This window comes from Collinsella aerofaciens (assembly GCF_015561195.1).
GTDB lineage: Bacteria > Actinomycetota > Coriobacteriia > Coriobacteriales > Coriobacteriaceae > Collinsella > Collinsella aerofaciens_AC.
Genome location: NZ_JADMSU010000005.1, coordinates 1 through 115,343 on the forward strand (window position 1 = coordinate 1; position 115,343 = coordinate 115,343).

Genomic DNA, 115,343 nt, shown 5'->3' on the forward strand with positions numbered 1-115,343 from the left:
CCCATCATCGCGGTCTATGGGGTCAACGATATGGCACCGTGGGGACACATGTATGTCAATCCTGGTCTAACAGAGCCATAAGTATTCTCTTTGATTTGTGGTTTTTTTCTTGGATTATATGGGTTGCCTATGCAATTTATAGATTTATCGTGAAATAGATAAATCCAAGCTGTTCAGAAGTACAAATCTCAGTTTGACAATTTCATATCCGTACATAAAAAGACACCGCTTAAGTTAAGGGTGTCTTTTTAGCGCTATTTTATTGTCATATCAAGGCTCAATCAATCGTGGTAAATTCGTGGTAAAATGAATGATTTTCTATACTTCAAAATACTTGAAAACATAGTATTTATGTGGATAATCTAAAAATAGATATAAAATTTCATTGAATTCCTCATGTGATCCGAGCGCAAATGTGGAGACAGAGACCACACGCTCAGAGCGCCTTCCAGCGGATCTCTATCACACGACGGTATTTCGGCAGAACTCGTCAAGCATTTGGTCAGCTTCCGGTACTTACCCGCATGATGCCCCAGTAGATAATCGGCGATGTCCACAATCCGCACGGTCTATAGCCGATACCAGGGGAGACGCAAATGGACGAAATCGTCTGCGCAAACACCGCATTCCGCTACTGGCGCTGCCCGCCACAGGTACGCGGCCTCTACCCGCGCGTTCCCAATTCCGATGACGGCTGGCGAGCTCTATCCCAAGCCCCTTTCGTAACCGAAGTCCTCAAGACCCCGATTATTACCACAACGGTGCCCGGTGGCGTTAATTACCATTCGGGATTACGGACAACAATCCACTGTGATGATGCTTCGGAGGTGGATAGCACGCTGGAAACCGCGATGAGCTTTAGGGTTACCAATCCACTTGCGACGCTATTTACCATGGCGCGCTTTGTATCTCCAACCGATCTTGTCCTTGCCATGTACGAATTCTGCGGATGGTTCTCAGTCTTTGAGCCCACCGCTGCAGCCGAAGCAGAATTACTCAAAGCCGAAGGCGCCGCACAGGAGGCCACCACCGAATCCCTCTTTGACCTCAATGAAAGCCAAGACGAACCACAATGGAAACGCGTTTATGCGCGCATAAAAGTCAAAGAACAGGTAAATACGAAGGAGGCCAACGGACAAAAGAAAACGAAGGAGGTCACAAGGCTAAAGGGCACGTCGCTCTGGATGAGGAAGCCGCTCATCGAATTACACGAGCTTCATGAGTACGCCAGTAAGATGAAAAGACGAAAGTGGGGTACAAAGTTTTACAACGCCGCGCAGCTGGTAACAGGTATAGCAGCTTCTCCGCTTGAAGTTGCAGGAATTTTATTGCTATCGCTTCCTCGCTCTCGCGGCGGTGCCGGCTTTCGAAGCGTTTACGTTAACGACCTTACGCCGCTTACCGCATCGGCGCAGAGCATTGCAGGGCAAAGAGTCTGCTACGGGGATATCGTGATCGTAAATCCAACCATAATGAAAGCAGGCATCGTGGAGATTCAGGGGGAGGTTATCCACGGATCAGGCGCCGTACTGGACCACGATGCCAAACGCATGACAGCGCTGCAAAGTATGGGGTATGACGTCTTCCTGGTTACGCACGACATGCTTAACGATGCCGAGCAGCTTGATGCGATCGTGAGAAGTCTTTGCTCGCGCTTGGAATTACGCTATAGGTGCAAAACTAAGGCGCAAAAGACGACGGAAATGGAGTTACGAGCCAACGTACTGTGCAACTGGCTGGAAATCGGTCGTTAGACGGGTGCCCTGCTCATTTCCGGGCGTCCTCGGTCGGCTGCCTGCGATGCCGCCGCCACGAAACCGGCCCATCTACTACGTTTAACCCCGACCCCTCGACCATACCCCGTATTTCGCGAAAACCGCAGGCCGTCTACCTGCGGTTTTATTCTTGCCCGAGACGCCATGGTCGGGGGATGCCGCCCAAACGTAGTAGATGGGCCGGTTTCGTGGCGGGGATCCCGGGGGCGACCGGAGTGGAGCCTGATAGGCGGGCGGCGGCAGCGCCGCCCGCCCGCGGGGCGCGCCCCGCGGGCTTACTCGGGCATCGAGGGGCCCAGACGCCCTGGACGCGCGCCCGCATCGGCCCCGCGGGCGCTGGTCTCCGCCGTCGCGACCCCGCGGGACTCCGGCGCCCGCGCACCCGGAAAGTTTTTCCAAAATTGCCCTTGCATCGCCGTCGGAGTTCCCGTATAGTACTTCTTCGCACGGGGGCGTAGCTCAGCTGGGAGAGCGCTTGACTGGCAGTCAAGAGGTCAGGGGTTCGATCCCCCTCGTCTCCACCCGAGCATTGAATGAGGCTCCAACGCAAGTTGGGGCCTTTTTTCATATAGGCACACAAGGTCAAAGGCGGCACCATGATCCTCCTGGTCGACAAGATCGAAAAAAGCTTCGGCGCGCGCGTCCTCTTTAGTGGCGCGTCCTTCCAGATCAACCCCGGCGAGCGCTTCGCGCTCGTGGGACCCAACGGCGCTGGCAAAACCACCATGCTCAAGATCATCATGGGCATCGACAGCCCAGACGCCGGCCAGGTACAGTACGCCAAGGACTGCCAGGTGGGCTACCTAGAGCAGGAAACTAATCTGGAGCACAAGGACACCACCATCCTTGCCGAGGTCATGGCCGCCGCCAAGGAAATCCGCCGCATGGGCGAGCGCGCTAACGAGCTGCAGGCCCAGATCACCGAGCTCTCCGAGCAGGGCAAGGACGTTGACGCGCTTCTCAACGAGTACGGCCAGGTCCAAGACCGCTTTGAGCACCTGGGCGGCTACGAGCTCGAGAGCAACGCGCGTAAAATCCTGTCCGGCCTAGGCTTTAAGGTCACCGACTTTGAACGCCCGTGCTCCGAGTTCTCGGGCGGCTGGCAGATGCGCATCGCGCTGGCCAAGCTCTTCCTGCGCCACCCCGACCTGCTGCTTCTGGACGAGCCCACCAACCACCTGGATCTCGAAAGCGTCCAGTGGCTGCGCGGCTTTATCGCCAACTACGACGGCGCCGTCCTCATCGTCAGCCACGACCGCGCCTTCATGGACGCTTGCGTCGACCATGTCGCCGCTCTCGAAAACCGCCGCGTGACCACCTACACCGGCAACTACAGTAGCTACCTCAAGCAGCGCGAGGACAACCTGGAGCAGATGCGCGCCAAGCGCGCCGCCCAGGAGCGCGACATCGCCCATATGCAGGTCTTCGTTGACAAGTTCCGCTACAAGCCCACCAAGGCTGCCCAAGCTCAGGAGCGCATCCGCAAGATCGAGCAGATCAAAAAGGAGCTTGTCATCCTACCCGAAGGCCACAAGCACATCGACTTTAAGTTCCCTGACCCGCCGCGCTCCGGCGACATGGTCGTGGGCCTGGAGGGCGTGTCCAAGTCCTACGGCGACAAGCACATCTACAGCGATATCGACCTCAAGCTCTACCGCGGCGAACACGTGGCACTCGTTGGCCCCAACGGCGCCGGCAAGTCCACCCTCATGAAGATCCTCGCCGGCCTGGAGCCGCCCACCACCGGCACCCGGGACCTGGGCACCAACGTGGGCGTAGCCTACTACGCCCAGCACGCGCTCGAGGGCATGACCGAGTCCAACACAGTCCTGCAAGAGATCGACACCGTTACGCCCAAGTGGACCGTGCCGCAGCAGCGCAGTCTGCTGGGCGCCTTCCTGTTTAGCGACAACGATTCCATCGAAAAGCAGGTTCGTGTCCTCTCCGGAGGCGAAAAGGCGCGCCTGGCCCTGGCAAAGATGCTCGTGGCCCCCGAGGCGCTCCTGTGCCTGGACGAGCCCACCAACCACCTGGACATCGACTCGGTGGATATGCTCGAGAACGCCCTGCAAAACTTCCCCGGCACCATCGTGCTGATCAGCCATGACGAGCACCTGGTGCGCGCCGTGGCCAACCGCATCATCGACATCCGCGACGGCAAGGTCACGGTCTACGACGGTGACTACGACTACTACCTCTACAAGCGTGAGGACCTCGCAGCCCGCGCCGCCGCCGAAGCCGCAGGGGAAAGCACACCGGCCGCGACCAAGTCCACCAAGGTCACCGCGGCCCAGCCCGATGCGCCCACCGCCGCTTCCAAGCCTGCCGAGGGCAAAAAGACCAAGGAGCAGAAGCGCGCCGAGGCTCAGGCCCGCGCAGCGCTCAACAAAAAGCTCAAGGGCGTGCGTAACCAGCTCAAGAAGATCGAGACGGAGCTCGACAAAAAGCGCGCCCGCTATGACGAGCTTATGGAATTGATGGCAAGCGAAGAGCTTTATGCCGATCAGGACAAGTTCAACGCCGCGCTGGGGGAATATAACGGCCTTAAGCAAGAGCTACCCAAGCTCGAGGACGAATGGCTGGAGCTTTCCACCCAGATCGAAGAGGAGACCGCGCGTGAACTCTCGTAAGGCCGCTGCCGTGGCGATGAGCATCATCGCCATCGCCTGTCGCATCTGCGGCATTTTTATGAGTGCGATGACCGTGCTGCTGTGCTTTAGCGGCCTCACCGCCAAGCTGCAGATCGTGGGCATTGTCGTTGAGCTTTCGCGCGCGCTGCCGAGCGCCATCGCCGGCTACGGCGTCATCACTTCTCCCTTTGGCGGCGTGTTCCGCCTGGATTACGCCATCGTCGCCGTCATCCTGTTTGCGATCGACTACCTGCTCACGCGCGCCTCGCGCCGCGTCCGCTAGGGGAGCGCTATGTCCAGCAGCTACCTCATGAACCTGCTCGCCAGCGCCGTCGCTGTCATCGTGGGCATCGTGATCCACGAGAGCGCACACGCCGCCGCGGCCTGGGCGCTCGGCGACAAGACGGCCCGTTCGCGCGGCCGCGTGTCGCTCAACCCGCTTAACCATATCGACCCGTTTGGCACCATCATCCTGCCGCTGCTCATGCTCGCGGCCGGCGGCCCGGTGTTCGCCTTCGCCAAGCCCGTGCCCGTCTACCTCAACAACCTCAAGCACCCCAAGCGCGACGAGGTCCTGGTGAGCGCGGCCGGCCCCGCGTCGAACATCGCACTCGCGTGCCTCGCTGCCGCCCTCATGCACGCAACGTACGGCAGCCTCTACACCAGCATGTCCTTTGCCCTGGCGTCACAGATCATGAACTTCGGCGCCACGTTTATCGTGGTCAACCTGTCGCTCGCGTTCTTTAACCTCATCCCGATTCCGCCGCTCGACGGCTCGTCGATCATCGTGCCGTTCCTCAAAGGCAAGGCGCTCAACAACTACTACCACCTGCAGCAATACGCCATGCCCATCCTCATCATTGTGCTGTACCTGCTGCCCATGTGGACCGGCATCGACGTGATCGGCCGCTATTTCGACGTTACCGTGTATCCGCTTGCTGAGCAGCTGCTCAACTTCGCAATCGCCGGCATCTAAGGTAAACTTACAGGTCGACCGTGCAAAACGGTCGTAATATGCACCCAAACCGCGCCGCGAAGGCGCCGTCAAAGGAGGTCGAAAATGTCGTATCGCGTGTCGACGCAGGTCTACAGCGGACCGTTCGACCTGCTGCTGCAGCTGGTAACCCGCCAAAAAGTAGATATCGGCGCCATCTCCATCAGCGAGGTTGCCGAGCAGTATCTTGCCGAGGCCGAGCGCATCGAGGCGCTGGACCTGGACGTGGCAAGCGACTTTTTGCTGGTCGCAGCAACCCTTTTGGACATCAAGGCCGCCTCTCTGGTGCCGCAGGAGGCCCCGCGTAAAATCGATGACGACGATGGAGAGTTCGACGAAGACCTCGAGGAGCTCAGCAAGCTCGACGGCGACGCCCTGCGCGAGGTCCTGATCCAGCGCCTGATCGCCTACAAGCAGTTTAAGGGCGCGGCTGCGGCCCTTGGCGCGCGTATGCAGGCCGAAAGCCGCATGCACCCGCGTGTGGCCGGCCCCGACCCCGAGTTCCTGGGGCTCATGCCCGACTACCTGGCTGGCATCACCCTGCGCGGTCTCGCCGTCATCTGTGCCGACCTGGACGGCAAGCGTCAGACCTTCCTGCTGGAAGCCGAGCACGTGGCGCCGCATCGCGTACCGCTCGACCTGACCGTGGCCTCAGTCGACCGCTTTACCATGGCGCACCAAACCTGCACCTTCCGCGAGCTGTTGGACGGCGACGCCACCACCGAGCAACTCGTCGTCACCTTCCTGGCCATGTTAGAGCTCGCAAAGCGCGGTTCGCTCACGCTGAGCCAGGACGAGATCTTTGGAACCATCTGCATCAACCGAGTCGAGGGCGCCGAGGCATACGTGCCCGGCGAGGGCCCCGAGCTCACCGAATAGGAGCGGCAACCATGTCAACCCTTTCCACGCTGGAGGCAAACAGCCTCAAAGGCGCCCTCGAGGCGCTGCTGCTGGTGTCGAGCGATCCCGTGAGCGCACCCGCGCTGGCAGGTGCGCTGGATATCGCCCCGGGCGAGTGCGCATCGCTGCTCGCCGAGCTCAAGGTTGAGTACGAGGAGGCCAACCGCGGCTTTCAGCTGCGCGAGGTTGCCGGCGGCTGGCGCCTGTTTACGCACCCCGCCTACCACGACGTGGTCGAGGCCTACGTGCTGAGCTGGGACACGCAAAAGCTGTCGCAGGCGGCGCTCGAAACCCTGGCGGTCATCGCATACCACCAGCCCGTGACGCGCGAGGTGGTCAAGGGCATCCGTGGCGTCAACTCCGACGGCGTCATCGCTTCGCTCGTGGACAAGGGCCTGGTGCGCGAGCTCGGCCGCGATCCCCAGCGCGGTCAGGCCATCATCTACGGCACGACCAATGCTTTCTTGGAGAAGTTCGGCCTGCGTTCCACCCGCGATCTGCCCGATCTGGAGCAGTTTGCCCCCGACGAGCAGTCGCGTCAGTTTATCCGCGAGCGCCTGAGCGGCCGCAGCATTCAGTCCACGCTCGAGGAGCAGGCCGATGACCTGGACGAAGAGCGCGAACTGCTCGATCCCGATGTTGAAGATGTTGAGGCAGTCGAGGACTTGGAAACCCTGGTCGTCGACGAGACCTCGGAGGATTTACATGACGAGGACTAACGAAGTAGGGGAGACGCGTGCCATGGGCAACGCAGTACCCGCAACCGACGCAGAGCCCGTCTATCCGCACACCATGCGCCTGCAGCGCTTTTTGGCGCGCGCGGGCGTGGCGAGTCGCCGCGGCTCGGAGGACCTGATGACCGCCGGCCGCGTGACCGTCAACGGCCAGGTCGCGACCGAGCTGGGCACCAAGGTCGACGTCGACCGCGACCATATCGAGGTCGACGGCATGCCCGTCAAGCTCAACCAGGGCGCCGTGTACTTGATGCTCTACAAGCCGACCGGCTACCTCACCACCATGAGCGACCCGCAGGAGCGCGCTTGCGTGGCCGAGCTGGTCCCGCGTGACCGCTTTCCGGGGCTCTTCCCGGTGGGCCGCCTGGACCGTGACACCACGGGCCTTTTGCTCTTTACCACCGACGGTGACCTGTCGCAGGATCTGCTGCACCCCAGTAAGCACGTCTACAAGACCTACCAGGCACTCGTGGACGGGCAGCTGACCGACCGCGATTTAGACCCGCTCCGCCGTGGCATCGAGCTCGACGACGGCCTGTGCCAGCCGGCGATCTGCCGCGTCATCAGCGCACGCGAGGCCGAGGCCGTAGCTCCGCAAGGCGTAAAGCCCGGCACCACCGCCGTGGAGGTCATCATCCGCGAGGGGCGCAAGAACCAGGTCAAGCGCATGCTGAGCAAGATCCACCATCCGGTGATCCGCCTGCACCGCTGCAACTTTGCCGGCCTGGAGCTCAAGGACGTGGCCAAGGGCTCGTGGCGCGAGCTCACCGACCGCGAGGTGCAGATCCTTAAAGCGGGCGGCATCCCGCCCAAGCAGGCGAGCGCCAAGCGCGGCGGCGGCAAGCCCCAAGACACACCCGCCAGCCGCACGCGTCACCACGGCAGCCACGGCTCCGCACCCAAGCGCAACACCTACCGCGAGCGCTACACGGGCTAGGCAACCCGCCGCGCCCCAACGCCCGCGAACCATACCAGCACGTCAACCATCGAAAGGAAGCATTGCATGATCGTCGCCATCGACGGCCCCGCCGGTTCCGGCAAGTCCACCATCGCCAAGGAGATTGCCCGCCAGCTGGGCTTTAACAAGCTCGACACGGGCGCCATGTATCGCGCCGTCACCTTCGCCGCGCTCGACCGCGGCATCGATCTGGACGACGAGGCGGCCATCGACGCCCTCGCCGAGCAGATCGAGATTCGCTTTACCAACGGCACCGGCGAGGATACGCGCCTGACCATTGACGGCCAGGACGCCTCGGCTGCCATCCGCACCCCGCAGGTGGACGCCAACGTGTCCAAGGTCTCGGCCTACCCGGGCGTGCGCGCCGCCATGCTCATCCATCAGCGCCGTGCCGCCGAGGACCGCAATATCGTGGCCGAGGGTCGCGACATCGGAACCGTCGTGTTCCCTAACGCGCAGGTCAAGGTCTTCCTGACCGCCGACCCGCGCGAGCGCGCCCGCCGCCGCGTGCTGCAGCGTCACCAAAACGACGCCCAGCCGCTCACGCCCGCGCAACTCGAGGCCGAAGTCGACGAGACCCTCGACGCCCTCAAGCAGCGCGACAAGCTCGACAGCAGCCGCGAGGTCGCCCCGCTCGTGCCCGCCGAGGACGCCGTGCACGTCGACTCCACCGCCCACACCATCGACGAGGTCGTCCGCATTATCGAGGGCCTCATCAACCAAAGGAGGTAGCCCATGCGCCTGTTTAAGCAGACGCCCGAGGACTATTACAACGCCCCCTACGCAGAGTTCCCAGCGCTCATCCGCGGCACCGTCGTCGTAGTCATGGCCATCCTTTGGGCCTTCTCCAAGCTCATGTGGCGTTGGAAGGTCGAGGACGCTGACCTGCTGTTTGAGCGCCAGGAAGGCCGCGGCAGCGTGGTCATCTGCAACCACACCTCGATGGCTGAGCTCTTGGCCGTGGAGACGGCGCTGTTCTTTGGGGGCCGCCGCATTCGTCCCATCTTTAAGTCCGAGTTCGCCAAGAGCAAGATTGTGCGCTGGGCCTTTAGCCGCGTTGGCGGCATTCCCGTCGAGCGCGGCACCGCCGACATGAAGTGCCTGCGCGCCGCCCAGCATGCGCTGCAGCGCGGCGAGGACGTCCTGATCTTCCCCGAGGGCACGCGCATCCGCTCGCGCGAGATCAAGCCCGAGGTCCACGGCGGTTTTGCGCTCATCGCTCAGATGGGCAAGGCGCCCGTCAACCCGCTCGCCATCTGCGGCTGGTCCGACATCACGCCCGCGGGCAAAAAGCTCATGCGTCCCAAGAAATGCTGGATTCGTGCCGGTAAGGCCGTCTCGCTTTTGGACGCGCCGGCCGGGCTTAAGCGTACGGAGCGCCTGGCCTGGTTTGAGTCCGAGGCCATGAACCGCGTCTACGCCATGCGAGACGAGCTGTGCGCCGAGCATCCGGGCAGGTTCTAGCCATGGGTGAGAACGTCATGAATACAGCTGCGGCCGCCGCTGAGGAGGTCGTCCCCACCATCGAGATCGCTGCCCACGCGGGCACCTGCTACGGCGTTCAGCGCGCGCTCGACATGGCACTGGCCGCCGCGCCGCAGGCAGGGGAGAGCGCTCAGGTCCATACCTTGGGTCCGCTCATCCATAACCCCATCGTTGTACGCGAGCTCGCTGAGGCAGGCGTTGGCTTGGCCGAAAACCTTGATAATGCCGCTTCGGGCACCGTGATCATCCGCGCTCACGGCGTGGTGCCGCAGGTGATCGATGCCGCACGCGAGCGTGGCCTCGACGTGGTCGACGCCACCTGCCCCTACGTGAAAAAGGTCCACGTAGCGGCGGAGCGCTTGGTACACGAGGGCTACAACGTGGTAGTCGTGGGCGAGCCGGGCCACCCCGAAGTCGAGGGCATTCTGGGCCACGCCGGCGATGACGCGCAGGTCGTGAGCTGTGCCGCCGACGCCGATGCTCTGTCGCTCAAGGGTAAAGTGGGCTTGGTCGTGCAGACCACCCAGACCGCGCAGAACCTCGCCGAGGTCGTGGCAGCTATCACCCCGCGCGTGCAGGAGCTGCGTGTGATCAACACCATCTGCGCCGCCACGAGTGAGCGTCAACAGGCAGCAGCCACACTTGCCAACCGCTGCGACTGCATGGTCGTGGTGGGCGGCAAGAACTCGGGCAACACCCGCCGCCTGGCGCAGATTTGCGCAGACGCCTGCGAGCGCACGTATCACATCGAGGAAGCCTCCGAGCTCCAGGCCGCGTGGTTTACCGACACTCACCACATCGGCATCACCGCCGGAGCCTCCACCCCGCAAGAGCACATCGAACGCGCCGTCACGCGCATCAAGGAGCTTTGCCGCTAACCATGGACCAGACCGTACCCGCATACGCCGCCGAAGTGGCCGATTACGGGCGCAGCCGCGACCCCGAGCCGGGTGAGGGCGCGCTCGTTAAGAACGTGCGTCCCGAGTCGCCCGCGTGGGATGTGGGTATCGAGCCGGGCATGCGCGTGCTCACGGTAAACGGTGAGGCGCTCACCGACATGATTGTGTGGCTCTGGGAGGCAGATGACGACACCGTCGACCTCGAGGTTTTCGACCCGCGCGACAACAGCGTCACCCCCGTCGAGCTCGACCGCTTCCCGGGAGAGGACTGGGGCCTTGAGTTCGATGGCCCCATCTTCGATGGCATGCGCACCTGCGTGAACGCCTGCGTGTTCTGCTTTATGACGATGCTCCCCAAGGGCGGCCGCTCAACGCTCTATATTCGCGATGACGACTACCGCCTGAGCTTTTTGCAGGGCAACTTTGTCACGCTCACGAACCTCTCCGACGAGGACGTGCAAAACGTCATCGAGCGTAACATGAGCCCCATGAACGTGTCGGTCCATGCCGTGAGCCCCGACGTCCGCCGTCATATGATGGGCCGCAACGCCCAGCGAGGCATGGACGTACTCGAGGCCATCATGGCTGCCGGCATCGAGATTCACGCACAAATCGTGTTGTGCCCCGGCATGAATGACGGCGAGGAGCTGGAAAAGACCCTGCGCTTTTGCGAGGAGCACGAGCAAATCACAAGCCTGGGCATTGTGCCGCTCGGTTTTACCAAGCACCAAAACCGTTTTAGCTGGTCCTACAGCGACAAACCCGAGCTAGCGCGCGAGACCATCGCCATGATCCGTCCCTTCCAGGATCGAGCCTTCGAGCGCTTTGGCCGCCACACCTTCCAGATGAGCGACGAGTTCTATCTGGACGCCGGCATCGATCCTCCCGAGGCGGACTTTTACGACGGTTACCCGCAGTACTACGACGGCATCGGCATGATCCGCTCGTATCTGGACGAGACCGACGACGTGCTGGCTACCGATGCCGAGCGACTGACCCGCGTCCGCGAGGCCATCGTCGCCCGTGGCCAGCACCTGCTGTGCCTCTCGGGCGCCAGCGCGCGAGACACCGTGGCACGCTTTGTGGAGTCGCCGCATGGTCTCGGCGGCACCGTCACAGCCATCAAGAACCACTACTTTGGCGGCAACGTGGACGTGACCGGCCTCATCGTCGCGTGTGACATTCTGGAGCAACTGCCCCAAGATCTGTCGGGGGTTATGCTCTTTGTGCCTAAGCTCATGTTCAACGCTGACGGCATGACGCTTGACGAGTATCATCGTGACGATTTACTCGCAAGCCTTACCAGTCGCGGCGCCGAGGTTCATGTGGTGTCGACCATGCCGCATGAGCTGCTCGATACCCTGGAGCGCATCCTTGGCACTGTGCCCGCAGACTCTAACACTTCCACTGACCCTACCCATTAAAGGAGAGCAGATGAAACCTATCGTCGCCGTCGTCGGACGCCCCAACGTGGGCAAGTCCACGCTCGTTAACCGCCTGGCCCAGACCTCGGACGCCATCGTCCACGAGTCCCGCGGCGTCACGCGCGACCGCTCGTACCACACGGCCGATTGGAACGGCCGCGAGTTCACCATCGTCGACACGGGCGGCATCGAGCCGCTCAAGAGCGACGATGTCTTTGCCACGTCCATCCGTGACCAGGCCCTCGCCGCCGCCGAGGAAGCCGCCGTCATCCTGTTTGTGGTCGACGGCCGCACCGGCGTCACCGAGGAGGACGAGTCGGTCGCCCGCATGCTCAAGCGCTGCGACAAGCCGGTCTTTCTGCTGGTGAACAAGCTCGACAACCCCGATCGCGAAAACGAAAGCATCTGGGAGTTCTATTCGCTCGGCATCGGCGAGCCCACGCCGCTCTCGGCCCTGCATGGCCACGGCACGGGCGACCTGCTCGACGACATCGTGGCCCTGTTGCCCGAGGAGGAGGACGAGGTCGCCGATGAGTTCCCCGATGCGCTGAACGTGGCCATCATCGGCCGCCCCAACGCCGGTAAGTCCTCGCTGTTCAACCGCATCCTGGGCGCCGACCGCTCTATCGTGTCCAACATTGCCGGCACGACGCGCGACGCCATCGACACCGTCGTGGAGCGCAACGGTAAGCACTACCGCATGGTCGACACCGCGGGCATTCGCAAGAAGAGCACCGTGTACGAGAACATCGAGTACTACTCAATGGTTCGCGGCCTGCGCGCCATCGACCGCGCCGACGTGGCGCTGCTCGTCGTCGACGCCTCCGTGGGCGTCACCGAGCAGGACCAGAAGGTCATGGGTCTTGCCATCGAGCGCGGCTGCGCCATCGTGGTGCTGCTCAACAAGTGGGATCTGCTCGACGACGACCGCAAGCGCGAGGCCTGCATGGAGACCATCGACCGCCGTCTGGGCGTCATGGCTCCCTGGGCCCAGTACCTGCGCATCTCGGCCCTGACCGGCCGCAGCGTCGAGAAGATCTGGGCGATGGTCGACGCAGCCGAGAAGACGCGCTCGCAAAAGATCAGCACCTCGCGCCTCAACACGTTCCTCACCGACCTGCGCGAGTTCGGCCACACCGTGGTGGACGGCAAGCGCCGCCTGCGCATGCACTACGTGACCCAGACGGGCGTCAACCCGCCGACGTTCACGTTCTTCGTCAACCACAGCGACCTGGTCAACGACACCTACCAGCGCTACGTGGAGAACCGCATGCGCTCGACCTTCGATTTTGCCGGCACGCCCATTCGACTCTTCTTTAGGAAAAAGGAGCAAAAGGATGCATAATCCGATTCTTCTGACCGCCATCTGCGCCGTGGTCTCGTTCTTTATCGGAGCGATTCCGTTTGGCCTGATCCTAGGCCGCGTGTTTAACCACACCGACATTCGCAAGGCGGGCTCCGGCAACATCGGCACCACCAACGCCCTGCGCGTAGCCGGCCCCAAGGTGGCCGCGCTCACGCTGCTGCTCGACTGCCTTAAGGGCGCCATCTGCGTCATGATCGCGCGTCCGCTCATCGCGGGCGTGGGCTATGGCTTCCCTGTGAGCATCATGGCACCTGGAGCCCCCGGCGACTGGATGCTCGGTGTCATTTGCCTGGCAGCGGTGTGGGGCCACATCTTCTCGCCCTACCTCAACTTCCATGGCGGCAAGGGTATCGCAGTTGGTCTGGGCGTCATCCTCGCCTGGTACTGGCCCATCGGACTTTCGCTGCTGGGCATGTTTATCGTGGCCGTCGCCATCACCAAGTTTGTGTCGGTGGGCTCGCTTGCCGCGGCCATCGGTCTTCCCATTGCCGTCTGCGCGGTCTTTCCGTACGGCAGCCTGGGACTTAAGTTTTGCATGGCGATGATTGGCATCACCGTGGTGTGGGCCCATCGCGCGAACATCAAAAAGCTCATGACGGGTAAGGAGTCCAAGCTCTCGTTTACCAAGCGCGTCACCGAGCCCGACGATAAGTAGGAGAGAGTCATGAATGTTGCGCTGATTGGCTCCGGCTCCTGGGGAACCGCCGTCGCCGGCCTTGCTGCTGCGCGAGCCGAGCGCGTGACCATGTGGGCCCACAGCAAGCAGACGGCCACCGGCATTAACGGCGAGCACCGCAACCCGCGCTATCTTGTGGACTATGAACTGCCGACCAACGTTTTTGCCACGACGGATCTGACCCAGGCGCTCGACGGCGCCGAGGCCATCATCTTTGCCGTTCCTTCGACGCACCTTCGCAGCGTGTGTCACCAGGCCGCGCCCTTTATCGGCGCCGATACCCCGGTGCTCTGCCTCACCAAGGGCATTGAGCCTGAGTCCGGCCTGCTCATGAGCGAGGTCATCGCCAGCGAGATCGGCAACGAGTCGCGTGTGGCGGCGCTCTCGGGCCCCAACCATGCTGAGGAAATCTGCCGCGGCGGGCTATCTGCCGCCGTCATCGCCAGCGAAGATCCGCAGATAGGAGAGACCTTTAAGGACCTGCTCCTGTCCACGGCCTTCCGCATCTATTTATCGCAGGACATGACCGGTGTTGAGGTTTGCGGCGCCATGAAAAACGTCATCGCCATCGTGTGCGGCATCTCCGCCGGTAGCGGTGCGGGCGACAACACGCTCGCCCTCATCATGACGCGCGGCCTGGCCGAGATCAGCCGACTGGTGCACGCCCGAGGCGGTCAAGCTATGACCTGCATGGGACTTGCCGGCATGGGCGACCTTATCGCCACCTGTACCTCCGAGCATTCGCGAAACCGCACCTTTGGCTACGAGTTTGCCCACGGCGTTTCGCTCGACGAGTATCAGACGCGCACGCATATGGTGGTCGAGGGCGCCGTCGCCGCCCGCAGCGTCAGCGAGCTTGCCCGTTCACTGGGCGTAGACATTCCGCTCACCTTTGCCGTGGAGCAAACGCTCTACAACGGTGTTACTTTGGATAGGGCGCTCGAGATTCTTACCGATCGCGTCCCCTCTCAAGAGTTCTACGGACTCACCGACTAGCGCAGAAAGGCTTCTACCATGGGTTCCATTAAAATCGCTCCGTCCGTCCTTTCGGCCGATATGGCCAACCTCAAGGGAGAGCTCGACAAGATCGCCGGCGCCGACTACGTGCACTTCGACGTCATGGACGGCCACTTTACCGGCAACCTCACCTTTGGCGTTGACATCCTCAAGGCCGTCAAGCGCTCCACCAACGTGCCGGTCGATGCGCACCTGATGGTGTCGAACCCCGACGAGACGGTCGATTGGTACGCCGACGCCGGTGCCGATATGATCACGGTCCACTACGAGGCCTCCACGCACCTGCACCGCACGCTCACCCATCTACAGCAGCGCGGCGTCAAGGCCGGCGTGGTGCTCAACCCCGCCACCCCCGTGTGCGTGCTCGAGAGCATCATTGATGTCGTCGACATGGTGCTGCTCATGAGCGTGAACCCCGGCTTTGGCGGCCAGAGCTTTATTCCCGGTACCATCGCAAAGCTCCATGAGCTCAAGGCCATGTGCGAGCGTCACGGCGTTTCACCCCTCATCGAGGTCGACGGCGGTATTTCTTCCAAAAACATTGCCGAGGTCGTCAAGGCCGGTGCCAACGTGCTCGTAGCCGGCTCCGCCGTATTTAAGTCCGAAGATCCCGCCGCCGAGGTTGCGCTGCTGCAGAAGCTGGGCAACGAGGCCGCACAGGAGGCATAAACCCTTATGACCCCAGGTCAAAACCGCATACCCGTGAATCTTGACTATGCCGCCTCGACGCCCATGCGCGCCGAGGCGCTCCTTGCGCAGCGCGAATATGACGACAGCGAGCTTGCAGGCGTCAACCCCAACTCGCTGCACTCGCTCGGCCGCAAGGCCGCCGCGCGCCTGGAGGTTGCCCGTCGCGAGATCGCCCATAGCTTTGGCGCACGCGTCCGCCCGTCCGAGATTGTTCTGACCAACGGCGGCACCGAAGCCAACCAGCTGGCGCTGCTCGGTCTTGCCGAGGGTGCTCGTCAGCGCGATCGCAAGCGTAACCGCGTGATCGTATCTGCCATCGAGCACGATTCGATTCTGGACAACCTGCCGCTGCTGCGTGCCGTCGGCTTTACCGTCGACCTGGTGCAGCCCTGCCGCGCGGGCTACATTGAGCCTGTCGCGCTTGTCGAGCTACTAGGCGACGACGTGGCGCTCGCGAGCATCATGGTTGCCAACAACGAGACCGGCGTGGTGCAGCCCATCCGCGAGCTGGCCGCCGCCGCACATGCTGCCGGCGCCTTGTTTCATACCGATGCCATCCAGGGGTATCTGCACATTCCGCTCGATGTCACCGAGCTGGGCGTCGATGCTATGTCCGTCGCCGCCCATAAAATTGGCGGTCCTGTGGCATCCGGCGCGCTTTACGTTAAAACCCGCACGCCACTGCGCCCCCGCATTTTTGGCGGTGGACAGGAAGCCGGACGTCGCGCGGGCACGCAGGACCTGCGTACACAGCTGGCTTTTGCCGCTGCCGCCCGCACGCTGGCGCCCCATGTGGCCCAGGAGCGCACAACGCTGCAGGCCTTATCCGATAAGCTCTACGCCACGCTTACGGCCCATCCTCGCATTCACGCCACGATGGGCGACTACGCGCAGGCCGATCGTCTGCCGGGTATGGTTTCGATCTACATTGACGGCATGGACTCCGAGGAGCTCATCATCAAGCTCGACGCCGCCGGCTTTGAGGTATCGGCAGGCTCGGCATGCTCGAGCGGTAGCATGGACCCCAGCCACGTTTTGAGCGCGATGGGCATCGGTCGCGAGCAGGCATTGGGAGCACTGCGCATTTCCTTTGATGACCGCGTGAATCCGAGCGATCTGGACGAGTTCGCCCAAACGCTGCTCTCGATCGTGGGTGCCGCATGATCGTCGCCGAGCTTGAGCGCGCGCTGCTGGCACGCTATCCCAAGGCGGACGCCGAGGGCTGGGATCACGTAGGACTCTCCGTTGGCGATCCGGCCGCAGAGATCACCGGCGTTGCCTGCGCACTCGATGCGACCGAGGCTAATGTTCGCCGCGCCCAAGAAGCAAGCGCCAACGTGCTGCTGACGCATCATCCCATATACATCAAGGCACCCGAGGCCTTTTGTCCGGCGGATGCCACACGACCCCAGTGCAGTGCGGCCCTCTACGAGGCTGCCCGCTGCGGGGTGAGCATTATCTCGCTCCACACCAACCTGGACTGCTCGCACGAAGCCCGTGTCTGCCTGAGCAAGCTGCTGGGTGCCGCACCCGTGAGCTCACTGGAGCACGTGGACGACCCCGAGGCCACCGGCCTGGGCGCACTTGCAACGCTCAACGACCCGTGCACGCTGCGCGATCTTGCCACCCGTGCTGCCACGACCTTTGGCAGCGACCCGCGTGTGTGGGGCGAGGTCGATCACCCGTGTCGGACCGTCGCCATTTTGGGCGGCTCCCTGGGCGACTTCGGAGAGCTCGCCATCACTGCAGGCGCTGATGTTGTCGTGACGGGCGAGGCGGGGTACCACGTGGCGCAGGACCTTGCCTTGCGTGGCCTGGGCGTGATCCTACTCGGCCACGACCGCTCCGAAGAGCCGTTCGTGGATATCTTGATGAACTCTGCAGTTGACGCCGGGGTCGACCCCCGTCATACGATTAAAATACTGAACCCTTGCCAATGGTGGACTGTGACAAAAGGAGAGAACTTATGAGCGCCGGCGCTACGCTACTCAAGCTGCAACAGATCGATTTGGAGCTCGCCCGCAACAAGAGCGAACTTGCCAATATGCCGGAGCTCAAGGAGCTCGCTTCCAAGCGCAAGACCTATGTGAAGCTCAAGGCCGAGATGACCAAGCTCTACGCCCAGCGCAAGGATCTGGACATTGAGCTCGACGATCTCAACACCACCGAGATCCAGACCAATAACGCCATCGAGGCCGCTAAGAAGCGCCACGTTGACGGCTCTGACTACCGCGAGGTACAGGACCTGGAAAACGAGCTCGCCACCCTGGCCAAGCGCCTGGACAAGATCGAGCACACCCGCAAGGACGTCGTAGTCGCCCACAAGGAGGCGCTCGACCGCGAGGCTCGCGCACAGGCAATCATCGCCAAGTTCGAGGAGGGCGTGAAGGCCGACACCAAGGCCGCCCGCGCCAAGGCAGCCGACCTGCAGGCTCAGATTGACACCGCCACGAAGGAGCGCACCGCGCTTGCTGCCACGCTGCCGGCCGACGTGCTCACCGACTACGAGCGTCTGCTCAAGCAGTTCCGCGGCCTGGCCGTCGAGACCATCCAGGGCAACATCCCCACGGTCTGCCACACCGCGCTGCAGGCATCGTCCATGAGCGACCTCAATCACGACGGTAGCGAGATTACGCACTGCCCGTACTGCCACCGCCTCCTAGTACTCCCGAGCAAGGAAGCCTAGCGATGACGGCGGCATCCAACAATTCAATGCAACTTGAGGGAAAAACGATCCTGCTGGGCATTACCGGCGGGATCGCCGCCTATAAGTCGTGCAATATCGTACGCCTGCTGCAAAAGCGCGGCGCGCGCGTCAAGGCCGTTATGAGCGAGCATGCCACCGAGTTTGTGGGCCCGCTCACCTTCCGTGCGCTCACCAACGAGCCAGTTGCCGTGGGCCTATTCGACGACCCTTCTGACCCCATCCACCACATTTCGCTGGCGCAGGAGCCCGATCTGGTGGTCGTGGCGCCCGCGACGGCCAATATCATCGCCAAGATGGCCAATGGCATCGCCGATGACCTCATCTCCACCACGCTGCTGGCAACGCCGCGACCCATCGTAATCGCACCCGCTATGAACAACGGCATGTGGAAGGCGCCGGCGACGCAGGCCAACATGGCCACGCTGCGCGAGCACGGTGTTCATGTGGTGGGACCCGGCAGCGGCTACCTTGCCTGCGGCGACGTGAACACGGGGCGCATGAGCGAGCCCGAGGACATCGTCGAGGCTGTCTGTGAGGTGCTCAACCCTGTGCCGCAAGACCTGACGGGCAAGCGCATCGTCATCACCGCCGGCCCCACGCACGAGCCGATCGACCCGGTGCGATTCATCGGTAACCGGTCGTCGGGCAAGATGGGCATCGCCCTGGCGGGGAAGGCAGCTCGCCGCGGTGCTGCAGTCACGCTCGTGTTGGGCCCGACATCGCTCGACGTTCCCCGCGGTGTGGAGTGCGTGCGCGTACAGACCGCCGCTGAAATGCTCAAGGCAGCGCTGAGCGCCTTCCAGACGGCCGACGCGGCCATTTGCGCCGCCGCCGTCGCCGACTACACGCCGGCGGCCCCGGCGGACCATAAGCTCAAAAAGGCCAACGAGCGCCTAGATCGAATCGAGCTCGTCGAGACCGTTGACATCTTGGCCGAACTCTCACGCCAAAAGGGTGATCGCCTCGTAATCGGCTTTGCTGCCGAGACCGATAGCGTCGTTGAGTACGCCGAGCGCAAATTGGCACGCAAAGGCTGCAATGCCATTATCGCCAACGATGTCTCACGCGCCGATTCGGGCTTCGGAACCGACACGAACAAGGCTTGGATTGTGAGCAAAACGGGCACACAAGAACTTCCCGTGCTAACAAAACCCCAGCTCGCAGATACAATTTTGGACTTGCTTCAAAATTTGTAAAAAAGTTCTTGCACAAGGCTAAAGTTTCGGGTTAATATACTCCCTGTTGCGAGCGAGAGCAGAGCAACAAACAAAAGCTTCGGGACGTGGCGCAGCTTGGTAGCGCACTTGACTGGGGGTCAAGGGGTCGCTGGTTCGAATCCAGTCGTCCCGACCAGAAGTTTGCAGGTCAGGCACCTAGTGCCTGACCTTTTTTGTTTTAAGCAATTGCTTAATTTTGATTAAGCAACAGGGTGTCAAAAATCTACCTACGCGATAGTCGCCTTTTGCGGTTACTTGCGCGTTTTGCACACACTTGAGCCGATTTATTAACGCGATATGAATCTACATACGCGTAGCTGGTATACAGCCGAGTACGGGCTGAATTTATCACGGCGATTTACACAGATATAGCGACTGTAACGCACAAGCGTGTCGCTGTATTTATTCCAGCAGTTCACTTGATCTGTGGACAAGTGAGCGGTTACAACAAAACGCCAACCAGGATGGACTCCATACGAGGACGCCGCAGGGGTAATGGCGGGGGAGTGCGGCAGGAGCTCTGAGGGCCGCTGCGTGACCCCATGTCTCCTTAACTCGATAATATGTGTATCAAGCCACGAATCGGTCGAGCAATTGCCAAAAGAAAGGCCCATGCAGGATTGCACGGGCCTTACATCAGATCAAATTTGAGCTAGAAGCACCAAGCGGGGCAGACGCAACACCATCCCGTCGCGGCCTCGGCGAGCGACATATCGCAGTCGAGGTAGACATCAAGGAAATCGTCAGATCCCGCACAGGGGGACCGCGATGGTGGCCACCGCGCCGCCCGATGGGCCGTTGGCGAGCGAGACGGAGCCCCCGTGGGCGCTCGCGGCCTCGGAGGCGACGTGGAGGCCGAGCCCGTAGTGGCGGCCTCCGTCACGCGAGGAGCGGGAGGAGTCGTCTGTGAAGAGGCGCTCGCAGCCGCGTTCGAGGGCGGCGGGAGAAAAGCCCGGTCCGTCGTCGGCAACCTCGATGACGAGGTACCCGCCCGCGACGTCGCAGGAGACAGCCACGCGCGAGCGTGCGTGCTCGGCGGCGTTGGCCACGAGGTTCGCGGCGGCTCGCGCCAGGGCGGTTCGGTCGAGCGGGGCCTCGGGCGCGCCCGCGACAGCGGGGCCCGTGGCCGCGTCGAGCGTCACGCCTCGCGCCCGGGCGATCTGGGCGGCCTCGGCGAGGATCTGCTCGCAGAGCTCGGCCGGCCGCATGGGGGCCCTCTCCGCCCCGCCGGACCCGCGCGAGGCCTCGATGAGCAGGCACACGTAGCCGTCGAGCCTTTCGACACTGCCGGCTATGTCGCGCGCGGCGGCCGCGAGGTCGGCGTCTTTCTCGTCTTCCAGCTCCTCCGCCACGAAGTCGGCGTTGGCGCGCAGCACGGTGAGCGGCGTCTTGAGGTCGTGGGCGAGCGACGCCATCTGCTCGCGCTGCCCCCGCTCCGCGGCCCAGCGGGCCTCGAGCGACTCGGCGAGGGAGGCCCGCATGGCGTCCATCGCGGCGAGGACGTCGTTCACCTCGCGCACGTTGGTGCTGCCGACCGCGAAGTCGAGCTCCCCCGCGCCGACGCGCCCCGCCGCCTCCGCGAGCGGCGCCATCTTGCGCGAGATCACGCGGCTCGCGCGGCGCGCCACGAGCGCGAGCGCGAGCGCGCTTCCCGCAGCGGCGCCGACGAGCATGAGATTCTGCGGGTTGGGAAGCAGGCCGGCGAGGTCGCGCGAGACCCACTGCGGCAGGTACTCGCTAACGAGCGCGCAGGCCCCGCCGCCCTTGAGCGGAAACGCGGCGTAGGTGAGGCCCGAGCCCCCGCCCTCGATCTCCACTGTGCCCGGATCCGCAGCGAGTGCCGTACGGGCCATTTCTGTCGCGTCCTCGAGCCGCGTGCTCTCGAGGTCTGTCATCAGCACGTATCCGTCCTTATTCAGGATGAGGTAGCGGTACGCCGTCGGCACGTCCTGCTGTCCGCAGACGCCGTCGCGTGCCAGGCCCTCCGCGACCTCGCGCGCATTGGCCGGCCCCCAGCTTGCCTCGTAGACGAAGCCCGCGCTGATCGCTGCGGAGAGCGCCATGAACGAGGCGAGCCACGCCGTGGCGACCGCCGCGAACGCGTAGGCGAAGTAGCGCGCGATGACGAAGGAGAGCGGCATGCCCCCGCGACCTCGCGCCCCGGTCTTTAGAGCTGCCACTTGTACCCCATCCCCCAGACGGTCGCGATCGGATCGGCGCCGGCCTCGGAGAGTTTCCTCCGGGCGCGGCTGACCTGCATGGATATGGCCGCGTCGTCGGCGTCGCTCTCCCAGCCGAGCACCGCCTCGCGTATCTGCGCGCGGCTCATGACCTGCCCGGGGTGGCGCGCGAGGTACTCGCAGATGGCGTACTCGGTGGGCGTGAGCGGCACGGCCTCGCCGCCCACGGCGAGGCCGCGCGCCCCGAGGTCGATCCGCATCTCTCCGAAGGAAAGGGCGTGCGAGCGCGGCCGGCGCTCACGGCGTAGATGGGCCGCGACCTTGGCGCGCAGCTCCGCGGCCCCGAAGGGCTTGCGGACGTAGTCGTCGGCGCCCAGGCCGTAGGCGGCCACGGCATCCTCCTCGGCCACGCGAGCGGTCAGGAAGACGATGGGCCCGTCGAAGTCCGGGCGGATCTGCCGCACGAGCTCGAAGCCGTCGAGCCCCGGCATCATGACGTCGCAGAGCACGAGGTCGAAGCGCGAGAGGTCCATCCCCGGGACCGCCGTCGGGTCCGCCGCCCTGACGACCTCATGGCCGTCGCGGCCGAGGACGCGCGCGAGCGCGTCGAGGATCGCCCGTTCATCATCTACTGCCAGTATCCTCGCCATGTTCGACCTCCTGAAACTTCCGTCGGAATTGTACTAGCGCCGCGCTCAGCGGTCCAGAGCCCTGCGCGCAGCCGCGGGTGCCTGGGCCGCGTCGCACGCGCGGTAGCGCACGCCCGAGTCGCCGCGCGCCTCGATCTCGAGCCAGCCCTCGCCGTCCGACTCCCGCCCGAAGAAGATGAGCTGGAGCTCTCGGACATTGCCTCTGTCGTCCGCCGCGTCCACCAGGTAGACGTAGTTTGCCCCCGCCCCGGTGGCGTCGGCGTAGAAGCTCGCGTGACTGCCGGACTCGGGCGCGGGCGCCCACATTGCGATCTCAGGGTTGGGCAGCACGCGGTCGGCGATCGAGCGTAGCGCCGACCCCCAGCCGGCGTCGAGCAGGGCATTCCCGCCCAGAAGGAGCGCTGCGGAGAGGAGGGCGAGCATGGCGGCGAACGGCCTCCTACGCATCTGCCCTCCCGTCCTCGAAGCGGCAGAACCAGGCGAGAAGGACGGCGTCGGCTGCCAGGGTGAGCACGAGGCCAGCGAGCGCAGTCGTGAGGAGTGGGCCCGCCGCGCGTGCGGCGTCGATGAAGGCCTCCACCCCGAGCGACCCCAGGCGCGCGGGCCAGGTGAGCGGCACCCAGCTCAGGGGCGTCGCCAGGGCACCGGTGAGCTCGCCGGTCATGAGACCGTGCGCAAGTCCGCCCACCGAGAAGAACGCGAGGAGCATCCCCGCCGCGCCGGCGCCGATGACGGCGTTGCGGCCGAGGCGCAGGGCCACGCCGAGCCCCAGCGCGTAGAGGGGCAGGCTGCCCAGCACGATGCCCGCGCAGGCGGCCGCAAGCGGAGCGGGCCCGAGCGGCAGGCGCCCGGCGACGGCGAGCACGGTCCCGAACACGCCGAGCGCCACGGCCAGCGCGCCCGCGCCGAGCGCCGCAAGGGCGAGCAGCTTCGCCGCAACGGCGCGCCCGCGCGAGGGGACCGCCGTGAGGTTGGCGAGGCGCCCGGCAGCGCGCTCCTCGTCCACGGCGAGCCCGCAGACGATGGCGGACATGAGCGGCATGAGGGCGCCGAGGAACTGGGCGTAGGCGTCCGCGCCCAGCGCCGGGTCCCATCGGGTTACGGAGAAGTACTCGCCGCAGGCAAGACCGGCTGCCAGGCCGCAGGCGAGGTGCACCGCCGAGAGCGGGGAGCGCGCCAGGCGCAGGGCCTCGGAGAGCAGGGCCCGCGGGAGAGTCATGCGCGGCGTCGGGTCGGAGAGTCGTGACATGGCCATCACCTCTCCTCGGAGCGCGCGAACCAGGCCGCGCCCGCCGCCGTGAGCGCGGCGAACGCGAACGCGCAGACCGCAAGGCCCGCCAGCGTGAGCATGCCGTCCGCCGTGAGCGCCCCGCCGAGCGCCATGTCCGCCGCGAGTGGCTCGCCGCTCGGCAGCACGGGGATGAAGCTCGTGGGGATGACCATGCTCGCCGATGGCGGAAAGAGCTGCGGCAGCGGCACCAGCGACCAGGCGAACCCACCCACGAGTTGCGCAGCGAGCGGGCAGAAGATGCCCGCGAGCATGCCGAGCCGCGCCGTGAGGAAGAGCCCTGCGGGGATCATCCACGCCGCGGTCACCGTGTTGGCGAGCGCGCAGAGGAGCATCGTGAGCGTGCCCGCGGCCGTGAGGCCCTGCGAGGAGAACGCCGAGCCCGCGAGGTAGATGCCGAAGACCACGAGGTTCGAGAGCGTGCAGAGCGTGAGGCACCAGAGCGCCTTGGCCCACCAGGCGCGCCCGAGCGGGAAGCCCAGGCCCAGAAGCCCTCGCATCCGCGAGCGCGCGTCCGCCCGCGCGACGCACGCCACCACGAGCGAGAGAGTCACGGGCAGGAAGAGCGCGTACCAGTAGTTCCACGCGCTGAAGATCTGCACGCCCCGGTAGGGCATCGCGCCGAGCAGCGGCATCGGCAGTGCCATGAGCACGGCCAGGCGAACCGGTGCCGCGTGGCGCGACTTCAGGGCCTCGGCGCGCAGGCCCGCGAGCAGGCCGCCTTTCTCGCCCGTCATGCCGCCACCTCCCCGCGCGCTCGACGCCCCTCCCGGCAGACGCTCATGAAGAGTTCCTCGAGGTCCTGCCCGGGCCGAAGCTCATCCTCGTAGGCGAGGCGCCCCCCGTAGATGATGCCGATGGTGTCCGCCATCTGCTGCACCTCGGAGAGGATGTGGCTCGAGACGATCACCGTCGTGCCCGCCGCCGCGAAGCCGCGGATCTGGTCGCGCAGCTCCTCGATGCCGATGGGGTCGAGGCCGTTGGTGGGCTCGTCGAGCACGAGCAGGCGTGGCCGGGCGATCAGCGCCAGCGCGAGCCCCAGGCGCTGCCGCATGCCCATCGAGAAGCGCCCGGCGCGCTTCTTGCCAGTGTCCGCGAGGTCCACGGCGGCGAGCACCTCATCTACGCGGCTCTCGGGAAGGCCCAGCAGCGTGGTGCGCACGCGCAGGTTCTCGCGCGCGGTGAGGTTGGGGTAGAGCGGCGCCTCCTCGACGAGGCTGCCGATTGCGTAGAGGTCCTCGCGGCGCCAGGCGTGCCCGGCAAAGAGGATCTCCCCGGCCGTCGGCCGCAGCATCCCGCAGATCATCTTGAGCGTTGTCGACTTGCCGGCGCCGTTGGGACCGAGCAGCCCGTACACCTCGCCCTCGCGGATATGAAGGCTCACGTCGGCCACGGCGTTCTGCGCCTGGTCGCCGCGGCCGAAGCGCTTGGTGAGCCCGCGCGTCTCGAGCATGTAACCCATGGGTTTATCCTTTCTCTTCCGGGCGCGCGGGCCGAGTCGCCGTGCCCGCGCGCCTTGCCTTTCGGGTTCACCATCCATGGTGGGGCGCGTTTCTAACGAAGCTGTAACGGCCGTTGGGCTCTTTTGGCGCCAGCCCTTCTCGACCCGCACATCATGATTAATTTGCTTAAGGCAACAACTTTCCCGATCGATGTAATCACCGAATCAAAACGTGTACATCAGCCATCAAAGATGCCGAAAATGTCATATTTGGAGGCTGATGTACACAAATGCAGAATCCCGCACAACCCAGTACCATCCTCCATATGTCTGGACTCTCTATGCTTGCGCTGGATAGACATCGCCGGAACGGGTATAGTATCGAAAGTTTTGTCGTTAACCAGCGGGGGAGTCCTGTGGGCATCAAAAAGAAGATCAAAAAGGAGCTTATCGGCACTTCCGATTACCCGTCGAATAAGATCTTTACGATCTCCAATTTCATCACCTTTACGCGCCTGATCCTCACCCTGGTATTTCTTTACCTGTTTGTGACGGATAACAACCGCGTCATCGCCATCGTTATCTACGCCGTTGCCGCCTCTACCGACTGGATGGACGGTCAGATCGCCCGCATGACCAAGACGGTCTCGTGGCTCGGCAAGGTCATGGATCCCATTTGTGACCGTGCGCTGCTGTTCACCGGCGTACTTGGGCTGGTGGTCCGCGGAGAGCTGCCCATCTGGGTCTGCGTGCTCATTATTGGCCGCGACATCTATCTGGGCATCGGCACACTTATCGTGCGTCATTATCACCGTCGCCCCATCGATGTCGTCTTTCCCGGAAAGATTGCCACCGCGCTGCTCATGACCGGCTTCTCGCTCATGCTGCTCGGGTTCCCCGTTGTTGACGGCCTGCATCTTTTACCTTCAACCCTTACGGCCTTCCCGGGCCTCAACGGAAGCTCGGTGCCCCTCGGCATCTTCTTTGTGTACGGCGGCGTGATCTTCTCCATGCTCACGGCTGTCATCTATTCCATTAAGGGCGGAGTGGCCATTAAACAGGCTCTCGCGCATCCCGAAGACGAGGACATCGACTTTCTGAACCCTGAAATCGAAGACTGATTCGTTGGGGTATGATTACGTACGGTTCATTATTTGCGGCACGTCCGCGATAAGTTAGGGGTTGTCATGGACAACATGGTTAACAATATGCCTCAGAATGATAAGACTGCTGACGCTACCTGCGTATTCCGCGTGCCTTCAAGCGACGTCACCGTTCCCGACCTCATGGCCAACGTGCGCATCACCGCACCCGTTCTGTCCATCGTCAAGGGTCCGCAAACCGGTGCCGCCTTTGAGCTCGAGGACGACGTGACCACCATCGGCCGCGATCCTGCGAACGGCATCTTCCTCAATGACATGACCGTTTCGCGCAGCCACGCGCGCATTATCCGCGAGGGCCTCGGCGCTCGCATCGAGGACCTGGGCTCGCTCAATGGCACCTGGGTCGACGGTGCCATCGTCAATGCAGCCCCGCTGCACGACGGTTCTTCCGTCCAGATCGGTACGTTTACGCTCATCTACCACGAGAGCACGCCGGAGCGCATCGAAACCGGTGAGTAGGGCATGGCCGAACGCAACTATCTGAGTATCGGCCAAGTCGTCAACCTACTTCGAGGCGCATACCCCGATCTTTCGAACTCAAAAATTAGATTTCTAGAGGATGAGGGGCTCATTACCCCTCATCGTACGCCTAAGGGATACCGTCAGTACTCCAAGGAGGACGTTGATCGCCTGGAAGTCATTCTGCACCTGCAGAAGACTCGCTACATGCCGCTCAACGTGATTAAGCAGCGCTTGGAAAACGCCACGGACTTGTCCACGCTCGCCTACGAGGTGGGCCTACTGTCCGATGTTCCGCTCAAGACGGAGCCCAAGGAGACCAAGCAAAAGCTGCATCCCATCGAGACCATTCCCGATATGCTGGGCGTCGAGATCTCGTTTATCCGGTCGCTCGCCGAGAACGACCTCATTCGTATCATCAAGAGTCCGCAGAATCGCGAGCTCGTCGATGGTCGCGATTTCCCGATCATCCGCTACTGCTCCGAGCTGTCACGCTTCCATATCGAGCCCCGCAACCTGCGTCAGTACGTGTCTTCCGCCAACCGCGAGTCCTCGATGTTTGAGCAGGTGCTCGTGAGCATGCTCGGAATGGATACCTCCGATGACGAGCGCGACGCCAAGCTCGAGCGTGCGTTTAAGAAGCTTCACGACCTGACCGAGGGTGTGCACACTGCGCTGCTCAAGAACCGCGTTTTTGAGTCGCTCAACGCCGTGGTCGAGGACGCCGACATCGATGCACTCGATGAGGAAATCACTCGCTCCGAGTCCACCAAAGCCAAAAACGAAGAGATAGCCACACCGGCTTCGCACGAGGATTCTCTCGTAAAGCCGCTCAAGGTCGTCGCCCCTTCGCACTCCGGCACCGCCACGGCGGGCAAATAACCGCTGCTGATATTTCGGCAACCCATTGAAAGGTCATGCAATGTACGACTTCGAATCTCAAATCGTCGACATCCCCGACTATCCCGAGCCCGGAGTCATATTTAAAGATATCACGCCGCTCTTTGGCAATCCCGAGGCGCTCAAAGCCATGACCGATGCCCTCGCCGAGCACTTTGCCGGCATGGGAATCACCAAGGTCGTGGGTCCCGAGGCTCGCGGCTTTATGGTTGGCGTACCGGTGGCTGTGGCCCTTGGTGCCGGCTTTGTTCCCGCACGTAAACCGGGCAAGCTACCCCGCAAGACGGTGAGCCAGAGCTACGAACTCGAATACGGCACCGACTCTATCGAAATCCATGCCGATGCCATTACCTCTAAAGATACCGTGTTGATTCTGGACGACTTGGTCGCGACGGGCGGAACCGTCGAGGCAACAGGTAAACTGGTGCGAGATATGGGCGCAAAGCTTGTGGGCTACGGGTGTATCCTTGAGCTTGCGTTTCTCAACCCGCGCGAGAAGCTCACGCCGTCTGATGACGATGTGGAGCTCTTTAGCCTGGTGACGGTGGAGTAGCCGTTACCCTTAGTTACTGGAAAGGAAGCTACATGCGCACAGCAAACACGCACAAAAACATGGCACGCTGCGCTGCTACGGCAACCCTCGCTTGTGTTTTGGGCTTGGGCCTCGCGGCTCCTGCCTACGCCGATACCGCATCCGACCTTGCCGCTGCTCGTACGAAGCTCGAGCAGATCGGTACCCAAACTCAGCAGATTTACGATGAGCTTGCCACGCAGACGCAGGCGCTCGATCAGACTGCCGGCGAGATCACGCAAAAGCAGCAGGAGATCGCCGATGGTCAGGCCAAGCTCTCGACCTATGTCGCCGGCGAGTACAAAACCGGCGGTCTGAGCCTGCTTCAGGTTTTGACGGGTGTCGATGATCTGAGCGATATGCTCAGCCGTTTGTTCTACTACGGAAAAGTTTCCGACAAGCAAGCTCAGACCATTCAAGAGGTCAAGGAGCTTAAGCAGCAGCTCACCGATAAGCAGGCCGAGCAGGAGAAGAACGTCGCCACAACGCAAAAGAAGGTCGACGAGCTTAACGCCCAGCAGGCTGAAGCCCAGAACGTCGTAAACTCCCTGGATTCGCAGCTGCAGGCAGAGCTTGCCGCAGAGGCCGAGGCCAACGCCGCGCTGCAGGCCGGCATCAACGCCAGCACTGCCGAGAAGGCCACGGTGAGCAACGAGACTGCCGGTACGACCGAGAACACCAACAACGGTGGTCAGACCAGCAATAACAACAACCAGGGCGGCAACACTCCGGCTCCTACGCCGACACCTGCTCCGACGCCGCAGCCCTCCACGCCTGCTCCGGCTCCGACGCCTTCTGCTCCGAGCCAGTCCGTCGATGGTGGTTCTGTTGTCTCGCGTGCATACAGTAAGCTTGGTTGCGCTTATTCCTGGGGCGGAATTGGCCCGAACAGCTTCGACTGCTCTGGTTTTGTTAGCTATTGCCTCACTGGTCGCTATTGCCGCCTGGGCACCACGGGTACCTTTATGGGCTGGACGCGTGTGTCCGATCCGCAGCCTGGTGACGTTGTGGTCAACTCGTACCACACCGGCATTTACATCGGTGGTGGTCAGATGATTCATGCTTCCGACTACAACACAGGTGTTATCATCAGCTCCGTTGCCGCCGGCATGAACAACAACTATATCTTCGTTCGCTACTAAGTATTCAAGTAAAGCAAACGGATATGGACCTCGTGGCTTTAAGTCATGGGGTCCATTCTTTTGTCTTTAGTGCAGGCCGCTATCTAGTTTTGAATACTAGATAGCGGCACAATCGGTCTGCAAGACGGCTATAATTGTATGGGAACAATTAGAAAGGACCCTCTATGAGCTGGGCACTTATCTCAGATTCAAGCTGCAACCTCCGCGATTGGCAACCGACCGCACCCCATGCCACCTTTGCATTTGCGCCCCTCAAAATTCGAGTGGGGGAGCGTGAATTCGTCGATGACCTTTCGCTCGATGTACATGAGCTCAATTGCGCTGTTCAGGCGGAGACGAACGCTTCTTCGAGCGCTTGTCCCAGCGTAGGGGAGTGGGCCGAGCTCTTCAAATTGGCAGACAAGACCATCTGCATGCCGATATCTGAGGGCGTGTCGGGCAGCTACAACGCGGCAGCCACGGCTCGCGATATGGTTCTTGCCGAGGAGCCCGACCGGCAGATTCATCTAGTCAATTCGCGCGCAGCTGGCGGCAAAATGGACCTCGTTTTCTTGCTGTTCGACCGCTATCTTGCAAGCAATCCGGATGTCTCATTCGAGGACGCTTGCGCATACTTCGATAGCCTTGAACAGAACAGCAAAATCCTCTTCAGCTTGTGCAATTACGAAAACCTGGCCAAAGCCGGACGCATCCCTAAGGCAGCCGGCGTCATTGCCAACAAGCTCAATATCCGCATTTTGGGCACGGCGAGCGAGGCCGGTAAAATCGAACTCGTCGGGCACACGCGTGGCGAAAAGAAGATGCTCAACAAGATCATCGATACCATGGAAGCCGAGGGTTTTACGGGCGGCGAGGTCGTCATCGACCATGTGGAAAATGAGGCAGGCGCCCAGGCACTTGCCAGCCGCATTGTGGAGCGCTGGCCAGGCTCCAAGACTATCATCATGCCCTGTAACGGGCTAGATTCATACTATGCCGAAATGCATGGGCTCATTATCGGCTACGGCATGGGCGTGGCTTCGGGCCAATAAAGTCCAACCAAGCAAAATTACGGGCGGGACAAAGTGACAGCTGGCTCTTTGTCCCGCCCGTTTTAAACGTCGGCTAGCTATTAAATCCGTTGAACTTGAGATAGCTCATCAAGTAAGCCTTCGATACGAAGGATGAAACCGCACTGCGCACAAGCAGCGACTCGCGTGTGACCTGATGCGCCGTATCGGGAACCGGCGTCTGCTCGACGGAAAACGCCGCACGAATCGATGCCTCGAGCTGATCGACCACATAATCGAAGGCCGTCGGAGCATCGTAGCTCAAACGCTGAATATTAAAGAGCGCCTGCACCGCAGCAATAGGTAGCACCTGCTTAAAGATGCAGATAGCGATCAGACGGGCAATCTGCTCGCGGCCATATTGCTTTTTGACCGGAGCAGGCACCAGGCCGACCTTCACGTAGTTATTGATCATCGATGGCGTAATGACAGGTTGCTCAACGCAAATGGACAGCGGCTCCATCCACAGCGCAACATACTCAATGACCTGGTCGCGGTAGAGCGTCACATTGGGCAACTGGTTATAGCGCGGCAGACTCAACGTGTTGAGTTTTCGCACGATATCGGACTGAATGAATGCATCGGGTAGCACCGTCGGCTGAATATCCTCAGGCTTAATGCTGACCGACGAATCGGACATCGGAATAACGTATTTAGCGTGGTTCATAAAGGTCCTCCGTTCATTTTCTATATTGTATTCTAGGTTATCTAGTTTTGCATACCACATAGCCGGCAAGTAAAAGTGGTTGGACAACACATTGATGCATCGTCCAACCACTTTGTTTAAAGATAGCAACCTTACATAAGATATATTATCGTACTTATCCGCGAAGAAACGCGTATGCGCTAGTTGCTGCTATGGCTCCGTCCGAAACGGCAGTCACAACCTGGCGTAAACGCTTGGAACGGATGTCGCCAGCGGCAAATAGACCAGATGTACGGGTGGCCATCGAATCATCGGTAACAATACCGCCGTCGGGAGCCAGATCGACTAGATGCTCAACAAGCTCGGTATGTGGTTGCGTCCCCGTAAAGACAAAAATGCCAAATGAGCCAGGTTCAAAGGACTCAGCGTGCATTTCACCAGTCGCATTGTCCTTGAATGTGATTGTCGTGGGCATCGCTTCACCAGAAAGCTCAACAATACTAGTTTGGTACCTAACTGAAATATTGTCCTTAGCAAGAACCTTATTCACAACGCCCTCGGGTGCACGGAACTGATCGCGACGCAGCACGATGGTCACGCTGCTGGCAATGTCGGACAGGAACAGCGCCTCCTCGCATGCCGAATTGCCGCCTCCGATAACAAAGACCTGCTTGCCACGGAAGAACATGCCGTCACACGTCGCGCAATACGAAACGCCACGACCGCGATACGTGTCCTCGCCAACAAAACCCGCAGGACGCGGCGTGGCGCCCATGCACGCAATGACGCTCTTGGCCGCTGTGTCGCCCATATCATGATGGATGGTAAATTGAGCCGCATCGGCATCGTAATCGACGCCCGTCACCATACTCCATTCAACCTGAGCCCCCAGGCCTTCAGCATGCTGTTGGAACCGCTCACCAAGTTCGACACCGCTCAGTAGCGGAATGCCAGGATAATTCTCAATCTCGTTGCTCGTAGCGATCTGTCCGCCCGACATGCCCTGCTCAAGGACAATCGTCGTCAGGTTGGCGCGCGCCGCATAAATGGCGGCAGCATAGCCCGCGGGGCCTCCGCCGATAATCGCAACATCGATCGTCTGATCGGTAGTCATGAAGAGTCCTCTCGCCAAAACGTTGTCGTTCTTTGCGCTCATACCCAAATTTACGTGAACGTGACACTCATGCACTACAATGATAAATCCGTGTTACAACGTCGAAGGGGAGTTATCGATGGATCAGACGCAGACGAGCGACGACGCTCCCCTGCTCACGCTCAGCACTTCCCAATCGAAGCAAACCACGCTCTTGGCTCAGCAAAAACCTCTCGTGACCATCGTGCACGCCTCGGTCGGCTCGGGCCACAAGGCCGCCGCAAATGCGATTGCGCAGGCATTCGACCTCATCCGCAGCACCAATGGCATCCCGGAGGATGTTGAGATTGAAGTACTCGATATCCTTGATTTTGGACGTATTAAATTCGACGGCAATAAAACCGCGGCTTCTTTTACGGGAGCCACGCGCCCCATTTACGACCTGACCTGGCGTTATACGCTTACGGGACATCTTCTCTGGGGTGGCGGCACGGCATGGTCGCGAATTATGTTCCCCGCCTTCAACGAATATATTCGTAGCCGCAGGCCCATAGCCGTGGTCGCAACGCACATCACGGCAGCCAATGTTGCCGTGGGCGCCCGCGTAATTACGGGTATCGATTATCCGGTCATCTGCGTACCGACCGACTACGAAGTCGAGGGATGGTGGCCCCACAAGGACACCGATTTATTCTGTGTTGCCAACGAATTTATGGCCGAAACGCTGCGTCCGCGCAAGGTGCCCGAGGCAAAGATTCGCATTACCGGCATTCCTATTCGCGCCGGATTCGACACGGATTACGATCGCGAGGAAGAGCTAGCCAAGTTCAACCTCCCCACCGACAAGACCGTCGTGCTGGTAATGGCCGGTGCCAGCTTGCCTCAGCCTTACGTCCGCTTTCGTGCGGCGATGGACCACACCCTCCCCTTCCTGCGCAGCTTCGAAGACATGCACTTTGTCTTTTTGCCCGGCAAAGACGTGGAGTATGCCACCCGGCTGAAGACGCTCTTCGATGCCATGAAGCTCGAGAACGTCACGGTTCTTGACTATGTCGATGATATGGCAGCGCTTATGCACGGCTGCGACCTGGCAATTCTCAAATCGGGCGGACTCACCGTCACCGAATGCCTGTGCGCACATCTGCCGATGATCCTGCTGGGCAAATCATACGGCCAGGAAAAGGCCAACACCACCATGCTCACCGGCATGGGCGCCAGCATGCATGTCACCACCGCACGAGAGCTCATCGTAACGTTGCGTCATCTCCACGATCATCCTGAGTCGCTCAAGGCACTGCTCATCAACGGCGAAGTACTACGCCGTCCCCACGCAGCCGAAGACATAGCCATCGCAACCATGGAGCTTGCAGGCAAACCCCAAAAGCGCAAACGAGCCTTCTGTCGCTTCTACTGGGGCGGAAAACCCGCGCACATCCGCTAGCACCTTAATTTCCGCTTGCCTGTGGGAGGCCCCTATATATCATCCCGTGCTCAAACATTCTCGCTTCGCTGCGAAACTGCGCGCGGGACGATATATAGGGGCCTCCCACAGGCAAGCTGCGTATACGTACTAGCAGCTTTACCAGATTCCCCACCACTAGAACCTGCAAAGGCGAAATCAGAAATTATAAATATAGTAAGCCGATGCGAGAAAGGAGGTGTCCCTTTATCGCATCGGCTTACTAGAAAGAAAGGCTTTTATTTTTCAAGCGAGTAGCCGCCCGCCTGCCTCTCACACATATCGTTCCACGCGCAGTTTCGCAGCGAGCGAAGCGACGCGAGAATGTTTGAGCATGGAATGATATGTGTGAGAGGCAGGCGGGAGGGATAAGAGCGTCCCTAGGCGACGCCGCTGGAGCCGAAGCCTCCTTTGCCTCGGTCGGTTTCGTCTAGTTCTTCTACTTCTATGAGGTTGACCGTGGGGACTTCTTGGATGACGAGTTGGGCTATGCGGTCGCCTTTGTTGATTTGGATGTCGTTGGTGGGATCCAGGTTGATGAGGATAACCTTGAGTTCTCCTCGGTAGTGGGCATCGATGAGGCCCGGCGTGTTGACTATAGACAGGCCCTGCTTGATGGCCAAGCCGCTGCGGGGCTGGACGAAGCCGGCGTAGCCATCGGGCAGGGCTATGGCCAGCCCCGTAGAGACCAGACGGCGTTCGAAGGGCTTCAGGACGCAGTCCTCGTTGGAGTGTAGATCCAAGCCGGCATCGGAGGGATGGGCGTATTTGGGAAGCTCGACGGTGGGGTCGAGACGCTTTATGTTGACGGTAATGTTAGACATGGAATCACCTTAGCTTGTCGAGCTCTTGCAGAAACTCATCGACGTCTTTGAAATCGCGGTAGACCGAGGCAAAGCGAATGTAGGCCACCTTGTCGATCTTGGCCAAGCGCTTGAGCACCATGTCACCCAACTCATGGGACGTGACGGCCGTCAGTGTGCGAGAGCGCAGCTCGACCTCGATGTCGTCGATAATCTCATTGAGCTTCTTAGTGTCGATATCGCGCTTGATGGTGGCGCGCATCAAGCCGACGAGCAGCTTATTGCGATCGAACCGCTGCTTGGTTCCGTCTGACTTAATGACCTCGATTGGGTCTTCACATCGCTCAAACGTTGTAAAGCGGTAGTTACACGAGCAACATTCGCGACGACGCTTAATGGTGTTATTTGACTCCTGCATACGGGAATCAACGACGCGGGTATGTGCCTTGCCGCATTTGGGACAGCGCATGGTACCTCCTCTTAAACGATAACAAGGGTACCATGCGCAACGCGATAATGATTACGAACGAGCAGGAACCTTAAGATGCGCACCGGCGGCGAGCGAACCATGCTCCAGATGATTGACGTTACGGATCATGTCGGAAGTCTCTTGCGTGGAAAGGCCTTCGATTGGATATTCTTCGGCAAGCGACCAAAGAGAATCGCCAGGCTGAACGCGAATAGTCTCGTAGGTAATGTTGGAAACGGACTCGGCATACGCGGCGTGACGAGCGCTAAAGACCGACATAGCGAGGACAAAGAAGAGCGTAAGCGCAACGGCGACGGCGACAATCGTCGGAACCTTCAGGGCAACGCGGGCCGGCGCGACTACAGCCTGCTGATTGCGCGCAGGCTTTACGGTCAAAGGCTGAAAGCCGGAGCGGCCACCCTGAACAACCGTAAAAGTGGGTTCTGCAGGCGTCTCGAGCTTAAGGGCGAGGTTTCCCTGGACCATATTCGTTGCGTTCATCATGTTCTCCTCTCGCGTGTTTTGCTGAGAACAGTTTTATCAAGCCGCGCGGACAAAAATGTCTAGCGCGAGAACGAATGTTCGGTTATTATTATCTTCGAACAGTTGTTCCTGTCAAGCAAAATTCGAACATTTGTTTGACATGGGTAGAGAGGATGCCCTGATGGCTCGCAAAATTACCAAGCGTCAGCAGCAAATTTACGACTTCATCAAGGAATATCAGCAGGAGAAGGGTTATCCGCCCAGCGTGCGCGAGATGGCTTCTGCCGTGGGCCTTTCCTCCCCCAGCACCGTGCACGCCCATCTCTCTGCCCTGGAGGCGCGCGGGCTACTCAAGCGCGATGCCACCAAACCGCGCGCCCTGGAACTCTTTAACGAGGACGGTTCCTCTGTCTCAATTTCTAAATCTGACAGGCCCACCGCACCTCGCGGAACGGTCTCGCTACCGCTCGTTGGTCGCGTCGCGGCTGGGATTCCCATTCTGGCCGAGCAGAATATCGAAGACACGTTTACTATCCCGACCGAAATCGCCACTGATCAGGGTTCCTTTATCCTTGAGGTGCATGGGAGCTCAATGATCAATGTCGGCATCTTCAATGGCGATTACATCATCGTCCGTGAACAAAAGAGTGCCATGAACGGCGAAATTGTCGTGGCCATGATTGATGGTTCAGCGACCGTCAAGACGTTCTACAAGGAGCAGGGGCGCGTGCGCTTGCAGCCCGAGAACGACACTATGGAGCCCATCTATGCGACGAACCCCGTTATTTTGGGTAAAGTTGTCGGTTTAATGCGCCGGTTCTCGTAATGCAAAAACGCATCACCATCTTTGATGCCGTCCGCGGGTTTACGATGATTTCTATGGCAGGTTTTCACGCTTGCTATGATCTCGCCTACCTGTACGGCTGGGATATGCCCTGGTTTACCCAGTCAGTCTTTCAAGACATCTGGCGCGCCAGCATCAGCTGGGTATTTTTGTTTATCGCCGGTTGGATGTGCACGCTCTCACGCAACAATGCCAAACGAGCGGCTAAGTACGCTGCCGCAGCTTTGGTCGTCTGGATCGCAACAACGCTCGTATCGGTCGACGATTCAGTGAACTTTGGCATCATTTATTGCATGGCGGTGTGCACCGCGGTGGTTGCGTTCACCCGTCCGTTACTCCAAAAATTACCGGGCTCATGGGGCATCGCAGCGTGCCTTGTTCTTTTTGCCCTAACCTGGGGCATTCCAAAGGCGGTCTACCCACTCCCCTACCTGGCATGGCTTGGATTCCCAGGCCCGGGTTTTGTTTCGGGAGATTACTATCCGCTCATACCGTTTGTCTTTATGTACCTTACCGGCTTTTTTGCTGCCCAGGCAGCACAAGCATCAAGTCTCGAAGCGCCAGTATGGGCATACGCCAATCCTATCCCGGCGCTCGCAGTCCTGGGTCGGCATGCCTTACCGTTCTACCTGCTCCATCAGCCAGTCATTCTAGGCGTGCTAGAAATCGTTTATTCCGTACGATAGCGCTCGAGCCGCGGTGCAATACGAGCCGGCAGTTTCGCCACAATGCGAACGCCGTCCTCGAGATATTCCTCATGCAGAAGGGTTCCCTGCTCATGCACCAGCGTGATGAGAGCGCCCTCGCGATACGGGATATCAGCGGAGAGCAACACATCGGTGGCAGCTGCCTCGCGAGCAATCCGGTCGACGAGATCGTCGAGCCCCTCGCCTGTTTGGGCCGAGAACAGAACGGCCTCCGGATAGCGACGACGGAAACTCAATCGATCGACGCTATCGAGAAGATCGATTTTATTGAATACGGTCAGCGTTAAACGCTCTCCGGCGCCGATCTCATCAAGCACGCGGTCGACAGCCTCCAGCTGCCGCTCATAGTCCTCGTCAGACGCATCTACGACTTTGAGAATTAGATCGGCACCCAAAACCTCGGACAGCGTCGATTTAAAGGCATCGACCAGACCATGCGGCAGCTTTTGAATAAAGCCGACGGTATCGGTAATCGTCATGCAGCGACCGCCGGGCAGACGATACGAACGCGTCGTCGGATCGAGCGTAGCAAACAGCTTGTCCTGCGAAAGTACCGTAGAGCCGGTCAGACGATTGAGCAACGTCGATTTACCGGCATTGGTATAACCGGCTAACGCGACGCGAAACGCCGGTGACTCAATGCGGCTCTTGGATTGAACATCGCGACGCTGTTCAAGCTGCTTGAGCTCACGACGAAGCGCAGCGATCTTATTACGAATGAGGCGACGGTCGACCTCGAGCTGACTTTCGCCCTGACCAAAACGTGAGCCGATGCCGCCGCGCGTCTGCTCCTTGGCGAGATGGCTCCACATGCCACGCAGACGAGGCAACAGATATTGAAGCTGTGCCAGCTGTACCTGCAGGCGTCCCTCACGCGTCTGAGCATGCAGACCAAAGATATCCAGGATCAGTGCTGTACGATCGATAATCTTTACCGGCTCGCCCACAGCTTTCTCTAAATAGGATTGCTGCGAGGGCGTCAGGTCGTCGTCAAAAATAACGACATCGGCATCCATGCGATGTACCAGGCCGCAAAGTTCCTCTACCTTACCGGAACCGATAAACGATTTGGGATACGGCCTTACCAAACGCTGAGACAAGCGGGCCACGCACTGGGCACCAGCCGTGTGGGCGAGACGCTCCAGCTCATCAAGCGAGCGGTCGAGCGGCCATGCATTGTCGCGCCATTCAACACCAACCAAAATGGCACGCTCGGGCTCGGGTGCCGTGGAAACAAGGGGGAAACGGGCCATTAGGCAGCCTCAATACGATGCAGGATATCCTCAACGACCTCATCGATCGTACATTCATCCATATCAAACCACACGATACGGTCATCGCGCTTAAACCACGAAAGCTGACGCTTGGCATAACGACGCGAACGCATCTTAATGAGTTCGCGAGCTTCATCCATGCTCATCACACCATTGAAAGCATCGATGATCTCTTTATAGCCAATTGCCTGCATCGACGTCAGGGCATCTCCCAGCCCCTGGTCCATAAGACCGCGGACCTCATCGACAAGACCCTGCTCAAACATCAGATCGACGCGCTGGTTAATGCGCTCGTAGAGCACCTCGCGATTACGCGTCAGACCAAACCATAGGGCATGAAAATGCTCGCGCGGAACATTAAACTGACTTTTTTGCTGTGCATAGGAGATACCATCATCATGCATCTCGAGCGCACGAATCACACGGCGCACGTTATGGGGATGAATAACAGCAGCCGATTCTGGATCGCGCTCGGCAAGCAGGGCATGCAGTTCTTCCTCGCCAATACGCTCGGCAAGCTCCTGATAGCCCGCTCGACGATCGTCCTCAAGTTCACCCGAGGGAAAGTCCATCTCATCGAGAGCGGCCTTGAGATATAGCCCCGTACCTCCGCAAAAAACCGGCAGGCAACCCGAACCGAGGAGACGTTCAACATGCGCGCGAGCGTCAGCCTGATAAAGCGCAGCAGAATACGCCACGCCCGGCTCTACAATGTCGACGAGACGCAGCGGCGCCGTGCACTCATCGGGCGCCATCTTTGCGGTACCGATGTCCATGCCACGATAGATTTGCATCGCATCGCACGACAACACTTCGGACGAAAGACGAGCTGCCAAACGGTCGGCAACATCACTCTTACCAACCGCCGTCGGACCGACGATCGCAACGGCGGAAAGACCTGCCCTGGGAGAAACCATTAGCGCGGCTCGCCCACAACGGAACCGGACAAATACCAGGTCTTGGCAACGTCAACGTCAACATCAACGATCTTGCCAACAAGCTGATCGATGCTGTAACCCTCGGGGATAGGCGCATGCACGGTCTGATTCTTGGGACTCTTGCCCAGCAGGACCGCATCGTTCTTTTTACTCGTTCCCTCAATGAGCGCCGGAACCACAGTATGAAGCTCACCCTGGTTATACTCGTGTGCCGTGGTCTCGATAACCTTAACCAGACGGTTGAAACGCTCGAGAATAACCTCATGCGGCGTAGGATCGTCAATCTCGGCGGCCGGGGTACCGGCGCGCTTGGAATAGATGAAGGTATAGGCCTGAGCATAGCGGACCGTCTCGGCAAGTGAGAGCGTCTGCTCAAAGTCTTCTTCAGTCTCACCCGGGAAGCCAACGATAATGTCGGTCGAGAGCGCGATATCGGGCATGCGGTTGCGAATGCGATCGACAAGGCCCAGATAGTCCTCGCGTGTATAACGGCGATTCATCTCTTTGAGGATCCGCGTCGAACCTGACTGGACGGCCAAGTGCAGCTGCGGCATAACGGCAGGCGTCTCGGCCATGGCGTCGATGGTCTCGGGCAACAGGTCCTTGGGATGCGAAGACGTAAAGAAGATGCGCTCCACGCCCGTATCGCCCACGGCACGCAGCAGATCGGCAAAACGCGGCTTGCCAAACAGATCGCGACCATATGAGTTAACGTTTTGGCCCAGCAGCGTAATCTCACGCACGCCCTGGCGCACCAAACCGGTCACCTCGTCGACAATCTCCTCGAAGGGGCGGCTCTTTTCGCGACCGCGCACGTACGGCACGATACAATAGGTGCAGAAATTATTGCAGCCCGTCATGATGGGCACCCAGGCGTGATACTGGGTCTCGCGATGCCACGGCATGCTCATGGCATCCGTATCCTCATGCTCATTGGTGCGGATATGACGCTTACCATCAAGGAACGCCTCGGCAATGAGCTCGGCCACATGTGCAATGGAATGCGTGCCAAAGATGACATTGACGTTATCGACGTTGGTGAGCAGGCCCTCGCCATCGCGCTGCGCGATGCAACCGCCAACGGCAACCACGCGCTTGCCCGAAGGCGAAGGCGGCAGGCTTTTGCAGGAATTGCACTGACCGTACAGGCGAGTATCGGCGGCCTCGCGCACGCAGCACGTCATGAAGACAACGATATCGGCATACGCGGGATCGAGCGCCATGAGGCAGCCATACGAATCAAGCAGACCGCTCACACGCTCGGAGTCGTGCTGATTCATCTGGCAGCCAAAGGTGCGGATAAAGTAGGTTTTACCGGCAAGAATATCGCGTACGGAACGCTGGTCCATGTGCATAAGTCCTAACGATGGGGAGCGGAACGAGGCAAGCAGAAGCTATGCCACAGGCTTAACATCATCCATGACGACGTTATCCATAGCAGCTCGATTGATCTGGTGAACGTAGATAGAAAGGCGGATGGCCGTGCGCGACTCCCCGTTAATGAGGATGTCGGAGAACACGGGCGCGCAGGAAATATCAAAACCGGTTGGAATCAAAAAACCGCGCGCGATAGCAACGGCCTTAATGGCCTGGTTGACGGCACCGGCGCCGACACACTGGATGTTGACGGGTACACCATCCTTGACCATGCCGGCGATGGCGCCGGCAACGGACGCGGGCGATGATTTGCTTGATACCTTCAGGCAATCCATGAAGAAACTCCTGCATTTAAAAGTACGTTTTAACTGCAATAACTGTATCGTACCGAGTGGACTCGGTAAAGGCACTATTCCTCTTTGGCAAGATCAAAGGTCACGGTAATTCGATCACGCGAAACACGAATCTTTGGGTCGCCGCAAAGGTTGAGATAATACCGGGCAGCAAGGTCATTAAAGTCGCGCTCCACAGCACGCGAAAACTGTGCCATGTCATCCTTGGCAATACGTAGCCCGCGACGATCCTTCGCGAGATCGACAGGAGCCGGCGCATGCGAGGACGAATCACGCTCGCGCAGCAGACGCGCGGTCACACCGCGAACGGGCTTAATCTGCCCTGCCAAAATGCGATGGGCCGTGCGCTCGGACATCTCAAGACCCAAACCCGAACAAATACGGATAAAGTCCTCGGCATCAGAAGCAAGGCCTAAACGATCGACAACCGGAAGCTCGCTCTCGTCATCAATGAACAGGAGACGAGACGTATCGAGCCGACTTGACGCTTGAGCATAAAGGGTCGCGGCAATCTCAGACGGAGAACCAAGATAGACATCGCAACCACGCAACTCCTCGAGCGCAAACTCACAAGCAGCGCGAATAATATTATGTGGACCGCGAGCGCAGACATAACGTCCGTCCTCATCCTTGACGGCCTGGGGCCAGCTGGACTGATCGGCACGCTCACTGAGGCGATCGGCCGCGACGCTCACCTTAAAGGCTGAACCAAGATCGACGCCGGACGTGACCACACGGGCCTCGTCGGTGTTCTGCTTGATCGAAAACAATGCCATGCCACGACCGTGAACGCCCCAACGGTCCATCTTCATGCTCTCGAGCTTAGAGGTAACGCGGGCATCGAAGATTCGCTCTTGCATATCCTGCGGAACGCCCGAACCGTTATCCAGAAAGACAAGCGTGCGGACGCCGTCTTCCTTGGACGTGGCGAGATAGACCTTGTCGGCGCCGGCATCGCGAGCATTACGGAGCATTTCGATGACGATATCCTCGACATGCTGAATGTCGTGCTTTGCCTGGCGCCGCTCGGCCTCCGAAACGCGGAGGCGGACATACCCCTCGCCAAGGTTCTCCTCGACGCGAAGGCTGCCCTCCCCCGACATCGACGCGATAAATGAGATGAGCTCGTTCGCGTCGCTCATATTATTTAGCGATATCGACAGCGCGGCTCTCGCGAATCACGACGACGCGCACCTGACCGGGATACTCCATCTCTTCCTCGATCTGATGGGCGATATCGTGAGCCAGGACCGTGGACTGGGCATCGGAGATCTTGTCCGGCTGAACCATGACGTGGACCTCGCGACCAGCCTGCATAGCATAGGTACGCTCGACGCCGTCATGGGAGTTGGCGATCTCCTCGAGCTTCTCAAGACGCTTGATGTAGTTCTCGGCAGACTCGCGACGGGCACCGGGGCGAGAGGCAGAGACAGCATCGGCGGCCTGTACCAGGACATCGAGCACCGTGTTGGGGTCGACATCGGCATGGTGAGCCTCGATAGCGTGGACGATAACGGGCTTCTCGCCATAACGGCGGGCCAGCTCGGCGCCGATGACGGCATGCGGGCCCTCGACGTCATGGTCGATTGCCTTGCCCAGGTCGTGCAGCAGGCCGGCGCGCTTGGCAGTCACAACGTCCAGGCCAAGCTCGGAAGCCATCACGCCGCACAGATCAGAGACCTCGAGGGAGTGCTGAAGCACGTTCTGACCAAACGAGGTACGGTAGCGCAGGGCACCAAGGGTCTTGACGATCTCGGGGTGCAGGTCGTGGATGCCGGTATCGAAGGCAGCCTGCTCGCCAGCCTCGCGCACGCGCTGCTGAACCAGGTCGGCAGCCTTGTGATACATCTCCTCGATACGGGCAGGGTGAATGCGGCCGTCGGCGATGAGGTTCTCGAGGGCGACACGGGCGGTCTCACGACGGACCGGGTCGAAGCTCGAAAGAACGACGGTCTCGGGCGTGTCGTCGATCACGAGGTTGACGCCAGAAACCTGTTCGAAGGTCCGGATGTTGCGACCCTCGCGACCGATGATACGGCCCTTGAGGTCATCAGAGGGAATGTGCACGGAGGTAACGGTGACCTCGGCAGTGTGGTCGGCAGCGCAGCGCTGGATCGCCAGAGACAGAATCTCCTGGGCGGTCTTGTGGCACTCGGCGCGAACCTGCTGCTCGGACTCGCGAATGATCGTGGCGGCCTCGTGGGTGACCTCACCGCGAACCTTATCGAGGAGCTCCTTGTGGGCGTCCTCGCGGGTAAGGTCGGCGATACGCTCGAGCTCGGAGGTCTGCTTTGCGCAGAGCTCCTCGAGCTCACGGGAGCGCTTCTCGACCTGACCGGCCTGGCTGGACAGCTGATGCTCGCGCTTGTCGAGAGCGTCGTTGCGGCGATCGAGGGATTCCTCGCGCTGCATCACGCGGTTCTCGAGCGTACGAATCTCGTTCTTACGCTGCTTGTCCTCGGCCTCGGCGGCCTGCTTGTTCTTGATGATCTCCTCTTTAGCCTCGAGCAGAGCCTCTTTTTTGAGGGTCTCGGCCTGACGCTTAGCATCACCGATCAGGGACTCAGCCTGTGCGTGTGCCGACTGGATTTTTTCGTCGGCCTCGTGAAGACTACCCTGCTTGGCGGTGCGCATGTAGGCAATGGCGGCGATGGCACCCAAAACGATGCCAACGAGCGCTGCGATGATAGGCATGCTCACTCCTTTTTATGGATTCGTTACACAACAAAGCGAACCGTCCTTACGAACGGCTCGCGACATTTGAGTAATATGGGCGCAGCTTATGCGGGTCGGATACAGATAGACATATAAACAAACTCATCACAGATGAGCACATATCACAAAGCAAATGACAGTGTTTATCGTACGTTGAACCACAACAACTGTCAAATAAATGGCCCCAGCACGGCGGCTAAAACGCGGTGAACGGCAGGGCCGCAAAACGCATACGCCTAAACCGCACATTCCTTACGTTCGGCATCGAGACGTGCCTTAACGGCATCGGCGGCGATGTGATACGAGAAGCCCTTGCCCATCAAAAACCGAACCAGTTTTTCGAATCCGCGCGTCTCTGGAACACGCCGCTTGGCGAGCAGGGCTGACGCACGCGCCAAATCGTCTTCGATGGCAAAATAATCCTCGGGATAACCGGGAATGTCACCGAGCACGACATGACGGCGCTTGAGCTCGGTCTCGATTTTACGCTGTCCCCAACCGCGCCGCTTGCGTTCCTCGATAAAGTACGAGCAAAAGCGGTTCTCGTCTAAAAAGCGATACTCGGTGGCGCGCTCGACGGCGAAATCGATCGCGGACTGGTGAAAACCGTAGCGAGCCAGCTTGTCACGGACCTCACCCGTCGCATGGTCGCGGCGCGATAACATCTCGGTCACCATGGTAAGCGCACATTTACGCTCGATGAGCTGCACCGCATCACGAAAGTTATCCCAATCACAGGGAAGATCGGGGCGGTTTTTGACATACAGCCGCGCGACCCGCACGGGGATCCAAATGGACCGCTCAAAACCGCCCTCAAGCTCACAATCGATATGTGCGCAAGGCTTTTTGGACGCATAGCCGCTCGAGAACGAGGAGGCCGCCTTCTTATCGGGAAAGACGACCGTGGCCTCGGTCACCGTATACGACATGAGCGTAACCGCTACTCGTCGTCATCATCGAGCATGGCGGAACCATCGATGGCGTAAAGCTCGTCAAACTCCTCAGGCGCAGGCTGATCGGTCAGCTCGACCTCGGACGGAGCATCGTCATCAAACTCAAGCCCGCAGGCAAGGCGGACCTTATGCTCAATCTCGTCGGCGCAATCGGGGTGTTCGCGCAGGAACGCCTTGGCGGCCTCGCGACCGTTGCCGAGCTTGTCCTCGCCATAGGCAAACCAGGAGCCCATCTTCTTGCAGATGCCGCACTCGACAGCCATGTCCAAAATCGAGCCTTCCTTAGAGATGCCCGTACCGTACATGATGTCGAACTCAGCAGAACGGAACGGAGCTGCCACCTTGTTCTTAACGACCTTGGCGCGCACGCGGTTACCGATAACCTCATCCTTAAGCTTAATGCTGTCGATGCGGCGAATGTCGATACGCACCGAAGAGAAAAACTTAAGAGCGCGGCCGCCCGTCGTGGTCTCGGGGTTGCCGAACATGACGCCGATCTTCTCTCGCAGCTGGTTAATGAAGATGCATGTCGTGTTGGACTTGGACAGCGAGCCGGCGAGCTTGCGGAGCGCCTGACTCATCAGGCGAGCTTGCAAACCGACCGTGGTATCGCCGATCTCTCCCTCGATCTCGGCACGCGGGGTCAGCGCGGCGACGGAGTCGACGACAATGGCATCGATGGCGCCGGAACGCACGAGCATGTCAACAATCTCGAGCGCCTGCTCACCCGTATCGGGCTGGGAAATCAGTACCTCGTCGATATCCACGCCAATGCGCGCGGCATACGTGGGATCGAGCGCGTGCTCGGCATCGATAAATGCCACCACGCCACCCATTGCCTGGGCCTCGGCCAGGATCTCGAGCGAAAGCGTCGTCTTACCGGAGGACTCAGGACCGTAAATCTCGACGATACGGCCGCGCGGCACACCGCCGATACCCAGAGCGGCATCGAGTGCCAGAGCGCCCGTGGGGATGGCCTCGACCTCAAGCTCGGGGCCGCCGTCACCATACCTCATGATGGAGCCTTGACCGAACTTCTTCTCGATCTCGGCCTTGGTGGTGGCGATCATCTCTTCGCGCTCTTTACCCGTTGTGGGTGCATGAACGGTACGTACGGGACCTGAATTCTTGGCCATGAATAGCCCTCCTCTTAACAACCTGCATCGATAATAAACGAACGGCTGTTCGTGGTCAACCGTTCAGGCCAATCATATGCAGGCAGCCTTTCCAAAACCCAACCAAACGCCGACCAAATACTGACCAAATGCTTGACCACATAGGGCCAAATATAAGCAAGGAAGGCGAAAATAAACCTATGACCAGCAAAAACGCTGAATTTGTCAAAGGTCCCTATCTCCACAATTAAGGGGCCCTAAGGCCCCTTAAAACACGTCTATTCCATAGAGTTGAGCACAAGGGCAATGCGTCCCAATGCCTCCGCGACCGCATGAGCGCGAACACACGAACGGTCGCCCTCATAGTGGCAGCGCACAGAGTCCACGACCGGCACTTCCCCATCAGCCGCGCGATACGCCCAGCCAATATAGAAAGTGCCAGCCGGATCGTCCTCAGTGCCGCCGCCGGGGCCGGCATAACCCGTTGCGCCCACTGCAATATCGCTCTGGTACAGCTCCAGCGAACCCGCCGCCATCTCGCGCGCGGTCTGATGCGACACCGCGGTATAGCGGTCGAGCGTCTCCTGATCAACACCCAAAACGCGATGCTTGATCTCATCGCAGTAGGTCACCGCACCGCCACGCAGCACCGCCGAGGCGCCCGGGATATCGGCAATCGTCGAGGCGATCATACCTGCTGTCAGCGACTCAGCCGTCGAAACCGTCACGCCCCGAGCGCTCGCGCGCTCGACAATATGACGCGCCAGCTCCTCGTTATGTGCGGAAATCTGCTCAAAAGAGTCCGTCATACCCACCAGGACCTAGACCGAAAAGACGATCTTGCGGCAGTTCCAGAAGTACTGGGCGCCCGAGATAACGGTCAGGACAACGGCAACGGCGTACAGGAAGCGCGACACCGAGTAGATGCCGAGCGTCAGCGCCAGCGGGCCAAGGTGCAAGCCGGCCATCGCAAAGACGCACAGGTAACCGCAGATGGAGACCATCGTGGTCGCCGTCTTGTACTTGCCAAGCTTATCGGCGGCAACAACCACGCCGGCGGCACTCGCAACCATGCGCAGGGCGCTTACCAACAGCTCGCGGAACAAGATGATGAACACGGACCAAACCGACACGGCGCCAAAGTCCAAGAACAGCAGCAAGGCCGAGAACACAAGTAGCTTGTCGGCGATGGGGTCCAAGAATTTACCGAAGTCGGTAATCTCGTTGCGCGAGCGGGCCAGATAGCCGTCAACTTTATCGGTGCACGACAGGATGACGTACAGAATGAAGGCAGCGGCGGCGAGCGGGCCGTCGAAGGTGCTCCAATCTGTACCGGCAACACTCGTGTGAGAAAGCGCCGACACGATCATGAACACCGGGATAAAGACGATGCGAACGCACGTCACGATGTTGGCGGGCGTCCAAACACTCGTCAGTTCCTTATTGCTCTCGTTTGCCACGATGCTCTCCTACTCCACAACATGGCCGATAAGCTCATAGCAGAAGCTATCGGTAAACTCGACCGTCAGAATATCGCCCACGGACGCCTCGCTGGCGTCCAAGTGCACCGCGCCATCGGAATCGGGCGCCTGGAACCAAGCATGGCCGATCAGCTCGGCGCCGTCCTCGGTCTCCTCGATGCCGTCGACGATCACCTGGGCGCGCTCGCCCACATGTGCGGCGGTGGCGGCAAAACCGAGCGACTCGGCCAGGTCCATGGCCTCCTGGGCGCGCTCGAGCTTGACCTCTTCGTCGACCTGGCCCTCCATCTTGGCGGCCAGGCTGCCCTCCTCCTGCGAGTAGGCAAAGACGCTCGTGTAGTCAAAGCCGACGGTGTCCATAAAGTCGATAAGGTCGCGGAACTCGTCGTCGGTCTCGGTCGGGAAGCCGACCATGGCCGTGGAACGGATCACGATGCCGGGGATGCGCTCACGCAGATCGCGGAACAGGTCCTCGAGCTCCTGGCGTGAACCGGAGCGACGCATGGCTTTAAGGATGCGTGCGTCGCAGTGCTGCACGGGGATATCGATATAGGGTAGCACCTCGGGGGTATCGCGAATCGTCTCGATAAGCTCGTCGGTCATGCCCTCGGGCTGCAGGTAGAGAACGCGGACCCAGACGTTGTGCGGGCGCACGGCCTCGGCGACGGCATGCAGCAGCTGCGCCAGATTGCGCGGCGAGCCATCGGTGACGTCTTCGTCGGCAAAGTCGGTGCCCCAAATACCCGTGTCCTGGCCGATCAGCACGATCTCGCGCACGCCACCGGCAACCAGGTCGCGTACCTCGGAGATAATGCTCTCGGCATTGCGCGAATGATAGCGACCGCGAATATAGGGGATCATGCAGAAGCTGCAGAAGCGGTTGCAGCCATCGGAAATCTTGACGTAAGCAACGGCGCCCTCGACAGTGCGCTTGACTTGCGGAATATAGGCAGCGATCTCACGCTCGACACCCAGCACGCCATCGATGACCGCCACGATGCCGTCCTCCTCGTCGGCCTTCACAAAGGCAGCGACCTCGGGCAGCTCGTCAGGCAGGTCGTCGCCATAGCGCGACGGCACACAGCCGCACATGACGATGGGACAAGAACGAACGCCGTCCTGAACCTCGTTGGCGAGCTCGAGCGTGGTCTCGATGCTCTCGGACGTTGCGGAGGCGAGGAACGAGCATGTATTGACGATGGCGATATCGGCATCCTGTGGGTCGAATGCCTCCTCGTAGCCCGCGGCGGTCAAAAGTGAACGCATGCGGTCGGTGTCAACCTCGTTCTTAGCGCACCCGAGGGTGATGTAGAGCACGGAGCCCAACGGTGTATCCATGTTGGAGAGCAGTCCTTTCGAATGATATTAGCGGTAGTTGGTGAACTGCAGCGGCTGGCCGTAGTCCTGGTCGCGCAGGAACTGGATAACGGTCTGCAACGCGTCCTTCGAAGCAGAGGAAACACGCAGCTTGTCGGCCTCGATAGTCACCTTGACCTTGAGCTTTTGGTCCTTGATGTCCTTATTGATCTTCTTGGCGGTAGCCTGGTCGATACCCTCGACGATATGGCCGAGCACGCGCACGGTGCCGCCCGATGCCGCCTGCGGAGCATCCCACGAGACAGCCTTGAGGTCGATGCCGCGCTTGATGAGCTTGGAGCTCAGGACATCGATGATCTGCTTGGAGACAAAGTCGGCCGGGGCGTTGATCGTAAAGAGTTTGTCGCCCTTCGAAAGCTCGATCGTGGCGCCGGAATCCTTCAGGTCATAGCGCTGGGAAATCTCGCGCGTGGTCTGCTGGAAGGCGTTATCGACCTCTTGCATGTTGACCTCGGACACGACGTCGAAGCTGGAATCTTTAGCCATGATGTTTCCTTTCGCGTACGAGCGGCTTAGTAGCTATCGTACGAATAGTCGGTAGAATCGGTGGGCGTCTGACCGTCAGTTGCGGTAACGGCGCCATCCGTGGACTGGGCATCGGTGCCGTCGGTGGCGTCGGTACCATCGGTGGTGTCGGCACCATCAGAACTTTCACCATTCTCGGAATCAGTCGTCTCCTTCTTGGGAACGGTGATCGTCACACGCGCCACGCCCGAGGTCTTGGTATCGTAACGGACCTTTTCGCCGTTCTTGGTAACGGTGACATCGGAAGGCTTGGACGTAGTGATCTCGATCGAGGACTCGGGCGTGTACTCCTGCTCAAAGGGGCCAGTCGCCTGGGCACCATAGACCGACTTGCCGTCAACCTTGACCTCAATCCAGGCGGTCTTTCCCTTGGCAACGGAGACCTTGACCTTCGTTACCTCGTTCTCGTCCTTTTTAGCCATCGTCTTGGTGGCGTCCGAATCGGTCGACTCATCCGTCGCCTCATCGGCGTCTTCGTCCTCGTCGACCGTTTCGGTCTTCTTAGATGACTTCTTGGTCGTCGTCTTTGTAGCAGTGGGCGTCTCGGGCGTGGTCTCAGGCGTCGAAGATGCGCAGCCGCGCAGAAGTACCACGATAAGCACGATCAGCAGCAACGCCACGGCACCGATACCTGCGTAGACGATACGCGGATCGAGCCCGTTGTTTTGAGGAGCACGGGAACCGCCGCGCCCACGACTGGAACTGCTGCGGCCGCCCCCCTGAGGCATACGACCACGATTGCTATCGGAACGGCCGCGATAGCCACCCTGGCCCTGAAGGCTGCGCTGACCCGAACGGGGCGCAAGTTCACCGCGGCCTTGATAGCCACGCTGGCCCGAACGCGGAGCCGAAGAGCGCTGGCCATACGGCTGTGATTGAGAGCGAAGACGCGGCGTCACCTGCGTGGTATCGGCGTCCGCATAGCCGCCGCGAGCACGACCGGCAGAGACACCACGGTAGCCACGATCGGAATAGCCGCCATCTCCGTAGCCGACACGGGGATCGCGCACCACACCGCGGGCAGCGGGGAGTGCACGGTCCTCGGGCATCGGCGCACTGCGGAACCGGTCACGCTGCGAGCGAATCTCCTCACCCGAACCCGTCTCAGTAATATAACCGGCCTGCTGAGGACGCTGTCCATAGCGGGTCGAACGACCGCCCTGAACCATCAGAAAGCGCCCGTTATCGACAGAGGAACGCGAATTGACGTAGCCGGCAGCGTCCTGAAAACGACCGCCCTGCTGCGACGTCTCGCGTTCGTATGCCATCAGGTCGTCAAAGTAGGCATTGACGACCTCACGCGGATTGAGGCCCAAAAAGCGAGCATAGCTCGAAATCATGCCCTGCGCATAGCCGCGCGGCGGCATCGAAGCAAAGTTACCGGTCTCGAAAAACTCGATGATCTGCGGCCTGATTTTGATGGTGTTGGCGACCTGCTGAATGGAAAGGCCCATTCGGCGACGCTGCTCGAGCAGCATGTCACCAAAGCGTGCAGCCATCAGAATCCTCCAAACTCACGATCTTCACGTGCCATCTCGGCGTCGACAGATTCCAGCGCGGCAAGCCCCTCCTCGTCCAACAGGACCTCGCGCGGCTTGGAACCGTCGGGCGGGCCGACGACACCCTTTTCTTCCAGCATGTCCATAATACGCCCGGCACGCGCATAGCCAACCTTCAGACGACGTTGCAGGCCAGATGTGGAGCCAAGCTGCGATTCCACCACAATATGGGCGGCTTCCCAAATGAGCGGATCATCGTCTTGCGGCTCGGTGACTCCGGTGCGGACAATACCGCCGCCACCCGCCATGGACATGGAAGCGGGCGCCACGGCGGACAGAATCTCCTCGTGGTAGTCGGGCTCGCTCTGCGACTTGACGAACTCGACAATCTCGTTGATTTCGTCGTCCGAGACAAAGCAGCCTTGGATACGGCGGGGCTTGCCCCAGTCGACCTTGGAGAACAGCATGTCGCCCAAACCGGTGAGCTTCTCGGCACCCATCTGGTCGATGATGACGCGCGAGTCGATGCCCGTGGCGACGTTAAAGGCGATGCGATTGGTGATGTTGGCCTTGATGAGGCCCGTCACCACGTTGGAGCTGGGGCGCTGCGTGGCAACGATAAGGTGAATACCGGCGGCACGGCCCAGCTGTGCAATACGCACGATCGAGGCCTCGACATCCTTACCGGCGACCATCATCAGGTCAGAGAGCTCGTCGATGATAATGACCAGGTAGGGCATCTTTTGCGGCGGGTTGTCGTAATGCTCAAACTCGCCGGCGGCCTGTTTTTCGTTGTAGGTCGAGATCTTACGCACGTTGAGACGCTCGAAGACCTTCAGGCGACGCTCCATCTCGGACACGGCCCATTGCAGAGCGCTCGCGGCCTGCTTAGGCTCGGTCACCACGGGCACATAGAGATGCGGCAGACCGTTATAGCCCGCAAGCTCGACGCGCTTGGGGTCGACCATGATCAGGCGAACGTCCTCGGGAAGTGCGCGCATGAGCAGGGTCGTGATAATGGAGTTAATCATGACTGATTTACCGGAACCGGTGGTACCGGCAATCAGCAGGTGGGGCATCTTGGCGAGGTCGGCGACAACCGGCGTGCCCTCGGCGTCACGGCCGATAGCGAGCTCGAGCGGACCGCCCTTCACATAGGGCAGCACGTCGCCCAGATTGACGTTCTGGCGCTTGCGGTTGGGAATCTCGATGCCCACGAGCGAAGTGCCGGGAATCGGGGCAAAGATACGCACCGACTGGGCAGCGAGCGAAAGCGCAATATCGTCCTCGAGGCTCGAAATCTTGCTCACGCGCTCGCCCTCGCCAGGTTGCAGCTTAAAGGTCGTCACCGTGGGGCCGGCGATCCAGCCGACCACGCGGGCACTGCGGCCAAACTCAAGCAAGGTGGATTGCAGTGACTCAGCGGTCTGCTCCAGCTCCTTATCCGAAGACGCGGCGGAAGCCGACTGCGGGTTGGCATGCAGGATTTCGAGCGGCGGAAGCTTGAGGCCGTCCTCTTCTTCGCCCTCGCTATCTGCGGCGCCGTCGTCCACTCCCCCATCACGAGCCGCAGCCGATTCGACAGCACTCGTGGCAGGAGCATCGGCAACCTTGGGATGCTTCAGGAAGTCGGGAATCTGAGGTGCGGCCGAGACGGGATTAACGGCAAACGGCGGCTCGGACTCGTCGATCTTATCGGAGTCGTCTTCCATCGAAAGCTGGCCGGTTACCTGGCCGCGCTTTGCATGGCGACGCGGCAGCAAAGTTGTCTTTGCGGTCTCAATCGGAGCCTCGTCGTCCTCGTCATCGCCCTCGGTGAGCTCAATCTCGCTATCGGACCAAGACGGGTCGGGCTCACTTGTATTCAACTTGGGTGTGGCCTTGCCCTTCTTGGCATGGCGGCGCGGCAACAGCGTTGTCTTGGCCCGCTCGGCATCCACGGCATCGGACACGTCAACAAACGGATCCTCGTCCTCGTCGTCATCGTCCAAAACCGGGTCCACATCGTTGCCCATGACCGTGGTCACGGCAGCATCGGAGCCCTTTTGACGAAGAATGCTCAGGTGCGGACGGGCAACGCCGGGCACCGACAGGGCTTCGTCGTCACCCCAAGGGCTAGCGTTGACATCGGCACGACGGCGTTCGGCAAAATCGGCAGCGCGATCGCGTGCGGAGCGCAAAACGCCACCCACCGAAAAACCGATAATGACCAAACCAACGACAACAAGCCCCAGCAAGACAACCATGGCGATAGGTTTACCCAGGGCATTTTGCAAGGCACTTGCGATAAAGGCGCCAATGTAGCCACCCGACACGGAAAGGTTCTGCGGCGTAAACATAAGGTCGCACGAATCGCTCGTGCCCGGCACCATCAGCGAAAGAATGGAGACGACGGCGATAAAGACCACGGCGCCGCCCGCAACAGAGCGCACGTTGAGCGGCGAGTCCTCACCCAAAAAGAGCGTGGCGGCAAACAGCAAGATGACGATCGGCAGCACGTAGGCGCCCAGGCCAAAGCCCAGGTGATAGAACCCGGCAACAGCAGCCGTCACGGGCGCTGTTGCCGGTGAGATCACGGCAATGAAGGACGCGATCGCCAAAACGGCAATGACCACGCCGGCGATATCGCGATTGGCCGAAGGCTCGACCAAGGGCTCAAAATCGTCGAAGTCTGCCTCATGGCCCTTATTGGCACGCAGATGGGAACCGGCACCCTTAGCAGATGCCGGTTGGTTGTTGGCTTTATTGCCTTTGGCGTTTTGTGCAGATCCGCGCGCCAAACTAAACCTCCATGACGACCGGGATGATCATCGGACGGGTACGCGTACGGCTCCAAATGAAGTTGGAGAGCGAATCGCGCACGGCCTTGCGAATGGCATCGGAGCCGCTGCTGGTAAAGCTGAACTTGCCCTTCTCGATCGTCTTCATAATGGATGCGGAGGCATCCTCGGAGAACTGGTCGTCGATGGCAAACGAGACGCCGCGACCCGAGAACTCGATAGCCTCGATCTTCTTGTGCTTGAGCGAGACGATAGCAACGGCCGTGACCATACCGTCATTGGCGAGCTTCTGGCGATCGCGCAGGACGATGGGGTCGGTATCGCCGATACGCAGGCCGTCGACGTAGACGACGCCGGACTCGACGGGCGTACCACGCTTGACGATACCGCCGCGCATCTCGAGCGTGTCACCGTTATCGAGGATAAAGATATGATCCTCCTTGAGACCCATCTTACGGGCCAGCTGGGCATGGGCGCGCAGATGCACGGCCTCACCGTGAACCGGCATAAAGTACGTGGGCTTGGCCATGGCCATCAGGAGCTTGAGCTCCTCCTGGCTACCGTGACCGGAAACGTGAACGAGAGCGCGGTTCTTATCCCACACGTCGCAGCCGAGCTTGGCCAGGCTGTTGACGACCTGCTGGACGGCCTTCTCGTTGCCAGGAACGGGAGTTGCCGAGAGGATAACGGTATCGCCCTCGTGGATGGAGAGCGTCTTGTGCTCGCCATTGGCCATGCGGGACAGGGCCGACAGCGGCTCGCCCTGCGAACCAGTGCACATGACGACGATCTTGTCGTCAGGCAGGTTATCGATATCGAAGGCATCGATAATATCGGCATCGTCGATGTTGAGGTAGCCCAGCTCGCGCGCGACGCGGGTGTTGGTGAGCATGGAGCGACCGGTCACAACGACCTTACGGCCGCACTTGCGGGCGGCATCGCAGATCTGCTGCAGGCGATGAATGTGGCTCGAGAACGACGCGACGAACACGCGACCCGGGGCATTCTTGATGGCGTGCAGCAGGTTGGGACCAACCTCGGCCTCAGACTTGGTAAAGCCGGGAACCGTGGCATTGGTGGAGTCGGAAAGCAGCAGGTCGATGCCCTGCTTGGCAAAGCGGCTGATAGCGGCATAGTCGGGCGTGACGCCGTCGATGGGCGTCTGGTCGAGCTTAAAGTCGCCGGTGTGCATAACGGTGCCCTGATTAGTACGGATGAACACGCCCAGAGCGCCCGGGATGGAGTGCGTCATCGAGAAGAAGTCGAGCGAGATGCCGCCGAGGTTGACATGGCTGCCGCCCTTGACCTCGCGGAACTTGGGCGCGCGGATTCGGAACTCAGAAAGCTTGCCCTCGATAAAGCCAAGCGTCAGCTTGCTCGAGAAGATGGGCACCTTGTTGTTGAGGTCCTGCAGCAGGTACGGAAGCGAACCGGTGTGGTCCTCGTGGCCGTGAGTGACGATGATACCGCGGAGCTTCTCCTCGTTCTCCAGAACATAGGTGTAGTCGGGAAGCACCAGGTCGATACCGGGCTGGGAGTCATCGGGGAACATAAGGCCGGCGTCGACGAGCACCATGTCGTCGCCGCACTCGAAGACCGTCATGTTCTTGCCGATGCCGTCAAGGCCGCCAAGCGGGATGATCTTCAAGGGAGATGATTTTTTAGCTGCCATAGGTTAGTGTGGTTTCCTTTCTTCGAAACGGGTCTGGAACAACCGACGGGGCGCTTCTGGCAAACCGACCGCCGGGAACGTACAAACATGCATCGCAGAGTCAATGCAATAACTTCAGTATGATACCCATTTGCACAACAACAGACCACCCATGCATCAAAGCCCCATCTGAACCGGTCTATCCCGCCGGTTTCCCGTGGGGCGGGCACTGATGAAGTTTCCTGCTCTACAGTCCTGCTCACGACGGAGGCCACATTAAGTGGCCTCCTGTTCGTGCGGAACTCGCGATAAACTTCATCAGTGCCCGCCCCACGGGAAACCTGCCAATAAGGGACAGGTTTATTTTGGTAGGTTTTATCTGGGGAAATGCAGCAGCGTCTATCTACAAATCCGAAATCTGACTACTGAATAGACTGTCAGACTATGTAGCGAGCGGCACTAACCAGTCCTTTTGCTTGCGCCCGGGAGGGCCGCATATGAAGTTTATCGCGAGTTCCGCACGCAAAGGAAAGCACTTAATGTGCTTTCCGTCTTGCGCAGGACTGTAGAGCAGGAAACTTCATATGCGGCCTTCCCGGGCGCAAGCAAAAGGGCGACCCCTGTCCGGAGTCGCCCTTTTTGAGCTGCTTATGTACAGTTGTTACTCGGCGTCGTGGTGGCGGCGGGGCTTGCGGCCTCCGTTGTCGCCGGGACGGCGCGGACGGTCGCTGCGCTCGGAACGCTCGCGACGCGGGCGCTCACGACGCTGGAAGTGCTCGCCGTCGCCCTCGGAGGCACCCTCGGCGCGAGCCGGGGCCTCGGGCTTATCCAGACGGTCGAGCGAGATCTTACCGCGATCGTCGACCTCGATGACGACGACCTTGACCTCATCGCCCACGTTGAGGACATCCTCGACCTTCTCCACGCGGCCCTTGGCGACGCGGGAAATGTGCAGCAGGCCGTCCTTACCGGGCAGCAGGTTGACGAAGGCGCCAAAGGGCTGGATGGAGACCACACGACCGGTGTACTCCTCGCCCGGCTCGGGAACCTTGATGATGAGCTTGATACGCTCGACAGCCTGATCGACGGACTCGCCGGTGCCGCCGACAAAGACGGTGCCGTCCTCCTGGATGTCGACCGAAGCGCCGGTCTCGTCCTGGATGCCACGGATGACCTTACCGCCGGAACCGATGACGTCGCGAATCTTGTCAGTCGGAACCTGGATGGAGACGATACGCGGAGCGGTGCTGCGCGTGGTGTGGCGCGGCTCGGGGATCACATCGAGCATCTTCTGCAGGATGAAGGCGCGACCCTCCTTGGCCTGCTGCAGGGCGCGGGCCAAGATGTCGAAGGTGAGACCAGTGGCCTTGTTGTCCATCTGCAGGGCAGTGATGCCCTCGGTGGTGCCGGTGACCTTAAAGTCCATGTCGCCCAGGAAGTCCTCGAGACCCTGGATGTCGGACAGGACCACGGTCTTGCCCTCCTCCTGGATCAGGCCCATGGCGATACCGGAGACCGGGCGCTTAATGGGCACGCCGCCGTCCATAAGGGCGAGCGTGGAGCCGCAGGTCGAAGCCATCGAAGAGGAGCCGTTGGACTCCATGACCTCGGAGACGACGCGGATGGCGTAGGGGAACTCGTTCTCGTCGGGGAGCACCGGAAGCAGAGCGCGCTCGGCCAGGTTGCCGTGGCCGATCTCGCGGCGCTTGGGGCTGCCCATGCGGCCGGTCTCGCCGGTGCAGAACGGCGGGAAGTTGTAGTGGTGCATATAGCGCTTGCCCTCGGTGGGTTCGATGGTATCCAGACGCTGGCCCTCGTTGAGCATACCGAGCGACAGGACGGAAAGCACCTGGGTCTGGCCACGCTGGAACAGACCGGAGCCGTGAACGAGCGGCAGGTAGTTATCCTTCACCATGATGGGGCGAATCTCATCGGCGGCACGGCCGTCGACGCGCTCGCCGGTCTCGACGACCATGGTACGCATAGCCTTCTTCTCGAGCTTTTTGAGCGCCACGGGAATCTCGCGCTCCCAAGCGGACTGCTCCTCCTCGGTGAACTCGGCACGGATGGACTCCTTCAGAGCCTCGACCTTGCCGATACGGGAGAGCTTGTCGGCGTCGCGAAGGGCGGCTGCCATCTCGTCGTAGTGGGCGAAGATGCGCTCCTGGACCTCCTCGACGGGCTGGTCGAGCGGGTACTCCTTCTTGACGATAGCGCCGTTGACCTGCTCCCACTCGGCGACAAACTCGTCCTGAGCCTGGCAGAAGGCAGCAAGGGCCTCCTGGCCAAACTTCATGGCGGCGAGCATGTCGTCCTCGGAGATCTCCTCGGCGCCGGCCTCGACCATCGAGATGAAGTCGGCAGAGCCGCCCAGCTCCAGGTCCAGATCGGAGTTCTCGCGCTCCTCATAGGTGGGGTTAACGATAAACTCGCCGGTCTCCACGTTGCGGCCGATGCGCACGCAGGCAAGCGGGCCCTCGAAGGGCACGCCGCCGAGCGTCATGGCCAGGGAAGCACCCATGACGTTGATGACGTCAAAGGGGTTGACCTGGTCGGCGACGAGCGAGGTGGCGACGATGTGCACCTCGTTGCGGAAGCCGTCCGGGAAGCTCGGACGAATCGGGCGGTCGATCATACGGGCCGTGAGCGTGGCCTTCTCGCTGGGACGGCCCTCACGCTTGAGGTAGCCACCCGGGATGCGGCCGGCGGCGTACATCTTCTCGTTGAAGTCGACGGTCAGCGGGAAAAAGTCGTAGTTCTTGCGCTCCTTGGAGACGACCACGGTGTCGAGCATCGTGGTGTCGCCCTGCTTGACCAGGCAGGCGCCGGTGGCCTGCTTGGCAAGCTCGCCCGACTCAAAGGTGTAGGTCTTGCCGTACAGCTCAAAGGTCTTGGATACGAGTGTCATTGTTCTCCTTTACCCCACAGGCCCCTTGCCTGCAGGCTTCTCATGTGACGCGGGCCCCCTGCCCCCGCCACGCTTCAGAGCGTGATTGTTCGCGCCCTTACACAAAAAGAGCGCCCCGCTGCGCAGGACGCTCTTAGCATGTACAAATCCTACTGGATGTTGTCGCGGATGCCCAGAGCCTTGATGAGCTCACGATACTCGACGATGTCGTTCTTCTTGATGTAGGAGAGAAGACGACGACGACGGCCGACGAGCATGAGCAGACCACGACGGGTGTGGAAGTCCTTCTGGTGGGACTTCATGTGCTCGGTCAGCTCCTTGATGCGCTCGGTCAGGATGGCGACCTGAACCTTGGGGTTGCCGGTATCGACCGGGGTGTTACCGAACTGGGCAGTCAGCTCCGCCTTGCGCTCTTTGGAAACAGTCATTGTTTCACCTTTCGTTTTGCGTCGCCCGCGGGCGACTCGATTCGCCTCGGACTGGGAAGCCGCCGGTGGAGCGAGCATCCAAGGTCGAGGTACCAACAGGTCGGTATGTTACCACAAGCAGCCCGCGCCTGAGCATCATCACCGACCCAACATGAATTCCATCGCACGGAGGCGCTGATCGGTGTGCGTCGCCGCCCACACATGCGAAAGCCCGAGCAAGAACGCCGCCGTATGCGGGTCGATTCGCTCGACCATGAGCGCATCGAAGGTCATGGACATGAGGGCGCGCAGCCATGCGACCTCACCGGTCGACACCAGCTCGGCACCCGGAACGCTCGACGCGCACGACCCGCACATGAGACCGCCCGCCTGGGGCGAAAAATACGACAACATGGGGTCTCCGCACAGCACGCATGCCGAAAAATCGGGTCGGTAGCCAACGTGCGACAGCAATTTAAAGACAAAGGCCGCCACGAGCAGGTCCATATGTGCCGCGTCGAGCCCGCTGCCGACAAGTGTGAGCGCCCGCTGCGTGATGGCAAAGGTAAACGGGTCCTCGGCATCCTCGAACGAGCACACGCGCGCGACCTCGGCGATCGCGCTTGCGGTGCATGTCATCTCGTAATCGGGAGCAGCGCCGAGCGGCGCCTCCATAAGCTCGGCCTGGGAAACCACGTCGAGCGACCGTCCATGCGCAAGCAGCAGATCAACGGTACAGAACATCTCGCAGCGCGCAGCCAGGCGTCCGCCGGGTTTGCGGGCGCCCTTTGCCACGGCACGAACCTGCCGACCCCGCTCGTCAAGCATCGTCAGGATCAAGTCCGTCTCTTTGAGCTTCGTCTTATCGAGCACGAGCACTTTCGTGCGATATGTACGAGAACCTGCCATTCGCGCCGCGTGTCCCTAATCCTCGGCGTTATAGCCAAAGCGGCGAATCTGGGCCTCGTCGTCACGCCAGCCGGCCTTGACCTTCACGTCCAGCTCCAAAAAGACCTGGGTGCCAAAGATGCGCTCAAGGTCGCGACGGGCGTCGATGCCGATATGTTTGATCATCTCGCCGCCCTTGCCGATGATGATGCCCTTTTGGCCCTCGCGCTCGACGTAAATGGTGGCGTGCACGCGCAGCACCTTCTTGGTCTGCTCAAGCGCATCGCAAATCACGCCCACGGAGTGCGGGATCTCATCACGGGTGCGGCGCAAGACCTTCTCGCGCACAAACTCGGCAACGAGCGTCTCATCGGAAGCGTCGGTACCCATGTCCTCGGGGAACCAACGCGGACCCTCGGGCAAAAAGTGCGCAACGGTCTCAATGAAGGCATCGACGTTAAAGTTCTTGACCGACGACGTCACGATCTCGTCGTCATATTCCATAAGCTCGTGGGCGGCCTTAAGCTGCTCCATGACCTGTGCGGGGTCGGCTTCATCGGCCTTGGTGAGCACCAGGACCTTCTTGGAACGGGCATTCTTGACACGCTCGGCAACCCAGGCGTCTCCCCTGCCGATCGGTTTGGTGGCATCAATCAAAAACGCGACAACATCGACATCGTTCAGCTCGAACAGCGCACTTTTATTGAGCTCAGACCCTAGACCGTCCTTGGGCTTGTGGATACCCGGGGTATCGACAAAGACCAGCTGGTAGCCGGGGCGGTTGACGACGGCGCGCATGCGGCGGCGGGTCGTCTGGGCCACCGGCGAGGTGATGGCGACCTTTTTGCCATAGCAGGCGTTGAGCAGCGTGGACTTGCCGGCGTTGGGGCGGCCGACCAGGGCCACAAAGCCGCTGCGGAAACCAGGCTCAACGTCACCAAAGCCCGCGAGGCTGTCGTCCTCGTCGCACAGGGCGTCGAGCTCCTCGTCGCTCATGCCCTCAAACGGGTCGAACTCCTCGACCTCATCGCAATCCTCGGTCGCCTTAGCATCCAGGGACTCTTCGTCCAAAATCTCATCGGTAGGCTGCATATTGTCGGACATGGGAATCCCTTTCTAAATAAAGTCGAGCGCGTGGGCAAAGACAAGCAAGCCCACGATCGCGGCGGTAATGGAAAGAACGTATACAGAGGCGGCGGCGATGTCCTTCGCACGCTTTGCCAGCGGATGGAGCTCTTGGGTCGCCAGATCGACGATGGCCTCCATGGCGGTGTTACACAGCTCGCCATGAATCACCAGGCCGCAGCAGATGATGACCGTAGCCCACTCGGCAATATCGAGCCCCACGATACAGCCGGCAATGACGGTGCACACGCCTGCCACGAGCATGACCTTAATGTTGCGCTCGGTCTTGACGGCGGTGACGAAGCCCTCCATGGCGTATGAGAACGACTTTAAAAAGGACGGATGGTCCTTGTTCGATCCGGGAATCATAAACGGCTCCTAGTCGTGGGCATGATTGGTGATGGGGCCGACGTGAACGAGTTTGGGGTCCTCGCCGCGCTCGAGCGCCAGATCGCGCAGGATAGCGTCCTCGCGAGCCTCCATGACCTCGGCCTCGTCGTCCTCGATGTGGTCATAGCCCAGCAGGTGCAGCATGCCATGCACGAGCATCAGACGGCACTCGTCGGCAGGGCTATTGCCAAAGCCGGGGGCCTGACGGGCAATGACCTGCGGGGCCAAGATGATATCGCCGAGTTCGAGCGTCTCGTCGGCGGGAATATCCTCGTCAAAGGCCGAGTCGCATTCAAACGAGAGGACATCGGTGGTACGGTCGATGCCGCGCCACTCGTGGTTGAGTTCGTGCATCTCGTCCTCATCGACATACGAAAGGGAGATCTCGACTTCACGCTCAACGCCCTCGGCGGCAAGCACAACCTCGCAGATGTGCTCCACCTCCTGCGCGTCGAGCAGCGTATCGAGCTCGGCATCGTTGCTGATCAATACACTCAACGGGACTCCTTTCGGTCGCGCGAGCGCTGCTCACGCACGTCATCATAAGCATCGTATGCCTCGACGATACGACCCACCAGGGCATGGCGCACCACGTCGGCGCGCTCCAGGTGTGCAAACGCCACATCGTCGACACGGCCCAAGATCTTCTCGACATCCGCCAAGCCGCCACGACGACCCACCAGGTCGCGCTGGCTGAGGTCGCCGGTAATCACGAACTTGGAGTTGAATCCAAGGCGTGTCAGGAACATCTTCATCTGCTCGGGCGTGGTATTTTGCGCCTCGTCGAGCACCACGAAGGCATCGCTCAGCGTACGACCGCGCATATAGGCAAGCGGGGCGATCTCGATCACGCCGCGCTCCATAAGCTCATCGGTGCGCTCGCGATCCATCATGTCAAATAGGGCGTCGTAGAGCGGACGCATGTACGGATCGATCTTTTCCTCGAGGGTGCCAGGCAAAAAGCCCAGGTTCTCCCCCGCCTCGACAACAGGACGCGTCAAGATCAAACGGCCCACCTCATGGCGCTTGAGCGCGGCAACGGCGAGCGCCATGGCCAGATAGGTCTTACCGGTACCGGCAGGACCCAAGCCAAAGGTGATGGTATGCGAGCGAATGGCATCCACATAGCGCTTTTGCCCGAGCGTCTTGGGGCGAATGACGCGACCGCGATACGAAAGCAGCACGTCATCGCGAAGCGACGTAGCCTCGTGCTCACCATCGCGCAAGACGGCCAGGCAGCGAGAGACATCGTCGGCAGACAGGGTACGACCGGCCGCCGCCTCGCGAAAAGCATGTTCGAAAAAGCGAGCCACGAGTTCGACCTCGTCCGGGTCACCGCTCACGGCGATGCTATCGCCACGGGCGACCACATGGGCGCGAACCAAGCTCTCGAGTGCACGAAGGACGCCGTCGCCGGCGCCCAAAACGCACGAGGAATCAATTCCCTCGGGAACGGTAAGTCTAATCTTCGAGGCTTCCATGGACCTCCCTGCGCGCATGGACCAAGCCGGAATCATCGACTCCGATGATAGCAACATCGAGCAGGCACGGGGCTGTAAGTCCACAGGTATCGTCAAGACGGGCATGATGGAACGAACCGAGCGTCAGGCTGTCACCATACTCGAGCACGGCACGCTCGACAGTGCCCACGCGACGACGAGCATCGGCAATAGCGAGCTCCTGCGCCGTGTCTCGCATACGACGGCTGCGCTCGGCCATAACCTCGGGCGGCACCTGGTCGGGCATGTCGGCAGCAAGGGTACCGGGACGCTTGCTGTAGCGGAACACGTGCATACGCGAGAAACCCACACGGCGGCACAGCGCCAGCGACTCCTCGAACTCCTCGTCCGTCTCACCAGGAAAACCGACGATGACATCGCACGAAAGAGACGCCTGGGGCAAGTTGGCGCGAATCATACGCACCGTGTCCTCAAAGGCCTCCGCACTATAGGGACGACCCATGCGATGCAGGGTCGCCGTACAGCCGGACTGCACGGGCAGGTGCAAAAACGGGGCGATACGCTGCGGATAGCGCGCCATAACCTTAAGCAGGCGCTCAGAGATATCCATGGGCTCGACCGAGGAAATGCGCACATGCGCAATAGTCGTGCGCTCCATGATGGCCTCGAGCAGCTCATCGATTTCGACATGCTCGTCGGTCGCGCTCTTGCCATCGTAGGCACCCAGGTTCACACCGGTCAGCACCACCTCGGGCACGCCGGCCTCCTGGGCCTCGCGAACTTGCTCAAGCACGGACTCGACGGGCACGGAGCGCTCGGGGCCGCGCGCCTTCCACACAATGCAATAGGTGCAGCGATGGTTGCAGCCGTCCTGAATCTTCACGCCCAGGCGAGAGCGACCGAGCGCATCGACCACCTCGCCATCGCTGCAGGCGGGAACGCTATCGGACTCAACGCCCAGCACCTCGCAGACACGTTCGGCGACATCGATCTTGGACGGCTCGGCGATCACGCGATCCGAAAGCTCCAACAGCTCCTCGGGATGCAAATTGACCACGCAACCGGTCACGAGCACATAAGGCTCGTTTGGATGGGCCAGCGCATGACGGACGGCCTTACGGGTCTTGGCCTCGGCCTCGCCCGTAACGGCACAGGTGTTAATGACGATCAAATCGGCATCCTGGGGCTCCACCATAGCAAAGCCCAGGCGCATAAGATCGGCAGTGATACGGTCAGACTCAACCCGGTTGACACGGCAGCCGAGGTTGACGACGGAAATATGGGGTGCGAGCACGCGGGCTCCTTAATCGAGGATATCGTCGAGGGCACTCTTGATACGGTCGGTCACCGACTTCTTACCGGAAGCGACGTCATCGCCCATCTCATCGGCAAAAGCACGGAGCAGCTCGCGTTGCTTATTGGAAAGATTGGTGGGAACGACCACGCGCAGTTGCACGATCAGGCGGCCACGCGAACCGCCACCGCCAATGCGCGGCATGCCGTAATTATTAACGCTCACGGTGTCGCCGTACTGGGCGCCGGCGGGAACCGTCACCTTAACGACCTCGTCGGGCATAATGCCCTCGACCTCGATCTCGCAGCCGAGCGCAGCCTGCGCAATCGAGATATCGCTTACCAGGTACAGGTCGTCACCGTTGCGCTTAAAGCGCTCATGGTCGGCAACGCGCACGTTGACAATCAGGTCGCCCGAAGGCTCGCCGCGAAGGCCGGCCTCGCCAAAGCCGCTCACACGCAGCTGGCGACCAGTCGAAACGCCGGCGGGAATATCGATGTCGATCTTTTCGTGCGAAGGCGTGCGGCCCTGACCGTCGCAGGTCTCGCAGGGATGGTCGATAACCGTGCCCTCGCCATGGCAGTCGGGACAAGGCGAGGAAGACTGAACCTGGCCCAAAAACGATCGCTGAACCGTCGTGACGTAGCCCGTACCGTGGCAGCGACTGCATTGCTTTTCCTGTGCACCCTCGGCCCTACCGGTACCGTTGCAGTCCTCGCAGGGAGCAAGGCGATCATAGCTGATTGTCTTTTTGCAGCCGAGCGCCGCCTCCTCGAGCGTCACCGAAAGCGAGATGGCCATGTCACGTCCGCGACGACGCTCACGACGGCTGCGGGCGCCACCACCGGCGCCACCGCCAAAGAACGACGAGAACAGGTCGTCCATGCCCATGCCACCAAAGATATCGTTGATGTCGACATAGCCAGAGCCACCGGGGCCGTCCGCGGTGCCGTAACGGTCGTAGTTAGCACGTTTCTGCTCATCGGAAAGAACGGAATAGGCCTCGTTGAGCTCCTTGAACTTGGCCTCGGCCTCGGGGTCGTCCGAAACATCCGGATGTACGGTACGGGCTTTCTTTAGAAACGCACGCTTAATCGTCCGCGCGTCGGCATCCCTGTCGACGCCAAGCACCTCGTAGTAATCCCTATTTTCCGACACGACCGAATCCTTCCGACTTTCATTATTGTCACAGTGCGTCCTATACCCAAGCTGGGCCGACCGCAAACAGAGGGTTTGATGTTATTGCATTTGGTACGGCGAAAGCATGGCCCGTTGCGAGCAGCTCGCGAACCAAACCGACACGAGCGCAAACATGAAGCCGTTGGCAAAGCCGTTGGCAAACTGCATCGCACCGCGCTTCCACCACAGCAGGCTGCGATGAAGCACACCGTCCGAAAGCACCATGAACAGGCCCATGGTAAAGGGGATAAAGCACATCACGGCAAAGGCCGAGAACACGCCCGAGATGGCCGACAGCACCAAAAACGGAGCCACGATGCCCATCAGGTAAAAACCGGTACGAGCTTTGCCTTCCAAGCGCTCGGCCTCAACATGGGCGCGACCGACCAGGTCGCCGCCCGCGGCACCATTGGTGCCAGCATGACCCATGCCGCTAATGCGGACCTCGTCGCCATCGTGCGTGCCGGCAGGAAACTCAATCGTCTGCTCGGAGGTTACGCGAGTACGACCGCTGCCACCGCAATCAGGGCAGGGATCGGCCACAACCTTACCGGAACCGCCGCACTCGGGGCAGACCGACTGGAATGTGCCCGCACCAAACAGGAAGGACAGGTCGACGTCGATGTGGCCGCGGCCACCGCAGCTCGGGCAAGTATGTGCATGCTCGGACGAAACAGAGCCCGAGCCGCCGCAGTGACCACAGGTATCGAAGCGCGTGTAGCGGACGGTCTTGCGGGCACCGCCCTTGGCCTCCTTGGCGTCGAGTTTGATATCGACGACCACGTTGGCGCCGTTCTCGGGATTGTAGGCAGCCTGGCCGCGACGCTGCTGGCCCCAGGCGCCACCAAAGGGAAAGCCGCCCTCAAAGGGATTGCCATAGCCCGTGCTGCCGGCGTAGCCGCCACCATAGGGCGAAGCCGTAGGAGCACCGGCAAAGGGATTGCCAGAACGCATGGCGTCGTAGCGCGCACGTTTTTGCTCATCCGAAAGCACGGCGTAGGCCTCGGAAACCTCTTTAAACTTTTCCTCGGCATCCGGCTCTTTATTGACGTCCGGATGGAGCTTACGGGCCTTTTGCTGGAAGGCCTTTTGAATATCACGCGAGGTAGCGTCCTTGGAGACACCCAGAATCTCGTAGTAATCTTTTTCGTTCATCGTCGCCATGCGCGGCAACCTCCTGCTCACAGCAGCGTATATATTCCGGTAATTCTACCCGAGCGGCCTAAGCTAGATCCCAAAACAGCTCGAACAGAACATTTCCATCGAGCCAGCCCAGATGGGTCGGCGCCAGACGAGCTCGAACATGGCCCGCGACGACATCTGCCGTAGTGAAGGGTCCCTCATGACCCCAAAGCGTCTCGGGCACCCAAGTGGCAAGACCTAATTCGAGCGCGCGATCGCAGGCAGCTGCCAACTCGCCCGTTGGGATGACGCAAGCTGCACGAGCCAACAGGTCGGACGCGACACCGCGCGTCATGCGACAAGCGAGCATCAAGTCTTCGGCGACAGCCTCGCGCTGCGACAGATATTCGGCCTCGAACGCCGTCGCGTCATCGTCACGTTGCACCAGACGCACGCGGTACGCATCGCCTCGAGAAGACACGCCGGGGAACAAACCTGCAAGACGGTCGAAATCCTCGTCGTCGAGCATGCCCGCGGCAGAACGACCCAGGCCCAGGTAGCCCCGTCCGGTCCAGTAGGCAATGTTATGGGCGCACTCATGGCCGTCGAGCGCGTAGCTTGCCACCTCATACGGATGATAGCCGGCCGCACCCAGGCGCTCACGTGCCGCGTCCATGCACGAAGCCTGAAAATCCTCGTCGGGCTCGAGCGACTCGTCACGGCACGCCATGCGATAGAGTGGCGTGCCCTCCTCGAGCGTGAGCGGGTAGACCGACACATGATGAGGCGCCGCCGCCAACACGCCATCGAGCGTGCTCCGCCAGCTTGCGGCCGTCTGCCCGGGAAGGCCGCACATCAGGTCGCACGACACATCGAGGCCAGCGTCCTTCACCGTCGCGATAGCCGCAAGTGCCCGATTAGCAACGTGAATGCGGCCAATAGCAGCCAGCTCGGTATTGTCGAGGGTTTGCACGCCCAGAGAGATGCGCGTGACACCCGCCTCGGCAAGCGCGGTGGCAAGCTCGGCGGTCAGCGACTCAGGATTGGCTTCGCAAGTAAATTCAACGGGCTTGCACCACATGGAGATACGACGGGCAAGTTTCACCAGGCGCTCCCCAGCCAGTGACGGCGTGCCGCCGCCAATATAGACCGTGCGGACCTGCGCAAGCGCCCCGGCGTCGCCAAAGGAATCGAGGCGCGCATACAGCTGCTCAAAATAGGAATCGAGCGCAGCATCCAAATCACACAGAGCAAAGCTGCGCGAGTCAAAGTCGCAATAGCGGCATTTTTGAGCGCAAAACGGCACGTGCACGTACAGCGCGGTAACGGCCACCCTTAAGCCTCCAGCGGATGAGCGGGCACCGACTCACCGGCGGCAAGCGCGGCCTCGCAGTCCACCACATCGCGCTCGATACCATCGACCAGAGCCATAAACTCCTCGTACGTAGAGCAACGCACCACCTGAGCGCGCCAGGCGGCGGCATGAGGCATGCCCTTTAAGTACCAGCTTGCGTACGTGCGGGCACGAGACATGAGCGGCAGAAGCTCGTGCGTCAACGTCAGGTGCTCGCGCAGAGCCTCCAGGCGCTCAACCGAGGAGCGAGAAGGAACCGGCGTGTCATCGAGTGCAAGGGCTCGGGCATCGCCGAACACCCACGGATTGCCGTAGATGCCGCGCGCGATAAACACCGCGCTGGCACCCGAGCCGTGCAGATGCTCAGCAGCGTCCTCGGCCGAGAACACATCGCCCGAACCAATCACGGGAATCTCGACAGCGTCGGCAACCTCATCGACGACCGACCAATCAGCCTGGCCCGTGTAGAGCTGCGTGGCGCAACGACCATGCACGGCGACTGCAGCAGCCCCTGCGCCCTCAAGCATCTGGGCAAACGTCGCGGCATTACGGTCCTCGGCATAAAAGCCCTTGCGGATCTTGACGGTCACGGGCACATGCGCCGCGCCCACCGTGGCCTCGACGATCTTCTCCGCCAGGTCGGGCGTGCGCATGAGCGCCGAACCCTCGCCCTTGGTAACGACCTTGCGGGCGGGGCATGCCATATTGATGTCGATGAGCGACAGGCGATCGCCAACGCGCTCCTCGACGGCGGCGACGGCGCTCGCAAACTGATCGGGCTTGGAGCCAAAGAGCTGCACGCAAATCTGCTGTTCCTCGTCGGCCGGCAGCACCAGGCGCCACGTTTTGTTGCTGGCATAGGCAAGACCCGCCACGCTCACCATCTCGCTGTAGGCAAGGTTGGCACCGCGGCGGCGACACATGATGCGATAGGCGGGGTCGGTCACGCCCGCCATGGGAGCCATAAGGAACGGCTGCTCGGCATAGGCACCCAGCAGCCGCTTGCTGTATTCAGAAAGCGCCATGGACCTACTCGTCCACCTTGAGGATCGCCATAAACGCCTCCTGCGGGACCTCGACCGAGCCGATGGCCTTCATGCGCTTCTTGCCCTCTTTCTGCTTCTCGAGCAGCTTGCGCTTACGCGAGATATCGCCGCCGTAGCACTTGGCAAGAACGTCCTTACGACGCGCCTTGACGGTGGAACGGGCGATGATCTTGTTGCCGATAGCACCCTGGATGGGCACCTCGAACAGCTGACGCGGGATGATCTCCTTGAGCTTGTCGCACAGGCCACGGGCCAGGCCATATGCCTTGTCCTTATGGACGATAAACGAAAGCGCGTCCACCTCGTCGCCCGAAAGCAAAATATCGAGCTTCACGAGCTCGGAGGGACGGTACTCGTTGAACTCGTAGTCGAGCGAGGCATAGCCCTTGGTGCGGCTCTTGAGCTGATCGAAGAAGTCCAAGATGAGCTCGGCGAGCGGCATATCGAAGCGCATCTCGACCGATTTGCTCGTCAGGTGGATCATGTCGGTTGTGACGCCGCGGTGCTCGATGGCGAGCTGCATGACGGCACCCGTGTACTCAGGCGGGCAGATGATCTTTGCCTTGAGGTAGGGTTCCTCGATACGATCGATGCGTGTGGCCTCGGGAAGGTCCTGCGGACTGCGGACATCGATCATTTCGCCGTCGGTCTTGTAGACGTGATAGTCAACCGAGGGACTCGTGGCAATGAGGTCCAGGTTGAACTCGCGCTCCAGGCGTTCCTTGACGACTTCCATGTGTAGCAGGCCCAGGAAGCCCACGCGGAAGCCAAAGCCGAGCGCCACCGAGGTCTCGGGCTCCCACACCAACGACGGGTCGTTGACGTGCAGTTTATCGAGCGCGTCACGCAGGTTCTCGTAGTCCTTGTTGTCGATCGGGAACAGGCCCGTATAGACCATGGGCTTGGCCTCGCGATAACCGGGAAGCGGCTCGGGGCAGGGGTTCGACGCCCACGTAAGGGTATCGCCCACGCGAACGGCCTCGGGATCCTTCAAACCCGTGACCACATATCCGACCTCGCCGACCGTCAGCGCGTCGACCGGGGTCTCGGCAGGACGCTTGACGCCCACGCCGTCGACCAAAAAGTCGCCCTTGGCCTGCATCATAAGCAGGGTGTCGCCCTTTTTGATGGAACCATCGAAGACGCGCACCGTAGCCACCACACCGCGATACTCGTCAAAGTACGAATCCAAAATGAGCGCTTTGAGCGGAGCGTTTGCATCGCCCTTAGGCGGCGAAATCAAAAAGACAATGGACTCCAGCAGATCGTGAATGCCCTCGCCGGTCTTGCCCGAGACGCACACAGCATCATCGGCAGGGATCGCCAGGTCATCCTCGATCTCGGTCTTAACCTCATCGGGATGGGCCGAGGGCAGGTCGATCTTGTTGATGGCCGGCACAATGTCCAGATTGGCGTTCATGGCGAGCGTCGCGTTGGAAACGGTCTGCGCCTCGACGCCCTGCGTGGCGTCGACAACGAGTACCGCGCCCTCACAGGCTGCCAGCGAGCGCGAGACCTCATAGGTAAAGTCCACGTGGCCCGGCGTATCGATCAGATTGAACTGATACGTCTCACCATCGTCGGCGTCATAGGAAACGCGGACGGCATTGGACTTGATCGTAATGCCGCGCTCGCGCTCGATATCCATGGTGTCGAGCAGCTGCGACTCCATGTCGCGCTCGTCGACGGTATGGGTGAGCTCGAGGATGCGGTCGCTGATCGTGGACTTGCCATGGTCGATGTGCGCAACAATTGAGAAGTTGCGGATGTGGGAAATGTCAATTGAAGTATTCATGCGGACTATCTTACCCGAGCGATACAAAAAATGGAGCCTGTTCCATAAAACAGGCTCCATTTATGCGCGTAATCTGTGTGGTGTGAAATTTACAACTTAGGCGTTGATGCTGTTCACGAGCTTGGCAAGACCGGACTTGCGGTTGGAAGCCTGGTTCTTGTGGATGACATGCTTAGCGGCAGCCATGTCGAGACGCTTGGTGACGGTCTTGAGGGCAGCCAGGGCCTTCTCGGCGTCGCCCTCGGCGACGGCGGACTGGACGTGCTTGGTCAGCGTCTTGAGCTCGGACTTGACAGCCTTGTTACGCATGCGAGCTGCCTCATTGGTGCGGATACGCTTCTTCTGAGACTTGATGTTTGCCACTTCTGGAGTTCCTTTCGAGTTCCTTGCAAAAAATGTATGACACCTCTGAGACACGGTGAGGTCATGCAAGCGCCTACTATAGCACGCTCCCCCTCAAAGGGATAGAACGAATTTGTCAAATAGGCAGGTATCATCACGATTTTCTCAAGATGTTCGTAATCCAGAGCAAAAGCGCAGTCTGAGAATCGGCCGAACCCTTGAGTGCGAGTTCCACATCGACCGCACCCTCGAGCGCTGCGACGAGCTCTGCCATCGAAAAGCGACGTGCCCAGGTCAGGTGATTCTTGACCTGCCAGGACTGGAGCTTGAGCGTTGCGGCCAGCTCACGACCCTGTCCGCGCGCATCGAGCGCCTTGGCGACGATCAGCTCACGGATGCGACCGCATAGCAGCGTATAGGTCCACACGTAGCTCTTGGAGGGCAGAAGCTTAAAGAGCTCGAGCGAACGCTGCATATCGCGAGCCGAGACCGCATTGAGAAAGTCCCAGGGTTGAACCTCGGCCGTACGTACGATCCAGCGCTCAACATCGGCAAGTTCAATCTGGGGCGCCTCGACCATCTGGGCAAGCTTAGCCAAATCGTTATCGAGCATGCGAGTGTTTTCACCCGAACGCGAGACGAGTTCCTCGGCGGCCGCCGCCGAGATCGACTTGCCATGCTGCGTCGCCATCTGCTGCACGCGGCGCGGCAACTCCCAGCGCTTGGTGCCGGAGCAATCGACGATAGCCTTCTTGTCGATCTTGGCGATCGCCTTATACAGGCGCGTGTTCTTGGCAAGCGAGTCGGCGATGATGAGGCAGACCGTTGTGGGACTGGGACTCGCCAGATACTCGACGAGCGGCTCCGAGACCGCCTTAGCGAGCTTTGAGCAGCCATCAAGGATTACCAAGCGAAACTCGCTGCCCATGGGAAAGGTGTTAAGCGATCCGATAATAGACTCGACATCGGGGTCCTTGGTCATGTCGCGCTCGTCGAGGTTGAACTCGACCATGCCCGTCTTTTCCAGACGCGCTTTCATACGCGAGACGGCGTGGTCGCGTTTGACGCCGTCAGTACCGACGATCAAATATGCCGGCAGCAAACCGGTTTCGGACATTGCGCTCCCCTCCCGCAGGCCTTCGTATTCGTTCCGTGTCATTCTAGCCCAGGGGCCCACCACACGCCAACGACGTCGTCACGGTCGCTGGCATCGCATCGCAAAGCCATTCGCAGTCGGCGTGACGGTAATGTCGCCGTGTTCGATAGTGCACGCGAACACACCACCCGCTTCCTTAACGGCATCGATGCAGGCATCGGACGGATGGCCGTATCGATTCCCCTCACCCGCGCTCGCGAGGGAAAGCGCGGGCTTCAGGACGCCCAGCAACTCTCCATCGACTGAAACCTTGGAGCCGTGATGCCCAAGTTTAAGGACATCGATATCCCCCACCTCCTGCGCGAATTCCCGCTCTTGATCGAGTTCGGCATCACCGGTGAGGAGTATGCGCAGGCCCTTGCCCTCCTGAACATAGGAGAGCAACAGGACAAGCGAGTCCTCATTTCCCTCGCCATCCACGGACTCGAATGGCCACATCACGCGGGCGCAAAATGAGCCGATGTCGACCGTATCCCCACGGCGCACCTGCCGATACTCCACGCCAGGTCGGTTCAATACCTCGGCAGGAGCATCCTCCAGCGCATCCGCCGCCACGGCAATCGTTCCGACCGAAAACTGTTCGAGCACGGCGGGCAGACCACCCCAGTGGTCCTCATCCCAATGCGTCACAAAGACGGCATCGATATGGTGCACGTTATTGCGAACCAACGCCGCCACCACACGCTCGTCGAGCCCACAGTCGACAAGCGCTACTGCGCCGCCCTGGCGGATAAGAATCGCATCGGCCTGGCCCACATCGAGCACCGTCACCGAAGGCGGAGCAAATCGATCCCAATAGACGTACGGAATCGCAGCCAAGAGCATCAGGCATGCAAGCCCCACCGCCATAGGACGTGCACGGGGACGCGGCCACCAGACCAGCAGAACCGCCAGGAACCACGGCACTAGGTAAATCCACACGCTATCGGGCGGCACGCTCACGGATGCACCCGGCATGGCAGCAAACAGCTGCTCGAAGAACAGCGCGCAACGGGCGGCAATCATGGGTACAACGAGCGCCCAAGTCCGCAACGGTCCCACGAGCGAAAAGGGAACTAGCACGATCGACACAGCAAGCAGTACGCTCACCACCGGACCGATGACCGCATTTGCCAGCGGAGCAATGAGCGAGAACGTACCGAAGGCAGGAATGGTAATGGGGAGCGTCGCCAACTGCGAGCACAGCGTGACGGAAAGCATGCTGGCAACGCCCGATGGCACACCCAGCTCACCCAAAGCGTAGGTCGCATAGGGGCAAAAGCACAGGATGGCAAAGACACTGGCGCATGAAAGCTGAAAGCCCATCTCGAACAGCACCGACGGCCGCAGTAGCACAAAGATGGACATGGTTACGAAGAGTGCCGAAAGGCCGTGCCGGCGACGCCCCGCGCCGTTTACGACAAGCGTCGCTGACACCATGCAGCACGCGCGCACGGCCGAGGGAGAGGCGCCCGTAAAGGCAGCGTAACCCACAAGCGCTATCGCCAATATCGCCCGCTGAAGGCCACGTGAGCACCGAGTCTTTTGCAATACACCTTCGATTACAAACCCCACGATAGCCAAATGGCTGCCCGAGACGGCAATAAGATGCGCCGTTCCCGTCACCGAAAACCAGTCGCCCGCCGGCTGGGCGCGCAGCTCGGCCGAACGACCGCAGACGACACCGGCTATGAGCGCACGCGCCGGGTCGGTCGCAGGCGCGATGGACGCAAGCAGCCCATTTCTCAACCGAAGCAGCGGCACCGGAGAGCCCTCATCGACCGACACGACTCGAACGGCTTTAACCTTGCGCACCTCGCCTCGGAGCACACGCGATCGTCCATATGCATCGTTCTCAAAACGTGAAACGCGACCGATAACACGCACGTGTGCCCCGACCTTGAGCTCACGATCACACGATAGGCGAACCGTTGCCAAGTACTTGCCGTCCGCGCGTGCCTCGCAGGTATAGAAATACATGTCGTCGTTTATGGATGGGTCACCCTGCACGACAAACTCGAGACTGCTTGCCGCTCGACCGTCGAGCGTCTTCGCGGCACTGAGCACACCCACGGCCCACCACGCCGAGACGACCGCACCCGCTACGAGGCCGACGGACGCGCCATACAGCCACCGCTTCAAAGGGACAAGCCGCGCACAAGATTGAGCCAGCAGAACGAATACCGCCGCCGCAACGGGAATGGCCCATAGCGGCCCGACCGCCGTCGCCCGCTCCGTCAGCAGCGCATCAGCGGCCATGTTGAGCACCAGGGCGCAGCTCATGCACAGGCCGGCACACAGGGCCATCGTCCACGGAATCAGGGGTCGCGGAGGCATCACGTGCTCGCGCTCGGTCGCACTCATACGCAGATGCAATCTTTGATTTTGGCAAGCTTCTTCTCGCCGATTCCCGACACACGCATCAGATCGTCAACCGAGGCAAAAGCACCGTTCTTTGTCCGCTCATCGATAATCGACTGGGCCATGGAGGGGCCGATGCCCGAGAGCGTCTGCAGCTCTGCCGCGCTTGCCGTATTGATGTTTACTAGGCCTGTGGCGCCACTCACGCCCGATGATGCGGAAGCCCCACCATCAACACCGGCTTCCGCAATGGACGCCTGCTGCTCCCCTACCGTTGGAACGTGAATTTTTTGTCCATCAGCGACCTTGGATGCACGATTAAGCCCCGTAACGTCTGCTTCGGGCGCCAGCCCGCCGGCAGCATCAATCGCCTGAGCCACCCGCGCCCCGTCTTTGAGGCGATATACACCGGGCGACACAACGGCGCCATCAACATCGACATAAACCTCTGCCGCGGCAGATGCCTTAGACGAAGAGCCTTCGGATGTCTTTCCGCTCGAGGCATCGCCGGATCCCGGATCCACCAACGAACCCGAACCATCAGTGCGCTCAAACGACACACCGCCGGCACCGCCGCCAAGGTTCGCCATCGCCAGTCCACTCGCCATCGCAATGACGACCAGTATCGTCATCACCACTGCCTTATGACCGAGCAGTTTGCCCGCCCAGCGATCCATCTTTTTGACTCGTTCGTGCTGTTCGCGCTGCGCCATAGCAAAACCTCCCAACACCATCGTGTCAGGAAAGGAGCCCCACAACAGCCACGCCCCAAAACCGGTTTTTGCGGTCAAACCAAAAGCTGACCAAAACCTTGCGAAATAATGTCCATTTATTCAGGCACACGTCGACAAATGAACACTTAGTCGCAAAATGCCCAGATAGCAAAAGACCGACGATACAGGCGCATCGTCGGTCTATGCACAAATTTACTCGTGATCTTGGTAAATCTCACGCGGAGCAAGCTCCGAATGTTTGCGTTTTAAGGTCTTAGGGGCCTTATATGTGTTGCTCTCGAAGTCGATGTACTCGGTCTGCTTGAGCAGGCGCTCAATCATCTCCTCGTGATCAAACAGTTCCCAGGCCTCATGCACGGCATCGAGTTTAGCGTGCGTCTCGGGACGGCGCGGCATAAACAGCGTGCAGCAGTCGGGAGCGGCCTCAGTCGAGATATCGAACGTACCGATCTCCTCGGCGCGCGCGATGATCTCCTGCTTGTCCGAACCGATGAGAGGACGGAACACGGGGATCTTCACGGCCTCGTTGACGGCCATGATGTTCTCAAGCGTTTGGGAGGCAACCTGTCCAAGCGATTCGCCCGTAACGATGGCCTTGGCACCCTCGATGTGTGCAATGCGCTCAGCAACCGAATACATAATGCGGCGATACATGATCACGCGCAGGTTGCTGGGACAGGTGACCGAAATCTCACGCTGGCAGTCGCCAAACGGCACCACGTACAGGCGGCCGATCTGGACACCCGGCTCAAGCGCACGGATGATGTCCTGCACCAAATACTCACTCGTATCAGGCGTCTGCGGACGACCGGAGAAATGTACCGGCACGCAAACCGCGCCGCGGCGCGCGAGCATCCAGGTCGCCACCGGAGAATCGATACCCGAGGACAGCAGCGTCACGACCTTGCCGGCAGAACCCACCGGCAGACCGCCCACACCGCGCTCGGAGCGTGCGTACACGTAAACGCTACCCTGGACCACCAGTACGTGCACCATTGCATCAGGGTCGTGCATTTGAACCTTTTTATCGGGGAAGGCCTCACACAGCACCTCGCCCACCTGACGATTGATATCGATCGAGGTGAGCTCATAGTCGGTATTGGAGCGCTTGGCGTGCACCTTAAACGAATCGAAGGAACCAAACTCGCGCAGCGCCTTCACGGCGGCGGCGCAGTACTCCTGCGGGTCGCGGTTGGTGTGATACGCCAAAGACACACGGGCAACGCCGGGGACGGTGCGGATGACACGCGCCGCCTCGTCGGCCTGATGCTCGTTAAAGGTCACGAGGATATAACCGGAAATTCGAGACACGGCGTTCACGGAAAAGGCGGCCAAGGCCGCCTTAATGTTATCCATGAGGATATGCTCAAAATGTGCGCGGTTCTTGCCCTTCAGTCCAACCTCGTGATAGTGGACTAGGCAGACGCGAGCCGCCATTTAGGCTTCAGCAACCTTGTGGCCGAGCGCCTTCTCGTAACGGGCCTCGTCGTAAGAGATGTCGCCGTCGACAATCTCGTCCATAGCCATCGAGATGGTATCGGCACCGGAAAGCCCGATGGTGATGTCATCGACATCCTGGACGGCAAGCACGCGGTTGTGCTGGCCACGCAGCATGCTATTGATGTCGCAGGCGCGCTTGGAGGCAAGCGAAGCGAGCAGGAAGCGGTTATGATCGGTCTTCTCCAGAAGATCGTCAATACAAGGCTTTACAACGGACACGGACCTCAGATCCTTTCATGCATATCGAGAACGCGAACGAGCTCATCGGTCGCGCGGTCGAGATCGTCATTCACCACGACGTCGTCGTAGCGGTCGGCAAGGGCAAGCTCATCGGCGGCGTTTGCCATACGCAGCTCAATCGTCTCGGGCGTCTCGGTACCGCGACCGACTAGACGCTCGCGGAGCACCTCAAGCGAAGGCGGCTTGATAAAGATCAGCACGGCCTCGGGGAAACGCTCCTTCACCTGCAGGGCGCCCTGGACATCGATCTCCAAAATCAGAGACGAGCCCGAGGCGAGCTTGGATGTGACCTCGCTCACCAACGTGCCGTAGCAGTTACCGTGGACCTCGGCCCACTCAACAAACTCACCGTTTGCCACGCGGCGGTCGAACTCCTCACGCGTCAGAAAAAAGTAGTTGACGCCGTCGACCTCACCTTTGCGTGGTGCTCGCGTGGTAGCCGAAACCGTCAGACCCAGGTTCGAGCGGCGCTCGCGCACACGAGTGACGAGCGTACCCTTGCCTGCGCCTGACGGTCCAGAAATCACAAAGAGCTTGGAATCCTGAGCGCTCACTTATTTGGTCAGCTGCTCGAGGAGCTGCTCGCGCTGACGGACGCCGAGGCCCTGGACGCGACGAGTAGCGGAGATACCGAGCTCCTCCATGATCTTGGCGGCCTTGGCCTTGCCATAACCGGGGAGAGACTCGATGAGGGTGGAAACCTTCATGCGGGAAGCGATGGGGTCATCGGAGTTGAGCACGGACTCGAGGGACTTCTCGCCCTTCTTGATCTGCTCGCGAAGCTCAGCGCGGGCGTGACGTGCGGCAGCAGCCTTCTCAAGAGCCTGCTTGCGCTGCTCGTCGGTAAGCTGAGGGAGTGCCATTCGTACCTCCAAATAGTTGGGTTATATCTGATTCAATAATTGGCATTTTAGCACGTAGAACGTACAAAATGCCTAATCGCGGCTCCATAGGTTAGACGATACCCGCAAAAAGTGCAATATACTGCGCCCAAAGTTAAGCCCCTGACCTGCGATTCCACACAAAGGATGGGAAAGTTTACGCAGGCACAGGGGCTATTTTGTGCTAATGAGACCCAAAAGTGGTGACTTAGGGGAATCTTTTACGCGACGTTTTCGACCAGCTCGGCGACGATGGCGTCAAAGGCGGCAACCGGATCGTCGGCACCGGTGATGGGACGGCCCACCACAATGTGGCTTGCGCCACGCTCGATAGCCTGGGAAGGCGTCGCCACGCGGGACTGGTCACCAAGGGCGGCACCCACCGGACGCACACCCGGAGTCACGATCAGGGCATCAAGACCCAGCAGCTCACGCATGTCGTGAGCCTCCATCGGTGAGCACACGATGCCATCGATGCCGTTGGCCTGAGCAAGCTTTGCCAAGCGGGCGGCCTCCTCGGCCACGGGCGACTCGACGCCGATCTCGCTCAAGGCATCCTGATTCATGCTCGTGAGCACGGTGATGGCGACGAGCTTGGCGCGGTCCTCACGCGCCTCCTCGGCACCCTCACGGCAGGCAGCGAGCATAGCACCCGAGCCCAGGCCGTGGACCGAAAGCAGGTCGGCACCGGCAAGCGAGGCCGAGCGGGCAGCGCCGCGCACCTGATGCGGAATGTCATGGAACTTAAGGTCGAGGAAGACCTTAAAGCCAAGGTCCTTAAAGGTCTTGACGATCTGGGGACCCTCAGCGTAATAGAGCGTCATGCCGACCTTGAGCCAGGCGGCATGGCCCGAAAGCTCGTGGGCGAGCTCGAGCGCGCGCTCACGGTCGCAGTCGAGGGCGACGATAACACGGTCGCGGGCATCATTCTCTAGCATTCGAAAGCACCCACCAGCTCGTTGATGTCCTTTACGCCCTGGGACTCGGCCCAGGCCTCGAGCTCATGCGCGATCTTAAGCGAAGCACACGGATCGACGAAGTTGGCCATGCCGACCGACACGCAGGTGGCGCCGGCCAGGATAAACTCAGCCGCATCCTCGCCAGTCATGACACCGCCGACACCGTTGATGGGGATATCGACGGCCTGGGCAACCTCCCAGACCATGCGCACGGCGATGTGGTGGCACAGCGGGCCCGAAAGGCCGCCCTTGGGCTTGGCCACGCGGGACTTGCGGGTATGAACGTCGATGGCCATGCCCTGGATGGAGTTAATGACCGAAAGGCCGTCGGCGCCGGCAGCCTCGAGGGCCTTGGCGATCTCGGCGACGTTGACCGGCGCCATCTTCACGAACAGCGGCTTATCAGTCACCTTGCGGCAGGCAGCCATAACGGAGGAGGCGCCCTCGGGCGTTGATCCCATGGCGGCACCGCCGGCGGCAATATTAGGGCAGCTCACGTTGATCTCGTAGCCGGCAGCCCAGGGGCACAGCTCGACATACATCTCGAGTGCGCGGACAAACTCGTCAACGGAGTGGCCGGCAACCTGACAAATGACCTGGCAGCCGTCCTTGGACAGCTGTTCGAGCCACGGACCGGACTCACGGGCAAAGGCGGCCACGCCGGGGTTCTGAAGGCCCACGGAGTTGATCATACCGCCGGGAATCTCGGCCATGCGGGGCGCGGGATTGCCGGGCCAGGGCTCGGCAGCGCAACCCTTGGTGGTGATGGCGCCCAGTTGGGAAACATCAAAGAAGTTCTGGAACTGCCAACCGTAGCCAAAGGTACCGGCTGCGGTGTTGATGGGGTTTTGCATCTTGACGCCGCCGAAATCGACGGCCATGTTCACGGTACCCACTAGAAGACCACCACCTTGGAAGCATCGAACACGGGGCCGCACATGCAGGCACCCTTCATACCGTCGACCGTCTCGACATTGCAGGTGTTGCAGGCGCCAAAGCCACAGCTCATCATGCGTTCGAGCGACACCTCGCAGTACACACCGGCCTCGGCGGCAGCGGCGGCGACCTTCTTCATCATGACGGCGGGGCCGCAGCTGGCGACGTAGTCGTAGCCGCCCTCTCCAAGCAGCTCGGCTGCCGGATCGGTGCAAAAACCGTGCGTGCCGAGCGAACCGTCGTCGGTGCACACGTTAACCGTGGCGCCCAGCGCACGGAACTCATCGACACCCACGACTTTGGAAGCGGTGCCAAAGCCCAGGCACACGTCCACATCAACACCCTGCTCGGCAAGCATGCCGGCAAGACACAGCACAGGCGGAACGCCGATGCCACCGGCGACGAGCAGTGCCTTCCTGGTGCCCTCGGGTACCATCCAGCCACGGCCACCGGGGCCCAACAGGTTAGAGGTGGAGCCAGGGCCCATCTGGGACAGACGGCGGGTATCGTCGCCCACGACGGCGTACCACAGCTCGACGGTGCCGGCCTCGGCGTCGGCGCGATAGAAGCTCAGGGGCACGCGAAGCAGCGAGGAGGCATCGCCGGGCACGGCAATGTTCACAAACTGACCGGGCTTGAGCGCACTTGCAAGCTTGGGGGCCGAAATTACGAGCGAGAAGATGCCGTCGGCGATCTCCTGGTTCGAGACGACCTCGAAGTCGTGCATGCGTGCAGTGGAAGGTGTGGGCATAGACGCTCCAATCCCCCATGCGGTTGCATGGTTCAGGCGAACAGAAAGCGCGGCACCGCAAGGGCGCCGCGCACAAAAGCGATAAGGCTATGCTAGCAGATGCAGCCGTCGGCAAGCGTCTGTTTACCGCCGACAAATACATCGGTGGCACGACCGGTGAGCGTGCGGCCGGCAAAACCGGAGTTCTCGGCGCGCGACTCGTAACCGTCCTCGCCAACCGTCCAGGTTGCGGAGGGGTCGAACACGGTCAGGTCGGCGACAGAGCCCGCCTTGACCTGAACCTGATCGAGGCCCAGAATCTCACGCGGCTTGATGGCCATGAGCTCGACCATGCGGCTCACGCTCATCTTGCCCGTGTTGACCAGCTCAGTGAGCACGAGCGACAGCGAAGTCTCGAGGCCAATCATTCCAAAGGGCGCGAGCTCGAACTCGCGGGCCTTCTCCCACGGGGTGTGGGGAGCGTGGTCGGTAACGATAGCGTCGACGGTACCGTCGATGACACCCTGACGGATGGCCTCGGCATCCTCGTCGGTGCGCAGCGGCGGATTGACCTTGAGCGAGGTGTTGTAGGTCTCGTCCAGGTCGTTCTCGGTCAGGAACATGTGGTGCGGGGTGGCCTCGCAGGTCACCTGGACACCGGCAGCCTTACCGGCACGCACGAGCTCCAGGCCATGAGCGGTGGAGATGTGCTGGATGTGCAGCTTGGCACCGGTCAGCTTGGCAATCTCGATGTCGCGGGCAATCTGAAGCTCCTCGCCGGCGGCCGGCCAACCCTCGAGGGCCAGACGGGTCGAGACCTTGCCCTCGTTGATCTGGCCGTGGCCGACCAGATCCTCGTCCTGGCAGTGGCTCATAAAGACCTTGCCGAACATCTTGCCGTAGTCCATGCAGCGACGGAGCATGCCCGCGCCCTGCACGCCGCGACCATCGTCGGTGAAGGCGACGGCGCCGTGGGCGACCATATCGCCCATCTCGGACATGGCCTCGCCCTTAAGACCGCGGGTCATGGCGCCCGACGGATAGACGCGGCAGTGGCCGACCTCGGCAGCGCGGGACTTGACGAACTCCACGACGGTGCCGTTATCGGTGACGGGATCGGTGTTGGGCATGGCGCACACGCCGGTGAAGCCGCCCTTGGCAGCAGCGCGGGTGCCGCTCTCGATGTCCTCTTTGACCTCGTAGCCAGGCTCGCGCAGATGCACGTGCATATCCACCAGGCCGGGGACGAGGTACTTGCCGGAAAGGTCGCGGACCTCGGCTCCCTCGGCGGCGAGGTTTTCGCCGACCTCGGCGATCTTGTCACCGTCGATCAGGACGTCGACGACACCGTCAAGCTCGACGGACGGATCGACGACGTGGGCATTCTTAAGAAGCAAGGCCATTATCGGCACCTCCAAGCAGCAGATACAGGATAGCCATACGCACGCAGATACCGGCGTAGACCTGCTCCAGGATGACGGAGCGTTGCGGGTGGTCGGCCATATAGGAGTCGAACTCAACGCCGCGGTTGATGGGGCCCGGGTGGCAGATAATCGCATCGGGCTTCATGAGCTTCTCGCGGTCCTTGGTCAGACCGAAGAGCTTGTGGTACTCGCGAATCGTGGGGAACGGTGCGCCCTCGAGGCGCTCCTGCTGCACGCGCAACATGTAGACGACGTCCAGCTCGGGCAGGACGGAATCGAGGTCGCTCGTCACGTGGTCGCAGCCCAGGACCTCGGGCGCCGGCGGCAGCAGCGTGCCGGGGGCGACGGCGTAGGTCTCGCAGCCCATGATCTTAAGTGCGGGGATCAGCGAGCCGCACACGCGGGAGTGCGCGATATCGCCGACGACGGCGACCTTCAGACCGTGGAAGTCACCCTTGTGCTCCCAGATGGTGTACAGGTCGAGCAGGGCCTGCGTAGGGTGGTTGTGCTTGCCGTCGCCGGCGCAGATGACGCTCGCGGGCGAGTTCTGCGTGACAATGTAGGGAGCACCGGCGTGCTTATCGCGAACGACGATGCAATCAATCTTGTAGGCGTTGAGGGTCTCGACGGTGTCGACGAGGCTCTCGCCCTTGACCGTGGAGGTCGAGGAGCCGCCAAAGTTGAGGCTGTCGGCCGAAAGGCGCTTCTCGGCGAGCTCGAAGGAGCTGCGGGTGCGCGTCGAGGGCTCGTTGAACATGTTGACGATGGTCTTGCCCTTGAGCGTGGGGACCTTCTTGATCGCACGCTCGTTGACCTCAGAGAACGCCTTGGCGGTCTCGAGGATGAGCTTGATGTCCTCTTCGGAGTACTCGGTAATGTCGATCAGGTGCTTATGGTTGAACGCCACGGTACTACTCACCTCCCAGCGGCGCGGAGCCCACGTGGGAACCCGGCGCGACGTCGTTAATCTCGACGGCGGTGTGGCCGTCGACTTCCTTCATATATAGGTGCACGTTCTCCTCATGCGACGAGGGAACGTTCTTGCCGACAAAGTCCGGCGAGATGGGGAGCTCACGGTGACCGCGGTCAACGAGAACTGCAAGCTCGATGCGGCTCGGACGGCCCAGGTCCATGACGGCATCCAGAGCGGCGCGGATAGTACGGCCCGTATACAGAATGTCGTCCACCAGCACGACGCGCTTGCCGTCGACGCTGAAGGGAATGTTGGTAGCGTGGATCGCGGGAGCGAAATTGGTCGCATAGTCATCGCGGTAGAAGCTGATGTCCAGGCTGCCGAGCGGAACGTCGACGCCCTCGATCTCCTTGATCTCCTCGGCGAGCTTCTTTGCCAGAAGGTCGCCGCGCGTGACGATGCCGACCAGAGCGAGGTCTTCACAGCCCTCGTTGCGCTCGAGAATCTCGTGCGCGATGCGGGTCATCGCTCGATTGACGGCGGTCTCGTCCATGATGACCGCCTTGGGGGAAGTCGTGCCCATCGATCTCCTTCCTCACATGTCTTGACTGCTGACACAGTCAAAAAAATAGATGCCCGACCGCTTAAAGCGGACCAGACACCCACAGGAAGGGCTGCTCTTTGGCAGCTATGTAATTCCATGTGGGTATCTCGTACCCCTTTAATGGTCAAGGGATAGTGTAGCCAACCTCGAGCTGGATTGCGAGCATAAATACAGAACAATCCGTAAACGGGCGCAGGCGCTCCATAAACCTATATATATTTGTGGGACGAGCTTGAAAACGCACGCACGAGCTGGCATAATCCCCCCTGCTGCACGCAAATCGGATCTACGTCCAGGGCCGTAGCGTGGGCACTATCGCCAAAAGAGGAATATCTCTGTGTAGATTGCGCACAGGGAGTGACTTCTGTGCTATAGTTCAGGCTTGTTTGTTAACGCGACATGTTCGTTTGTCGCCCAAGGAGGGTCAGTTATGTCCAAAGTTTGCGAAGTTTGCGGTAAGCACCCCGTTGCCGGTCGCTCCATCAGCCACTCTCACCGCGTCACCAACCGTAAGTTCCGCCCCAACATCCAGCGCGTCTACGTCGTCGTCGATGGTCACCGTCGCAAGATGAACGTTTGCTCCACCTGCCTCAAGTCCGGCAAGGTTGCGCGCTCCTAAATAAGGTCTTACCAACAAGTACCTCGGACTCTCCGGGTCAAAGACCTCGCGTTCATATAGAACTTACCAAAGGCGTCCTCCCCCACGGAGGGCGCCTTTTTGCACTCATTGGGGACAGACTTACATGAGTGTTTTCACGCATTGGGGACAGACGTAACGCATGCCGGCAGCGGTTCGGCCCCTGCCTCACGCTGCATCCTTCCAGCCTGCAGTAGCCTTGGTCACGCTTGTGGCGCCGATACCGGTGATACGGGCAATTTGCTTGACCGTGAGATGTGCCCGCCTGAGCCTCAGCAGGCAGGCATCGCGTTCGGGGCGTGGCAGGGCCTTGAGCAACGCAGGATCTATGCTCGTCAGGACTTCGCGCGCAACGAAAAGGGCCTCCTCATCGGGGATCCGCCGGCGCGGAAGAACCTCCACTGACCAGATGCGCCCGGCAACTTTCTTGAGATGCTCGCAATAGCGACGGGAGCCTCCGACAACATCAAGCATAGGGGCCGCATCACAGATGTCAAAGGGATCATAGCCCAGCTGATACGCCTTATAGCTTGACCAGCGGTACGCCTCGAGCGAGTCAAGCGCACCCTTCACGGGATTGAGATGAATATAGTCGAGCAGCTGCACTGCCTGCGTGTCCGACTCAACCGCGACCCGCGAATAGCGATTGTCAAACAGATGGCCCGTTCTTCCCGTTTTCCCATTGAAATACTTGGCATACGCCGTCAGCGCGCACTGCATTGCCTTTGAAAGGTTGTCATATGGGTCATCAACCATCAAATGGAAGTGGTTGTCCATAAGACACCAGGCCAACACCGCCACGTCATGGCACGCAAACCTGTCCGATATGTCCGATAGGAAACGATAGCGGTCGGAATCATCTTCAAAAATGATCTGTTTGGAGTTACCGCGGTCAAAGACGTGGTAATAGCCGGTGAGCGAAATTTCGCGGGCGCATCGGGGCATGGTCTCTCCTTTCAAAGCCGTACAGGCAACACCTAAAAGGAGAGAAGAAACGCGAAATGCTGAGGCTGTGACCTATTTATATCCAATCAGCGACAAAAACAGGCCCAAAACGACAAAATCGCAAATCGATGTCTGTCCCAAATGAGTGAAACCACTCATGTAAGTCTGTCCCCAATGAGCGGGGCGATGCACTGGCAGATAGTTTTAGTTAAAACGCTTCAGTTTATTGAAGCGTTTTAGTATGCCTTTTACGGGAATCTTACCGTTCGCCGAATTATTTCTTGCTATCATGCAAGGCGTAGGGTAAATCTCCGATCGCAAGGAGACACAAATGGTGAAAAAGTCACCGGAAAACACTACTCCCGCAATTGTGGACAACGTAGAGGCGCTTGAGGCCAAGCTCGCTCAGATGCGAGAGGCCCAGGCGCTTTTTGCTACGTACACGCAGGAGCAGGTCGACAAGATCTTCTATGAGGCCGCCATGGCCGCCAACAAGGCTCGTATCCCGTTGGCGAAGATGGCCATCGAGGAGACCGGCCGCGGCGTTCTTGAGGACAAGGTCATCAAGAACCACTACGCCGCAGAGTACATCTACAACGCTTACAAGAACACCAAGACCTGTGGCGTTCTGGAGCGCGACGAGGCTTATGGCATCACCAAGATCGCCGAGCCCATCGGCATCGTGGGCGCCGTCATCCCGACGACCAACCCCACCTCCACCGCGATCTTCAAGACGCTGATCTGCCTGAAGACCCGCAACGCCATCATCATCTCCCCGCACCCGGCTGCCGCCAAGTGCACCATCGCCGCCGCCAAGCTCGTGCTTGACGCCGCCGTCAAGGCCGGCGCCCCCGAGGGCATCATCGGCTGGGTCGATGTCCCCTCCATCGAGCTGACCAACATGGTCATGCGCGACGTCGACATCATCCTCGCCACCGGTGGCCCGGGCATGGTCAAGGCCGCTTACTCCTCGGGCAAGCCCGCCCTGGGCGTTGGCGCCGGTAACACCCCGGTCGTCATCGACGACACCGCCGACGTACTGCTCGCCGTCAACTCCATCATCCACTCCAAGACCTTCGACAACGGCATGATCTGCGCTTCCGAGCAGTCCGTGACCGTCATCGACACCATCTATGACCAGGTCAAGGCCGAGTTCCAGAAGCGCGGCTGCTACTTCGTCAAGCAGGGTGCCGAGATGGAGGCCCTGCGTGCCGCCATGTTCAAGAACGGCGCCCTCGATCACCGCATCCCCGGCATGGCTGCCGCCAAGATCGCCGAGCTCGCCGGCATCGAGGTTCCCGCCAAGACCAAGATCCTGATCGCCGAGGTCACCTCCACCGACCCCGCCAAGGAGGAGTTCTCCCACGAGAAGCTCTCCCCGGTCCTGGCCATGTACCACGCCAAGGACTTCCAGGAGGCCGTCGACAAGGCCGAGCACCTGGTGCTCGCCGGTGGCCCGGGCCACACCGCCTCTCTGTACGTGCACCCCGCCCAGGCCGAGAAGATCAGCCTGTTCGAGCACGTCATGAAGGCCTGCCGTATCGTCATCAACACCCCGTCTTCGCACGGCGGCATCGGTGACCTGTACAACTTTGGCATGAAGCCGTCTCTGACCCTGGGCTGCGGCTCCTGGGGCGGCAACTCCGTCTCCGAGAACGTTGGGGTGAAGCACTTGATCAACGTTAAGACTGTGGCTGAGCGCCGTGAGAACATGCTGTGGTTCCGCGCTCCCGAGAAGGTCTACTTCAAGAAGGGTTCCACGCCCGTCGCTCTCGACGAGCTCGGTACCGTCATGGGCAAGAAGCGCGCCTTCATCGTCACCGACCAGTTCCTCTTCAAGAATGGCAACACCCGCGCCATCGAGGCCAAGCTCGACGAGATGGGCATCGCCCACGACTGCTTCTACGACGTCGAGCCCGATCCGTCGCTGCAGTGCGCACGTCGCGGCGCCAAGCAGATGGCTCTCTTTGAGCCGGACGTCATCATCGCCGTCGGCGGTGGCTCCGCTATGGACGCCGGCAAGATCATGTGGATGATGTACGAGCACCCCGAGTGCAAGTTTGAGGACATGGCCATGGACTTCATGGACATCCGCAAGCGTATCTTCACCTTCCCCGAGATGGGCAAGAAGGCCTACTTCGTCGCCGTCCCGACCTCTTCGGGTACCGGCTCCGAGTGCACGCCGTTCGCCATCATCACCGACAAGGAGACCGGCATCAAGTGGCCGCTCGCCGACTACGCGCTGCTCCCCAACATGGCTATCGTCGACGCCGACAACTGCATGACCGCCCCGCGCGGCTTGACCGCTGCCTCCGGCATCGACGTCATGACCCACGCCATCGAGTCCTACGTCTCCATCATGGCTTCCGACTACACCAAGGGCCTCTCCGAGCGCGCTGCTAAGCTCGTCTTCGAGAACCTGCCCTCCAGCTTCACGAACGGCGCCAAGGACCCGCATGCCCGCGAGGAGATGCACAACGCCTCCTGCATGGCCGGTATGGCCTTCGCCAACGCTTTCCTGGGCCTCAACCACTCCATGGCCCACAAGCTCGGCGCTTTCCATCACCTGCCTCACGGCCTCGCCAACGCCGTCATCCTGACCCGCGTCATGCGCTACAACGCCGCCGAGGCTCCCGTCAAGATGGGTACCTTCTCCCAGTATCCTTACCCCAACGCGCTGCACAACTACGCCGAGATGGCCAAGTACTGCGGCATCGAGGGCAAGGACGACAAGGAGGTCTTCGAGAACTTCATCACGAAGCTCGAGGAGCTCAAGGACTTCATCGGCGTCAAGAAGACCATCGCCGACTACGGTGTTGACGAGCAGTACTTCCTCGACACCCTCGACGAGATGACCGAGCAGGCATTCAACGACCAGTGCACCGGCGCCAACCCGCGCTACCCGCTCATGAGCGAGATCAAGGAGCTCTACCTGGACGCCTACTACGGCCGCGAGCCTCAGGACTACGCCGTCTGCTAGTTTTAGCACGGTTTTTAACGGCGGGGGTGCACGGGTGTTTCACACACCCCCGTCGTCGCTTCTATCGCATCGTTGAAAGGATGCAACCATGCTGCTACCCGATTCCAAGACCGAGCTCGTCCGCCGTGGCAACAAGGTCGTTTACGACCTGGGCGACAAGATCGTCAAGGTCTTTAACGAGACCAAGCCCGTCTCCGACGTGTTCAACGAGGCTTTGAATCTTGCCCGCATCAATGAGTGCGGCATCCGCAGCCCCAAGGCTTTCGAGGTTTCCCAGCTCGAGAACGCCAACGGCTGGGCGCTCGTGACCGAGAAGGTTCCGGGCACCACCCTTGCCGAGAAGATGACTGCCGAGCCCCAGCGCTTTGGTGAGTACCTCGAGATGTTCGTCGACCTCCAGATCGAGATCCACGGCTACACCTCCCCGCTGCTCAACCGTCAGCGCGACAAGTTCGCCCGCATGATCGACAGCCTTGATCAGCTCAATGCCACCACGCGCTACAACCTTCAGGAGCGTCTGGACGGCATGACCAAGGAGTTCAAGGTCTGCCACGGCGACTTCAACCCCTCCAACGTCATCGTCGGCGACGACGGCCAGCTCTATGTGTGCGACTGGGCACACGCCACCCAGGGCTCCCCTGCTGCCGACGTTGCCACCACCTACCTGCTCTTTGCCCTCAACAGCAAGGATCAGGCTGAGGCCTACCTGGAGCTCTACTGCGACCGCGCCGACATGCCCATGCAGGTCGTGCGTCAGTGGACGAGCATCGTCGCCGCTTCCGAGCTCGCTCGTAAGCGCAACGTGAACGATGAGTTCCTTAAGAACTGGATCGACGTCGTCGATTATCAGTAGTATCTGAGCGATTTATTTCGCATCGGAGGCACAAGAAACCCCACAGCTCATATGGGCTGTGGGGTTTTCCTTTACCCATCGAGTTTATTCACGCAACAAAATAGACTGCTCCGCATCTCTTCCTAAGAGAGATACGGAGCAGTCACGCAATTACATCTAATAGCAGAAACGTCGATTAACGGCGGGCCGCCTTAACAAGCTCGGCAACCTTGGCGACGACCTCGTCAATCGCCACGTCCTCGCGCTCGCCCGTGGCACGGTCCTTGAGCTCGACGGTACCGTTCTTGAGGCCACGCTTGCCAAGCACGACCTGATAAGGGAAGCCCATAAGGTCGTTGTCGGCAAACTTAAAGCCGGGACGCTCATCGCGATCGTCGACGACGACCTCGATACCCTCGGCGCACAGACCGTCGACGATCTGTTCACAGACAGCAGCGCACTCCTCCTTCTTGGGATCGAGAGGAATCACCGCGACCTCGTACGGGGCGACGGAGACCGGCCAGACGATACCGTGCTCGTCGTTGTGCTGCTCCACGACGGCAGCGAGCGAGCGGGACACGCCCACGCCGTAGCAGCCCATGATAAGCGGCTTCTCCTTGCCGTCCTCGTCCATAAAGGTGGCACCCATAGCCTCGGAATACTTGGTGCCCAGCTGGAACACCTGGGAGACCTCGATGCCGCGGGCAGCAGAGAGCGGCTTGCCGCAGTGCGGGCAGGGATCGCCGGCAACGACGGTGACCAGATCTGCCCACTCATCGACGGTAAAGTCGCGCTCGGGGCAGGCACCGGTAAAGTGGTAGTCGACCTCGTTGGCGCCACAGGCCCACTGCTTGGACTCGTGCAGGCTCTCGTCGCAGACCAGACGAATGCCCTCGGGCAGGTTAACCGGTCCGATAAAGCCCTTGTGCAGACCGTAGGTCTGGAGCTCCTCGTCGGTCATCATGCGATAGCCCTTGCCAAAGACGTGCTCGGCCTTGCAGTCATTGAGCTCGTGGTCGCCCGGGACAATGGCCACGACTGGCTTGCCCTCGGCATCGATCAACGCCAGCGACTTTCGCGTACCGTTCTCGGGGAAGCCAAAGAACTTGGCAACGGCCTCGATGGTGCCCATGCCCGGAGTCTCGACCTTGGTGAGCGTACCGTCGCCGGGGCCCTCGGTCACGACGACCTTGGTGCTTGCCGCCTCGTCATCGGCAGCAAAGCCGCAATCGTCGCAGTAGACCAGCGAAGCCTCGCCGGCGTCGGCCAAAGCCATGTACTCGACGGAGGTATCGCCACCGATCTCGCCGGAGTCGGCGACAACGGGCAGAGCCTTGATGTAGCAGCGCTCGCAGATGTTGGCGTAGGCCTGCTTCATCTTGTCGTACTCCTCCTGCAGACTCTCCTGCGTGGCGGAGAAGCTGTAGGCGTCCTTCATGATGAACTCGCGACCGCGCATCAGACCAAAGCGAGGGCGGAACTCGTCGCGGAACTTGTCCTGAATGTGGTACAGGTTGACGGGCAGCTGCTTATAGGAGCGCAGCTCATTGCGCACTAGGGCCGTGACGGTCTCCTCGTGCGTGGGGCCCAGGACGAACTCGCGACCATGACGGTCGTCAAAGCGCACAAGCTCCTTGCCATAGGCGTCGATACGGCCGGACTCACGCCACAACTCGGCATCGACCATGATGGGCATCATAAGCTCCTGGGCGCCGGCAGCGTCCATCTCGTCGCGCACGATGTTCTCAATCTTGCGAATCGAGCGCCAAGCAAGCGGCAGATAGGAATACAGACCGGCGGCCTCCTTGCGGATCATGCCGGCACGGAGCAACAGGCGGTGGCTGGCGAGCTCAGCGTCCGCCGGATCCTCTTTAAGCGTCGGCGCATAGAGCTTAGACATATACATTGCTCGAGTCATTTACTTCTCCTCAATAAGCTTGTCGACCTCGGCCATAAGCGCGTCGACAATTTGGTCCTCAGCTACTTTACCAATGATCTGGCCATGCGAAAAGAGCAAGGCCTGACCACGTCCGCAAGCAACGCCCAGGTCGGCATCAGAAGCCTCACCGGGGCCATTAACGGCACATCCCATGACGGCAATCGAAAGCGGCGCGGCATAGTTCTTAAGCCGCTCGGTTACTTCCTCGGCGATGGGAATCAGGTTAACCTGGCAGCGGGCGCACGTGGGGCAAGAGACAATCTCGGGACCACGGCGACGCAGGCCCAGTGACTGCAAAATTCCCCAGGCGACCGGCGGCTCCTCAACCGGATCGGCCGTGAGCGACACACGCATGGTGTCGCCGATGCCTTCGGAAAGCAAGATACCCAAGCCTACAGAGCTCTTGATGGTGCCCTGAAGCTTGGTCCCCGCCTCCGTCACGCCCAGGTGAAGCGGAACGTGGGGAATCTCACGTGACAGGGCTCGATAGGTATCGAGCGTCGTTTGCACGCTATGGGCCTTGGCCGAAAGCACAATGTTCGTAAAGCCGCGATCCTCAAAGTGCTTGACGAAGCGCTCGCTCGACATCACGAGCTTTTCGGGCTGCGTGAGGTCGTCGCACTCGGCAATATCTTGCTCAAGCGAGCCGGCGTTGACGCCGATGCGAATCGCACAGCCCGCAGCGCCGGCAGCGTCGATGACGGCATCGACCTTAGCCCAATCGCCGATATTACCGGGATTGATACGCAGTTTGGAGGCACCAGCCTCGACGGCACCAATGGCGAGCTTATGGTTAAAGTGGATATCAGCGACAATCGGCACCGGAGACTCGGCACAGATGGTGCGGAAACCCTCAAGCGCGGCCTCGGTAGGCACGCTCACGCGCACGATATCGCAGCCAGCCTGCGCCAACGCGCACACTTGCGCAAGTGTTGCCTTGGCATCAGCGGTATCGGTGCAGGTCATGGATTGGACCACCACCGGCGCACCGCCACCGATCTGCACACCGCCCACATGCACGGGGCGCGTCAAATCGCGAGGCAAAGGATGGGATAAAGACAATCCAAACACTCCCCTACAGAATAAATCGAAGGATGTCGGAACGAAGCATATAGACAAACAGCAGCACAAAGAGCGCGATGCCCACATAGCTCACAATCGTCTGGACCTTGAGCGGAAGCTCGCGGCCCACAATCTTTTGAATGATCTCGATGACCAGCTTGCCGCCATCGAGTGGTGGGATGGGCAGCAGGTTCATAAAGCCAAGCGAGAACGAAATGAGGGCGGCAAACGAAAGGAATGTGGCAGGACCGGCAGCAGCAGCCTGTGAGGACATAACGCTAATACCCACGATCGAAGAAGACTGATCGAGAATCTCCATCGTATGCTGCGGCTGGAGCAGGCGCATCACGCCCTCCGCGGTCTGCACAACATAGGAGAATGACAGACGCGCCGAGGTGATGGGGTCCAAACGGACTACCTGCGTAGAGGCATACACACCTAGGCGCTCGTCCTCTTTGAGCGCAACCGTGGTCGAATGCTGCTTGCCGTCACGCTCGTACTCGATGGCGATATCGTCCTTACCGGCGGCCTTGCCGATGGCATCGTAAACGTTCATCCATGTGGAGCACGATACACCGTCAACCGAAAGGATCGCATCACCAGCCTCGATACCCGCCTTGGCGGCAATAGACCCCTCGTCAACCTGACCGATCACGTTGGTATCGATCGGCACGGTGACGCCCGCAATGGAATAGATGCTCATAAGCAGCAAAAAACCCGTCAGGATATTGACGAGAATGCCCGCGAGCAGCATAAAGGCGCGCTTGAGAAAGCCCTGGCCAAGATAAGTGTGCGAGCGCTCTTGCGCCAAGAAATCAGCCTCGCCGCACGGCAGCTCCCACACATCGCCCTCGGCAGTCGCATGCTCTCGATCGAACCGGCGGCCGTCAAAGGTGGTGTAACCCGCCGCGTCTCGCGGCAGCGTCTGATACTTGGTGGGATAGTAGCTCGGCGAGGGTTTCTCCCCTTCCTCATACCAGGGAGCGATGGAGCCCCAGCCCAGCAACAGAGCACAAGCCTCGAGCACATCCTCCTCGGAAAGCTCGAGCTCGACAGCAAGGTCGGCCACGGTCACGCGACCATGACGGTAGATAGCCGCGAGCACGCGATCGGCGCAGGAGACATCGGTCGGATCCATACCGCAGATGGCAGCGTAGCCACCCAGCAGCAGCGGGGTCACGCCAAACTTGGTTCCAATGCGACGCGACGTGTAATGGATGTCAAAGCGGCACGGCAGGCCCAAAAAGAACTCGGTCACACGGACGCCGCAGGCACGCGCCGCCAAAAAGTGGCCGCCCTCGTGCAAAAACACGAGGACGGAAAGCATCAGCAGGCCCCAAAAGACCGATGAGAGAACGCTCAGAACAGTATCCATAAAACGAAAAAGCAATCCTTATGGGTTAGGAACGGGTTGCGGAGAGTACCTGCGCAGCCTTTTCACGCGCCCACGCATCGATGTCGCGAAGCTGCTCAAACGAATCGACCGCCTGCATATCGTGGGCATCCATGCAGGATTCCACAATGCGATCGATATCGGTAAAGCTGCAGCCATCGTGCAGGAAGGCATCGACGGCGACCTCGTTGGCGGCATTGAGCACGCACGGCATGGTGCCACCCGTCTTGCCGGCACGCTCGGCCAGTGCCAGACAGCGGAAGGTATCCATGTCGGCAGCATCAAACGTGAGCTGCCCCAGCTCGCGGAAATCGATACGAGGCGCCGGGGTATCCCAACGCTCGGGATACGAGAACGCGAACTGGATGGGAATACGCATGTCGGAAGCACCGAGATGCGCCATCACGGAGCCGTCGGCAAACTCGACCATAGAGTGAATCTTGGACTGACGCTGCACGACCACGTTAATGAAATCGAGGTCGCAGTTAAACAGATGCATGGCCTCAATGCGCTCCAGGCCCTTATTCATGAGGGTGGCGGAGTCGATGGTGATCTTAGCACCCATGGCCCACGTGGGATGTGCGAGGGCATCGGCACGCGTCACGCGATTTAGCTCGTCGCGCGTGCGGCCAAAGAACGGACCGCCCGAGCAGGTGAGCCAAATACAATGAGCCTCGCGCGGGTTCTCCCCCAGATAGCACTGGTAGATGGCGGAGTGCTCAGAGTCGACTGGAATAAGCTGGCCCGGTTGCGCCAACGGCATAAGCAAGTCGCCACCGACGACGAGGGACTCCTTGTTGGCAAGGGCAAGACGCTTATTCGAGGTCAAGGCCGCATGGCTCGCCTCGAGACCGGCGGCACCCACAATAGCGACGAGTACGCAGTCGACATCGTCGCGACGCGCGAGCTCGCAAACCGCCTGCGCGCCAACGCCGAGCTTCGTTCCCTCGGGCAACTCCTGCAGCACGGCGTCATCGCCATGAGCGACATCGGCCACGGCAACCGCCGAAACCGAGAACTCGCGGGCAGCGGCAACAAGCTCGGAGGTACTGGAGTTAACGGACAGCGCCGTCACCTGCAGGCGATCGGCATGCTGGCGGCACACATCGAGCGCCTGGGTGCCGATGGAGCCCGTACAACCCAGGATGGCAACACGGAGGCGTCCATCGGGGCCATACGTCGTCTGGAATGACATTACAGCACGCCTCCGATCATCAGCATCAGCTGCGCGGTGATGCAGCCGAAGATAAGCGAATCGCTACGATCGAGCATGCCGCCGTGGCCCGGGATAAGGTTGCCGGAATCTTTGACGCCCACACCGCGCTTGATGCGCGACTCGATAAGGTCGCCGATAACGCCCAGAATGGACACGACCACGCCGCACAGCAGCGCATAGGGCAGGCTGAGCTTGAAGAAATGCGTCGCCCACAGGATGAGCCAAATCAAAACCGAGCCCAGGATGCCGCCAACAAACCCCTCCCAGCTCTTTTTGGGAGAGATCTTGGGAACCATCTTGTGTTTGCCGATACGGCTACCCACGATATAGGCAAACGAATCGGAGACCCAGAGAGACGCGCAAACACCCACCGAAAGCAGGGCGCCGGCAAAACCGGGCACGGCATCGCGCAGCAGCACGATAGCCGACAGCATAAAACCGGTGTAGATGGGACCCATGAGTGTCACGGCAACATCGGATATACGGGTACGCGGCGACCAGACATACCAAATGCCCACAGCGAGCATCAGGGCAAAAAGCAGGGCATTCAGCAGCATCGAATCGCCCAACGCCGACAGCGGAAAGAGCACGGCGGCAGCGATACCCATGCGCTCGTTAGCCATCTTGCCATCGAGCCTTGTCATACGGAAAAACTCATAGCAGCACAGACCGCTCATGACGGAAACAAAGATGGCCGTGGGCACGATACCCAAAACCAGGCACAGGATAAAGACAACGGCGTAGACGATACCGGCGGCGGCACGGGTAATAAAGCCCGCCAGCCACGAACCGGTGCCGCTCTTCACTGCAGGCGTTCCCGCAGTGGCAGCTTTGCGCGCAGGCGTCTTGGGAGCAGATGCCTTGGGACGATCGGACACGATTAAGCCTCCTCGGTCTTGCTCAGTCCACCAAACCTACGGTCACGGCCCTGATAGGCCAAAATGGCGTCGACAAGGCCCCAACGATCAAAGTCGGGCCAATAGGTATCGGTGACGTAGAATTCGGAATAAGCCACCTGCCACAGCAGATAGTTCGAAAGGCGCAGCTCACCAGAAGTGCGAATCACAAGCTCAGGATCGGGAAGGCCGGCGGTATAGAGGTGGGAAGCCACCATGTCGTCATCAATTGCGCCAGGATCGATCTTACCGGCGGCAGCGTCGAGTGCGATCTGACGGACAGCGCGGGTAATCTCGGCACGCGCGCCGTAGTTGACGGCAAGCGCCAGCGTCATGCCGGTGTGATTGGCGCACTCGGCAAGACCGCGTTCAAAAACGTCGCGGGTCTTCTTGGGCAGCGCGGAAATGTCACCCAAAAAGACAACGCGCACGTTTTCGCGCTTCAGAAGCGGCAGCTCGTCGATAAACGTCTTGGCAAACAGGTGCATCAAGACGTTGACCTCATGCTGCGGGCGGTTCCAGTTTTCGGTAGAAAACGCATAGGCCGAAAGCACGTCGACGCCCAGACGCACGCAGGCGGTAATAATCTCACGAAGGGAGACGATACCCGCCTTGTGGCCCTCGGTGCGTGCAAGACCGCGCGATGTGGCCCAACGACCATTGCCGTCCATGATGCACGAGATATGGTGCGGAATGTTATTGAGGTCAAGGTCGGAAAAACCGACGCCCGCAGGGGCGTCGGCAAAGTACTCGACCAGTTTATGCTCGTCGTATTGCACCTTAGATCTCCATGACCTCGGCTTCTTTTTCCTTCAGAAGCTCCTCGACCTTGGCGACATACTCATCGGTGTGCTTCTGGACCTTGGCCTGCTCGCGACGGACATCGTCCTCGGTGAGCTCCTCATCGCGCTCAAGCTTGTTGTTGAAGTCGCGACGGATGTTACGGATAGACACCTTGGCCTGCTCGGCGTACTCGCGGCACTCCTTGACGAGCTCGCGACGGCGCTCCTCGGTGGGAGCCGGGAACGGCAGACGAACGACGGTGCCATCGGAGTTGGGGGTAATACCCAGATCGGAAGCGCCGATGGCCTTGACGATAGCGTTGATGAGTGCCTTGTCCCACGGCTCGATGAGCAGCATGTGGGCCTCGGGGGTCTTGACGGCGGCAACCTGCGTGACCGGCGTGGGAACACCGTAATAATCGACGGTGATGTCGGACAGAATGTTGGCATTGGCGCGGCCGGTACGGACCTTGGAGAAGTTATGCTTGAGGGACTCGAGCGACTTGTCCATATGGGCGGTGATGTTCTCTGCCATGCTTAATCCTCCTGATAGACGAGCGTGCCGACGGGCTCACCCGCGAGCGCGCGCTTGACGGTGTCCTCGCCATCGATGTTGAGGACCAAAATCGGCATACGGTTATCCTGGCACAGTGCCGTAGCGGTGGAATCCATAACCTGCAGACCGCGGACGAGAACCTCGTGATAGGTAATCTTGTCAAAACGGACGGCATCAGCGCACTTGACGGGATCCTTATCGTAGATGCCGTCAACCTTGGTGGCTTTAATCAGAATCTCGGCGCCGATCTCGCACGCACGAAGAGCCGCGGCGGTGTCGGTCGTAAAGTACGGATTGCCCGAACCGGCGGCAAAAATAACGACGTTGCCCTTGGAAAGGTGGTTGATGGCGCGACGGCGAATATAGGGCTCGCAGATCTCGTTCATCTGGATAGCGCTCATCACGCGGCAGGGAACATCGTTATGCTCGAAGGCATCCTGCAGGGCGAGCGCGTTCATAACGGTTGCCAGCATGCCCATGTAGTCGGCCTGAGCACGCTCCATGCCACCGGCAGCGCCTGCCATGCCGCGGAAAATATTGCCGCCGCCGACAACGACGCCGACCTCATGGCCAACGGCGAGCAGCTCCTTGACCTGCTTAGCAAGATGGTCGGTAACCTTGGGGTCGATGCCATATTGGCCGTCGCCCATCAGCGCTTCGCCGGAAAGCTTAAGAAGTACGCGTTTATATCGGATGTCGGACAAAGCGATCCTCCTTTAGATTGAACTCTCAACATTCTATCAAAGGCTCTAAGAAGAGCCATGAAAAAGCAGGCTGTGAGTAAAACCCACAGCCTGCTCATTACCAGCTACAAGAGCTTATTTACTCGCCACGGACCAGACGGTCAAAGGCAACGACGGTAATGGTGTCGCCGAGCTCCTTGGAGACCTGCTCAGCGTACTTCTTGATGGTGAGGGAGCTGTCCTTGATGAACTCCTGCTCGGTGAGCACGGACTGCTTGTAGAACTTCTCCAGACGGCCGACAGCCATCTTCTCCTGGATAGCCTCGGGCTTACCGGACTCGGCAGCCTGAGCCATGTAGATCTGCTTCTCGTGCTCGACGGTCTCGGCCGGAACCTGATCGCGGGTAGCGCAGATCGGGGCGACGGCGGCAACCTGAAGGGCAACGTCGTGAGCGAAGGTCTTGAAGGATTCAGCCTGAGCGGTCTCAGCCTTCTCGAAGGCGAACTCGACGAGGACGCCGATCTTACCACCCATGTGGATGTAAGAAGCGAGCGCGCCGTTCTCAGCCTTGCGGGCAGCGAAGCGGGAGATCTTCATGTTCTCGCCCATGATGTGAATCATCTCGGTGAGCTCGGAGGAAACGGTCTCCTCGCCCATCGGCTTCTCGAGCAGAGCGTCGACGTCAGCAGGCTCGGTGGTAGCGACAACCTCAGCGACCTTGGAAGCAAAGCCGGTGAACTTGGCGTTAGAGCCAACGAAGTCGGTCTCGCAGGAGAGCTCGAGCAGAGCGCCGGTCTTGCCATCCTCGGAGACGAACGCGGCGACAGCGCCCTCGTTGGTCTCACGGCCAGCCTTCTTGGCAGCCTTGGCAAGGCCGTTCTTACGCAGAACGTCGACAGCGGCGTCCATGTCGCCGTCAGCCTCGACGAGAGCCTTCTTGCACTCCATCATCGGGGAGTCGGTCATCTCGCGGAGCTGCTTGACCATAGCGGCGGTAATCTGGGCCATTGTGGTTCCTTTCAAAGAGATGAAAAAGAATTAACTAAGACTGATTTACTCGGCCTTGGGCTCAGCGGCCATCTCGGCCTCGGAGACCTGCTCCTTACCAGAGCCAGCGAGGCAGGCGTCAGCCATGAGCTCGCACATAAGGGTGACAGCGGAGATAGCGTCATCGTTGCAGGGGATGCCGTACTCGACCTCGTCGGGATCGGAGTTGGTGTCGATCAGGGCGACGACGGGGATGTTCAGGCGCTGAGCCTCCTTGATGGCGTTCTCCTCGCGCTTGGTGTCGATGACGAAGAGAGCCTGGGGCAGACCCTTCATGTCGCGGGCGCCACCGAGGTTGGTCTGGAGCTTGGTGAGCTCCTTGCCGAGAACAGCCTGCTCCTTCTTAGGCAGAACAGCCATGCGGCCGTCCTCGACCATGGCCTCGAGCTCCTCCATGCGGTTGATGCGGGAGCGGATGGTGACGAAGTTGGTCAGCATACCGCCGAGCCAACGCTGGTTGATGTAAGGCATGTTGGCGCGCTCAGCAGCATTCTTGACGGCCTCCTGAGCCTGCTTCTTGGTGCCGACGAACAGCACGTTGCCACCCTTGGCGACGTTCTTGACGAAGGTGTAGGCCTGGTCGGCGTCGAGGATGGTCTGCTTGAGGTCGAGGATGTAGATGCCGTTGCGCTCACCGAAGATGAACGGCTTCATCTTGGGGTTCCAGCGACGGGTCTGGTGACCGAAGTGGCAGCCGGCCTCGAGCAGGGTGCGGATATTAATCTTGGTAGCCATGTTAAACCTCCTGTGGTTTGCCTCCGCGCGGGGTCATCCTCCAAAACCAACCCGGACATGTGCTACCAAAGCCCGGGCACCACGGTATGAAGTAGCCGCGCGTGCGTGATAAAAACATGTTGCCGTGAAGCAACCCGATGAATGATAGCAGGAATGCCTCTTCCTGCCAACCCGCAATCAAAACCACACACCTGAGTGCGGCGCGGGACGTCCCAGCCACTATTCGCCGCGGGGATGGGCTTGAGCCACGGCACGTTTAAGCCGATCGGGTGTGAGATGCGTGTAGATCTGCGTCGTGGACAGGCTCGCATGACCTAGCAGCTCTTGAACCGAGCGCAGGTCCGCACCGCCCTCGAGCAAGTCGGTCGCAAAGGTATGGCGCATCGCATGCGGGGCGATGTCAGCCGGAATGCCGGCGAGCGTCGCCAGCGTATGGAACCGCCGCCGGAGCATCGCGGAGCTCATGCGATTGCCGCGCGCCGATATAAGCAGCGGATGCGGCCCGGTAGCGAGGTCGCGGCGCTTTGCCCGAGCGAGCAACTCCGGCCTCCCCTCTTCAATATAGAGACGCGTCACATCGAGCGCACGACGATACAGAGGGACGATACGCTCCTTGCTCCCCTTGCCCCACAGGCGCAGCGTGCGCTCGGACCATGAGATGGATTCCACATTGAGCGCCGCAAGCTCTGAGATGCGGGCACCCGAGGCATAGAGCAACTCGAGCATCGCCGCATCGCGCAGTCCCGCGGGTGTTGAGGTATCAGGCGTCTTGAGCAGCGCCTCGACCTGCTGGGTCGTAAGGACGCCCGGCAGGTCACGCGGCAGCTTGGGCGACGCGATCGCCGAGACCGCATCGCCCTCGACAATCCCCTCGGCAGCCATCCAGCGATAGAGAGATCGGATAGCCGACAGGTGCGCCGCAAGCGTTCGGGGAGCCACCTGCTCACGCGAAAGCTCAGCAAGATAGCGACGAATGGTGCGCACGTCGGCAGCGAAAGCATCAATATCCTCGCGCTCGCACCAGGCAGCAAAGCGCTCCAGTCTCGAGCCATAGGCCGTCACCGTGTTGGGAGAAAGCCCCTCAACGCGTGCGATATAGGCGATAAAAGAGTCGACGGTGTCGTACAGGTCAAAGGCTATGACCGGTCGCCTCCAAACAAGTCGGAACGCGTGGCCAAGTAGGCATCGAGGGCCTCGAGCGCACGGTCCGCATAGGCCTGATAGCGGTCGCGCTTGCTGCGGCGCTTACCGTCCTCGAGCGGCGGCACCAGGCCAAAGTTGACATGCATGGGCTGATAGCCCACGGTGGCAGGATCGGTCGCATAGCCCACGAGCGCACCCAGGGCGCCCACGCGGGGCAACTCGACGGAATCGGCGCCGATAGCCTCTGCATAGGTGTTGAGCGCCGCGAGCAGACCGGTCGCCACGGCTTCCATGTACCCCTCGGTGCCGGTGATCTGACCGGCCAGGCGCACGCCGGTACCGGGCACGGCAAAGGTGCCATCGAGCACGTGCGGGGCGTCGACAAAGGTATTGCGGTGCATGACACCGTAGCGGAAGAACTCAGCGTTCTCCAGGCCCGGCACCATATGGAAGACGCGCTTCTGCTCGCCAAAGGTCAGGTTGGTCTGGAAGCCCACCAGGTTATAGGCGGTCTTCTCCTTGTTCTCGGCACGCAGCTGAATCGCCGCCCAAGGGCGACGTCCGGTACGCGGGTCGGTGAGGCCGACGGGCTTCATGGCGCCAAAGCGAATGGCGTCCTTGCCGGTGCGCGCAACCTCCTCGGCAGGCTGGCAGGCCTGGAACAGATCGCCGCCCTCAAAGTCCTTGAGCACCACGCGGTCGGCCGTGGTGAGCGCCTCGATAAAGGCCTCGTACTCCTCCTTGTTGAGCGGAGCGTTGAGATAGTCGCCGCTCCCCTGCTCCTCGTAGCGCGACTGCGAAAACAGCACGTCCATATCGAGCGTGGAGGCATCGACGATCGGCGCCGCGGCATCGAAGAACGCAAGGGCGTCGCCACCGACGAGCTTCATGACCTCTTCGCTCAGCGCCGGTGAACACAGCGGGCCCGCGGCAATGACCACGTGGCCCTCGGGGATCTGGGTGACCTCGCCGTGAACGACCTCGATATTGGGGCGGGCGGCAACCTCAGCCTCGACGAGCTCGGAGAATGTAACACGGTCGACCGCCAGGGCGCCACCAGCGGGAACAGCAGCGCGATGGGCGCAGTCGAGCAGGACTGAACCCATGCGCTCAAGCTCGGCCTTCAGCAAACCAGCCGCGGAATCCGGACGGGTCGACTTAAACGAATTGGAGCAGACGAGCTCTGCCAGGTGATCGGTATGGTGAGCCGGGGAGCTCACCTGGGGGCGCATCTCGCACAGCTTTACGGCAAACCCGCGGTCTGCCAGCTGGATCGCGCATTCCGAACCCGCCAGACCGCCACCGATAACCGTCACCTGATCGAACTGCATCTGCAAACACCTTTCTAATTGACACGTTTTCCATTGTGACCGAAGGGCGTCTGGGCGTGAAGGGCAAACTTGGAGGGCGCATACCTTCCATCCATCATGCGCTCGATAAGGCCCTCGAGTTCAAGCGAACCCAAGAGTTTGAGTACGCCGACAGCATCGAGTGAGACGAGCGCCGCGATGTCGTCGACCTTGAGCGGAGAGGCGATGAGCGCATGCATCACGGTCTGCTGTGTTGGATTCAGGTCGGCAATGCCGGGAGCATCGGGGCGCGAGTAGCGCAGGGTGCCGTATATGCGAGAGATAGCCATCTCGATGGACTCCTCGTCGACAATGCAGCAGGCACCGTTCGCAATGAGGTAATTCGTGCCACGCGACTCGGGCGATAGGATCGACCCCGGCACGGCAAGAAGTTCGCGCCCCAAATCCATAGTAGCCTCGGCTGTAGAAAACGTCCCGGAAGGCATACCCGCCTCGGATACAAAGAGGGCTTGCGACAGGGCCGCGATCACGCGATTGCGACGCGGAAAGGCAAACTTGCGCGGACCCATGCCCCACGGAGAGATCGACACGACCGCGCCGCCCGTATCGAGCGTGCGCGTAATAAGCCCCGCGCTCGAACGCGGGTAGACCACGTCGGCGCCCGTCCCCAGCACCACGACGTGTTTGCCGCCGGCGTTGACCGCAGCCCAACCCGAGGCCTGGTCACAACCGACCGCACCGCCCGAAACTACCGTCACTCCCGCCTCAACCGCCACCTTCGCCGCAAGCTCTGCCACGGCAAGACCATACGGCGAGGCCTTTCGCGCACCGATGATGGAGAGCGCGGGCGTCGAAAGCACCTCGGGGTTGCCGCGCACATAGAGCGTCTGGGGTACATCAGATAGCTCCAAAACGCTCTCGGGATACAACGCATCACCTGGATGCAGCTCGAAGGTCCCCTCAGCTATCATTGGTCCCTCCTTCCCTGGTACATCGCCGCCTCGAGCACGTGGTCCTGCGTCACTTGCTCGCTCTCGGCGACGTCAGCGATTGTACGCGCGATACGCACCAGGCGTACGATGCCGCGGCCCGTGAGATGCGTGCGTTTGGATAGGCCAAGTACGCATTTCTCGGCAGCATCATCGAGCTCGAAGGTCGAAACGACGCCGTCAATAGACCGCGTCTCGTCATCCTCGGCCTCGGCATCCGCATCGTCCATACGGAACTCGCGCCAGGCGCGAAAGGCACGACCGCGCACAACGTAGTCACGTAACTCGGCCGACGACATACCCTCCGCACCCTCGATAATCACTTGAGGGTCGGGACGGGTCACATCGATCATCATGTCGATACGGTCGGCCAAGGGACCGCGCAGTTTAGACCGATAGCGCTCGACCATCGCCGCCGAGCAGCGACACGGTACCTCGCGATCGCCCAAAAAGCCGCAGGGGCAGGGATTGCTCGCAGCCAGCAGCTGAAAGCGCGACGGGAAGGTAAAAGCCCCGTCGACGCGTACGATCCTCACGTAGCCGCGCTCGATGGGCTGACGCAGCGTCTGCAGCACGCCAGTGGGAAACTCGGCAAGCTCGTCCAAAAAGAGCACGCCGCCATGAGCAAGGCTGATCTCACCCGGGTGCACCGGGCGCCCGCCGCCGATAAGGCCTGCGGTCGAAATACTGTGGTGGGGACTGCGGAAGGGGCGGTGCCCCGCCAACAAGCCATCAATGTTCTCACCCAAAACCGAATGGATGCACAGTGCCTCCTGCTGATCCTCAACGGAAAGCTCGGGCAGGATGCCGGTCATACGGCGTGCGAGCATCGTCTTGCCCGATCCCGGAGACCCGATCATGAGCAAGCCGAGTTCTCCTGCCGCCGCAAGCGCCATGCCGCGTTTAGCGACTTCCTGCCCCAGCACGTCTGCATAGTCGAGCTCGGGCTCAAAGGTCGCCTCGACGCCCTCGGAATCCAAGTAGTGCCGTGCGGCATCGCCCATGCCGTGAGCAAGCTGAGACAGATGGTCGATAAAGCCGCAATCTACGCCCGCGAGTGGCACATGCTGGTCGGACCTGCCGGCGATAAAAGACAGCCCCATGTCGCGAGCCAATAGCTGAAACGCCACCTCGCCCTTGACGGGAAGCACCGTACCGTCCAGACCAAGCTCACCTGCGATAAGGCAGCGATCGAGGTTGTCACGGGGAATCTGCTCATCGGCCGCTAGAACCGCGATGGCGATGGGCAGGTCAAAGCCGCTACCGGTCTTGCGGATATCGCCGGGTGCCAGGTTAACGGTAATGCCCGAGCGCGGGATCTCGAACCCGGCGGAGCGCATCGCGCAGCGAATACGACCGCGTGACTCCATCACCTCCATACTCGGGATGCCGAGCATCTGAATGCCCGGAACGCCGCCGGCAAGCGAGACCTCGACCGTGACGTGAATCGCCTCGACGCCGCGGATGCAGGCCGCGTGAACGGCAAACGTCTCGAACGCCATCACGACACCTGCCAATCGAACGCGTTGTACTGATGCTCGATCTCGGCGATATGCCCGCCGCGAATGGTGACACCCACTGCATCGAAGCGGATCGCCTTGAGCGGATAGTGCTCCATGAGATAGCAACTTGCGATACGGCGATACCGACGCTGCTTTTGGGCATCCACGGCCTCCTCGGGAAAGACCCGCGTGGTGCAATCCAGGGCGACGCGCCTGGTCTTGACCTCGGCCATCACCACGACATCGTCAAGCTCATCGAGCAGCACCAGATCGGCCTCGCCCTCGGTGCAACGATAACCCTGCTCCAGCAAGGTGTAGCCGCGCTCGTTAAAGTAGTCGATGGTGATCAGCTCGCCCAGCATGCCCAGCTCACGGGGACTGAGTCCCTTGATAAACTCGGGCGTCATCGCCCCGCAGTCGAGCTCGCCGTTTTCCCAACGCTCCTTGAGCTGCTGCGTCTTGCTCTTTTTGCTTGCGGCACTCATGGGGTCTCCTTTCCCGCACACTGCATTGCCCCGATGATGAGGGCACCTTTCATGCGGGTAAGTACAGGAAGCAAACCAAAAGCTGACCAAATGCCGTCAAAAAAGGGCCGTACGCAGCAATGCTGTTGCATACGGCCCGCTACCAGCAGGTTTATAAAACCCTAGAGGTCCCTGTCTCCACAATTGACCTAGAAAAGGCGCTCAGTCTGCAGAAAGTTTCCGCAAAAGCTCACACGATGCAGTGGACAAAGTCCATGTTTTCGAATGGCCTCGATGTGCTCGGGGCTCGCATAGCCCTTCGATTCGGCCAGATGGTACTCGGGGTACTCGGCGTCGTACTCGACCATCATCTCGTCACGCGTGACCTTTGCCATGATGGATGCCGCGGCGATACAGGCGATCTTGGCATCGCCCTTCACCACGTCGCGCTCATTGGGAACGGCGCCCAAGGGGTTGCCATCCATGAGGACGCAGTCGGGTTCAAGTCCCGTATCGGCCACCGCACCCGCAACGGCAGCGCGGATGGCGCGGGCCATACCCATCTCATCGATATCTGCAGGAGCGATATGGCAAAAGCCGATAGCAGTCGCCACCTCGGCAATCTTAACCGAGAGCAGCTCGCGGCGCGCCGGCGTGAGCTTTTTGGAATCGTTGATGCCCCAGATGCGCGGCTCCATCGGAAGGCACACGGCACACACGGTCAAGGGCCCCGCTACCGAGCCACGGCCCACCTCGTCGACGCCCACGACCACGCCATCACCGCCGAGCTCATGCATAAGCTCGTACATGCCGTTGACGCGCTCGCGCTCGGCAAGCTCCTTGGCATGGCGCTTAAGGGCACGCTCGCAAGCCTTGATCACCTGCTGGCGCGGATCCTCGCGATAATGCTCCACGAGGGCGGGAATCTCCTCGAACGTGGCACTCGCCAGCTCGCCGGCAACCTGCGATGCCGAAACCGAGCTCGTCATATTGGCCATACCAGGCCCTCCTTGCATGCAAATCAGATAAAAAGAAGGGCCACCCGAAGGTGACCCTTACGTCCAAACGAGTGGACAGACGCTGCGATCTTCTTAGCGCTTCTCGGGGATGCGAGCAGCCTTGCCCACCTTGTCGCGGAGGTAGTACAGTTTGGCGCGACGGACGCGACCATGACGAACGACCTCGAGCTTGGCGATCTTGGGGCTGTGAAGCGGGAAGGTACGCTCAACACCGACACCGAAGGACATCTTGCGGACAGTGAAGGTCTCGCGGGCACCGGCGCCGGCCATGCGGATGACGTCGCCCTGGAAGACCTGGATGCGCTCGCGGTCGCCTTCCTTAATGCGGTAGTGAACCTTGACGTTGTCGGCGACGCGAACCTGAGGAATGTCCTCGCGGATCTGCTGACGCTCGATTGCGCGGATGTAATCCATGTGCAATTCCTTACTCTTCTAGAGGTGCCGTACCACCTTGGCCGGCACGTAGTTGAACAAACGTATTCGAGTATACACGCGCGGGTTTCTGCTGCAAGAACAATTTTTTACGCAGACAAAAAGACAAAACCCGCACATGATAACCGCCCGCCTCGCGAATGAGACGGGCGGCATGAAGGGGGCTACGCTAGGCGTCTAAACCCAAAACGTTAGGCGGAGCGCTTCGCCTCGAGCTTGGCCTGAGCGGCCGCCAGGCGCGCGAGGGGCACGCGATAGGGCGAGCAGGACACGTAGTCCACATCGGCCACGTTGAACAGGCCCTTAATGGATTTGGGGTCGCCGCCGTGCTCGCCGCACACGCCAAAGTGCATGTCGGGGTTGGTGGCGCGACCCTTCTCGACGGCCATGCGCACGAGCTCCAGCACCGCCGAGTCGATGGTCTCGAAGGGGTTGTCCTTCAAGATCTTCTTGTGCATGTACAGCGGGATGAACTTGGCCTCGGCATCGTCACGAGAGAAACCGAAGGTCGTCTGGGTGAGGTCATTGGTGCCAAAGCAGAAGAAGTCAGCATGATGGGCGATCTCGTCGGCAACCATGCAGGCACGCGGCAGCTCGAGCATCGTGCCCACGGGAATATTGAGCTCGACGCCCTCCTCGACGGAAACCTCGGCGATCACGCGCTCGATGACCTCGCGGGTCTGGACATGCTCCGCCGTGATGGAGACGAGCGGAACCATGATCTCGGGACGCGGATCGACGCCCTCCTTGATGAGGCGAGCGGCAGCCGTGGCGACGGCGCGAACCTGCATGAGTGGCAGATCGCTAAAGACAACGGACAGGCGCACGCCGCGCAGGCCGAGCATGGGGTTCGACTCGACCATGCCATCGATACGGCGCAGGCGGGCACGCAGGACGGCAAGCTCTTCCTCGCTGGCGCCAGCGGCTTCCTTCTTGGTGATGGCGACCTCGAGCTCGCGAGGATTATCCAGGAACTCATGAAGCGGCGGATCGAGCAGGCGAACAACTACGTCGCGACCGGACATGGTCTTGAACATCGCCAGGAAGTCCTCGGTCTGAACCTTAAGCAGGTCCGCCAGGGCCTGCTGCTTCACGGCCTCATCATCGGAGAGGATGAAGCTCTGGATGATGTTCTTGCGGTCGCCCAGGAACATGTGCTCGGTGCGGCACAGGCCGATGGCCTCGGCGCCAAACTCGAGCGCGAGCGCGGCATCCTCGGGGTTGTCGGCGTTGACGCGCACATGGTTGGCGTGGCCGCCGGTCTCGTCCAGGCGAATCTCGTCGGCCCAGGACAGGATGGTGTCCAGGTCGCCGGTGAGCTCGGCCGAAACCAGATCAACGGCGCCGTCGACGACGATACCCTGGGTGCCGTCGATGGAGATGACATCGCCCTCATGCAGCACGCGGTCGCTGCCCTCGATGCGCACGACCTTCTCGGCGGCGTCGATATGGAAGCGCTCAACGCCGCAGACGCAGGGCGTACCCATGCCGCGGGCGATAACGGCGGCATGGCTCGTCTTGCCACCGTGGCTGGTCAGAATGCCCTCGGCGGCGACCATGCCCTTCAGGTCGTCGGGGTTGGTCTCCCAACGAACCAGAATGACCTTGTGGCCCTCGTTGGCGCGCGCGACGGCGTCGTCGCTCGAGAACATGACCTCGCCCACGGCGGCACCGGGGCTGGCATTAAGACCGCTGGCGAGAGCCTCGTACTTCTTGGAGGCGTCGAACTGTGGGTGCAGGAGCTGGTCGAGCTGCGCGGGATCGATGCGGCTCACAGCCTCATCGCGGGTGATCAGACCCTCCTCGACCATCTCGATGGCGATGCGCAGGGCGGCGGTGGCAGTTCGCTTGCCCACGCGGGTCTGGAGCATCCAGAGCTTGCCCTGCTCGATGGTGAACTCAATGTCGCACATGTCGCGATAGTGATCCTCGAGCGTCAGGAAGACGCGCTCGAGCTCCTTGCCTGCGGACTCGAGGCCCGGGGTGGCCTTGAGGTCGGCGATGGGCTCGGTGTTGCGGATACCGGCGACGACGTCCTCGCCTTGGGCATTAACCAAAAAATCACCGTAGAACTCCTTGGTGCCGTCGGCCGGATTGCGCGTGAAGGCAACGCCGGTCGCAGATGTCTCGCCCTTGTTGCCAAAGGCCATGGCCTGTACGTTGACGGCGGTGCCGAGTTCGTCGGAAATGCCATGCTGCTTGCGGTAGATGCAGGCACGCTCGTTCATCCAGCTGCCAAAGACGGCCTGAATTGCAAGGCGTAGCTGAAGCTCCGGGTCGTGCGGGAAAACGGGCTTGCCGTCAGCGACCTCGAGCTCGGGATACAGGGAGGCATCGACGTTCTCGGAGAAGATGCCCTTAAAGGTCTCGACGAGCTCCTGCAGATCCTCGGCCGAAAGCTCGGAGTCGACGCGGACGCCGGCGACCAGGCGTGCCTGGGTCAGCGCGTTCTCGAACAGGTCGGCGTCAACGCCCATAACGACGTTGGAGAACATCTGAATAAAGCGGCGGTAGCTATCCCAAGCAAAACGCGGATTTTGCGTCTGGGCGATGAGCCCCTGAACGGAGTCGTCGTTGAGGCCTAAGTTGAGGACCGTGTCCATCATGCCGGGCATGGAGAACGGAGCGCCCGAACGAACCGACACGAGCAGCGGATCGGAGGCGTCGCCGAGCTTCTTGCCGCAGCGGGCCTCGAGGTCCGCCTCGGCAGCAACGATCTCATCGAGTGCACCCTCGGGCCACACGTTGCCGGCACCGGAGTACTCGACGCAAGTCTGGCAGGTAATAGTAAAGCCACCGGGAACCGGCAGGCCGATACGGCTCATCTCGGCAAGGTTAGCACCTTTGCCGCCAAGCGCGAAGTTCATGGACTTGTCGCCCTCGGTGACACAGGTGCCCTGGGCGTCGGTTCCAAAACGGTAAACCCTCTTGCAATCGCTCACGACACTTCCCCTTCCATGCGCTCTCGCGCACGACCGTGGTAACGAATCGACCCGCCGAATGCGGGCCGTGAGGGAACTATACGGCGGGTTTTGGGCAGGCTTGAGCAGAGGGTGCGCGGTTTGGTAAACGTGCTAAAACTGGCGGTAAACGGTAGGTAAAGGTGGTTACCTTATGAAGATACCACTGCAATAAAAAAGCAGGTCAAGTGCGATGTTTTTGCTAAATCGCTTTATCAAAATGCTACTACTATTAGGTGCGACGGGCGGCGCGGCGGGCACGGGCTTCTTGGATTTCCTCCAAGTGGCTAATGATCTCGGCAGCGCTTTCCTCGATGGCCTTGCCGTCGGTACGCACCACAAAGCAGCCTAGGCGTTTCATGAGGGCACGAGCTTCCTCAAGCTCGCTGCGCACGCTCTCGGGCTCGGCATAGGAGCCGGCAACGGCACGAGCGTAGTCATCGCCCAAGCGGCTATCGCGAATTTCGGAAATCACATCGACGGTCGAAATCAGGCCGAACAGGCGCATCGGGTCGACCTCGTAAATCGACTTCGGCGGCTCCATGCCATGGGCCAACGGAACATTGGCAACCTTGTAGCCCTGATAAGCCAGATACATCGACAGCGGCGTCTTGGACGTGCGCGATACGCCCAGCAGCACGATATCGGCACCCGACAAATCGTCGCAACCGCGCCCGTCATCGTGCTCAACGAAATATTCCATGGCCTCGATACGATGGAAATAGCGGTCATCGGTCCTGTGGATCACGCCCGCGACGCCTTTGGGCGGCACACCGATGAGCGACGATAGCACGGCGAGCGTCGGACCGATCAGGTCGACCGAACGGATATGCAGCATGCCCAGGTAATCGAGCACGCGGGCGCGAAGCGCCGGATCGACAATGGTGTGAAACACGGCAATATCGCGATGGTCGGCATCGACGCGCGGGCCCACAAACGACTCCACCTGCTCCACCGAGGTCACCTTGGGCAGGCGCAACAAACGAAAAGCCCCTTCATCAAATTGCCCGGACGCCGCAAGCACCACCTCACAAGCGGTATCACCGAGCGAGTCGGAGATAACGATAACGGTGGGACGAGCGGTGACCGGGCAATCCATGCGGGGCTCCTTTTGCGCTTACGCGCAGGCTGGCTTACTTTTTACGAGCAAGCTCACCGATGTTGGCGATGCCGGAGAAAACGGCCTCGAAGCGGTTGAGCAGCTTAAGGCGATTATCGCGGAGCTGCTCGTCCTTGTCCATGACCATGACCTCGTCGAAGAAACGGTCGATGGGCGCGCGCAGGGCGGCGAGGGCAGCAAATGCGGCCGGATAATCCTCGGTAGCAAGGGCGGCATCGACAGCGGTCTGAGCAGCCTCGGAGGCGTCGGCGAGCGCAAGCTCGACCTCGCCCATCAGTCTGCGGTCGTACTCCACGCCCAGCTCGGGCTTGGAGATATGCGCGGCGCGAGCATAGGCGGTCGCAAGGTTGTCGAACGTCTCGGCGTCGTTCTTGCGGGCCTCGTCGAGGGCGGCGCAGCGGGCGAAGAAGACGGACGGAGCGATGATGTGCACCGCGGAGACGGCGGCAACGGTATCGGCCGGGATCTTTTCGTCGCGGGCCATGCTCACCAGGCGGCCATGGAAGAAGTCACGAACCTGCTGGGCGACCTCGGCGGCGTCGAACTCAATGCCCTGCTCGCTATAGAGCTCGAGGGCGAAGTCGATGAGCGACGTGGGGTCGATCGGCAGGCGGTCGCGCAGGATGTTGATGATGCCGATAGCGGCACGACGCAGCGCGTAGGGGTCCGAAGAGCCGGTCGGGGGCTCGCCGATGGCAAAGATACCGGCGATGGTATCGAGCTTGTCGGCACAGGCCACGATGCAGCCAGCGGTGCCCTCGGGCAGCTCGTCACCGGCAAAGCGAGGACGATAGTGATCGCGAATAGCATGAGCGACCTCGTCGTTCTCCCCCATCGCGATGGCGTAGTAACCGCCCATCACGCCCTGCTGGCTCGTGAACTCGACGACGGCGTTAGACACCAGGTCGGCCTTGCACAGGTGCGCGGCGCGAGCAGCGTCGGCGGCCAGGTGGGCGCCCAGATGGGCCTCGCGAGCGATGGCAAGCGCGAGTTGCTCAATGCGCTCGGACTTGGCGAGCACGCTACCGAGCTTCTCCTGGAAGGCGACCTTGGCCAGACGCTCGCGGAACTCGTCGAGGGAGATCTTCAGGTCCTCCTCGTAGAAGAACTTGGCGTCGTCCAGACGGGCGCGCACGACGCGCTCGTTGCCGTCAATCACGCGCTCGGCATTCTCGGGCTTGCTGTTGGAAACGACCACGAACTCACGCGTGAGCTTGCCCTCGCCGTCATAGATCGGGAAGTAGCGCTGGTTGGTGAGCATGGACTCGCAGATAATCTCGTGCGGGACCTTGAGGAACTCCTCATCGAAGGTACCGACGAGCACCGTCGGCCACTCGCAGAGGTTAATAACCTCCTCGAAGACCTTCTTGGGCGTATCGACATGGCAGCCGGGACGGGCGGCCTCGACCTCGGCGATACCGGCGAGGATGGCCTCACGACGGCGCTCGGCAGAAAGCACGCCGGCGTCCTCGAGCACCTGCTCGTAAACGGCGGGGCTGGCAACCACATGGTCACCAGGGCCAAGTACGCGATGACCGCGCGTGGTGTTGCCACTCGTCACGTCGGCAAACGACACGGGCACAACATCCTCGCCCAGAAGGCAGCAGATCCAACGGACCGGACGCACGAACGTCGCGTGCTCGTGGCCCCAGCGCTGGCTGCGGTAGTTGGGCCACTGCAGGCCGGCGATGGTCTTCTCGCACAGAGCAGTCAGAATCGGCGTAGCCGGTGCGGAGGGAATATTCTTCTCGGCGAACACATACTCGCGACCGTCGGTGTCCTCGCGACGGACCAGGTCCTCGGCAGCCACACCGCACTTGCGGGCAAAGCCCTGGGCGGCCTTGGTGGCGTTACCGTCAGCGTCGAAGGCAATGTTGGCCGCGGGGCCACGCTTGACCTCGTGAACCTCATCGGTCGCGGTGGCGACGTTAGCCACGAGCGCAGCCAGGCGACGCGGGCTCGAGATCACGCGGACCTCGCCGTGGGCCAGACCGGCCTCGTCGAGACCCTTGGCGATCATGGTGCCAAGCTGCTTGACGGCATTGTTCAGCGGCGCGGAGGGCATCTCCTCCGTACCGATCTCAAACAGGAAATCCTTAGCGTCTGCCATGGCTTACGCCACCTCGCCTTCCTGATCGGCATTCTCGTTGACTTCGGCGACCTCGGCCATATAGGCCTCGCAGCACGCCTTAGCGACGGCGCGGACGCGCAGGATGTAGTTAGCGCGCTCGACCGCGGACAGGGCGCCACGGGCATCGAGCAGGTTGAAGGCGTGGCTGCACTTCATGACGCAGTCATATGCCGGCAGCGGCAGCTTGCGCTCCAGGCAGGAGTGGCACTCGGCCTCGTAGTCGTCAAACTTCTGACGCATCATCTCGACGTTGGCGACCTCAAAGTTATAGGCACTGAACTCGCGCTCGTTCTCGAGGAACACGTCGCCATAGGTCATGGGCGTTCCGTCGGGCAGGTAGCTCCACACCAGGTCGTAGACGGAGTTGACGCCCTGAGCGTACATGGCAATGCGCTCCAGGCCATAGGTGATCTCGACGGGCACGGAATCGACCTCGATGCCGCCCACCTGCTGGAAGTACGTAAACTGCGTGACCTCCATGCCGTTGAGCCAGACCTCCCAGCCAAGGCCCCAGGCGCCGAGCGTCGGGCTCTCCCAGTCGTCCTCGACAAAGCGGACGTCATGGTCGTTGGGATCCAGGCCAATGGCGGCCAGCGAACCTAGGTAGAGCTCCTGGGCGTTGACCGGCGACGGCTTGATGAGCACCTGGAACTGATAGTAGTGCTGCATGCGGTTGGGGTTCTCGCCGTAGCGGCCGTCGGCGGGACGGCGGCAGGGCTGCGCATAGCAGGTGCGCCACTCGGCGGGACCGAGCGAGCGCAGCGTGGTCGCGGTATGGAAGGTACCGGCACCGACCTCGGAGTCATAGGGCTGCATAATGACGCAGCCCTGCTCGCCCCAGTACTGCTGGAGGCGCAGGATGATGTCTTGGAAGGAAAGCGATGAAGCGTTCATGCCTCTAATATCCCCTCGTCGAAACGATTACACGGTTAGGTACTGTACTATAGCGGTTTTTAGTCGATAGCGCCGATGCGGTTGAGCGGCCAGTAGCGCACAAGCGCCACAGCGATCAAATCAGAGCGATCGACGGGACCAAAGTAGCGTGAGTCGGCAGAGTTTTCGCGGTTGTCGCCCATCACCCACACGCACCCGTCGGGAACGGTGTAGGGATAGCTTACCTGAGCGCCGGGCGCTTGGACCGAAAGTGGCCAGCTCATGCCCGTCGTATAGTCCTCGTCGAGCGCTTGGCCGTCAACGACCACCTTGCCATCCTGCAGGTCGACCGTCTGGCCGGCCGTGGCAATAACGCGCTTGACAAGAACATCATGCTCGGAGGTGCCATCGGGGTTGTGAAACACCACGATATCGCCCTGCTTGACGGGCTGACCGAGCTCGAGGCTCACCTTTTGCGCCAGGATCTGGTCGCCAATCTCGATTGTGTCCTCCATAGAGCCGGTGGGCACCACAAAGGGCTCGACCACAAACGAGCGAATCAAGAAGGTGGCGACCAGTGCGATCGCGATGACCGCGATCCACTCAAAAGCACCCCTCAACGCGGAATGTTGCGTAGGAACCATTCTCACTCCTCGCTCTGCGAATACGAAGCGTCCAAAATCTCCTGCGCGTAAGCGCGCTCCTCGGGCGTGAGCCGCGCTGTCTCGATCAGATCGGGACGCCAGCGGCAGGTGCGCTCGATGGCGTTCTTACGACGCCAGGCATCGACCTTGGCGTGATCGCCGCTCACAAGCACCGGCGGCACGCCCTCGCCGTTGAACTCGGCGGGGCGGGTGTACTGCGCGTACTCGAGCAGTCCTCCGTCCTCGGCGGTCGAGAATGACTCGTCCACATTGCTCATCTCGTCGCCCAGGGCGCCGGGAATCAGGCGTACGACGGCATCGGCAACGACCATAGCGGGAAGCTCGCCGCCCGTGAGCACGTAGTCGCCGATCGACAGACGCTCATCGGCATACGCATACGCGCGCTCGTCGACGCCCTCGTAGCGGCTGCACACAAACAGCAGGCGCTCACTTTTGAGCAGGCGCTCGGCCACATGCTGCGTAAAGGGCTCGCCACAGGGGGTGAAGAACACAACCGTGGGCTTGGGACCCTCTGCGCCAATGGCCTCGATGGCCTCTGCGATAGGCTCGACCTTCATGAGCATGCCCTGCCCGCCGCCGTACGGCTCGTCATCGACGGTACGATGGCGGTCGTGCGTCCAGTCGCGCAGGTTATACGCCTTGAAATCAAAAAGGCCGGCCTTGCGGGCGCGGCCCAAGATCGATGTGGACATGACGGGCTCAAACATCTCGGGAAAGACCGAAAGGGTCTCGATCAGCATGTTGTCCTCCCTACTTGTCCATATCGATCAGGCCGTCCATAACGTGGACGGAAATTGTTCCTGTGTCGGGAAGATCGAGCACGACCCGCTCGATCACGGGAATCAGTACCTCGCCGTACCGATCGCCCTCGACAACCCAAACATCGTTAGCGAGCGTCGACATGATCTCGACGATCGTGCCGAGCGAACCGAAGCGCTCGTCGACCACCTCGCGACCCATCAGGTCGGTATAGGCAGCGTCGAGCGAATCGAGCTCAAAGTCGTCACGATTTGCCAGCACGTAGCATCCCGTGATGCCCTCGGCGGCCGTCAAGTCGTCAATGCCCTCAAACGAGACCAGATCGCCATCGCCCGTATCGGTGACGGACACGACCGTGCAAAAGCGGTCGCGCTTGAGCGCCGGCGGCGTCAGGGCGACGCGCATACCAGGCTCTAATACAGAAGGAAGCCCCCGCAGCGGCTGCGCGAGGACCTCCCCCTTCCTTCCGTGCGGCTTGACCACACGGGCGATGTTTTTGTACTGGGACCTCAAGGTCCTAGCCCAGAACCTCTACCTCGACAGCAGTGTCGAGGCGAGCGGCCAGTGCACGGGCGAGCGTGCGAATGGCCTTGATGGTACGGCCACGACGGCCGATGACCTTAGCGACGTCATCCTCGGCGACCGAAACCTCAATCGTAGAGGCGTCGTCACCATCGATGACCTCAAGGCTCACGGAATCCGGGTCGTCGACGATCTGAACAACGAGATATTCGACGAGATCGGCGATGCGATCTGAGAGCATTGCCTCACCCTCGAGCTGTGCAGCGTCAACCTCAGGCACGATTTACTCCTCGGCGCCCTCAGCGGCCTCAGCGGCAGCCTTAGCGGCCTCGGCCTCTTTGGCGAGCTGCTTCTTGGACTTCTTGACGACGGTCTCGGTCTTCTCGCCCTCGTTGGCGGCCTTGACCAGAGCGGCGACGGCGTCGGTGAGCTGAGCGCCCTTGGACTGCCAGTCGGCGATCTTCTCGAGGTCGAGGTTGATGGTCTTGGGGGCGGTCATCGGGTTGTAGCGGCCAACCTCCTCGATGATACGACCGTCACGCGGGGCGCGGGAATCGGCGACGACGACACGGTAGTACGGACGCTTCTTAGCGCCGTGACGAGCAAGGCGAATCTTGACTGCCAAAGGAAACTCCTCCAACCAAGCAGCTTTAGGCTGCAACTACAAACAAACAGTTGAACATAATACGCCATCGACGCGGGCAGGTGAAGTCCGTGAGACCAACTTCTTCGGTGTAGTCGAGGGCAAATCCATATCTTAGACAAGAATTCGGGATTTGCAAGCACATACACGCACCCCACATGAGCTGCGCGGTATACTCATGACATGGAAAGACGCGAACATACATACGGTTATGAGGATGCCACAGGCGTCACGCCGCCTCCCTGGACGGGTCCGGCGGTGGGCCTGATGGACCTCGATGCGTTTTTTGCGAGCGTGGAGATGCTCGATCATCCCGAATGGCGCGGCAAGCCGCTCATCGTGGGCGGAGACGCCGATTCGCGTGGCGTCGTGTCCACGTGTTCGTATGAGGCACGTCGCTTTGGCGTGCACTCTGCCATGGCCTCGGCCGAAGCGCGGCACTTGTGCCCGCAAGCCATTTGGACGCACGGGCATTTTAATCGCTACCGCGAGGTCAGCGCGCAGGTCATGGCGATTCTCGCCG

112 protein-coding genes and 2 tRNA genes (1 of these 114 running past the window's edge) are annotated in these 115,343 nt (G+C 60.7%); 34 read left to right on the plus strand and 80 right to left on the minus strand.

What is annotated here, in order from left to right:
- Positions 1-596: 596 nt before the first annotated feature.
- From I2H81_RS05850 to I2H81_RS05950, 21 genes are all read left to right on the plus strand, one after another.
- Positions 597-1,754, plus strand: coding sequence for a hypothetical protein (locus I2H81_RS05850; protein WP_195644901.1), 1,158 nt, complete (start codon positions 597-599; stop codon positions 1,752-1,754).
- 469 nt (positions 1,755-2,223) lie between these two features.
- Positions 2,224-2,296 (plus strand) — tRNA-Ala (locus I2H81_RS05855).
- A gap of 75 nt (positions 2,297-2,371) precedes the next feature.
- Positions 2,372-4,405, plus strand: coding sequence for an ABC-F family ATP-binding cassette domain-containing protein (locus I2H81_RS05860; RefSeq protein WP_195644902.1), 2,034 nt, complete (start codon positions 2,372-2,374; stop codon positions 4,403-4,405).
- On the plus strand, positions 4,392-4,688 hold the full coding sequence (locus I2H81_RS05865) for a hypothetical protein (RefSeq protein WP_271817516.1): 297 nt from the start codon (positions 4,392-4,394) through the stop codon (positions 4,686-4,688). Before I2H81_RS05860 ends, I2H81_RS05865 begins: the two co-directional genes overlap by 14 nt.
- Before the next feature lie 9 nt (positions 4,689-4,697).
- Positions 4,698-5,381: a site-2 protease family protein gene (locus I2H81_RS05870; protein ID WP_195644903.1), complete on the plus strand. Its 684-nt coding sequence runs from the start codon at positions 4,698-4,700 to the stop codon at positions 5,379-5,381.
- An 84-nt stretch (positions 5,382-5,465) separates the two neighbouring features.
- The gene (locus I2H81_RS05875; RefSeq protein ID WP_195644904.1) at positions 5,466-6,278 is read left to right on the plus strand and encodes a segregation and condensation protein A; all 813 of its coding nucleotides are present in this window, start codon (positions 5,466-5,468) and stop codon (positions 6,276-6,278) included.
- Positions 6,279-6,289: 11 nt separating this feature from the next.
- The gene (gene scpB / locus I2H81_RS05880) at positions 6,290-7,018 is read left to right on the plus strand and encodes an SMC-Scp complex subunit ScpB (protein ID WP_195644905.1); all 729 of its coding nucleotides are present in this window, start codon (positions 6,290-6,292) and stop codon (positions 7,016-7,018) included.
- Between the two features lie 22 nt (positions 7,019-7,040).
- Complete coding sequence (locus I2H81_RS05885; protein ID WP_195644906.1) at positions 7,041-7,970, plus strand: pseudouridine synthase; 930 nt, start codon at positions 7,041-7,043, stop codon at positions 7,968-7,970.
- Positions 7,971-8,036: 66 nt separating this feature from the next.
- Positions 8,037-8,723 (plus strand): (d)CMP kinase, encoded by a 687-nt coding sequence (gene cmk, locus I2H81_RS05890; RefSeq protein ID WP_195644907.1) that lies wholly within the window; start codon positions 8,037-8,039, stop codon positions 8,721-8,723.
- A gap of 3 nt (positions 8,724-8,726) precedes the next feature.
- Positions 8,727-9,455 carry a lysophospholipid acyltransferase family protein gene (locus I2H81_RS05895; RefSeq protein ID WP_195644908.1) on the plus strand — a complete coding sequence of 243 codons (729 nt, stop codon included), beginning with the start codon at positions 8,727-8,729 and terminating at the stop codon, positions 9,453-9,455.
- Positions 9,456-9,457: 2 nt separating this feature from the next.
- Positions 9,458-10,354 carry a 4-hydroxy-3-methylbut-2-enyl diphosphate reductase gene (locus I2H81_RS05900; RefSeq protein ID WP_195644909.1) on the plus strand — a complete coding sequence of 299 codons (897 nt, stop codon included), beginning with the start codon at positions 9,458-9,460 and terminating at the stop codon, positions 10,352-10,354.
- Between the two features lie 2 nt (positions 10,355-10,356).
- Positions 10,357-11,799 (plus strand): DUF512 domain-containing protein, encoded by a 1,443-nt coding sequence (locus tag I2H81_RS05905; protein WP_195644910.1) that lies wholly within the window; start codon positions 10,357-10,359, stop codon positions 11,797-11,799.
- Between the two features lie 10 nt (positions 11,800-11,809).
- On the plus strand, positions 11,810-13,144 hold the full coding sequence (der, locus tag I2H81_RS05910) for a ribosome biogenesis GTPase Der (RefSeq protein ID WP_195644911.1): 1,335 nt from the start codon (positions 11,810-11,812) through the stop codon (positions 13,142-13,144).
- Positions 13,137-13,820 (plus strand): glycerol-3-phosphate 1-O-acyltransferase PlsY, encoded by a 684-nt coding sequence (gene plsY, locus I2H81_RS05915; protein WP_148331432.1) that lies wholly within the window; start codon positions 13,137-13,139, stop codon positions 13,818-13,820. Before der ends, plsY begins: the two co-directional genes overlap by 8 nt.
- A gap of 9 nt (positions 13,821-13,829) precedes the next feature.
- The gene (locus tag I2H81_RS05920; RefSeq protein WP_195644912.1) at positions 13,830-14,837 is read left to right on the plus strand and encodes an NAD(P)H-dependent glycerol-3-phosphate dehydrogenase; all 1,008 of its coding nucleotides are present in this window, start codon (positions 13,830-13,832) and stop codon (positions 14,835-14,837) included.
- 18 nt (positions 14,838-14,855) lie between these two features.
- Positions 14,856-15,527 (plus strand): ribulose-phosphate 3-epimerase, encoded by a 672-nt coding sequence (gene rpe, locus I2H81_RS05925; protein WP_099431763.1) that lies wholly within the window; start codon positions 14,856-14,858, stop codon positions 15,525-15,527.
- 6 nt (positions 15,528-15,533) lie between these two features.
- Positions 15,534-16,712 carry a cysteine desulfurase family protein gene (locus tag I2H81_RS05930; RefSeq protein WP_195644913.1) on the plus strand — a complete coding sequence of 393 codons (1,179 nt, stop codon included), beginning with the start codon at positions 15,534-15,536 and terminating at the stop codon, positions 16,710-16,712.
- Entirely contained in the window at positions 16,709-17,518 is an 810-nt protein-coding gene (locus tag I2H81_RS05935; RefSeq protein WP_195644914.1) for a Nif3-like dinuclear metal center hexameric protein, read from the plus strand. Before I2H81_RS05930 ends, I2H81_RS05935 begins: the two co-directional genes overlap by 4 nt.
- A complete protein-coding gene (locus tag I2H81_RS05940; RefSeq protein ID WP_195644915.1) occupies positions 17,515-18,234 on the plus strand; it encodes a zinc ribbon domain-containing protein in 720 nt (239 codons plus the stop codon). Before I2H81_RS05935 ends, I2H81_RS05940 begins: the two co-directional genes overlap by 4 nt.
- A 2-nt stretch (positions 18,235-18,236) precedes the next feature.
- A complete protein-coding gene (gene coaBC / locus I2H81_RS05945) occupies positions 18,237-19,451 on the plus strand; it encodes a bifunctional phosphopantothenoylcysteine decarboxylase/phosphopantothenate--cysteine ligase CoaBC (RefSeq protein WP_229108098.1) in 1,215 nt (404 codons plus the stop codon).
- Between the two features lie 80 nt (positions 19,452-19,531).
- Positions 19,532-19,608 (plus strand) — tRNA-Pro (locus I2H81_RS05950).
- Positions 19,609-20,215: 607 nt separating this feature from the next.
- Here the strand turns inward: I2H81_RS05950 and I2H81_RS05955 are convergent.
- Genes I2H81_RS05955 through I2H81_RS05980 form a run of 6 tightly spaced genes read right to left on the minus strand, consistent with a single transcriptional unit; the run spans position 20,216 to position 25,052 of the window.
- Positions 20,216-21,613: a sensor histidine kinase gene (locus tag I2H81_RS05955; protein ID WP_195644916.1), complete on the minus strand. Its 1,398-nt coding sequence runs from the start codon at positions 21,611-21,613 to the stop codon at positions 20,216-20,218.
- Between the two features lie 26 nt (positions 21,614-21,639).
- On the minus strand, positions 21,640-22,302 hold the full coding sequence (locus I2H81_RS05960; protein WP_195644917.1) for a response regulator transcription factor: 663 nt from the start codon (positions 22,300-22,302) through the stop codon (positions 21,640-21,642).
- Between the two features lie 45 nt (positions 22,303-22,347).
- On the minus strand, positions 22,348-22,725 hold the full coding sequence (locus tag I2H81_RS05965) for a hypothetical protein (protein WP_195644918.1): 378 nt from the start codon (positions 22,723-22,725) through the stop codon (positions 22,348-22,350).
- 16 nt (positions 22,726-22,741) lie between these two features.
- The gene (locus I2H81_RS05970; RefSeq protein WP_229108099.1) at positions 22,742-23,551 is read right to left on the minus strand and encodes an ABC-2 family transporter permease; all 810 of its coding nucleotides are present in this window, start codon (positions 23,549-23,551) and stop codon (positions 22,742-22,744) included.
- A 5-nt stretch (positions 23,552-23,556) separates the two neighbouring features.
- A complete protein-coding gene (locus I2H81_RS05975; RefSeq protein ID WP_195644920.1) occupies positions 23,557-24,327 on the minus strand; it encodes an ABC-2 family transporter permease in 771 nt (256 codons plus the stop codon).
- Positions 24,324-25,052 carry a lantibiotic protection ABC transporter ATP-binding protein gene (locus I2H81_RS05980; RefSeq protein WP_195644921.1) on the minus strand — a complete coding sequence of 243 codons (729 nt, stop codon included), beginning with the start codon at positions 25,050-25,052 and terminating at the stop codon, positions 24,324-24,326. The genes I2H81_RS05975 and I2H81_RS05980 overlap by 4 nt, the downstream gene beginning before the upstream one ends.
- 395 nt (positions 25,053-25,447) lie before the next feature.
- On the opposite strand from I2H81_RS05980, the gene I2H81_RS05985 reads away from it, so the two are divergent.
- The 6 genes from I2H81_RS05985 to I2H81_RS06010 all read left to right on the plus strand — a co-directional run bounded on the left by I2H81_RS05985 (position 25,448) and on the right by I2H81_RS06010 (position 30,297).
- Positions 25,448-26,152, plus strand: coding sequence for a CDP-alcohol phosphatidyltransferase family protein (locus tag I2H81_RS05985; RefSeq protein WP_138340307.1), 705 nt, complete (start codon positions 25,448-25,450; stop codon positions 26,150-26,152).
- A gap of 66 nt (positions 26,153-26,218) precedes the next feature.
- Positions 26,219-26,653, plus strand: coding sequence for an FHA domain-containing protein (locus I2H81_RS05990; RefSeq protein ID WP_006236002.1), 435 nt, complete (start codon positions 26,219-26,221; stop codon positions 26,651-26,653).
- 3 nt (positions 26,654-26,656) lie between these two features.
- A complete protein-coding gene (gene ftsR / locus I2H81_RS05995; RefSeq protein ID WP_117736838.1) occupies positions 26,657-27,535 on the plus strand; it encodes a transcriptional regulator FtsR in 879 nt (292 codons plus the stop codon).
- A 40-nt stretch (positions 27,536-27,575) separates the two neighbouring features.
- Positions 27,576-28,106: an adenine phosphoribosyltransferase gene (locus I2H81_RS06000; protein WP_195644922.1), complete on the plus strand. Its 531-nt coding sequence runs from the start codon at positions 27,576-27,578 to the stop codon at positions 28,104-28,106.
- A 32-nt stretch (positions 28,107-28,138) separates the two neighbouring features.
- Positions 28,139-29,266, plus strand: a complete 1,128-nt coding sequence (locus tag I2H81_RS06005) for a coiled-coil domain-containing protein (protein WP_229108101.1) — start codon at positions 28,139-28,141, stop codon at positions 29,264-29,266.
- Positions 29,267-29,430: 164 nt separating this feature from the next.
- The gene (locus I2H81_RS06010) at positions 29,431-30,297 is read left to right on the plus strand and encodes a DegV family protein (RefSeq protein ID WP_195644923.1); all 867 of its coding nucleotides are present in this window, start codon (positions 29,431-29,433) and stop codon (positions 30,295-30,297) included.
- A gap of 73 nt (positions 30,298-30,370) precedes the next feature.
- Here I2H81_RS06010 and I2H81_RS06015 read toward each other — a convergent pair whose 3' ends face one another.
- Both I2H81_RS06015 and I2H81_RS06020 read right to left on the minus strand, forming a co-directional pair.
- Entirely contained in the window at positions 30,371-30,982 is a 612-nt protein-coding gene (locus I2H81_RS06015) for a DUF1836 domain-containing protein (RefSeq protein WP_195644924.1), read from the minus strand.
- Between the two features lie 154 nt (positions 30,983-31,136).
- On the minus strand, positions 31,137-32,075 hold the full coding sequence (locus I2H81_RS06020; RefSeq protein WP_195644925.1) for an NAD(P)/FAD-dependent oxidoreductase: 939 nt from the start codon (positions 32,073-32,075) through the stop codon (positions 31,137-31,139).
- 118 nt (positions 32,076-32,193) lie between these two features.
- Between I2H81_RS06020 and I2H81_RS06025 the strand changes: the two genes are divergently transcribed.
- Positions 32,194-33,495 carry an MGDG synthase family glycosyltransferase gene (locus tag I2H81_RS06025; protein WP_195644926.1) on the plus strand — a complete coding sequence of 434 codons (1,302 nt, stop codon included), beginning with the start codon at positions 32,194-32,196 and terminating at the stop codon, positions 33,493-33,495.
- 398 nt (positions 33,496-33,893) lie between these two features.
- Here the strand turns inward: I2H81_RS06025 and dut are convergent, their stop codons facing one another.
- From dut to I2H81_RS06040, 3 genes are read right to left on the minus strand one after another with little or no spacing between them, the layout of a single operon-like run.
- Entirely contained in the window at positions 33,894-34,337 is a 444-nt protein-coding gene (gene dut / locus I2H81_RS06030; protein ID WP_195644927.1) for a dUTP diphosphatase, read from the minus strand.
- 4 nt (positions 34,338-34,341) lie between these two features.
- A complete protein-coding gene (gene nrdR, locus I2H81_RS06035; protein WP_022093781.1) occupies positions 34,342-34,785 on the minus strand; it encodes a transcriptional regulator NrdR in 444 nt (147 codons plus the stop codon).
- 51 nt (positions 34,786-34,836) lie between these two features.
- Positions 34,837-35,286, minus strand: coding sequence for a LysM peptidoglycan-binding domain-containing protein (locus I2H81_RS06040; protein WP_195644928.1), 450 nt, complete (start codon positions 35,284-35,286; stop codon positions 34,837-34,839).
- A 163-nt stretch (positions 35,287-35,449) separates the two neighbouring features.
- Here I2H81_RS06040 and lexA point away from each other — a divergent pair, with 163 nt between their 5' ends.
- Complete coding sequence (gene lexA / locus I2H81_RS06045) at positions 35,450-36,094, plus strand: transcriptional repressor LexA (protein WP_195644929.1); 645 nt, start codon at positions 35,450-35,452, stop codon at positions 36,092-36,094.
- Entirely contained in the window at positions 36,094-36,798 is a 705-nt protein-coding gene (locus I2H81_RS06050; protein WP_195644930.1) for a heparan-alpha-glucosaminide N-acetyltransferase, read from the plus strand. The genes lexA and I2H81_RS06050 overlap by 1 nt, the downstream gene beginning before the upstream one ends.
- On the opposite strand, the gene hflX is transcribed toward I2H81_RS06050, so the two are convergent.
- The 42 genes from hflX to pyrR form a co-directional block, all read right to left on the minus strand.
- A complete protein-coding gene (gene hflX / locus I2H81_RS06055; protein WP_195644931.1) occupies positions 36,783-38,072 on the minus strand; it encodes a GTPase HflX in 1,290 nt (429 codons plus the stop codon). The two genes, I2H81_RS06050 and hflX, sit on opposite strands and share 16 nt — an antisense overlap.
- Positions 38,072-39,010: a tRNA (adenosine(37)-N6)-dimethylallyltransferase MiaA gene (gene miaA, locus I2H81_RS06060; RefSeq protein WP_195644932.1), complete on the minus strand. Its 939-nt coding sequence runs from the start codon at positions 39,008-39,010 to the stop codon at positions 38,072-38,074. Before miaA ends, hflX begins: the two co-directional genes overlap by 1 nt.
- A complete protein-coding gene (gene miaB / locus I2H81_RS06065) occupies positions 39,010-40,380 on the minus strand; it encodes a tRNA (N6-isopentenyl adenosine(37)-C2)-methylthiotransferase MiaB (RefSeq protein ID WP_195644933.1) in 1,371 nt (456 codons plus the stop codon). The genes miaA and miaB overlap by 1 nt, the downstream gene beginning before the upstream one ends.
- Positions 40,381-40,425: 45 nt before the next feature.
- Positions 40,426-40,743 (minus strand): stage V sporulation protein S, encoded by a 318-nt coding sequence (locus I2H81_RS06070; protein ID WP_006235982.1) that lies wholly within the window; start codon positions 40,741-40,743, stop codon positions 40,426-40,428.
- A 74-nt stretch (positions 40,744-40,817) separates the two neighbouring features.
- Positions 40,818-41,903: an ATP-binding protein gene (locus I2H81_RS06075; RefSeq protein WP_195644934.1), complete on the minus strand. Its 1,086-nt coding sequence runs from the start codon at positions 41,901-41,903 to the stop codon at positions 40,818-40,820.
- Between the two features lies 1 nt (position 41,904).
- Positions 41,905-43,455 (minus strand): ribonuclease Y, encoded by a 1,551-nt coding sequence (gene rny, locus I2H81_RS06080; RefSeq protein WP_089573375.1) that lies wholly within the window; start codon positions 43,453-43,455, stop codon positions 41,905-41,907.
- 257 nt (positions 43,456-43,712) lie between these two features.
- Positions 43,713-44,405 carry a regulatory protein RecX gene (locus I2H81_RS06085; protein WP_195644935.1) on the minus strand — a complete coding sequence of 231 codons (693 nt, stop codon included), beginning with the start codon at positions 44,403-44,405 and terminating at the stop codon, positions 43,713-43,715.
- 11 nt (positions 44,406-44,416) lie between these two features.
- The gene (gene recA, locus I2H81_RS06090; protein WP_099431786.1) at positions 44,417-45,565 is read right to left on the minus strand and encodes a recombinase RecA; all 1,149 of its coding nucleotides are present in this window, start codon (positions 45,563-45,565) and stop codon (positions 44,417-44,419) included.
- 257 nt (positions 45,566-45,822) lie between these two features.
- Positions 45,823-46,353, minus strand: a complete 531-nt coding sequence (locus I2H81_RS06095; RefSeq protein ID WP_195644936.1) for a CinA family protein — start codon at positions 46,351-46,353, stop codon at positions 45,823-45,825.
- A gap of 12 nt (positions 46,354-46,365) precedes the next feature.
- Entirely contained in the window at positions 46,366-46,914 is a 549-nt protein-coding gene (gene pgsA / locus I2H81_RS06100; protein WP_229071689.1) for a CDP-diacylglycerol--glycerol-3-phosphate 3-phosphatidyltransferase, read from the minus strand.
- A 99-nt stretch (positions 46,915-47,013) separates the two neighbouring features.
- Positions 47,014-48,363 (minus strand): 30S ribosomal protein S12 methylthiotransferase RimO, encoded by a 1,350-nt coding sequence (gene rimO / locus I2H81_RS06105; protein WP_117786037.1) that lies wholly within the window; start codon positions 48,361-48,363, stop codon positions 47,014-47,016.
- 27 nt (positions 48,364-48,390) lie between these two features.
- Positions 48,391-48,888, minus strand: coding sequence for a YajQ family cyclic di-GMP-binding protein (locus I2H81_RS06110; RefSeq protein ID WP_022094699.1), 498 nt, complete (start codon positions 48,886-48,888; stop codon positions 48,391-48,393).
- A gap of 26 nt (positions 48,889-48,914) precedes the next feature.
- Positions 48,915-50,426 carry a helix-turn-helix domain-containing protein gene (locus I2H81_RS06115; protein ID WP_195644937.1) on the minus strand — a complete coding sequence of 504 codons (1,512 nt, stop codon included), beginning with the start codon at positions 50,424-50,426 and terminating at the stop codon, positions 48,915-48,917.
- A complete protein-coding gene (locus I2H81_RS06120; RefSeq protein ID WP_229108102.1) occupies positions 50,426-53,206 on the minus strand; it encodes an FtsK/SpoIIIE family DNA translocase in 2,781 nt (926 codons plus the stop codon). The genes I2H81_RS06115 and I2H81_RS06120 overlap by 1 nt, the downstream gene beginning before the upstream one ends.
- Before the next feature lies 1 nt (position 53,207).
- Positions 53,208-54,878, minus strand: a complete 1,671-nt coding sequence (locus I2H81_RS06125; protein ID WP_117564285.1) for a ribonuclease J — start codon at positions 54,876-54,878, stop codon at positions 53,208-53,210.
- Between the two features lie 640 nt (positions 54,879-55,518).
- Complete coding sequence (locus I2H81_RS06130; protein ID WP_099431791.1) at positions 55,519-57,765, minus strand: polyribonucleotide nucleotidyltransferase; 2,247 nt, start codon at positions 57,763-57,765, stop codon at positions 55,519-55,521.
- Positions 57,766-57,914: 149 nt separating this feature from the next.
- Positions 57,915-58,193 (minus strand): 30S ribosomal protein S15, encoded by a 279-nt coding sequence (gene rpsO, locus I2H81_RS06135; RefSeq protein WP_099431792.1) that lies wholly within the window; start codon positions 58,191-58,193, stop codon positions 57,915-57,917.
- Positions 58,194-58,331: 138 nt separating this feature from the next.
- Positions 58,332-59,081, minus strand: a complete 750-nt coding sequence (gene recO / locus I2H81_RS06140; RefSeq protein WP_195644938.1) for a DNA repair protein RecO — start codon at positions 59,079-59,081, stop codon at positions 58,332-58,334.
- A gap of 15 nt (positions 59,082-59,096) precedes the next feature.
- Positions 59,097-60,164 (minus strand): GTPase Era, encoded by a 1,068-nt coding sequence (gene era, locus I2H81_RS06145; RefSeq protein ID WP_195644939.1) that lies wholly within the window; start codon positions 60,162-60,164, stop codon positions 59,097-59,099.
- 12 nt (positions 60,165-60,176) lie between these two features.
- Positions 60,177-60,554, minus strand: a complete 378-nt coding sequence (locus I2H81_RS06150) for a diacylglycerol kinase family protein (RefSeq protein ID WP_022094706.1) — start codon at positions 60,552-60,554, stop codon at positions 60,177-60,179.
- A 9-nt stretch (positions 60,555-60,563) separates the two neighbouring features.
- On the minus strand, positions 60,564-61,073 hold the full coding sequence (gene ybeY / locus I2H81_RS06155) for an rRNA maturation RNase YbeY (protein WP_117564282.1): 510 nt from the start codon (positions 61,071-61,073) through the stop codon (positions 60,564-60,566).
- The gene (locus I2H81_RS06160; protein WP_195644940.1) at positions 61,070-62,056 is read right to left on the minus strand and encodes a PhoH family protein; all 987 of its coding nucleotides are present in this window, start codon (positions 62,054-62,056) and stop codon (positions 61,070-61,072) included. Before I2H81_RS06160 ends, ybeY begins: the two co-directional genes overlap by 4 nt.
- Positions 62,037-63,329 carry a MiaB/RimO family radical SAM methylthiotransferase gene (locus I2H81_RS06165; protein WP_195644941.1) on the minus strand — a complete coding sequence of 431 codons (1,293 nt, stop codon included), beginning with the start codon at positions 63,327-63,329 and terminating at the stop codon, positions 62,037-62,039. Before I2H81_RS06165 ends, I2H81_RS06160 begins: the two co-directional genes overlap by 20 nt.
- A 9-nt stretch (positions 63,330-63,338) precedes the next feature.
- Positions 63,339-64,487: a molecular chaperone DnaJ gene (gene dnaJ / locus I2H81_RS06170; protein WP_117635252.1), complete on the minus strand. Its 1,149-nt coding sequence runs from the start codon at positions 64,485-64,487 to the stop codon at positions 63,339-63,341.
- Between the two features lie 81 nt (positions 64,488-64,568).
- Entirely contained in the window at positions 64,569-65,672 is a 1,104-nt protein-coding gene (locus I2H81_RS06175) for a DnaJ domain-containing protein (RefSeq protein WP_195644942.1), read from the minus strand.
- A gap of 58 nt (positions 65,673-65,730) precedes the next feature.
- Complete coding sequence (gene hemW, locus I2H81_RS06180) at positions 65,731-66,963, minus strand: radical SAM family heme chaperone HemW (RefSeq protein WP_195644943.1); 1,233 nt, start codon at positions 66,961-66,963, stop codon at positions 65,731-65,733.
- Between the two features lie 2 nt (positions 66,964-66,965).
- Positions 66,966-68,009 (minus strand): tRNA dihydrouridine synthase DusB, encoded by a 1,044-nt coding sequence (gene dusB, locus I2H81_RS06185; protein ID WP_195644944.1) that lies wholly within the window; start codon positions 68,007-68,009, stop codon positions 66,966-66,968.
- 4 nt (positions 68,010-68,013) lie between these two features.
- Positions 68,014-69,825: a translation elongation factor 4 gene (gene lepA / locus I2H81_RS06190; protein WP_117776228.1), complete on the minus strand. Its 1,812-nt coding sequence runs from the start codon at positions 69,823-69,825 to the stop codon at positions 68,014-68,016.
- Positions 69,826-69,921: 96 nt separating this feature from the next.
- Positions 69,922-70,188, minus strand: coding sequence for a 30S ribosomal protein S20 (gene rpsT, locus I2H81_RS06195; RefSeq protein ID WP_195644945.1), 267 nt, complete (start codon positions 70,186-70,188; stop codon positions 69,922-69,924).
- A 133-nt stretch (positions 70,189-70,321) separates the two neighbouring features.
- Positions 70,322-71,284, minus strand: a complete 963-nt coding sequence (gene holA / locus I2H81_RS06200; RefSeq protein ID WP_195644946.1) for a DNA polymerase III subunit delta — start codon at positions 71,282-71,284, stop codon at positions 70,322-70,324.
- A 78-nt stretch (positions 71,285-71,362) separates the two neighbouring features.
- Positions 71,363-73,666, minus strand: a complete 2,304-nt coding sequence (locus tag I2H81_RS06205) for a DNA internalization-related competence protein ComEC/Rec2 (RefSeq protein WP_195644947.1) — start codon at positions 73,664-73,666, stop codon at positions 71,363-71,365.
- Positions 73,663-74,376, minus strand: a complete 714-nt coding sequence (locus I2H81_RS06210) for a ComEA family DNA-binding protein (RefSeq protein WP_195644948.1) — start codon at positions 74,374-74,376, stop codon at positions 73,663-73,665. Before I2H81_RS06210 ends, I2H81_RS06205 begins: the two co-directional genes overlap by 4 nt.
- 213 nt (positions 74,377-74,589) lie before the next feature.
- The gene (gene thiI / locus I2H81_RS06215) at positions 74,590-75,834 is read right to left on the minus strand and encodes a tRNA uracil 4-sulfurtransferase ThiI (protein WP_006235944.1); all 1,245 of its coding nucleotides are present in this window, start codon (positions 75,832-75,834) and stop codon (positions 74,590-74,592) included.
- Positions 75,835-76,116 carry a DNA-directed RNA polymerase subunit omega gene (locus I2H81_RS06220; protein WP_035138532.1) on the minus strand — a complete coding sequence of 94 codons (282 nt, stop codon included), beginning with the start codon at positions 76,114-76,116 and terminating at the stop codon, positions 75,835-75,837.
- 5 nt (positions 76,117-76,121) lie between these two features.
- Positions 76,122-76,691, minus strand: a complete 570-nt coding sequence (gmk, locus tag I2H81_RS06225) for a guanylate kinase (protein WP_099431806.1) — start codon at positions 76,689-76,691, stop codon at positions 76,122-76,124.
- Positions 76,692-77,000: an integration host factor, actinobacterial type gene (gene mihF, locus I2H81_RS06230; RefSeq protein ID WP_006236130.1), complete on the minus strand. Its 309-nt coding sequence runs from the start codon at positions 76,998-77,000 to the stop codon at positions 76,692-76,694.
- A gap of 239 nt (positions 77,001-77,239) precedes the next feature.
- Positions 77,240-77,956 (minus strand): orotidine-5'-phosphate decarboxylase, encoded by a 717-nt coding sequence (gene pyrF, locus I2H81_RS06235; RefSeq protein WP_195644949.1) that lies wholly within the window; start codon positions 77,954-77,956, stop codon positions 77,240-77,242.
- On the minus strand, positions 77,950-78,858 hold the full coding sequence (locus tag I2H81_RS06240; protein WP_006236128.1) for a dihydroorotate dehydrogenase: 909 nt from the start codon (positions 78,856-78,858) through the stop codon (positions 77,950-77,952). Before I2H81_RS06240 ends, pyrF begins: the two co-directional genes overlap by 7 nt.
- 14 nt (positions 78,859-78,872) lie before the next feature.
- On the minus strand, positions 78,873-79,640 hold the full coding sequence (locus I2H81_RS06245; protein ID WP_118094258.1) for a dihydroorotate dehydrogenase electron transfer subunit: 768 nt from the start codon (positions 79,638-79,640) through the stop codon (positions 78,873-78,875).
- 116 nt (positions 79,641-79,756) lie between these two features.
- Positions 79,757-81,046, minus strand: coding sequence for a dihydroorotase (locus I2H81_RS06250; RefSeq protein WP_117564269.1), 1,290 nt, complete (start codon positions 81,044-81,046; stop codon positions 79,757-79,759).
- The gene (locus I2H81_RS06255; protein ID WP_035138537.1) at positions 81,030-81,974 is read right to left on the minus strand and encodes an aspartate carbamoyltransferase catalytic subunit; all 945 of its coding nucleotides are present in this window, start codon (positions 81,972-81,974) and stop codon (positions 81,030-81,032) included. Before I2H81_RS06255 ends, I2H81_RS06250 begins: the two co-directional genes overlap by 17 nt.
- Before the next feature lie 4 nt (positions 81,975-81,978).
- Complete coding sequence (gene pyrR, locus I2H81_RS06260) at positions 81,979-82,563, minus strand: bifunctional pyr operon transcriptional regulator/uracil phosphoribosyltransferase PyrR (RefSeq protein WP_006236123.1); 585 nt, start codon at positions 82,561-82,563, stop codon at positions 81,979-81,981.
- 451 nt (positions 82,564-83,014) lie between these two features.
- Between pyrR and rpmB the strand changes: the two genes are divergently transcribed.
- Entirely contained in the window at positions 83,015-83,203 is a 189-nt protein-coding gene (gene rpmB, locus I2H81_RS06265) for a 50S ribosomal protein L28 (RefSeq protein ID WP_022094725.1), read from the plus strand.
- A gap of 186 nt (positions 83,204-83,389) precedes the next feature.
- On the opposite strand, the gene I2H81_RS06270 is transcribed toward rpmB, so the two are convergent.
- Positions 83,390-84,166 carry a transposase gene (locus I2H81_RS06270; RefSeq protein WP_117564268.1) on the minus strand — a complete coding sequence of 259 codons (777 nt, stop codon included), beginning with the start codon at positions 84,164-84,166 and terminating at the stop codon, positions 83,390-83,392.
- 331 nt (positions 84,167-84,497) lie between these two features.
- Here I2H81_RS06270 and adhE point away from each other — a divergent pair, with 331 nt between their 5' ends.
- Both adhE and I2H81_RS06280 read left to right on the plus strand, forming a co-directional pair.
- Positions 84,498-87,146 (plus strand): bifunctional acetaldehyde-CoA/alcohol dehydrogenase, encoded by a 2,649-nt coding sequence (gene adhE, locus I2H81_RS06275; RefSeq protein WP_195644950.1) that lies wholly within the window; start codon positions 84,498-84,500, stop codon positions 87,144-87,146.
- A gap of 88 nt (positions 87,147-87,234) precedes the next feature.
- Entirely contained in the window at positions 87,235-87,999 is a 765-nt protein-coding gene (locus tag I2H81_RS06280) for an aminoglycoside phosphotransferase family protein (protein WP_195644951.1), read from the plus strand.
- A gap of 175 nt (positions 88,000-88,174) precedes the next feature.
- Here I2H81_RS06280 and I2H81_RS06285 read toward each other — a convergent pair whose 3' ends face one another.
- The 26 genes from I2H81_RS06285 to rpsP all read right to left on the minus strand — a co-directional run bounded on the left by I2H81_RS06285 (position 88,175) and on the right by rpsP (position 114,802).
- Entirely contained in the window at positions 88,175-89,896 is a 1,722-nt protein-coding gene (locus I2H81_RS06285) for a proline--tRNA ligase (RefSeq protein WP_229108103.1), read from the minus strand.
- Positions 89,897-90,979, minus strand: coding sequence for a flavodoxin-dependent (E)-4-hydroxy-3-methylbut-2-enyl-diphosphate synthase (gene ispG / locus I2H81_RS06290; RefSeq protein ID WP_195644952.1), 1,083 nt, complete (start codon positions 90,977-90,979; stop codon positions 89,897-89,899).
- Positions 90,980-90,992: 13 nt separating this feature from the next.
- Entirely contained in the window at positions 90,993-92,354 is a 1,362-nt protein-coding gene (locus I2H81_RS06295) for a M50 family metallopeptidase (protein WP_195644953.1), read from the minus strand.
- A 25-nt stretch (positions 92,355-92,379) separates the two neighbouring features.
- Positions 92,380-93,567, minus strand: coding sequence for a 1-deoxy-D-xylulose-5-phosphate reductoisomerase (dxr, locus tag I2H81_RS06300; RefSeq protein WP_195644954.1), 1,188 nt, complete (start codon positions 93,565-93,567; stop codon positions 92,380-92,382).
- Positions 93,567-94,466, minus strand: a complete 900-nt coding sequence (locus I2H81_RS06305; protein ID WP_271736527.1) for a phosphatidate cytidylyltransferase — start codon at positions 94,464-94,466, stop codon at positions 93,567-93,569. The genes dxr and I2H81_RS06305 overlap by 1 nt, the downstream gene beginning before the upstream one ends.
- A gap of 2 nt (positions 94,467-94,468) precedes the next feature.
- A complete protein-coding gene (locus I2H81_RS06310) occupies positions 94,469-95,263 on the minus strand; it encodes an isoprenyl transferase (protein ID WP_055309876.1) in 795 nt (264 codons plus the stop codon).
- Position 95,264: 1 nt separating this feature from the next.
- On the minus strand, positions 95,265-95,801 hold the full coding sequence (gene frr / locus I2H81_RS06315; protein ID WP_006236112.1) for a ribosome recycling factor: 537 nt from the start codon (positions 95,799-95,801) through the stop codon (positions 95,265-95,267).
- Between the two features lie 2 nt (positions 95,802-95,803).
- Complete coding sequence (pyrH, locus tag I2H81_RS06320) at positions 95,804-96,526, minus strand: UMP kinase (protein WP_040359955.1); 723 nt, start codon at positions 96,524-96,526, stop codon at positions 95,804-95,806.
- Positions 96,527-96,644: 118 nt separating this feature from the next.
- Complete coding sequence (tsf, locus tag I2H81_RS06325) at positions 96,645-97,514, minus strand: translation elongation factor Ts (protein WP_022094736.1); 870 nt, start codon at positions 97,512-97,514, stop codon at positions 96,645-96,647.
- A gap of 45 nt (positions 97,515-97,559) precedes the next feature.
- Positions 97,560-98,288, minus strand: coding sequence for a 30S ribosomal protein S2 (gene rpsB, locus I2H81_RS06330; RefSeq protein WP_006236109.1), 729 nt, complete (start codon positions 98,286-98,288; stop codon positions 97,560-97,562).
- Positions 98,289-98,507: 219 nt separating this feature from the next.
- Positions 98,508-99,428 (minus strand): tyrosine recombinase, encoded by a 921-nt coding sequence (locus I2H81_RS06335; protein ID WP_195644988.1) that lies wholly within the window; start codon positions 99,426-99,428, stop codon positions 98,508-98,510.
- Positions 99,425-100,762 carry a methylenetetrahydrofolate--tRNA-(uracil(54)-C(5))-methyltransferase (FADH(2)-oxidizing) TrmFO gene (trmFO, locus tag I2H81_RS06340; RefSeq protein WP_195239256.1) on the minus strand — a complete coding sequence of 446 codons (1,338 nt, stop codon included), beginning with the start codon at positions 100,760-100,762 and terminating at the stop codon, positions 99,425-99,427. The genes I2H81_RS06335 and trmFO overlap by 4 nt, the downstream gene beginning before the upstream one ends.
- A gap of 14 nt (positions 100,763-100,776) precedes the next feature.
- The gene (locus tag I2H81_RS06345; protein ID WP_138374170.1) at positions 100,777-101,712 is read right to left on the minus strand and encodes a DNA-processing protein DprA; all 936 of its coding nucleotides are present in this window, start codon (positions 101,710-101,712) and stop codon (positions 100,777-100,779) included.
- Positions 101,709-103,232, minus strand: a complete 1,524-nt coding sequence (locus I2H81_RS06350; protein WP_138374169.1) for a YifB family Mg chelatase-like AAA ATPase — start codon at positions 103,230-103,232, stop codon at positions 101,709-101,711. The genes I2H81_RS06345 and I2H81_RS06350 overlap by 4 nt, the downstream gene beginning before the upstream one ends.
- Positions 103,232-103,717 (minus strand): YraN family protein, encoded by a 486-nt coding sequence (locus tag I2H81_RS06355; RefSeq protein ID WP_055285132.1) that lies wholly within the window; start codon positions 103,715-103,717, stop codon positions 103,232-103,234. The genes I2H81_RS06350 and I2H81_RS06355 overlap by 1 nt, the downstream gene beginning before the upstream one ends.
- A 188-nt stretch (positions 103,718-103,905) precedes the next feature.
- Positions 103,906-104,694: a ribonuclease HII gene (locus I2H81_RS06360; protein WP_138374168.1), complete on the minus strand. Its 789-nt coding sequence runs from the start codon at positions 104,692-104,694 to the stop codon at positions 103,906-103,908.
- 93 nt (positions 104,695-104,787) lie between these two features.
- Positions 104,788-105,129, minus strand: a complete 342-nt coding sequence (gene rplS / locus I2H81_RS06365; RefSeq protein ID WP_006236098.1) for a 50S ribosomal protein L19 — start codon at positions 105,127-105,129, stop codon at positions 104,788-104,790.
- Positions 105,130-105,338: 209 nt separating this feature from the next.
- Entirely contained in the window at positions 105,339-108,089 is a 2,751-nt protein-coding gene (gene ppdK / locus I2H81_RS06370) for a pyruvate, phosphate dikinase (RefSeq protein ID WP_138374167.1), read from the minus strand.
- 250 nt (positions 108,090-108,339) lie between these two features.
- Positions 108,340-109,206 carry a pyruvate, water dikinase regulatory protein gene (locus tag I2H81_RS06375; protein WP_195644955.1) on the minus strand — a complete coding sequence of 289 codons (867 nt, stop codon included), beginning with the start codon at positions 109,204-109,206 and terminating at the stop codon, positions 108,340-108,342.
- Positions 109,207-109,240: 34 nt separating this feature from the next.
- Positions 109,241-111,337: a glycine--tRNA ligase subunit beta gene (gene glyS, locus I2H81_RS06380; RefSeq protein WP_138374989.1), complete on the minus strand. Its 2,097-nt coding sequence runs from the start codon at positions 111,335-111,337 to the stop codon at positions 109,241-109,243.
- 3 nt (positions 111,338-111,340) lie between these two features.
- Entirely contained in the window at positions 111,341-112,252 is a 912-nt protein-coding gene (locus I2H81_RS06385) for a glycine--tRNA ligase subunit alpha (protein ID WP_195644956.1), read from the minus strand.
- Positions 112,253-112,311: 59 nt separating this feature from the next.
- Complete coding sequence (gene lepB, locus I2H81_RS06390) at positions 112,312-112,875, minus strand: signal peptidase I (protein ID WP_138374987.1); 564 nt, start codon at positions 112,873-112,875, stop codon at positions 112,312-112,314.
- Between the two features lie 2 nt (positions 112,876-112,877).
- A complete protein-coding gene (gene trmD, locus I2H81_RS06395; RefSeq protein WP_138374986.1) occupies positions 112,878-113,636 on the minus strand; it encodes a tRNA (guanosine(37)-N1)-methyltransferase TrmD in 759 nt (252 codons plus the stop codon).
- Positions 113,637-113,646: 10 nt separating this feature from the next.
- The gene (gene rimM / locus I2H81_RS06400; RefSeq protein ID WP_271817504.1) at positions 113,647-114,138 is read right to left on the minus strand and encodes a ribosome maturation factor RimM; all 492 of its coding nucleotides are present in this window, start codon (positions 114,136-114,138) and stop codon (positions 113,647-113,649) included.
- A 34-nt stretch (positions 114,139-114,172) separates the two neighbouring features.
- Positions 114,173-114,418: a KH domain-containing protein gene (locus tag I2H81_RS06405; RefSeq protein WP_171021534.1), complete on the minus strand. Its 246-nt coding sequence runs from the start codon at positions 114,416-114,418 to the stop codon at positions 114,173-114,175.
- 42 nt (positions 114,419-114,460) lie between these two features.
- Positions 114,461-114,802, minus strand: a complete 342-nt coding sequence (gene rpsP, locus I2H81_RS06410) for a 30S ribosomal protein S16 (protein ID WP_022094749.1) — start codon at positions 114,800-114,802, stop codon at positions 114,461-114,463.
- 201 nt (positions 114,803-115,003) lie between these two features.
- Here rpsP and dinB point away from each other — a divergent pair, with 201 nt between their 5' ends.
- Positions 115,004-115,343, plus strand: the beginning of a protein-coding gene (gene dinB, locus I2H81_RS06415) for a DNA polymerase IV (RefSeq protein WP_195644958.1). The gene runs 914 nt beyond the window's last position; 340 of the gene's 1,254 nt are visible here — the first part of the coding sequence; the start codon lies at positions 115,004-115,006; its stop codon lies off the right edge, out of view.

Coding starts and splice junctions, on each gene's coding strand:
- I2H81_RS05850 (WP_195644901.1), top strand. CDS start 597: ATGGACGAAATCGTCTGCGCAAACACCGCATTCCGCTACTGGCGCTGC.
- I2H81_RS05860 (WP_195644902.1), top strand. CDS start 2,372: ATGATCCTCCTGGTCGACAAGATCGAAAAAAGCTTCGGCGCGCGCGTC.
- I2H81_RS05870 (WP_195644903.1), top strand. CDS start 4,698: ATGTCCAGCAGCTACCTCATGAACCTGCTCGCCAGCGCCGTCGCTGTC.
- I2H81_RS05875 (WP_195644904.1), top strand. CDS start 5,466: ATGTCGTATCGCGTGTCGACGCAGGTCTACAGCGGACCGTTCGACCTG.
- scpB (WP_195644905.1), top strand. CDS start 6,290: ATGTCAACCCTTTCCACGCTGGAGGCAAACAGCCTCAAAGGCGCCCTC.
- I2H81_RS05885 (WP_195644906.1), top strand. CDS start 7,041: ATGGGCAACGCAGTACCCGCAACCGACGCAGAGCCCGTCTATCCGCAC.
- cmk (WP_195644907.1), top strand. CDS start 8,037: ATGATCGTCGCCATCGACGGCCCCGCCGGTTCCGGCAAGTCCACCATC.
- I2H81_RS05895 (WP_195644908.1), top strand. CDS start 8,727: ATGCGCCTGTTTAAGCAGACGCCCGAGGACTATTACAACGCCCCCTAC.
- I2H81_RS05900 (WP_195644909.1), top strand. CDS start 9,458: ATGGGTGAGAACGTCATGAATACAGCTGCGGCCGCCGCTGAGGAGGTC.
- I2H81_RS05905 (WP_195644910.1), top strand. CDS start 10,357: ATGGACCAGACCGTACCCGCATACGCCGCCGAAGTGGCCGATTACGGG.
- der (WP_195644911.1), top strand. CDS start 11,810: ATGAAACCTATCGTCGCCGTCGTCGGACGCCCCAACGTGGGCAAGTCC.
- plsY (WP_148331432.1), top strand. CDS start 13,137: ATGCATAATCCGATTCTTCTGACCGCCATCTGCGCCGTGGTCTCGTTC.
- I2H81_RS05920 (WP_195644912.1), top strand. CDS start 13,830: ATGAATGTTGCGCTGATTGGCTCCGGCTCCTGGGGAACCGCCGTCGCC.
- rpe (WP_099431763.1), top strand. CDS start 14,856: ATGGGTTCCATTAAAATCGCTCCGTCCGTCCTTTCGGCCGATATGGCC.
- I2H81_RS05930 (WP_195644913.1), top strand. CDS start 15,534: ATGACCCCAGGTCAAAACCGCATACCCGTGAATCTTGACTATGCCGCC.
- I2H81_RS05935 (WP_195644914.1), top strand. CDS start 16,709: ATGATCGTCGCCGAGCTTGAGCGCGCGCTGCTGGCACGCTATCCCAAG.
- I2H81_RS05940 (WP_195644915.1), top strand. CDS start 17,515: ATGAGCGCCGGCGCTACGCTACTCAAGCTGCAACAGATCGATTTGGAG.
- coaBC (WP_229108098.1), top strand. CDS start 18,237: ATGACGGCGGCATCCAACAATTCAATGCAACTTGAGGGAAAAACGATC.
- I2H81_RS05955 (WP_195644916.1), bottom strand. CDS start 21,613: ATGCCGCTCTCCTTCGTCATCGCGCGCTACTTCGCCTACGCGTTCGCG.
- I2H81_RS05960 (WP_195644917.1), bottom strand. CDS start 22,302: ATGGCGAGGATACTGGCAGTAGATGATGAACGGGCGATCCTCGACGCG.
- I2H81_RS05965 (WP_195644918.1), bottom strand. CDS start 22,725: ATGCTCGCCCTCCTCTCCGCAGCGCTCCTTCTGGGCGGGAATGCCCTG.
- I2H81_RS05970 (WP_229108099.1), bottom strand. CDS start 23,551: ATGTCACGACTCTCCGACCCGACGCCGCGCATGACTCTCCCGCGGGCC.
- I2H81_RS05975 (WP_195644920.1), bottom strand. CDS start 24,327: ATGACGGGCGAGAAAGGCGGCCTGCTCGCGGGCCTGCGCGCCGAGGCC.
- I2H81_RS05980 (WP_195644921.1), bottom strand. CDS start 25,052: ATGGGTTACATGCTCGAGACGCGCGGGCTCACCAAGCGCTTCGGCCGC.
- I2H81_RS05990 (WP_006236002.1), top strand. CDS start 26,219: ATGGACAACATGGTTAACAATATGCCTCAGAATGATAAGACTGCTGAC.
- ftsR (WP_117736838.1), top strand. CDS start 26,657: ATGGCCGAACGCAACTATCTGAGTATCGGCCAAGTCGTCAACCTACTT.
- I2H81_RS06000 (WP_195644922.1), top strand. CDS start 27,576: ATGTACGACTTCGAATCTCAAATCGTCGACATCCCCGACTATCCCGAG.
- I2H81_RS06005 (WP_229108101.1), top strand. CDS start 28,139: ATGCGCACAGCAAACACGCACAAAAACATGGCACGCTGCGCTGCTACG.
- I2H81_RS06010 (WP_195644923.1), top strand. CDS start 29,431: ATGAGCTGGGCACTTATCTCAGATTCAAGCTGCAACCTCCGCGATTGG.
- I2H81_RS06015 (WP_195644924.1), bottom strand. CDS start 30,982: ATGAACCACGCTAAATACGTTATTCCGATGTCCGATTCGTCGGTCAGC.
- I2H81_RS06020 (WP_195644925.1), bottom strand. CDS start 32,075: ATGACTACCGATCAGACGATCGATGTTGCGATTATCGGCGGAGGCCCC.
- I2H81_RS06025 (WP_195644926.1), top strand. CDS start 32,194: ATGGATCAGACGCAGACGAGCGACGACGCTCCCCTGCTCACGCTCAGC.
- dut (WP_195644927.1), bottom strand. CDS start 34,337: ATGTCTAACATTACCGTCAACATAAAGCGTCTCGACCCCACCGTCGAG.
- nrdR (WP_022093781.1), bottom strand. CDS start 34,785: ATGCGCTGTCCCAAATGCGGCAAGGCACATACCCGCGTCGTTGATTCC.
- I2H81_RS06040 (WP_195644928.1), bottom strand. CDS start 35,286: ATGAACGCAACGAATATGGTCCAGGGAAACCTCGCCCTTAAGCTCGAG.
- lexA (WP_195644929.1), top strand. CDS start 35,450: ATGGCTCGCAAAATTACCAAGCGTCAGCAGCAAATTTACGACTTCATC.
- I2H81_RS06050 (WP_195644930.1), top strand. CDS start 36,094: ATGCAAAAACGCATCACCATCTTTGATGCCGTCCGCGGGTTTACGATG.
- hflX (WP_195644931.1), bottom strand. CDS start 38,072: ATGGCCCGTTTCCCCCTTGTTTCCACGGCACCCGAGCCCGAGCGTGCC.
- miaA (WP_195644932.1), bottom strand. CDS start 39,010: ATGGTTTCTCCCAGGGCAGGTCTTTCCGCCGTTGCGATCGTCGGTCCG.
- miaB (WP_195644933.1), bottom strand. CDS start 40,380: ATGGACCAGCGTTCCGTACGCGATATTCTTGCCGGTAAAACCTACTTT.
- I2H81_RS06070 (WP_006235982.1), bottom strand. CDS start 40,743: ATGGATTGCCTGAAGGTATCAAGCAAATCATCGCCCGCGTCCGTTGCC.
- I2H81_RS06075 (WP_195644934.1), bottom strand. CDS start 41,903: ATGAGCGACGCGAACGAGCTCATCTCATTTATCGCGTCGATGTCGGGG.
- rny (WP_089573375.1), bottom strand. CDS start 43,455: ATGCCTATCATCGCAGCGCTCGTTGGCATCGTTTTGGGTGCCATCGCC.
- I2H81_RS06085 (WP_195644935.1), bottom strand. CDS start 44,405: ATGTCGTATACGGTGACCGAGGCCACGGTCGTCTTTCCCGATAAGAAG.
- recA (WP_099431786.1), bottom strand. CDS start 45,565: ATGGCCAAGAATTCAGGTCCCGTACGTACCGTTCATGCACCCACAACG.
- I2H81_RS06095 (WP_195644936.1), bottom strand. CDS start 46,353: ATGACGGACTCTTTTGAGCAGATTTCCGCACATAACGAGGAGCTGGCG.
- pgsA (WP_229071689.1), bottom strand. CDS start 46,914: ATGATCGTGTCGGCGCTTTCTCACACGAGTGTTGCCGGTACAGATTGG.
- rimO (WP_117786037.1), bottom strand. CDS start 48,363: ATGGATACACCGTTGGGCTCCGTGCTCTACATCACCCTCGGGTGCGCT.
- I2H81_RS06110 (WP_022094699.1), bottom strand. CDS start 48,888: ATGGCTAAAGATTCCAGCTTCGACGTCGTGTCCGAGGTCAACATGCAA.
- I2H81_RS06115 (WP_195644937.1), bottom strand. CDS start 50,426: ATGGCTGCACGCTTTGGTGACATGCTGCTCGAGCAGCGTCGCCGAATG.
- I2H81_RS06125 (WP_117564285.1), bottom strand. CDS start 54,878: ATGGCAGCTAAAAAATCATCTCCCTTGAAGATCATCCCGCTTGGCGGC.
- I2H81_RS06130 (WP_099431791.1), bottom strand. CDS start 57,765: ATGACACTCGTATCCAAGACCTTTGAGCTGTACGGCAAGACCTACACC.
- rpsO (WP_099431792.1), bottom strand. CDS start 58,193: ATGACTGTTTCCAAAGAGCGCAAGGCGGAGCTGACTGCCCAGTTCGGT.
- recO (WP_195644938.1), bottom strand. CDS start 59,081: ATGGCAGGTTCTCGTACATATCGCACGAAAGTGCTCGTGCTCGATAAG.
- era (WP_195644939.1), bottom strand. CDS start 60,164: ATGTCCGACAATATGCAGCCTACCGATGAGATTTTGGACGAAGAGTCC.
- I2H81_RS06150 (WP_022094706.1), bottom strand. CDS start 60,554: ATGATTCCCGGATCGAACAAGGACCATCCGTCCTTTTTAAAGTCGTTC.
- I2H81_RS06160 (WP_195644940.1), bottom strand. CDS start 62,056: ATGGAAGCCTCGAAGATTAGACTTACCGTTCCCGAGGGAATTGATTCC.
- I2H81_RS06175 (WP_195644942.1), bottom strand. CDS start 65,672: ATGGCGACGATGAACGAAAAAGATTACTACGAGATTCTGGGTGTCTCC.
- dusB (WP_195644944.1), bottom strand. CDS start 68,009: ATGGCGCTTTCTGAATACAGCAAGCGGCTGCTGGGTGCCTATGCCGAG.
- lepA (WP_117776228.1), bottom strand. CDS start 69,825: ATGAATACTTCAATTGACATTTCCCACATCCGCAACTTCTCAATTGTT.
- holA (WP_195644946.1), bottom strand. CDS start 71,284: ATGTCCGAAACCGGTTTGCTGCCGGCATATTTGATCGTCGGTACTGAC.
- I2H81_RS06205 (WP_195644947.1), bottom strand. CDS start 73,666: ATGAGTGCGACCGAGCGCGAGCACGTGATGCCTCCGCGACCCCTGATT.
- I2H81_RS06210 (WP_195644948.1), bottom strand. CDS start 74,376: ATGGCGCAGCGCGAACAGCACGAACGAGTCAAAAAGATGGATCGCTGG.
- thiI (WP_006235944.1), bottom strand. CDS start 75,834: ATGGCGGCTCGCGTCTGCCTAGTCCACTATCACGAGGTTGGACTGAAG.
- mihF (WP_006236130.1), bottom strand. CDS start 77,000: ATGGCACTCCCTCAGCTTACCGACGAGCAGCGCAAGCAGGCTCTTGAG.
- pyrF (WP_195644949.1), bottom strand. CDS start 77,956: ATGCTAGAGAATGATGCCCGCGACCGTGTTATCGTCGCCCTCGACTGC.
- I2H81_RS06240 (WP_006236128.1), bottom strand. CDS start 78,858: ATGGCCGTCGATTTCGGCGGCGTCAAGATGCAAAACCCCATCAACACC.
- I2H81_RS06245 (WP_118094258.1), bottom strand. CDS start 79,640: ATGCACGACTTCGAGGTCGTCTCGAACCAGGAGATCGCCGACGGCATC.
- I2H81_RS06250 (WP_117564269.1), bottom strand. CDS start 81,046: ATGGCCTTGCTTCTTAAGAATGCCCACGTCGTCGATCCGTCCGTCGAG.
- pyrR (WP_006236123.1), bottom strand. CDS start 82,563: ATGGGCACGACTTCCCCCAAGGCGGTCATCATGGACGAGACCGCCGTC.
- rpmB (WP_022094725.1), top strand. CDS start 83,015: ATGTCCAAAGTTTGCGAAGTTTGCGGTAAGCACCCCGTTGCCGGTCGC.
- I2H81_RS06270 (WP_117564268.1), bottom strand. CDS start 84,166: ATGCCCCGATGCGCCCGCGAAATTTCGCTCACCGGCTATTACCACGTC.
- adhE (WP_195644950.1), top strand. CDS start 84,498: ATGGTGAAAAAGTCACCGGAAAACACTACTCCCGCAATTGTGGACAAC.
- I2H81_RS06280 (WP_195644951.1), top strand. CDS start 87,235: ATGCTGCTACCCGATTCCAAGACCGAGCTCGTCCGCCGTGGCAACAAG.
- I2H81_RS06285 (WP_229108103.1), bottom strand. CDS start 89,896: ATGACTCGAGCAATGTATATGTCTAAGCTCTATGCGCCGACGCTTAAA.
- I2H81_RS06295 (WP_195644953.1), bottom strand. CDS start 92,354: ATGGATACTGTTCTGAGCGTTCTCTCATCGGTCTTTTGGGGCCTGCTG.
- dxr (WP_195644954.1), bottom strand. CDS start 93,567: ATGTCATTCCAGACGACGTATGGCCCCGATGGACGCCTCCGTGTTGCC.
- frr (WP_006236112.1), bottom strand. CDS start 95,801: ATGGCAGAGAACATCACCGCCCATATGGACAAGTCGCTCGAGTCCCTC.
- tsf (WP_022094736.1), bottom strand. CDS start 97,514: ATGGCCCAGATTACCGCCGCTATGGTCAAGCAGCTCCGCGAGATGACC.
- rpsB (WP_006236109.1), bottom strand. CDS start 98,288: ATGGCTACCAAGATTAATATCCGCACCCTGCTCGAGGCCGGCTGCCAC.
- trmFO (WP_195239256.1), bottom strand. CDS start 100,762: ATGCAGTTCGATCAGGTGACGGTTATCGGTGGCGGTCTGGCGGGTTCG.
- I2H81_RS06345 (WP_138374170.1), bottom strand. CDS start 101,712: ATGATAGCTGAGGGGACCTTCGAGCTGCATCCAGGTGATGCGTTGTAT.
- I2H81_RS06350 (WP_138374169.1), bottom strand. CDS start 103,232: ATGGCGTTCGAGACGTTTGCCGTTCACGCGGCCTGCATCCGCGGCGTC.
- I2H81_RS06355 (WP_055285132.1), bottom strand. CDS start 103,717: ATGAGTGCCGCAAGCAAAAAGAGCAAGACGCAGCAGCTCAAGGAGCGT.
- I2H81_RS06360 (WP_138374168.1), bottom strand. CDS start 104,694: ATGGCCAATATGACGAGCTCGGTTTCGGCATCGCAGGTTGCCGGCGAG.
- rplS (WP_006236098.1), bottom strand. CDS start 105,129: ATGGATTACATCCGCGCAATCGAGCGTCAGCAGATCCGCGAGGACATT.
- I2H81_RS06375 (WP_195644955.1), bottom strand. CDS start 109,206: ATGGATTGCCCGGTCACCGCTCGTCCCACCGTTATCGTTATCTCCGAC.
- glyS (WP_138374989.1), bottom strand. CDS start 111,337: ATGGCAGACGCTAAGGATTTCCTGTTTGAGATCGGTACGGAGGAGATG.
- I2H81_RS06385 (WP_195644956.1), bottom strand. CDS start 112,252: ATGAACGCTTCATCGCTTTCCTTCCAAGACATCATCCTGCGCCTCCAG.
- lepB (WP_138374987.1), bottom strand. CDS start 112,875: ATGGTTCCTACGCAACATTCCGCGTTGAGGGGTGCTTTTGAGTGGATC.
- trmD (WP_138374986.1), bottom strand. CDS start 113,636: ATGCTGATCGAGACCCTTTCGGTCTTTCCCGAGATGTTTGAGCCCGTC.
- I2H81_RS06405 (WP_171021534.1), bottom strand. CDS start 114,418: ATGCTCTCAGATCGCATCGCCGATCTCGTCGAATATCTCGTTGTTCAG.